The following is a 115,343-nucleotide window of genomic DNA, read 5'->3' as shown; positions in this document are numbered from 1 at the left end:
CGGGGGAGCGAACCAGGCCACCCGGTCCAGCTCCGGGAACTCCCGGACCGTGCCCGAGTGCGGCGGCCACTCCATCGTGAAGGTCCCGGGCACCATCAGCGCCGGGTCGAGCTCCGCCTCCACCGCCCAGACCGTCACCAGCTTCCCGCTGGACAGCCGTACCTCGCCCAGCGGCAGGTGGTCGCCCTCCGGCGGCGGCAGCCCGGTCTCCTCGGCGAACTCCCGGCGGGCCGCGTCGCGGGGGGTCTCCCGCGGCCCGTACTCCCCCTTGGGGATGGCCCAGGCGCCCGCGTCCCGCGTGCTCCACAGGGGCCCGCCCATGTGCCCGAGGAGAACCTCCACGAGGTCCTCGCCGCCGGTACGGCGGAACAGCAGCAGCCCGGCGCTCCGCTTGTGCGTCATGGAACCATGGTCGTGGAACCCCGCACGCCCCGCATACCCCGCACGCTCCGCACGGGAACTCTCGGGCGCCCCGGTGGCCGCCGTCCGCCGGACGGCGGCCACCGGGGCGCCCGCTGCCGCCACCGCTCAGTGGTCGTGCGGGCCCTCCCGGTGGACCGGGCCGTGGGCGTCCGAGCAGTGGCCCCCGGACGGTTCCTCGCCCGCGCGCCCGAGCGTGAGCAGCGCGTCCTGCGCGTGGTCGACCTGGAGGGTGGTGTGGGTGATCCCGTACTCCTTGTCGAGCATCCGCTCCAGGTCGCGGCGGACGGCGTGGCAGTCGCCCGCCGGTTCCACGAGCACGTGCGCGGAGAGCGCCGCCTGGCCCGAGGTGATGGTCCAGATGTGCAGGTCGTGCACCTCGGTGACCGGCGGGTGCCCCACCAGCCGGTCACCGACCGCGTCCGGGTCCACATCGGCCGGGGCCGCCTCCAGGAAGATCCGGCCGGACGCGTGGACCAGCCCGTAGCCCGCCTTGACCATCAGCACCACCACCACGAGGGTCGCGATCGCGTCGGCCTGCACGAAGCCGGTGGTGAGCACGATCAGACCGGCGACGGCGGTCCCGATGAAGGCGAAGAGGTCGTTCAGGATGTGCTGGTAGGCACCCTCGACGGCGAGCGAGGAGCGGTTCGCCCGCGAGATGCACCAGGCGGCGGCCACATTGACGACGATGCCCGCGAGCGCCGTCACCAGGACCAGCCCGCCCTCCACGGCCGGCGGGTCGAGCAGCCGCTCCACCGCCTCGTACGTCAGCCAGACCGCCAGCAGCAGCAGGGTCAGCCCGTTGGCCTGCGCCGAGAGTATCTCCGCGCGCTTGAGGCCGTACGTGAACCCGCCCCGCGCCGGACGGGCGGCGAGCCGCATCGCGATCAGGGCGAGGACGATCGAGACGGCGTCGGTCATCATGTGCGCGGCGTCGGAGATCAGCGCCAGCGAGTTGGCCATCACCCCGATGACCACCTCGATCGCCATGAACCCGACGATCAGGCCCAGCGCGATGCCCAGCCAGCGGCGGTCGGCGTCGGCGGAGACCCCGTGGCTGTGGCCGCCGTGGCCATGACCGTGGCTGTGGCCGTGGCCACCGCCGGGCTTCTCGTCGTGGTCGTGCGCGTGATCGTGCGCCCTGTCGTGCGCCTGGTCCTGCCGGCTCATCACGTCCCCCGTCTGTCGGTTCCGTCGGTCCCGTCGCGTGAAGTGAAGCGCACCTCGGCGAGATCGGCAAAGGCTGCAACGGGGACCGTTGTCATTACCTATAAGAAGGCTCTGACCTGCGGTGATGCCAGGAAGGACGGGTGCGTCGGAGCCGGGTGGCCAGGCGGTCCGCCGCCGGTCCGGATCGCCGCCGCAGGGCGAAGAGTGAGACCCTGACCCCATGGCCCACAGGGGAGAAGACCCCGAGGTCGACTGGCCCGCACGGCCGGACACGAGTCTGGCGCTCAACCGCATGGGTACCTTCGACTGGGACCTCGACAGCGGACGGATACACCTGGACCCCACCGCCCTTGAGGTCCTCGACCTGCGCCCGGACGAGTTCGACGGGACCGCCGCCGGGCTCCGCCAGCGCATCCCGGCGGCCGAGCAGGCCCGGCTCGAAGAACGGATCGCACAGGCCCTCAAGGAGGGACGCACCCACTACGGGGCCTACTTCCGCAGCCTGCGCCGCGACGGCTCCTCCTCCTGGACCCACGTCCAGGTACACGTCCTGCGGGACCCGGACGACCGCCCCCACCGGGTCATCGGCATCCTCCGCGACGCCGCCCACGACCACGGCTCCCCGCCCGGGACCGGGACAGGAAGCGGCGACGGCGCCGGGGACGGCGAGCGGGCCGAGGGACGGCGGATGACCGGCGTCGTCGAACGGACCACGGCCATCCTGGCCCACGCCCGCACCGTCAGCGAGGTCACCGACGTCCTCAAGGACCCCGAGGCCCTCGGCCACCTCGGCGCGGTCAGCGTGATGCTCGGCGTCGTCGACGGCGGCCGGGTCCGCCTGGCCGCGGAGGGCAGGCTGGGCTCCTACCGGCCCGAGATCGAGTACACCCGCATCGACGAGCAGTACCCCATGAGCGAGGCCGTACGGACCATGCGGCCCGTCTTCCTCGCCTCGCGCGAGGAGTTCCAGGGCCGCTACCCGCCACTGTGGCCCTACATCGAACCGCTCGACGTGCGCAGCGGCGTCTACCTGCCGCTGATCGCCCAGGGCCGGTCCATCGGCGCGCTCGGCCTGCTCTACGCGCGGGACGCCGACTTCACCGCCGAGGACCGCACCCTGCTGATGGCCCTCGCCGGGGGCATCGCGCAGAGCCTCCAGCGCGCCATCCTCTTCGAACAGGAGCACGACCTCGCGGAGGGGCTCCAGCGGACCCTGCTGCCGCGCCGGATACCGGAGGTGGCGGGCGCGCGGATCGCCGTACGCTACCGGGCCTCGGGCCTGGGGCGGGACATCGGCGGCGACTGGTACGACGTGATCCCGCTCGGGGAGGGCCGGGTCGGGGTGATGACCGGCGACGTCGAGGGCCACGACACGGACGCGGCGGCCGTCATGGGCCAGCTCCGGATCGTCCTGCGCGCCTACCTCATCGAGGGGCACACCCCCGGCACGGCGATGGCGCGGGCCTCGGCCTTCCTCTGCGAACTGGCCACGGGACGGGTCGCCACCTGCACCTACGCCGAGGTGGACCTCACCACCGGGATGCTCCAACTGGTCCGCGCCGGCCACCTGGAACCCGTCGTGCGGCGCGGCGACGGCAGCTGCCACCGCGTCCAGATCGCGGGCGGCCTCCCGCTGGGGACACCACCGCGCGACCTGCCGGGCACGGGCACCGGCTACCCCGTCACCAGCCTAGAACTCCACCCCGGGGACAGCCTGCTGCTCTGCACGGACGGCCTGGTCGAACGGGCCGACGGCGACCTCGACGCCGGTATGCGCGCCCTCCTGGAGGCGGCCCGGACCGGCCCGGCCGACGTCGAGGAGCTCGCCGACGTCCTGTGCGGCCTGGTCGGGGACGCGGGCGCCGGGGACGACATGGCCCTGCTCCTGCTGCGCCGCCGCGGCACCCCCGTCCCGCGCGGCGGCGGCCCGCTCCGCCAGCGGCTGGCCCCCGGGGACCAGGACGCCCCCGCCCTGGCCCGGCACCTGATCCGCGCGGCGGTGGCCGCCTGGGGCGCGTGGGAGCAGGCCGACGAGATCGAGCTGGCGGCGGACGAACTGATGACCAACGTCCTCGTCCACACCGACGGCGGCGGCCAGGTCTGCCTGCGGCTCACGGCGGAGGGACGCATCCGGATCGAGGTCGAGGACACCAGCAGCGCCCTGCCGCAGCGGCGCGAGGCGGGCGACTGGGCGGTGTCGGGGCGCGGGCTGATGCTGGTGGACCGGCTCGCGGACGACTGGGGCGTGGAGCCCCGGGGCGGCGGCAAGTGCGTGTGGTGCGAGTTCGCCGTCCCGCAGCCCGCCGCCTGAACACCGGCCGGCCGGGGCCTTGGCGACAGGGCCTGGGCGTGTTGTCCGGACAGGTCGGTGGCGCGGCCGACGGTCGGGTGCGGCGTCGAGCGGCTCAAGCGCCACCGTGCCGTGGCCACGCGCCACGACAGGCTCGCCGTCCGCTACGGGGCGACCGTGCCGGTCGCCGTACTCCCCGTGCTCCCCGTGCTCCCGGTCGCTTCCGGTTCCTGAACCGGCGGTGTGGTGTCCGGCGCGCGTCGAGGTGATGCGCGCCGGACACCGGGCCGCCCCGTGCCCCGCGGAACCGATCGGGCGGGGGCTCGCCGGGGTGGCGGGTGCGTGCCCGTCCCGGGCCCTGTCGGCCCGGGCGGGCGGACGGCTGCCGCAGCGTGGCTCGCGCCGACGGCCGCACGGGCGCCGGCGGTCGCGTCGCGTCAGCGGATGTCGAGGTCCACGCAGACGTAGAAGGCGTTGGCGGTGTCGGCGATGTTCCACACGGCGAGCACCTTCTGCCGTCCGCTGACACCGCCGAAGTTCACCGAGTGCGTGACCGATGAACCGGGCCTGGCCCCACCGTCGTTGAACTCGGCGACCTTCACCCCGCCGGCGTAGTACTGCCAGGTGCTGGTGGCGTGCGACGCGGTCAGCCGCCAGTTGAAGGTGGCCGTCCGGCTGACCGTGGTCACCTGCCAGCCCTTGCCGTCGTCGTCGAGTTCGCGGAAGCGGGCGTTGCCCCCGCTACAACTGCGCAGGCCCTTGGGTCCTTCCACGCTCTGCGGTTCGTATTTGATGTCACCGCACGGGACGGTGCGGGCCGCGCACTGCGCCTGGCGGCTCGGCGGCGACGAGATGTACCCGTGCGCACTCGCCGTGCCGGCCGGCAGCGACACCGCCAGGAGCGGGGCGATGCCCGCGCCGAGGGTGACGGCCAGTAACCTGCTTCGTTGCATGTCAGCTCCTTGGAGTAGGGGGAGGAGCACAGGGCGGGGACGACGGGCGCACCGGGGCGGCGGCCGTGTGGCACCGGCTGCCGGGGGAACCCCGGGGCCATCGTCACACCACTTGGTCCGGACCATAGCGCTTGACGGGTCACAGTCAAGGCTCCCGGCAGGGTTCCTTACCTCGGGCGGCGGCATCCGGCCCGCACGGCCGTCTGGGCCTCCCCTGCTCACGGCCGCCGCGCCTGGCCGGCCTCACCCGCCCTCCGCGCCGCCCGGGGCGCTCGACCGTGACGGGACGACGCTGTGCGGACACGGTCGACGGTGATCCCGTGCCCGGCGAAGAACGCGTTCGCGCGCCGCCGGAAGACACCGGAGACCTCCGCCATGTTCAAGACCTGCCGCGCGTCACCGACCTCCCGAGGCAACACGCCTAGAGCGGGACCAGGGTGACCTCGGTGGCCTTCACGCTGGTCCACACCTCGGCGCCGTCGACGAGGCCCAGTTCGACGGCGGCCTCCGGGGTGATCTCCGCGACCAGGTCGGGGGCCCCGGCCGAACCGACCAGCACGCGCAGCCTGCTGCCGAGCGCGGTGATCTCCCGTACGGTGCCCGGCCAGACGTTGCGCGGACTGCCGCCCGGCCGGTCACGGTGGACCGAGACCGCCTCGGGGGCGATGATCGCGAGCGCCTCCGTCCCCTCGGGCAGGGTTTCGGCCACCACCAGCCGGCCCCCGCCGGCGAGCACGAGCCCGCCCGCCGAGGCGGTGCCCGGCCAGGCGTTGCGCCCCAGCATCCGGGCCACCCACGGGGAGCGCGGATGCCGGGTCACCTCGGCGGCCGGGGCGTCCTGGAGGGTGCGGCCACCGTCGAGGACGAGTATCCGGTCGGCCAGCGACACCGCCTCCACGGGGTCGTGCGTGACGATGAGGCAGACCCCGCCGAAGCCGGCCAGGTGGGTGCGCAAGGTGTGCCGGACATGGGCCCGGGTCGTCTGGTCGAGGGCGGCCAGCGGCTCGTCCAGCAGCAGCAGCCGGGGCCTGGCGGCGAGCGCGCGGGCCAGCGCGACCCGCTGCGCCTGGCCGCCGGAGAGCTGCGCGGGCCTGCGCCGGGCGAGGTGGCCGACGCCGAGCCGGTCCAGCCACGCCTGCGCCTCCCGCCGGGCCTCGGCGCGCGGCACCCGGCGGGCCCGCAGCCCGTACGCGGTGTTGGCCAGGGCGTTCAGGTGGGGGAAGAGCGCGCCGTCCTGCGGGACCCAGGCCACCTGGCGCCGGTGCGGGGGCAGGGCGGTGACATCGACGCCGCCGAGCCGGAGCACGGCGTGGGCCCGCGGGGTCAGGCCCAGCAGGGCGCGCAGCAGGGTGGTCTTCCCGGCCCCGTTCTCGCCGACGACGGCGATGGTGGTGCCCGGCCCGGCGTCGAGGGTGAGCCGGTTGAAACCGGTGACGGTGGCGTGCAGGGGCCACCGCCCGCCGTCGTGGGGCGGGGCCGAGGCCCCCGCCCGCCCGGCGGGAGCCGGGACCGGCGGCGCGGGTTCCTCGGCGGCGGGCGGCGTCCCGGGTGCCGTACGGGCGGCGGCCGGGGTGCCCGTCCACCGGCCGCGCAGGGCGATCAGTACGGCCATGGCGATCGCGAGGAGCAGCAGCGAGACGGAGGTGGCGGCCTCGGGGGAGTCCTGGAGCAGCAGGTACACCTGGAGCGGGAGGGTCTGGGTGGTGCCGGGCAGGTTCCCGGCGAAGGTGATGGTCGCGCCGAACTCGCCGAGCGCGCGGGCCCACGTCAGCGCGGCGCCCGCGACCAGGCCGGGGGCGACCATGGGCAGGGTCACCGTGAAGAACACCCGGACCGGCGGGGCGCCGAGGGAGGCGGCGGTCTCCTCGTAGCTCTGCTTGAGGCCGCCGAGCGCGCCCTCCAGGCTGATGACGAGGAACGGCATGGCGACGAAGGTGGCCGCGACGACGGCGCCGGAGGTGTGGAAGGGCAGGGTGACCCCGAAGGTCTCCTCCAGCCAGGGCCCGAGCAGCCCGCGCCGGCCGAACCCGAGCAGCAGGGCCACACCGCCGACGGTCGGCGGCAGCACCATCGGCAGCAGGACGAGCGTGCGGACGACCGCCTTGCCCCGGAAGTCCACCCGCGCCAGCAGCCAGGCCAGCGGCACCCCGAGGACCAGCGAGAGCCCCAGGGCCCAGAAGGACACCAGCAGCGACAGTTGCAGTGCCTGGACCACGCCGGGGCTGGTCAGGTGCGTGCCGATCTCGTCCCACCGGGTGCGGCTGAGGATGCCGACGAGCGGCAGCAGCAGGAACGCGACGGCGAGCAGCGCGGGGATCGCCAGGGCCACGGGGGGCCGGGTGGTGCGGGGACGGAGTCTGCTCATGAGGGTTCCTGGCTGGGGGCGACGCGAAGGCGGTCGTGGCCGTGATCGTGGCCGTGATCGGGGCGGGGCGGAGGAGTACGGGAGACGGCCGGGGCGCGGGCCGGGTGGGCCGGGCGCCTCCTGGCCCCGGCCCCGGCGGAGGCTCCCCCGGCCCGCCGCGCCCCGGTCGCCGGGGCGCGGCCTTCGCTACGCCTTCTGGAAGCCCGCGTCCTGGAGGATCTTCTGGGCCTCCGGGGTGCTCAGCCAGGCCACGAACGCGCTCGCGGCCTCGGCGTTCTTGGACTGCTTGAGCGTGGCGGCCGGGTAGGAGGCCACGGCGTTCTGCTCGTCCGGGATGTCCACGGTGACGACCTTGTCCCCGGACTTGGCGGAGTCCGTCTTGTAGACGAGCCCGGCGTCGGCCTCGCCCAGCTCGACCTTGGACAGCACGGCGCGGACGTTGGCCTCCTGGGAGACCGGCTTCACCTCGATCTTCTGGGCGTCGAGTATCTGCTTGCTGTACCGGCCGACCGGCACCTCGGGCGCGGCCAGGACGACCTTCAGCTTGGTGTCCGCGAGATCCTTGAGAGCGGCGATCTTGAACGGGTTGCCCTTGCCGGTGGCGATGACCAGACGGTTCCTGGCGATGACCGAGGCGTCGTTGGTCTCGGCCTTGAGGCCGTCCATGGTCTTGGTGTCGGCGGTGACCAGCGCGTCGGCGGGGGCGCCCTGCTTCACCTGCGCGGCCAGCTCCTGCGAACCGGCGAAGGAGAAGGTGACCTTCGTCCCCGGGTGGGCCTTCTCGTACGCGGCACCCGCCGTCCTGAAGACGTCCGTGAGGGAGGAGGCGGCGAGGACGGTGAGGTTCGCGGCCTGGGGCCCGGTGGTGGCCGGGGCGGAGCCGGTGGCGCCCGCGGCCGGTCCGGCGGCCGGCTTCTTCTCGCCGCTGCCACAGGCCGCCAGCGGGATGAGCAGCGCCGTGGCCAGTACGGCGGCGGCCCGGCGGGGGGTCAGGATCGGGGACATGGGCGTACTGCTCCTCGGTCGGGTCGGCGGCCGGCCGGGTGCCGGTTCCGCGCGGTGATGACCCGCGCCGGTGACGGGCGGAGCGGGCGGTGACGTGCGGGATGCGCGGTGACGCCGACGGGCGGGGCCCCGGCGCCCCGGGGATGCTCCGGGAGCGGGCCCCGGGCCCCGGCCGTGGGCCTCAGGTGAGGTCGATGTGCACGCTGGTGGACTTCACCCGGGCGGTGGCCTGCATGCCGACCTCCAGCCCGAGTTCCTCGACGGCCTCCCGGGTGAGCAGGGAGACCAGCCGGTGGGGGCCCGCCTGGATCTCGACCTGGGCGGCCACGTCGCCGAGCTTGACGGCGGTGACGATGCCGGGGAAGGCGTTGCGCGCCGAGGTGTACGGCTCCCCGTCCTCGGCGTGGGCGCCCTGCCCCACCTCGATGGAGAAGGCGGCCAGGGCCCGGCCGTCGATCAGCCGGCGCCCGCCCTCGTCGCGGTGGGTCGCGACCCGGCCGGCGTCGGCCCAGCGGCGTGCCGTGTCCGGGCTGACGCCGAGCAGGCGCGCCGCCTGCCCGATGGTGTAGGACTGCATGTGCGACAAGGTAGGGGCATCTGTCCCGCATATGCAATTCTTTTCAGCCGATGTGCATGGCAGATGCCATGCGTGCTGTCGCATACGCCGAAAAGCCGTTCCGTCCCGGCCGGGCCGTCTCGCTAGTGCTGTGACCGGAAAGGTTTGCCGGTAGGCCCGCGGCGTCCGGTGCGACTGCGTTCGCTGCGCTCACTTCGTCTCGGCTCTTGCCTTGATCCTTCGGATGCCGAGCGCATCGCAAGGCGGAGGGTCACGGCTTGTACTGGATGTACTTGCGTGGTCCGACAACGCGGCGAGGCGCCGTGCCGGGCGTCGAGGGCCGGTGAACCTTTCCGGTCACAGCACTAGAGTCGGGGCATGGCTGATGAGGTGACGGGTACGGGCACGGCTGCGGGCACGGGTACGGGTGCGGACGCGGGTGTGTATCCGGGGACGGTGCGGGTGGACGCGTGGATCTGGTCGGTGCGTCTGACGAAGACCCGCTCGACCGCGGCGACCGCCTGCCGGGCGGGCCATGTGAAGGTCAACGGGGAACGCGCGAAGCCCGCGCAGCCGGTGCGGGCCGGTGACGAGGTGCGGCTCTTCCACGCGGGCCGGGAGCGGATCGTCGTCGTACGGCGGCCCGTGGCCAAGCGGGTGGGCGCGCCGGTCGCGGCGGAGTGTCTCATCGACAACAGCCCGCCGCCGCCCACCCCGGTCGAAGCCGCCGTGGTCGGCATCCGCGACCGTGGCGCGGGCCGCCCGACCAAGCGGGAGCGCCGGGAGACCGAGACCCTGCGGGGCCGCTGACCACCCCGCCCCGGGGCCGGGCGCGCACGCGCGGGCCCGGGGCGGCGGCCCGGCTCACACCTTCCGGTCACACCTTCCGGTCACACCTTCCGGTCACACCTTCCGGTACGTGTACGCCTCCTCGGCGGCGGACAGGACCCCGGTCAGCGGGAATCCGGCGGACGCGGCGACCACCGCCGCCACCGCGCCCTCCACGAACGGGGCGTCCGCCAGCCGGGAGCCCGCCGGGAGCTCCTCGTCCAGCAGCAGCGCCTTCACCGTCAGCACCGAGCTGCCCAGGTCCGCCAGGAGCACGACCCCGGCGCCCCGGTCCGCCTCCCGCGCGGCGGTGACGATCCGCTCCGCGCTCGTGCCGAGCCCGCCGTCCGCCGTGCCGCCCGCCGCGGCCAGCGGGACCTGTGGCCCCCCGGCCGCCAGGCCGCGCGCCAGCTCCGCCACCGACTCTGCGACGCGCGCGCTGTGCGACACCAGCACGATGCCGACCGCCGGCCCGGTCACCGGGTCCACCGCCGGCCCGGTCACCGGGCGCCGTCCCCGGCGGCGGCGGTGTCCGTCGCGTCGCCGCGCTCCGCCGTGTCCGCGAGCGCCCCGAGCAGCAGCGCCGCCGAGGTCGCCCCCGGGTCCTGGTGCCCGACGCTGCGCTCGCCGAGGTAACTCGCCCGGCCCTTGCGCGCCCGCAGCGGCACCGTCGCCCGCGCGCCGTTCTCCGCGGCCTCCCCGGCCGCCCGGTACGAGGTGCTCAGCCCGGCCACGCCCGGGACCAGCGCGTCCAGCATCGTCTTGTCGCCCGGCGCCGCGCCGCCCAGTTGCGCCACCGCGCCCACCCCCGCGTACAGGGCCTTGCGCAGTTCCTCGTCGGAGACCTCGGCGTCCTCGCCGAGTTCCTTGCCGGTGCGCCGCAGCAGCGTCCCGTACAGCGGTCCCGAGGCGCCGCCCACCGTCGAGATCAAGGTCCGCCCGGCCAGTTGGAGCACCGCGCCCGGTGCGGCCGGGGGATGCTCCTCCAGGGCGGCCCGTACCGCCGTGAAGCCACGGAGCAGATTGCTGCCGTGATCGGCGTCGCCGATGGCGGAGTCCAGCTCGGTCAGCCGGTCCGCCTCGCGTTCCACCGCGGTCGCGGCGGTCGCCATCCAGCGCCGGAAGAAGTCTGCGTCACGCACCGGATCTCCTCGCCTCACATCCGCCTGGCCAGTCCCCGCGCCACCTTACGTTCAGCGGCCCGGTCAGCGCCCCCAGCGGAGCGCGGCGGTCCGGACGGGTGCGTCCCAGAGCCTCAGCAACTCCTCGTCGGCGCGGCACAGCGTCACCGAACACCCGGCCATGTCGAGCGAGGTGACGTAGTTCCCGACGAGCGCCCGTGCCACCGGCACCCCCCGCTCGCCCAGGATGCGCGCCACCTCCGCGTGGAACCCGTACAGCTCCAGCAGCGGGGTCGCGCCCATCCCGTTGACCAGCACGAGCACCGGTCCACCGGGCGGGCCCACCTCCGCCAGCTCCTCCAGGACGGCCCCGACGGCGAACTCCGCGATCTCCCGGGCCGTCATCGTCGCCCGCCGCTCCCGGCCCGGCTCGCCGTGGATGCCGACCCCCAACTCCAGTTCCCCGTCCGGGAGGTCGAAGGTCGGGCTGCCCTTCGCGGGGGTGGTGCAGGCGCTCAGTGCCACCCCGAAGCTGCGCGAGGAGTCGTTGACGCGCCGGGCCAGCGCCGCGACCCGCTCCAGCGGAGCGCCCTCCTCCGCGGCGGCCCCGGCGATCTTCTCCACGAACAGGGTCGCCCCGGTCCCGCGCCGCCCGGCCGTGTAGAGGCTGTCGGTGACCGCGACGTCGTCGTCGACGAGGACCCGTTCGATCCGCAGGCCGTCCTCCTCGGCGAGTTCGGCGGCCATCTGGAAGTTCAGCACGTCCCCGGTGTAGTTCTTGACGACGAACAGGACCCCCCGGCCCGCGTCCACGGCGGCGGCGGCACGCAGCATCTGATCGGGCACGGGCGAGGTGAACACCTCCCCGGGGCAGGCGGCCGACAGCATCCCGTACCCCACGAACCCGGCGTGCAGCGGCTCGTGCCCGGAGCCGCCCCCGGACACCACCCCGACCCGTCCGCCCTCCCGCGCGTCCCGGCGCACGACGACACGGCCCGCCACGTCGACGTCCAGCTCGGGGTGGGCGGCGGCCATTCCGCGCAACGCGTCGGCGACCACGGTCTGCGGACTGTTGATCAGCATCCTCAACGGAATCTCCTCGGCAGGCTGGCGGGCGGGTCCGGGGGGCGGGCGCCGTCCGCCCAGTATGGACGGAGGAGGGGGCCGGGCAGGAGTGTCGCGCCCGCGTCGACGGCGCCCGCCGCTCCACACCATTAGTGCTTTGTTAGCCGGTCTTGTCACGGTTGGCGTTCGGTAGTTCTCTGCTGGTGTGAGGACGGGTGGGCTTGCTGCGTGTCGGAACCGGTCGTACCCCTGGTCGCTGGCGCGAACGAGCAATGGACTCTCCGTCAGACGGTCCGGCCGGGTCCGCGAGACCGTCGACGGGCGCCGCGTGGCTTGAACCAGGCGCCGGGGCGGCCGGGGCGGCAAGCGGGGCGGGAGATTTCCGGGATCACGGCGACCACGAATGGGTGCAGTCCAATTGACCGGTGGCGGATTCGGTCCGCACATTCGCCCGATGAGGAATGCACACCGGCGCGCGGAATGATCGTCAGGTGTTGTGACCCATCTCACTCCCGCCGTGGAACCGTTGCTCCGGGGAGAGCGTCCGCTTTAAAGCAAGGGGGAAGGCCACTCCATCGAGCGGCAGGCGGCACGGTTCACGACCCGTCCCCCTGATCAGCGGGTTCTCCACAACACCTCCATGACGTCCGCTCCGCAGACTCCTTGTCAGGTCGCCGGGGGCGATGCGCGGCCGAACTTTTCAGGTGGATGACGGGTGTACACCGCCCGGCTTCTGCGACGCTGGGGCGGATACTGCCCGGCCTGCGGGGAATTCCTCGCTCATGACCTTCCCCGCACTGCTGCGCAATCGAGGAGAGTCTTTGATGTACCTGACACGGGACTGATGCCGGACGGATAATCGGCGGGAGTAGATCGCCGCCGCACGGTGCGTCCGGGTGCCCCCTGTCGCACGAGTCCGCCGGGGCGGCACCCGAAGGCAGACGGAAGTGAGTTCACTCTTGCGCGAGTCAGTGAGCCGACGGACGACCACCTCCCCCGCAGGTGTCTGCGCGTTCGCAACCGTGTTCACCGCATGCACTGCGGCACCATCCGCATCCGCATCCACGACTGCACCCGCACCCGTACCCGCATCCGTGACCACGACCGTCGGCGGAGCGCCGCTCCCGCGTCCACCCCGGGGCCGGCACCAGGTCCGACGCGAACCGGGCGGCGGTGAGGCGCCGGCCTGACCATCGACCCGGCTGACACCCACCCGGAAATCCCAGTGGTCCCCTCCCCTCGAAACACGATACGGAGCGTCATGGGTCCCCACACACGATCGTTGCCGCAGGTGCGCGGCCGGGAACAACAGCTGGCACAGATAGATACGAACCTGCACGGCGTGGCAAGCGCCCGACGGAGCAAGGTCCTCCTGGTGGAGGCGGAGCCCGGCGCGGGCAAGACCCGCCTTCTCGTGGAAGCCGTCGGCATCGCCGACAGGAACGGCTTCGCGGTCGTCAACGGCGTCCCGCCCGGTCCCGACACCGCCCCCCGGGCGGCCCGGGGACCCGCCGGCACCCACCCCCACCTGCCGGGCGCCGCCGGGGAGAGATTTCCCGTCCCGGGCGCGTCCTGCGTGATCGAGGCGGCCCGGGTCCGGCTGCGCGAGGACACGGAACACCTGCGCACCGTCGTCGCGCTCGACGACCTGCACCTGGCGGACCTCCCCGCCCTGACGGCGTTGTGCGACCTCGTCGTGGCCCTCAGGGGCCGCCCGATCCTCTGGCTGCTCGCCTTCACCCCGGACGGCGACACCGCACCGTACGAACCGGTGAAGACCTGCTTCGGCAAGCTCTGGGGCCGACTCCCGGTGGAACCCGTACGGGAGCTGGGCCCGCTCTCCGGCGACGCGCTGACGCAACTGGTCACCGACTGCACCAGGGCCGCCCCCGGCCCGGAACTCCTCGCCCTGGCGGAAAGCGTCAACGGCACGCCCCGCGCGGTGATCGAGCTGGTGCGCGGCCTCGTGGAGGACGGCGACATCTGCGTGGTCGACGGCACCTCGCGACTACAGCCCGGCGCACCCGGCAACACCCCGGCCGGAGCCGGTGTCTGCCTGCCCGCACAGGTACCGAAACGCTTCTCCGCACTGGTCCGCAAGGACCTCCGGTCGCTCTCCGAGCCCACCATGAAGGCGCTCCGGCTGGCCGCGGTGCTCGGATCGCCGTTCGCGCCGGAGGACCTGTCCGCCATGCTCGGCGACGCACCGGTCGGCCTGCTCGCCGCGGTCGACGAAGCCGTCAAACGGGGACTCCTGGTCTGCGGCAAGTACGACCTCGCGTTCCGCAGCGAGCCGATCTGGCGGGTACTGCTCGACTCCGTGCCGCCACCGGTGTGCGCACTGCTGCGCCGGCAGGCGGCGGAGCTGCTGCTGTCGCGCCCCGACGGCATCGAACGCGCCGCCCTCCAACTGGTGCACATCGCCCGGCCCGGCAACACGGAGGAACTGCGGGTCATCGCCGAAGGCTCCCAGCGGCTGCTGGCCGCCGACCCGTCGACCGCGGCGGCACTGGCGACCCGCTGCATGGAGCTGCTGCCCCCCGGGCAGGCCGAACACGCGCGCCTCGCGAGGATCGCGGTCGAGGCGTTCACCAGGGTGGGCGACCTGGACCGGGCGATCACCTTGGCCAAGGAGACGATCGACGGGGCCGCGCGGCCCCTCGCCGCGCCGCCGACGGCGTTCGCCGCGGACATCGCCGCGCTGCAGGCGGCGATGTCGACCGCGCTGCTGCTGCTGGGGAACACCCGGATGGCGCGCCGGGCCGCGGGCGACGCGCTCGCCGTCCAGGAGGACGGACTCCAGCACCGCGAGGCCGTGATCACCCACCTCGCCGCCTCCTACCTGACCGGCGACAGCACCGCCGCCGGACGCGCGCGCAAGATCCTCAGCGCACCCGACCGGCACACCCAGGCCGTACGGGTCGGCGCGATGACCTTCCACGCGTTCGGCCAGTGGCGCGAAGGCCGGGTGGGCGACGCGGTGGCGACCCTGCGCGAAGCCGTCGCGCTCGACGGCGGTGGCGAGGACGTGCAACGCCTGGACCCGCGCTGGTTCCTCGCCTTCGCCCTCACCAGGACCGACGAGTACGAGGAGGCCGAAGCCGTCGTCCGGAGCTCCGCCCGGACGGCCGCCTCGGAGGCGGGAACGCTGGCCGCGGCCGTCCCGGCCGTGCTCCGGGCACCGCTGCACCTCGCCCAGGGACGCCTGGACGAGGCCGAGGAGGCGGCGAGGGCCGGTGTCGGCACGGACGGGACGTACGTGCCGATGCTCGCCCCGCAGGCATGGCTGGTCCTGGCCCTCGTCGCACTGCGCCGGGGGGAGCTGACCCAGGCCGAGGAACACCTCAGGACCCTGGAGAAGGACTTCCCCCAGCACGACGCCTCCAGCCCCTGGTGGGCCGCACGCCTCCTGCTGACCGCACAGCTGGCCGAAGCCCAGGCGGACCCCCGGGCGGCGATGGAAGCACTGGCCGAGATCGGGGCGCACCCCGGCGCGCTGCGCGAACTCCTCCTGGGGGACCCGGCCGCCGCGGCCTGGTGCGTCCGCTGCGCGCTCGCGGCGGACATGCCGGACGTCGCCCGGATGGTGGTCGACGCGACGGAACTCCTGCGCGCGCACAACCCGGACGTTCCCGCGGTGCTCGCCGCGGCCCTGCACGCCCGGGCGCTCGCCGAAGGGGACGCGGACGCCCTGGCCCGGGCGGGCCGCCTGCACCGCAACCCCTGGGCGCGGGCCGCGGCGGCCGAGGACCACGCCGGCCTCCTCCTCGACCGGGGCGACCACGAGGGCGCGATCGGTGAACTGGACCGCGCCATGGACGCCTACGGCACGCTCGGCGGCGAACGGGACGCCGCCCGCGTGCGGTCCCGGCTGCGCGGCCTCGGCGTGCGGCGCCGGCACTGGACGCACGCGAAGCGCCCCGTCTCCGGCTGGGAGAGCCTCACCAAGACCGAACGGAAGGTGGCGGAACTGGTGGCCGGCGGACTCACCAACCGGCAGGCCGCGCACCGCCTGTTCATCTCCCCGCACACGGTCGGGTTCCACCTGCGGCAGATCTACCGCAAGCTCGGCATCCGCTCCCGGACCTCCCTGATCCGGTTCAAGGCGTAGGACGTGCGGGGAAAGGGGCGCCTGGCCGACGGCGGACGACGCCCCTTTCCGCGCACGCCCTGGCACACACCTGCCCCGGAGCCCGCCGGGGCGGGCCGCGGAGCAGGTCACGGGGCAGGTCACGGGGCGGGCTTCCGCAGCGGCTCCCACCACCGGCGGTTGGCGGTGTACCACGCGACGGTCCCGGCGAGGCCCTGCTCGAACGCGGTCTGCGGCGCGTAGCCCAGGGCCCGCAGTTTGCCGTCGGTCAGGGAGTACCGGCGGTCGTGGGCCTTGCGGTCGGGCACCCGCTCGACGCGCCGCCAGCCCGCGCCGAGCGCGTCGAGCAGCCGGGCCGTCAGCTCCAGGTTGGTCAGCTCGGCGGTCCCGGCGACGTGGTACACCTCGCCCGCCCCGCCGCGCTCGGCGACCAGCCGGACGGCCCGGCAGTGGTCGTCGACGTGTATCCAGTCGCGCACGTTGCCGCCGTCGCCGTACAGCGGCACGTCCAGGCCGTCGAGCAGCCGGGTGACGAACAGCGGGACGACCTTCTCCGGGTACTGGTACGGCCCGTAGTTGTTGCCGCAGCGGGTGATGCTGACCGGCAGCCCGTGCGTGCGCGCGTAGGCGAGCGCGATCAGGTCGCCACCGGCCTTGGACGCCGCGTAGGGGGAGTTCGGGCCGAGCGGGGCCGTCTCGTCCCAGGAGCCGGCCTCGATGCTGCCGTACACCTCGTCGGTGGAGACGTGGACGACCTTCGGGGTGCCCGCGTCCAGGCACGCCTGCATGAGGGTCTGCACGCCCAGGACGTTGCTGCGGACGAACTCGCCCGCACCGGCTATCGACCGGTCGACGTGCGACTCGGCGGCGAAGTTGACGACGAGGTCGTGGCCGGGCACCACCTCCCCGAGCAGCCCGGCGTCGCAGATGTCGCCCCGCACGAAGGCGAACCGGCCCTCGGCGGGCTCCAGGTTCGCCGGGTTCCCGGCGTAGGTCAGCTTGTCGAGCACGGTCACCTCGTCCCCGCCGGTGAAGGACCGTACGAAGTGCGAGCCGATGAAGCCGGCGCCACCGGTCACGAGGACCCTCATGACACGACCTGGACCTTGCTGTGGTCGCCGAGGACCAGGCGGTGGGACCGCAGCATCCCGGGCGTCGACACCACCTCGACCTCGCGTCCGATCAGCGAGCGCTCGATGCGCCGCACCCCGACGATGGACGCCCCGCGCAGCACGATGGAGTACTCGACCTCGCTGTCGGTCACCGCGCAGTCGCTGTCGATGGAGGTGAACGGACCGATGTAGGAGTCGCGGATGCGCGAACCGGCCGCGACGACCACCGGGCCGACGATCCGCGACCCGGTGACGGTCGCGCCCCGCTCGATCACCACCCGGCCGATCAGCTCGCTGGAGTGGACCTCACCGGAGCAGTCGGCCTCGATGCCGTCCAGGACGAGACGGTTGACCTCCAGCATGTCGGCGACGTTGCCGGTGTCCTTCCAGTACCCGGACACCACGACCGAATCCACCCGGCAGCCCGCGTCGACCAGCTCCTGGATCGCGTCGGTGATCTCCAGCTCGCCCCGCCCCGACGGCTTGATCCGGCGCACGGCCTCGTGCACGCGGGCGGTGAACAGGTAGACGCCGACCAGCGCGAGGTCGCTCTTCGGACGCTCCGGCTTCTCCTCCAGGGCGATCACCCGGCCGTGGCCGTCCACCTCGACCACACCGAACGCGCGCGGGTCCGACACCCGGGCCAGCATGATCTGGGCGTCCGGGCGCTCCGTCTGGAACCGCCGTACGAGCGCGCGGATGCCGCCGACGATGAAGTTGTCGCCGAGGTACATCACGAAGTCGTCGTCGCCGAGGTAGTCCCGGGCGATGTGCACGGCGTGGGCCAGGCCCAGCGGCGCCTCCTGCGGGAGGTAGGTGACGTCCAGGCCGAACCGCGAGCCGTCGCCGACCGCGGACTCGATCTCGGCGGCCCGGTCGCCGACGATGATGCCGACCTCGCGGACACCCGCCTCGGCGATCGATTCGAGGCCGAAGAACAGGACCGGTTTGTTGGCGACGGGCACGAGCTGTTTCGCCGAGGTGTGCGTGATCGGCCGGAGCCGGGAGCCGGACCCGCCGGCGAGCACGAGCGCCTTCATCCGCGCCCCTCCCCCCGGACGCCCGGCGCGCGGCGGCCCGGGGGGCCGGGCGCACCGGGGGCCGGCGGGTGCCCCGTACGGCCGCGCGGGACACCGGTCTCACAGGTACGGGCCATCATCGTCCTCAGGTCAGCAGGGCGGGCAGGACACTCATCCGGCGGATCATCCACTCCGACTCCCACTCGACGGCGGTGGCGGTGCTCAGCCGCGCGTGCGGGAACCGGCGCAGGAACCCGCGCACCGCGATCTGTGCCTCCAGGCGGACCAGCGAGGCGCCGATGCAGTAGTGCATGCCGAGGCCGAAGCTGAGGTGCCCCTGTCCCCGCCGGTCCGCGGTGAAGCTGTCGGCCTCCTCGCCCGGCTTCCGGTTCGCCGCCGCGATGCTGACCTGTACCGGGGCGCCCTTGGGAATCAGGTAGCCGCCGAGGTCGATGTCCGTGGTGGCGAAGCGCCAGGTCGGGTGCGGGAACGGCGGGTGCACCCGGAGGGTCTCCTCGACCCACGCCGCGATGTCCTCGTCGGACCGCGGACGCTGCGCCGCCGGGCGCCGCAGGGCCTCGTACAGCGACGCGGAGATCAGGCTCCCGGTCGTCTCGTAGCCCGTGATGATCATCCCGAGCGTCCAGACGACGACCTCGCCCTCGGTGACCGCCGCGTCCGGCCCGTCGGAGGAGGCCAGCAGACCCGTGATCACCCCGTCGCGCAGCGGGGCCGGGTCGCGCACCCAGCCTTCGACCGCGCCGAACAGCGCCCCGACCGCCTCGGTGCGGGCCGGGTAGTCGGAGGAGTAGAGCATGACGTCGGTGATGCCGCGCAACTGCCGCTCCGCCTCGGGGGGCAGGCCGAGCATCTCGGAGATGAACGCCAGCGGAATCCGGTGCGTGTAGTCCGTCACCACGTTGATCTCGGCGGACTGCCCGGAACCGGAACCGGAACCGGGACCGGGACGGGAACGGGAACGGGAAGAGGACTGCTCCAGCTCGTCCAGGAACCCGTCGACCTTGACGCCGACCCGCTCGCCCCACCTCTCGGTGTTCCGCGGGCTCAGGACCGGCGCGTGCAGCCGCCGGATGCGCGCATGGTGCTCACCATCGCTCATGATCATGGCGCGGGCGTACTCCGGGGGCGGCTGCGATCCCACCATCAGGCCCGGCCTGCGCATCCAGTCGGGGACCAGGGTGATGTCCTTCTCCAGCTGGGGGTGGGTGAGCGCGGCCCGCACCAGCTCCGGGTCGCACACGACCCAGGCGTGGTGGCCGAGGTAGGGAATCCGGACGACGGGTGCCACCCGCGCGGCGGCCAGCAGGTCCGGCATGCAGTCGAAGAGCCCCGGGTCCGTCGGCATGGTCGTCTCGGGGGCTTGGGCCAGGCCGGTCTTCGTCGTGACGTTCAACGGGGTAAACCTCCGGTGGAAATCTGGCCCTGGGAATCGGCCATGGACTCGATGAGCTCGGCGGCCCGTCGCGGGGCGTCGAGGCTCCGGTGCTCCCGGGACAGCTCGCGTGCCCGCCGCCGGTAGCGCTCGTCGTTCAGTACGGTGCTCACCGCGTCGCGCAGAGCGGCCTGCGACACCGCCCGCCGTTTGAGGACGACACCGGCCCCGGCCCACTCGACGCGCGCCGCGACGTCGGGGTTCTCCTCCGAGCCCGGCGCGGCGACCAGGGGCACCCCCTGGGCGAGGGCCGCGTTGACGCCGTTGTAGCCCCCGTTGGTCACCATCACGTCCACGTGCGGCAGCAGGTGGTGGTAGGGGACGAACCGCTCCAGCCGGACGTTGTCCGGCAGCGGACGCAGCCGGTCGACGTCCAGTCCGCTCCCGGTGGTGACCACCACCAGGAGGTCCTGGCCGGCCAGTGCCCGGACGGCGGGGACGAGCAGCCGGCCGACGTCGTTGGCGGTGGTGCCCTGGGTGATCAGCACCACCGGCCGGCCGTCGTGCAGCTCCTCCCACCAGGTGGGCGGCTCGAACTCCTCCGGGGGAAGGCCGAGGAGCCCGCCCACGAAGTGGGTTCCCGGGAGCAGGTCGCTGCGGGGGAACTCGAAGGACGGCACGGTGCCCATCAGGTAGAGGGACGGCGGGCGGGCGATGTTCTCCATGGCGCCCGTCCGCAGCCGCCCCAGCCCGGCCCGGGCCCGTGCCCGGTCGGCCTCCCGGCGCAGGTTCCGCATCACCACCTGGTCGCCGACGAACCTGAGCAGCGCGTTGCGCACCCGCCCGAGCGGTGACGAACTCGGCAGCAGCCCCCCGCCGAGCGGGGCGGTGTCCCTGCTGCCGAGGATGTAGACCGAGTTGTTCAGCCAGGCCAGGGGGAGACCGGTGCGCTCGGAGGCGAAGCACGCGCCGTAACACATGTCGTCGGCGAGTACGCAGTCGGCCGGGAACCGTTCGAGCACCGCCAGCAGGTCGTCCGTCTGGCGCGGTGCGGTCCGGTAGAAGATGTCCCGGACGCCGACCGTGAAACTGGCGATCCCGGTCAGCCCGGCATGGCCGGGGAACGCCTCCTCCCGGCTCCTGCCGCCGAAGTCGATCTCGGCGCTCATGGGCTCGAAGCGCGCCCCGGTCCGCTCCACCTGTTCCCGGAAGGCCCGGCCGGTGTACCAGCGCACCTCGTGGCCGCGCCGGGCCAGTTCGCGGGCGACCTCCAGCATGCTGACGATGTGTCCCGGCGCCGGTGTGGTAGCGATCAGTACGCGCGTCAACGTCGCCTCCGTCGGGGTCTGGTGTCACCGGTCTCGCCGTCCTCGCCGTCCTCGCCGTTCCCGTCGTTCCCGTCGTTCCCGCCGGGCGGGACGGGCGGGACGGGCGCCCACGGACCCGGCCGTCCGGTCACGCACACCACCATCGGCCCCCTTCGCACCCTGGAGGGCGGTGCGGGGAAAACCCCACGCGTTCGCGCGGGATGACGCCGCCGTGCCCACCCGATCGCGTCGGCCGACGGCCGGGCAAACCATCCGTGCCCGGGGCGGCCGGGGGATATGGGCGTGCTGCCACCGCGCGAACAATGGCCATGAGCAATCCCCGGCATCGCCCTTCCGCAACCGGGAAGGCGCTGGGTCAATCCAGGACAGCTCCCGGCCTTGGACATCGCGTACTGGAGGAAACCTGTGGCGGCACCCTTGCAGGAGATGGACGGGCCGGACGGCGCCATGAACGGGGCGAAGGCCGCAGCGAAGGCCGGGCCGCACGACGGGCCGCACGACGGGCCGAAGAAGGTCACCGTCATCGGCGCCGGCATCGCCGGTCTGGTGGCGGCGTACGAGCTGGAACGCCTCGGTCATCAGGTCCAGGTCATCGAGGCGAGCCACGAGATCGGCGGCCGCATCCACACCCACCGCTTCCCCGGCACCCGCACCGGCCCCGGCAGCAGCGCTGGTGGCAGCAGTGGTGGCGGTGGTGGTCAGGCCGGGCCGTTCGCCGAACTCGGCGCGATGCGGATTCCCGCCGGGCACCGGCTGACCCTCCACTACATCGCCGAACTCGGCCTGCAGAACCAGGTGTGCGAGTTCCGGACGCTGTTCTCCGACGACGCCGCCTACCTGCCCAGTTCCTCCGGATACCTCCGGGTGCGCGACGCGCGCGAAACCCTGGTCGACGAGTTCGCCGCCGGACTGCCGAACCGGGACTACCGGGACAACACCCTGCTGTTCGGAGCCTGGCTGGACGCCAGCATCAGGGCCATCGCCCCCCGCCAGTTCTACGACGGGCTCCACCGGGAGATCGACGTGGAGCTGCTCGACCTCGTCGACCACCTCGACCTGACGCCCTACCGGTGCGGCAGCGCGGGCAACCGGATCGACCTGCACGCCTTCTTCTCCGACCATCCCCAGGTGCGCTCGTCCTGCCCGCCGCGCCTCGAACGTTTCCTGGACGACGTGCTGGACGAGACCAGCTCCACCATCGTGCGGCTGCGCGACGGGATGGACGGGCTCCCCCGGCGGCTCGCCTCGCGCATACGGGGAAGGATCTCCACCGGCCAGGAGGTGGTGGGCATCGACGTCCGCGGCGACGCGGTGACCCTGCGGATTCGCCAGGGCCTCAGAACCGTCACCAGGAGCTGCGACTACGTGGTGTGCACCATTCCGTTCACGGTGCTCAGGCGGATGGAACTGACCGGCTTCGACCAGGACAAGCTGGACATCGTCCACCGGACGAAGTACTGGGCGGCGACGAAGATAGCCTTCCACTGTCGCGAGGCGTTCTGGGAGAAGGACGGGATCAGCGGAGGCGCCTCCTTCACCGGCGGGCACGTGCGGCAGACCTACTACCCGCCCGCCGACGGCGACCCGGAGCTCGGCGCGGTACTGCTCGCGAGCTACAGCATCGGGCCGGACGCCGACGCGCTCAGCCTGCTGAGCGAGGCGGAGCGCAACACGGTCGTCGCCAAGGAACTCGGTGTGATGCACCCCGAGCTGCGCCGGCCGGGCATGATCCTGGGCGTGGCGGGCCGGGCCTGGGGCACGCGCCCGTGGTCCTGGGGGGCGGCCACGGTCCGCTGGGGCCAGGAAGCGGCCCTGCGCGAGGCGGAGCGGCGGGAGGCGGCCCGGCCGCAGAAGGGGCTCTTCTTCGCCGGCGAGCACTGCTCGTCGAAACCCGCGTGGATCGAGGGCGCGATCGAGTCGGCGATCGACGTCGCGCACGAGATCGAGTGGTACGAGCCGCGGGCCAGCCGCGTGTTCGCCGCCACCCGGCCGAGCCGCTCGGACGAACCGGCATGAGCGTCTTCGACCTGCCCCGGCTGCACTTTCGCGGAACGGCGACGACACACCTGCCCACCGGCGCGCGCAGCGGCCTCGTCGACCTGGCGACGAACACGGCGCTCACCGGGGACGGGCAGCCCTTCCCGGCCGACCGCCCGCCCGGCGAGTACCACGACCACCTCGACCGGCTGGGAGCGAGGTTCGACAGCACGGGCGCCCCGGCGCCCGACGGGCCCTTCAACGCGGCCAAGGGCGAGGACTTCGCCGGCAACGGGCACTTCTCGATCGACGCGCGGATCGTCAGCGTCGAGGGCCGCGCGGGCGACATCGACACGGCCGACCCGGTGGTCGGGCGAAGCGTCGACATGTGGGGGCACTACAACGAGTACCTCGCCACCACGGTCAACCGGGCCCGTGTCTTCGACGTCGACCCGTCCTGCGACGGGACCACGACCCTCATGGTCGGACAGTTCTGCTTCGGGCGCGACGGACGCTCCCACGACGTCGGGTACATGGCCACCGGGGCCGTCCGCGGCTTCCACCCCCCGAGGTGGCACCACGCCGGTCACGGCGGTGACCCGGGCGGTCACTGGCTGGGCGCGCGGCTGCGCCGGTCCGTGGTCCACCAGTTCGTCGTCACCGATGACCCCGACGGCAGGGACGGCACCGACGGCAGGGACGGCACCGGTGACAGCGGTCACGACGGACTGACCTGGCTCGACGGGGCGGCCGTCTCCCCGGCCGTGCGGCGGCTCAAGGAGGTGGTGGCCTCCGAGGAGTCCGGCGGCCTGGTGGTGCAGTTCTCGCTCAGCCACCTGTCCGCCCCGCAGGCACCCGACCGGCCGGGCCGGTGGGAGCTGCGCGGAACCATCGCCCCCTGGCGTCCGCACGAGCCCCGCACCTACCCGGCGGGCCGCCTGCTGGTCCCGGCCCGCCGCGCACCCGGCCGGGCCCCCGGCGGGCTGCACAACCTCTCCGTCGAGGTGACGGACGAGCACGTCACCCTCAACATGATCACCGCGGTGCCCTCCTCCGGCCCGGCGGACGGCCCCCGGTCCACCGCCGGGGCCGAGCCCCCCTCGCCGGCCGACTTCGGCGATCTCGAACTGCGCACGGCCGACAGCGGCCGGCTGGTGGCCCGGGTGCCCCGGCGGGCCTACCTCGGCGAGGAGTACGCCCTGGCCGGCGGCCTGGTGACGGTTCCCGCCGAGATGCCGGCGGACGCCGCGGCCGGGGAGGCGCTGCACCTGGTGGGCACCGGCCCCGGCCCCGGCGGCCCGGTGGTCCACCTGCGCGAGAAGGAGATCAACGTCCAGGCCGACGACGCGTGTCTCTTCCTGGAGCACCCCCGGGACCGGGACGACGCGGACCACGACGTCGAGGTCCTCGTGCGGTCCTTCGTCCGGGGCCGCCCGGCCGCCGTCGGGGGGATCGGCGTACGGCAGTTCTTCAACCCCCGGGCCCTGCCGCGCGACCCGTCCGCGCGCTCCCCCGAGGCGCGGTGCTCCGACGTCGACATCGTCCGGCTGCGCCCGGGACGGCGCGACGGCCGGCGCGACGGCCCGGGCACCTGGTCGGGCACCTGTGTCCTGGACACCGACCCCACGGGCCGCGGGTGGTTCACCCTGCGGGGCGCGGCGGCCGGAACCGCCCGCGTCCTGCTCTCCACCGACGCCGGTGACCTGCCGTGCGACGTGGACCTCCCCGGCTCCGCGGCCCTCGGCCACGACGCCGACGACGCGCTCGGCTACTGGTCCGGCGCCGGACACCTGTCGGTGCGGGTGCTTCCCGACGACTGGCGGCTGGCCGGCACCGGCCAGGACGAGGCGACCTTCGACCTGGTGTACCGGGAGGTCTTCGCCTTCTACGAGCACCTGTACTCCTTCATGAAGGCGGAGGTCTTCAGCCTGGCGGACCGGTGCAAGGTGGAGACGTACGCGAAACTCATCTGGCAGATGTGCGACCCGCGCAACAAGGCGAAGACCTACTACATGCCGCCGACACGGGAGCTGTCCGAGCCGAAGGCACGGCTCCTGCTGACGTTCCTGAGGGCCCAGCAGGCGCCGGACGAGGTCCTCCTGACGGTGCCCGCGGCCCCCCGCCCGAGCAGGAGGGGGATCACCACCCGCGGCCACCTCGTGCGGGTGCTGCGCGACGCCGCCGCGATGGAGCTGGCCGTCATGCTCCAGTACCTGTACGCGGCCTACTCGGTGCCCACCCACGGCGCCGGCCTGGAGTACGTGCGGCGGGGCGTGTGGACGCCCGAGCAGCTCCACCTCGCCTGCGGCGACGGCGGGGAGACCCTCGACGAGGGCATCCGCAGCATGCTGCTGAACATCGCCCGCGAGGAAATGATCCACTTCCTCCTCGTCAACAACATCCTCACCGCCGTGGGCGAGCCCTTCCACGTGCCCCGGATCGACTTCGCCACCGTCAACCACGAACTGCCGGTGCCGCTGGACCTCTCCCTCGAAAGGCTGGGACCCGGCAGCGTCGAGCGGTTCACGCTCATCGAGCGGCCGGAGGACCTCGTCGGCGAAGTACGGCGGGGCGGGACGGCGGCGGCCCCCGCCCACCACGACGACCGGCAGCCGTCCCCCTACCGCTACGCCTCGCTGAGCGAGCTGTACGGGGACATCCGGGAAGGCCTGCGGAGCGTCCCGGACCTCTTCCTGGTCGAGAAGGGCAGGGGCGGCGGGGAACACCACCTCTTCCTGCGCCGGTCGATCGACCGGCACCACCCCGACTACCAGCTGGAGGTCGACGACCTCTCCAGCGCGCTGTTCGCGATCGACGTCATCACCGAGCAGGGGGAGGGCGGGACGCTCGGCCCGCGCACCGCCGAGGAGTCGCACCACGCCTCGTTCCTGCGGATCGGCGAGCTGCTGCGCGGCGCACCGGCCACAGGACGGGACCCGGGCGGCGAACGGTGGAACCCGGCCTACCCCGTCGTACGGAACCCGACCCTCGGCCGGGGGAACCCGGCCATGGAGACGGTCACCGATCCCGACGCCCGTACGGTCATGGAGCTGTTCAACCGTTCCTACTTCCTGGCGCTGCAACTCATGGCCCAGCACTTCGGCGAGCGCCCGGACGAGAGCCTGCGGCGCTCCGACCTGATGAACGCGGCCATCGACATGATGACGGGCGTGATGCGCCCGCTGGCGGAACTGCTGGTGACCCTGGGCTCGGGGCGCCGGGGCACGACCGCCGGGCCGTCGTTCGAACTGGACGGGCAGCCCGCGCCGGTGTCCCGTCCGGACGTGGCCAGGCGCTCCCTCGCGCTGCGCCTGGACCACCTCGCGGCGGCCTGCCGCAAGTGCCCCCTGGTGCCCGCCCGGGTGGGGGAGATGAGCGCGTTCTGGGCCGACCACTTCCGGCCGCCGCGCGGGTAGGACGCCGAGCGCTCCGGCGCTCCCGTCGACCCGTACGCGCGAGCACACCGCCGACCGCACCGCACCGCCGACCGCATCGCTGACCGAAGGAGACCGCATGCCATCCGCGACGCTGCCGCGGTTCGACCTGAAGGGCTGGGACAAGAAGGACATCGCCCACCCGTACCCGGTGTACCGGCGCTACCGGGAGGCCGCGCCGGTCCACCGCGGGGCGTCCGCCACGGGCGGGCCGGACACCTTCTACGTCTTCTCCCACGACGAGGCCGTCCGGGTCCTGTCGAGCCGGGTCCTCGGCCGGGACGCGCGCACGGCGTCCGCCGGAGCCGCCGCGGTGTCCGTCCCGGTCCCCGCCGAACACCGGGCCCTGCGGGCCCTCGTCGAGAACTGGCTGGTGTTCCTGGACCCGCCGCGCCACACCGAGCTGCGCTCCCTGCTCAGCACCGAGTTCTCGCCCTCGGTCGTCGCCGCGCTGCGGCCCCGCATCACGCAGATCGCGCACGAGCTCCTGGAACGCCTCGGGCGGGACGGCGAGGCCGACCTCGTCGAGGGCTTCGCGGCGCCGCTGCCCGTCCTCGTCATCTCCGAACTCCTCGGCATCCCCCAGGACCACCACGGATGGCTCCGCGCCAACGCGGTCGCCCTCCAGGAGGCCAGCACCACCCGGCCGCGCGGCACGGGCGGCTACGCGCGGGCCGAGGAAGCCTCCCGGCAACTCGCCCACTACTTCCGGCAGGAGGTCGCCCGGCGGCGCGGCGAGGACCGCGGCGACCTGCTCACGCTCCTCGTCCGCGCCCGGGACGCCGGCGCGCCGCTCAGCGTGGACGGGATCGTGGGGACCTGTGTCCACCTGCTCACCGCCGGACACGAGACCACCACCAACTTCCTGGCCAAGGCGGTACTGGCGCTACGGGCGCACCCCCGGGTCCTCGACGAGCTGCGCACCGCCCCCGGGCTGACACCGGGGGCGGTGGAGGAACTCCTGCGCTACGACCCGCCGGTGCAGGCGGTGACGCGGTGGGCCTACCAGGACATCCGCCTCGGCGCGCACGAGGTGCCGCGCGGCAGCCGGGTGGTCGCCCTGCTCGGGTCGGCGAACCGGGACCCCGCGCGCTTCCCGGACCCCGACGTCCTGGACGTGCACCGCCCCGCCGACCGGCACCTGGGCTTCGGGCTGGGCATCCACTACTGCCTCGGCGCGACCCTGGCCCGCGCCGAGGCCGAGATCGGCCTCAGGGCACTGCTGGACGGCCTTCCCGGGCTGGACCGCGGCGGCCAGCGGGTCGACTACGCCGACGACATGGTCTTCCACGGGCCGGCCCGCCTGGTGCTCGGCCCGCCCGGCCCCCCGTGACCCGCGACGACACACCGACGCCGCACGAGGACGACACACCGACACCGCACGGAAGGAAGGCGACCATGACGCAGCAGCCCGACACCACCCCCGACACCACCCCCGGCTCCGTCGGCCAGGCGTACGACCAGTTCGGCGACGCGGGCGCCACGACCGCCCTGGGCGGCAACATCCACGTGGGCTACTGGCAGGACGACCACGACGTCCCGGTCGCCGAGGCCACCGACCACCTCACCGACCTCGTCGCCGGCCGCCTCGCCCCCCGGCCCGGCCAGCGCCTCCTGGACGTGGGCTGCGGCATCGGCGTCCCGGCCCTGCGTATCGCGGGAGCCCACGACGTCCACGTGACCGGCATCAACGTCAGCCGGCAGCAGATCACCCAGGCCTCGGAACGGGCGGACGGCTCCGACGCCCGCGGCCGGGCCTCCTTCCTCTTCGCGGACGCCATGGACCTCCCCTTCGAGGACGGTTCCTTCGACGGGGCCTGGGCGATCGAATCGCTCCTGCACATGAGCGACCAGTCCACCGCCCTGGCCCAGATCCACCGCGTCGTCCGCCCCGGCGGCCGTCTGGTCGTCGCCGACCTGTGCCGGCGGAAACCGTTCACCGGCCAGGACGAGGCCCTGCTGGACGGCATGCTGAACGTCTACCGGATCGCGGGGATCAGCACGCCCGAGGAACACCGCGCCCGCCTGGCGCGGACGGGCTGGCAGCTGCTGGAACTGACGGACATCGGCGAACAGGTCCGCGCCAGTTACGGGCACGCCTCGGCCGCCTTCCGGGAACTCGCCGCCTCCCTCGACACCTTCGCCGCCGGGCAGATCACCGCGGCGGCCGACCTGATGGAGGCGTTCGGGAAGCACCCGGACGCCGGTTACGTCCTGATCACCGCCCAGCGGCCCTGACCCGACGAGCCCGCCCCCGCCCGCCCGCCCGCCCGCCCGCCCGGCCGTCGCGCGCCGGCCGGGCCGGTACCGCCCCGACGTCCCGCCCCGACATGCCGCCGCCCGACGCTCCGACGCCCCGCAGACAGGGAGTTCTCCGATGCCGTCCCGGACCGGTCCACCACCCGCCGCCCCCGCCCTGCGCCCCCGTGAGGACCACGGACCGACCGACCGCATCGCCCTGTCGGCCGCGACCGGCCGCGGAGCGCACCTACGGACCGAGGACGTCCACGCCTGGCTCGCCGAGCGCCGCCGCGCCCACGCCTTCCACGTGGAACGCATACCGTTCGCGGAGCTGGACGAGTGGCGGTTCGAGGACGGGACCGGCAACCTCATGCACCGCAGCGGCCGGTTCTTCACCGTCGAGGGCATGCACGTGGTGGAACACGACGGCCCCCGCGGCGACGGCCCCCGCAGGGAGTGGCAGCAGCCCGTCATCAGCCAGCCCGAAGTGGGCATCCTGGGCATCCTGGCCAAGGAGTTCGACGGGGTCCTCCACTTCCTGATGCAGGCCAAGATGGAGCCGGGCAACCCGAACCTGCTCCAGCTCTCCCCGACCGTGCAGGCCACCCGCAGCAACTACACCAAGGCCCACCGGGGCACGGACGTGAAGCTCATCGACCACTTCGTCCGGCCCGACCCCGACCGGGTCCTCGTCGACGTCCTCCAGTCGGAACAGGGCTCGTGGTTCTTCCGCAAGTCCAACCGCAACATGATCGTCGAGACCGAGGACGAGATCCCCGCGCAGGACGACTTCCGCTGGCTCACCCTCGGCCAGATCGCCGCACTCCTCCACGAGGACGACCTGGTCAACATGAACGCCAGGACCGTGCTGTCCTGCGTGCCGTACCGGGACACGGCACCCGGCGCACTGCTCTCCGACATCCAGCTCCTGTCGTGGTTCACCGGCGAACGCTCCCGCCGCGACGTGCGCGCCCGTCGCGTACCGCTCGCCTCCGTCCACGGCTGGAAGCACGGCACCGAGGCGATCGAGCGCGAGGACGGCCGCTACTTCAAGGTCGTCGCCGTCTCCGTACGGGCCGGCAACCGCGAAGTGGTCCGCTGGACCCAGCCGTTGATCGAGCCCGTCGGCCTGGGGGTGACGGCGTTCCTCGTGCGCGAGGTCGACGGGGTCCCGCACGTGCTGGTGCAGGCCCGCGCCGAGGGCGGCCTGCTGGACACGGTCGAGCTGGCCCCGACCGTCCAGTGCACGCCCGGCAACCACGCCCACCTGCCGGCGGCGGACCGCCCGCCCTTCCTCGACGCCGTCCTCGGCGCCCCCGCGTCGCGCATCCGTTACGAGGCCGTCCACTCCGAGGAGGGCGGACGCTTCCTGAACGCCAGGAGCCGCTACCTCCTCGTCACCGCCGACCCGGACGGGGCCGCGCTCGACCCGCCCTCCGGCTACACCTGGGCCACCCCCGCCCAGCTCAGCACCCTCACCCGGCACGGCCACTACCTCAACGTGGAGTCCCGCACGCTCCTGGCCTGCCTCAACGCCATGACCGCCACCCCGCCCCGGGAAGGGATCTGACATGGGGAGCGCACCGGCGGCCCCCCGGCCGCTGATCACCGTGCTCGGCGCCTCGGGCTTCGTGGGCTCGGCCGTGGTCCGCGCACTGGCGCGCCGTCCCGTCCGCCTGCGGGCGGTGGCGCGCGGACGGACCGCACCCGCCCCGGGACCGGCCGGGACGACCGTCGTCACCGCCGACCTCACCGACCGGGCGGCGCTCGCCGAGGCCGTCGCGGGCTCGGACGTGGTGGTGCACCTGCTCCTGGCGGACGGCGGGTGGCGGGCGGCCGAGAGCGAGCCGGCGGCCGAGCGCGTGAACGTGGGCGTGATGCGGGACCTCGTCGAGGTGATGCGGCCGGGCCCCGGCGGGCCGCCCCCGCTGGTGGTGTACGCCGGAGCCGCCTCGCAGGTCGGTGTGCCGCCGAGGGAGCCGCTCGACGGCAGCGAGCCCGACCACCCCGGAACCGCCTACGACCGGCAGAAACTGACGGCGGAGCAGATCCTGAAGGAGGCCACGGCCCAGGGCCTGGTGCGCGGCATCAGCCTGCGCCTGCCCACGGTGTTCGGCGAGGTCGCGGCGCCCGGCGCCACCGACCGCGGTGTCGTGTCCGCCATGGCGCGGCGGGCCCTCGCGGACCAGACGCTCACCATGTGGCACGACGGTACGGTGCGGCGCGACCTGGTCCACGTCGACGACATCGCGGCGGCCTTCACGGCGGCGCTCGACCACCCGGACCCCCTGGTCGGCGGCCACTGGCTGATCGGCGCGGGCCGGGGCGACGCGCTGGGCGACGTCTTCCGGCTCGTCGCCCGCGCCACGGCCGACCACACGGGGCGGCTCCCGGTCCCCGTGGTGTCCGTGGAACCACCCGCGCACGCCCCCGCGACGGACTTCCGGAGCGTGACCATCGACTCCTCCCCGTTCCGCGCGGCCACCGGCTGGCACCCCCGGATACCGCTCCCCGAAGGGGTGCGCCGCACGGTCGCCGCCCTGGCCCGGCAGCAGGACGGGGCCCGGTGAGCCCCCACACCCCGGCCCCCCACACCCCGGCCCCCCACACCCCGGCCCCCCACACCCCGGACCCGTACACCCCGGACCCGTGCAGCGCAGATCCGTACCTTCCGGACCCCCACCCACCGCGGACGTCCGGCCGGAGCACGCCGTCCGTCACCGCTTCGGAAAGGCTGGCACATGACCACACGCGTATGGGACTACCTGGCGGAGTACCAGGCCGAGCGTCTGGACATCCTGGACGCCGTGGAGACGGTCTTCACCTCGGGGCAGCTCGTGCTCGGCGCCAGCCTGCGCGGCTTCGAGGCGGAGTTCGCCGCCTACCACGGGGTGGACCACTGCGTCGGCGTCGACAACGGGACGAACGCGATCACGCTCGGCCTGCAGGCGCTGGGCATCGGACCGGGCGACGAGGTGATCACGGTGTCGAACACCGCGGCGCCGACCGTCGTCGCCATCGACTCCACGGGCGCCACCCCCGTCTTCGTCGACGTCCGCGCCGACGACTTCCTCATGGACACCGGCCAGGTGGCGGCGGCGATCACCGAACGCACGCGGTGCCTCCTCCCGGTGCACCTGTACGGGCAGTGCGTGGACATGGCCCCCCTGAAGGAACTCGCCGCCCGCCACGGACTGGTCGTCCTGGAGGACTGCGCCCAGGCGCACGGCGCCCGCCGGGGCGGCACGCCGGCGGGCTCCTTCGGTGACGCCGCCGCCTTCTCCTTCTACCCGACCAAGGTCCTCGGCGCGTACGGCGACGGCGGCGCGGTGATCACCTCGGACGCGTCCGTGGCGCGACGGCTCCAGCGGCTGCGGTACTACGGCATGGAGGACCGCTACTACACCCTGGAGACGCCCGCCCACAACAGCCGCCTGGACGAGGTCCAGGCCGAGATCCTGCGGCGCAAGCTCAGGCGGCTCGACACCTATGTCACCGGCCGGCGGGCCGTCGCCCGGCGCTACGCCGACGGTCTCGCCGGCACCGGCCTCGCCCTCCCGCGCACCACCCCGGGCAACGAGCACGTGTACTACGTGTACGTGGTCCGCCACCCCCGGCGCGACGACATCATCGAGCGCCTCAAGGCCTACGACATCCAGCTGAACATCAGCTACCCGTGGCCGGTGCACACCATGACCGGGTTCGCCCACCTCGGGTACGCCACGGGCTCGCTCCCGGTCACCGAGGCCCTGGCCGCCGAGATCTTCTCGCTGCCCATGTACCCCTCGCTCACCCCCGACCTCCAGGACAAGGTCATCCACGCGGTCCGCGAGGTACTGGCGACGCTCTGACACCCCGCTGCCCGCCCCGCCCCGCCCGTCCCGTCCCGCCTCGCCCCGACCTGACTTCGCCGAGCCGTCCACCGAGCCACGGGAGCAGCCATGAAAGCACGCAGACTCGCTGTCGAGGGAGCACTCGAATTCACCCCCCACGTCCACCCCGACGAACGGGGCCTGTTCCTCTCGCCGTTCCAGGAGGAGGCGTTCGCCGAGGCGCACGGCGCCCCCCTCTTCCGCGTCGCGCAGACCAACCACAGCCTGTCCCGGCGCGGCGTGGTGCGGGGAATCCACTTCACCGCGACACCACCCGGTACCGCGAAGTACGTCTACTGCGCCCGCGGGACGGCCCTGGACGTCATCGTCGACATCAGGGTCGGCTCGCCCACCTTCGGCCGGTGGGACGCGGTGCTGATGGACCAGCGGGACCACCGGGCCACCTATTTCCCCGTCGGGGTGGGCCACGCGTTCGTGGCGCTCCAGGACGACACCGTCATGGCGTACATGCTCTCCGAGAGCTACGTGCCGGAGAACGAACTCTCCCTCTCCTTCCTCGATCCGGCCCTCGGACTGCCCCTGCCCGCGGACACCGAACCGGTCCTCTCCGAGCGGGACCGCGCGGCGCTCACGCTCGCCGAGGCGCGGGAGCGCGGCCTGCTGCCGGACTACGCCCGGTGCCAGGAGATCGAGTGGGGAGGACCCCGGCCCCCGCGCTGACCGCCGCCGCCCGACCCGCACCCGCCTCCCCGCACCGACCACCCCGCACCGACCACCCCCGCACCCGAACCGAAAGGCCGTCGCCATGACCGACCCCACCCCCCGGACCCAGACCCGGACCCAGATCCAGACCCTGCCCGTGCCGGGAGCCGTCGGCGAGCTGTACGACCGGCTGACGCGCAGCGCGATGCACGACGGCACCTTCAACCCCAACGTCCACATCGGCTACTGGGACACACCGGACTCCGAGGCCACGATCGAGGAGGCGATGGACCGGCTCACCGACGTGTTCATCGACTGGCTGAAGGTGGACGGCTCGTCCCACGTCCTCGACCTGGGCTGCGGGGTGGGCGGCCCCGGCCTGCGGGTCGTCACGCACACCGGCGCCCGGGTCACCGGCATCAGCATCAGCGAGGAGCAGATCAGGACCGCCAACCGGCTGGCGGCCGAGGCCGGGCTCACCGACCGGGCCGTGTTCCGGCACGGCGACGCGATGGAACTGCCCTTCGCGGACGGCTCGTTCGACGCCGTGATGGCCCTGGAGTCGATCTGTCACATGCCCGACCGCCAGCGGGTGCTCACCGACGCGGCCCGGGTGCTCGCCCCCGGCGGCCGGCTCGTCCTGACCGACGTCTTCGAGCGCCACCCGCGCAAGGAGGTCCGGCACCCGGGCATCGACAAGTTCTGCCGCGACCTCATGTCCACCACGGCGGACGTCGACGACTACGTCGCCCTGCTCCACCGCTCCGGCCTGCGGCTGCGTGCCGTCCTCGACATCACGGAGCAGACCACGCTGCGCCTCGCCGACGAACTGGCGAAGCTGGCGACCGCGCAGGACCGCCCGGCGGCCATGAACGAGGAACACTTCGAGTTCACCGACTTCGCCGACGACGCCTTCCGCCCCTCCGACCTGGAGGGGGTCGACGACTTCGGCTGCCTCCTGGTCGTCGCGGAACGCCCGTGAGCGGCCGGGACACCGGCAGCGACGAAGAGAGGCAGGAAAGAGGATGACGCGTTCCGGTGAGCGGGTTCCCGGTGAGCGGACTTCCCGCACCCGGCCCCCCGGTGAGCGCACCGACGTGCTGATCGTGGGCGGCGGCCCGGTCGGGATGGCACTGGCGCTGGACCTGAGGTACCGCGGGATCGACTGCGTGGTCGCCGACGCCGGTGACGGGCAGGTCCGGCACCCCAAGGTGAGCACGATCGGGCCGCGCTCGATGGAGCTGCTGCGCCGCTGGGGCGTCGCGGACGCCGTCCGCGACGCCGGATGGCCGGCCGACCACCCCCTGGACATCGCCTGGGTCACCCAGGTCGGCGGCCACGAGCTGCACCGCTACCGCCGGGGAACGGCCGGGAACCGCCCGGCCTTCGTCCACACCCCCGAACCCGACCAGGTATGCCCGGCGCACTGGCTGAACCCGGTGCTGACCCGGGCCGTGGGCATCCACCCGGACGGCCCGCTCCGGCTCCGCACGAGCGTCGGCCACGTCCTGCGGAGCGACGACCACGTCGAGGCCCCCCTCACCGACCACGCCACCGGGACGACCACCACCGTCCGGGCACGGTTCCTGGTCGCCTGCGACGGCGCCGCCTCACCCGTCCGCCAGGCGTGCGGCATCGGCGCGCCCGCGCTCCACCGCACGCAGGTCTTCCGCAACATCCTCTTCCGCGCCCCCGGGCTCAGACAGCGGCTCGGCGACCGCGCCGCACTCGTCCACTTCCTCGTGCTGTCGTCCACGCTGCGCTTCCCCCTGCGCTCCCTGGACGGCAACGACCTGTACAACCTGGTCGTGGGGGTGGACGACGGCGCCGCCGACCGGGCCGACGCACTGTCACTGATCGGCGCGGCCCTCGCCTTCGACACCCCCGTGGAGCTGCTGGGCGACGGGGAGTGGCACCTCACCCACCGCGTCGCCGACCGGTACCGGGCCGGGCGCGTCTTCCTCGCCGGGGACGCCGCGCACACCCTGTCGCCCTCCGGCGGCTTCGGGCTCAACACCGGTATGGGGGACGCCGCCGACCTGGGCTGGAAACTCGCCGCCACGCTCCACGGCTGGGCCGGACGCCACCTGCTCGACACGTACGAGACCGAGCGCAGGCCGATCGCCGTGGAGAGCCTGAAGGAGGCCAACCTCAACCTGGAACGCACCCTGCGCAGGCAGGTGCCGCCCGAGATCCACCTGGACGGGCCCGAGGGCGAGCGGGCCCGTACGGAGATGGCGGAGCGGCTGGCGCACAGCGGCGTACAGCGGGAGTTCGACGCCCCGGAGATCCACTTCGGGCTGCGCTACCGCTCCCCGGCCGTCATCGAGGACCCCGGGACACCGGTACGCGACGGCAGGCCGGACGCCCGCTGGCGCCCCGGCAGCGAGCCGGGCCACCGCGCCGCGCACGCGTGGTGGGACGCCACCACCTCCACGCTCGACCTGTTCGGGCACGGGTTCGTCCTGCTGCGCTTCGCCGACCACGACGGCCTCGCGGGGCTCCGGCGCGCGTTCGCCGGGCGGGGCGTGCCGCTGACCGTGCGCGACGGCGGCGACGGGGAGGTCGCCAAGCTCTACGAACGGTCCTTCGTCCTGGTCCGCCCGGACGGCCATGTGGCCTGGCGCGGCGACGACCTGCCCCGGGACCCGGTGGCGTTCGTCGACACGGTACGGGGCGACCGGGCCGGGACCACGCACGGTGAGCCGGTGACCGGTGACCGGTGACCGTGCACGCCGAGCGGCCGTGTGACCGTGTGGCCGCCCCGCCGACAGGGGGTGTCATCCGCCGCCCTGTCCGCCCGGGTAATGAATGCGCAGGGGGCCGTACGCCGACAGGGTGGCGGCCAGGTCTGCGGGCCCGCCCCGCAAGGTGGCGTCCAGGAAGGCGGCACAGACCGCGGCGGTGACCCGTGGGCCCCCGGTCCGGCCCAGGGACCCGACCAGCGAGGGCACGGGCGGCAGGTACAGGGGGGCGTCCGTGAACGTGAGGTGCGCCGCGCCGGGGACGGTGAGCCGGTAGCTCGTCGCGGCGCTGAGGTCCAGGACCCGGTTCAGGCGGGGGAGGTAGTCCGGGTCGGTCTGCGGGCCGACGGCCTGGGTGAGCGCGAGCACCGGCTGGGGGAAGGGCCCCGGGGCGGGGTCGTGGGGGAAGCCGTCCAGGTTGATGACGGCGTCGAACCGGTGGTCCTGGCGGGCCGCCTGCAACGCGGCGGCGCCGCCGAGGGAGTGACCGGCCACCGCGACCCGGCCGGTGTCCAGGCGTCCGGCCCCGGGGCCCGCGATCTCACCCCGGTCCAGGCGGCCCAGCTGGGTGAGGACGAAGCTGAGGTCGGCGGCCCGTACCGCCGTCCAGCCGGCTGCCCGCTCCGCGTCCTTGTCCGGGTCTCCGGTGGCGGCGACCTCCGTGCGGACCGTCCGGCCGTCCGCGAGGACGACGGCGGCGGAGTCGTACGGGTGGTCGAGGGCCACGACGACATGGCCGCGGCCGGCCAGTTCCTCCGCCCAGGCGGTGTTCTGGGTGCGCACTCCGCCCAGCCCGGGGGAGAACACCACGACCGGGAACCGTCCGCCCCCACCGGCCACCGGGGCGCCTTGGACCGCGTGCGTACGAGCGCGGGGGACACCGTCCAGCAGGAAGCCGGGCAGGCCGGCGTAGTCCGCGAGGGCGTCGGAGACGGTGCGTGCCTCGCTCTGCGAGCGGCCGAGGTACCGGGCCCGCTGCGCGCCCGCGGGGCTCTCCCGCGCCGGGTACCAGAGCTGGACCACGACCGTGCGCCGTGCGCCCGGTCCGGGGGCGGTGGGCTCGGACCGGTCCGGGTCGGTCCACTGCGTCACGCCGGTGCCGACCGCGAAGGGCCCCGACGGCTCGGGGAACACCGGTACGGGAAGGGCCCAGGCGGCTGCCGGGCCCACAGCGATCAGGCCGAGGCACGCCACCGACCCCACCGCCGCGGGCCACCGCCGGGCCCGCCGCGCCTCCCGGCCGGTACGGTCGCGCAGCAGCGGAGGCAGGACGCAGAGGAAGGCGAGGGCCGCGCCCGCCAGGACGGGCACCAGCTGCCAGCGCGTTCCCACCACGCCCAGGACGACCCCGCAGGACACGAGGACCGCTCCCGCGGCGACCGCGAACGGCCGGCGCGGGCCGGGGGGAAGCCACCGGGCCAGTACCAGCGCGACGGCACCCAGCACCACCAGGATCTCCAGGGGGGACATCCACAGTCCCGTAATCGTCTCGGTCACACGGGCCATCCTCGGCGCGGGGTACCCGCAGCCGCATCGCTCTCAGGTCGCTGCCGTGTGCGACCTGAGTACCCCATCGGAAATCAGCTGGAACCGGCCGGGGCGCCCCCGGCCCCCCGCCCCCGGGCCGGGAGCGCCGTGTCGCGGGGCGGTGGGGGGCCGTGCAGGCTGGGATGGGGCACGGCGCTACGGAAGGGGCGCGCGGCATGGAATCCGAGCCGAGCAGCGCACCCGGCAAGGGGCGGGACGAAGCCGCCGGGCGGGGCGGTGTCTCCAGGATGCTGGAGAGCCCCGTGGTCGGGATGGCCCCGTGGATCGTCTTCTCCGTCCTGGTCGGGCCCGGCCGGTTCGAGCCGGCCGTCCTGACGGCCCTCGCCTGCGTGGCCGTCCTCGTCGTCGGCGGCCGGATCGTCCGGCGAGGCACCTCCTGGAAGCTCCTGGAAGTGTCCGACGTGGTCTTCTTCGCCGTCATGGCCCTCGTCGGCGCCTTCGCGAGCCCCGGCACCCACCGCTGGCTGGAGACGTACGCCGGCGAGGTGGCGAACGTCGCGCTCGTCGTGATCGCCTTCGGCTCCATGGCGCTGCGCACGCCCTTCACCCTCCAGTACGCCCGGGAACAGGTCGACCGCGCCTACTGGCACTCCCCGGTCTTCCTGCGCACCAACGACGTCATCACCGGGGTCTGGGGCCTGGCCTTCCTCGTCGCGGCCGTCGCGGGAGCCTACGGCGACCTCGTGCTGCGCAATCCGAACAACCTCTGGACCGGCTGGATCATCCAGATCGCGGCCATCGTCGCCGCCCTGAGGTTCACCACCTGGTACCCGGCCGTGGTGCGGGCCCGCGCGGCGGGCGGCCCCCGGCGCACCCGGTCCGTGGCCGCGCTGCTGCTGCCCGTCGCGGGGCTGCTCGTCCCCGCCGGCGTCGTCGTCCTGATCTTCGACAGCGCCCTGTGGTGGCTGGGCATCGCCCTGATCTTCGCCGGAGGGGTGCTCACCCGTTCCCTGCACCACCGGTCCCGGCCCGCCACCGACCCGGACCGCGCCTGACGGCAGCCGGCGCGGGAGTTCACGGGGGCGTCAACCCGGGGGCCCGGCTCACCCGCCGGGCTGAACGGGCCATCCGCGGGGCCGTCGGCGCCGAAGACCGGTCGTGAGGATCAACCGCACCGCTGTCGCCCGGCCCGGCCGTACGCCTCCCCGCACCCGCGTCGCCCGCATCCCCCCGCGCTGAGAAACACCCGACGAGCCGTACCCCGATGAGCCGTACCCCGATCAGCCATACAAGGAGAACACCCGTCATGAACGCTCTTCGCTTCCGCCGCACCGCTGTCGCCGTGGCCGCCACGGCCGTGCTCCCGTTCGCGCTGGCAGCCTGCTCGGACTCCTCCAAGGAGGCGGCCTCCAGCAGTTCCTCCGCGCGGCAGTCGGCCCCGGCCGAGTCGGGCTCCACCGCGGCGATGACCATCGACAAGCCGTTCGGGCCGGGCTGCGCCGGGGTGCCCGAGCAGGGCGCGGGCAGCTTCGACGGCATGGCCAAGGACCCGGTCGCGACGGCCGCCTCCAACAACCCGGCGCTGTCCACCCTGGTCGCGGCCGTCAAGCAGGCCGGTCTGGTCGACACCCTGAACAACGCCAAGGACATCACCGTCTTCGCCCCGACCAACGACGCCTTCGCCAAGATCCCCAAGGCCGACCTGGACAAGGTCCTCGCCGACAAGGCCACCCTGACCAAGATCCTCACGTACCACGTCGTCGGCCAGAAGATCACGCCGAAGCAGCTGGAGAACGGCTCCTTCGAGACCCTGGAGAAGGGCACGCTCACCACGACCGGCTCGGGCGAGACCTACCAGGTCAACGGGGTCTCGAACGTGGTCTGCGGCAACGTCCCGACCTCCAACGCCACCGTCTACCTCGTCGACACCGTCCTGATGCCCAAGTAGGCCCACCGGGGTGCCGTAGGGCCTGCGGGCCCCGGCGGTACCGGGTGAGGACCGGGCGCGCGCCGGGCGCCGCGCCGGTCCCCGTGAACGAGCGCCGCGCGGCGGCCGTCCCCCGGGGCGCCGCGCGGCGCTTCCCCGCGCCGCCCCGCCCGCGGGCACCGGGGGAGGCCCGCTGTCAGAGGGCGCCGGGTTCCTTCGCGGGCCGGACCGTGCGCGCCGCCGTGTGCAGCGAGCGCAGGGCCAGCAGCAGCACCCCGATGTCGTCCAGGTACACCGGGTCCGGGACCAGGTCCACCGGCGAGACGGTGTAGATCACGGCGGTCCAGAACAGCGCCTTGTCGCGCAGCGGGATGCCCGCGTCCCGCAACAGCCGCCGCGCCGCGAAGACCCGTACCAGCAGCACGGCCGCGGCCACCGCGAGGGCGGCGGCGACGAGCGCGGCCGCCACGAGCCAGAACGTTCCGTCCATCGGTCTCCGTCTTCCGTGTCTCGCGTCTGTTTCCGGGTGTCCGTCGCGGCGGCCCCGCCGGGACCGCTCAGGCGCCCTGTTCCCGCAGGCGGCGGCTGACCTCGCCCAGGCCGTCGGCCAGCGCGTCGAGCTGCGCGGGTGTCAGTACGTCGATCAGGATCTTCCGGACGGTGGCCACGTGGCCGGGCGCGGCCTCCTCCAGCCGGGCCATGCCGGTGTCGGTGAGGACGGCGAAGACCCCGCGCACGTCGGAGGGGCAGCTGCGGCGGCGGACCAGCCCGGCCTTCTCCAGCTGGGTGACCTGGTAGGTCAGCCCGCTCTTGGAGTTGATCAGCCCGTTGGCGAGTTCGGTCATCCGCAGTTCGCGCCCGGGCGCCTCGGCGAGCCGTACGAGAATCTCGTACTGCGGGTGAGAGAGCGCCGAGTCGTCCTTGAGCTGCTGGTCCAGACGCCGGTTCACCAGGGCGGACGCGGCCAGGAAGCCGCGCCACGCGCGCATCTCTCGGTTGTCCAGCCAGCTCGTCCCCGTCATGGGTGCAGCCTACACGGGTTGTTCGAATTCGAACCAATGGTTAAGGTCGGTATCGGCGGTTCGAATTTGAACTAACTGGTTCCGGCCGCCCGACCGGAAGGATTCCCCCATGACCAGCCACTCCGTCCCCCCGACGAAGCCGCAGGCCGCCGAACCGGCCGTACCGTACGGCGCCTCCCCGCTCTCCCCGTTCTCCGCGGTCCACGACACCGGCCTGCTGCTCCTGCGCCTCGCCCTCGGCCTGACCATGGCCGCCCACGGCTCCCAGAAGCTCTTCGGCTGGTTCGGCGGCGGTGGCATCAGCGGCACCGGCGCCTTCTTCACGAAGAGCGGCTACCCGGCGGGCGACACCATGGCCCTCCTCGCCGGCCTGACCGAGACCCTGGGCGGCCTCGGCCTCGCCGTGGGCCTGCTCACCCCGCTCGCCGCCGCCGCCCTCGTCGGCACGCTCGTCAACGCCGTCGCCGTCCACGGCACCGGCGCCTTCTTCGCCCCGAAGGGCAGCGAGTACGAACTCCTGCTGACCGTGGTCGCCGCGGCCCTCGCGCTCACCGGCCCCGGCCGCTACGCCCTCGACCGCTTCCTCCCCGGCCTGCGGACCCCCCGCCCGGCCGTCGGCGCCCTCGCCGTCCTCCTCGGACTCGTCCTCGGAGGCGCGCTGCTGCTCGTACGGAACTGAGGCGGCGGCCACTGCTGCGCACGAGGGTGACCGGGGCCCCCACGGATTGGCCCTGGTCATTCGGGGGAAAAGCGCACAAATGACACAACCCATCGAAGACTACGCACTCATCGGCGACTTGATGACGAGCGCCCTCGTCGGCCGCGACGGGTCCATCGACTGGCTGTGCCTGCCGCGCTTCGACTCGCCGGCCTGCTTCGCCGCACTCCTCGGCGACCAGGAGAACGGCCACTGGCGCATCGCCCCCACCGGCGCCGCCGACGGCGAACCCTGCACCCGCCGCGCCTACGCCGACGGCTCGCTGGTCCTCGAATCCGTCTGGGAGACCGGCGGCGGCACGGTCAAGGTCACCGACTTCATGCCCCAGCGCCAGTGCGCCCCCGACGTGATCCGGATCGTCGAAGGAGTCACCGGAGAGGTGACCGTCCGCAGCACCCTGCGCCTGCGGTTCGACTACGGCCACGTCGTCCCCTGGGTCCGCCGCAGCGACGGCGACCGCGTCGCCGTCGCCGGCCCCGACTCCGCCTGGTTCCGCAGCGAGCCGCCCGTGCACACCTGGGGCGAGGCCAACAGCACCCGCTCCGAATTCTCCGTCGGCGCCGGACAGAAGGTCGCCTTCGTCCTCACCTGGCACCCCTCCCACGAACCGCGCCCCGAGCCCGTCGACCCGTACGCCGCCCTGGACCAGAGCCTCGCCGACTGGCGGGAATGGTCCTCCCGCTGCTGCTACGAGGGCCCCTACCGGGAGGCCGTGATCCGCTCCCTGATCACCCTCAAGGCCCTCACCTACACCCCGACCGGCGGCATCGTCGCGGCGGCCACCACCTCCCTGCCCGAGGAACTCGGCGGGGTCCGCAACTGGGACTACCGCTACTGCTGGCTCCGCGACTCCACCCTCACCCTCGGCTCCCTCGTGGCCACCGGCTTCCTCGACGAGGCCCGCGACTGGCGGGCCTGGCTGCTGCGCGCGGTCGCGGGCGACCCCGCCGACCTCCAGATCATGTACGGGATCGCCGGGGAGCGCCGCATCCCCGAGACCGACCTGCCGTGGCTGCGCGGCTACGCCTCCTCCGCCCCGGTCCGGGCCGGGAACGCGGCCGTCGACCAGCTCCAGCTCGACGTCTACGGCGAGGTCATCGACTCCCTCCACCTGGCCCGCACCGCCGGCCTCGCCGCCGAACGGCACTCCTGGAAGATCCAGCTCGCACTCCTCGACTTCCTCGAACACAACTGGCACCGGCCCGACGAAGGGCTGTGGGAAGTGCGCGGCCCGCGCCGCCACTTCGTCCACTCGAAGGTCATGGCCTGGGTCGCCGCCGACCGCGCCGTCCGGACCATGGAGCACGACCCCTCCCTCCCCGGCGACGTGACGCGCTGGCGGACCATGCGGGACACGGTCCACCGCGAGGTCTGCGAACAGGGGTACGACCCCGGACGCAACACCTTCACCCAGTACTACGGCTCCCGCGAACTCGACGCCGCGACCCTGCTCATCCCCCGCGTCGGCTTCCTGCCCCCCGGCGACCCCCGCGTGGTCGGCACGGTCGACGCCGTCCGCGCCGAACTCGGCCGCAGCGGCCTCGTCCGCCGCTACAGCATCGAGGAGGGCCCGGCCGTCGACGGCCTGCCGGGCACCGAAGGGGCCTTCCTGGCCTGCTCGTTCTGGCTCGCCGACGCCCTGCACATGACCGGCCGGGACGAGGAGGCGTGGGCCCTGTTCGAAAGACTGCTGGCCGTACGCAACGACGTGGGACTGCTCGCGGAGGAGTACGACCCCGTCGCCGGCCGCCAACTCGGCAACTTCCCGCAGGCGTTCAGCCATGTCGGCCTCGTCAACACCGCGCTCACCCTGGGCCGGGGCGAACTGGTGGACTGATCCGCCCCGTTCTGGTGCGCGCCCGGGTTCTGTGCTTACCTGGGGCCCATGACCGTGCTCGTGATCCGCCGCCACGTCGACTACGTGCGCGTCACCACCACGGCGTGTCGCGCCGGGCGCTGACGCCCCGCCCCGGTCCGCCGGCCCCTTCGCCCCGGAACCGGGCCCTCCCGCCCCGCCGTCCTTCCGCTCCTCCCGAGGCCGCGTCCGCACCCTGACGCTCCGCACCCCGGCACGTCCGCGCACGGCGCCGCCGTGCCGGGACGGCCCGCCGCAGCCTCACCCGTAGGTGTTCCTCCGCGCACAAGGAGATCCATGAGCCTGCCCGACGACCCCTCGTCCGCCTGGTCCTTCGAGACCAAGCAGGTCCACGCCGGGGCCGCCCCGGACCCCACCACCGGCGCCCGCGCCGTGCCGATCTACCAGACGACCTCGTTCGCCTTCCGCGACACCCGGCACGCCTCGGACCTCTTCTCCCTGGCCGAACCCGGCAACATCTACACCCGCATCCACAACCCCACCCAGGACGTCTTCGAACAGCGGATCGCCGCGCTGGAGGGCGGCGTCGCGGCCGTGGCCCTCGCCTCCGGCCAGGCCGCCGAGACCCTGGCCATCCTCAACCTCGCGAGCGCGGGCGACCACATCGTCTCCAGCGCCTCCCTCTACGGCGGCACCTACAACCTCTTCCGCCACACCCTGCCCCGCTTCGGCATCGAGGTCTCCTTCGTCGACGACCCCGACGACCTCGACGCCTGGCGGGCCGCGATCCGCCCCGGGACCAAGGCGCTCTTCGCCGAGACCCTCGGCAACCCGCGCGGCAACGTCCTCGACGTCCAGGGCGTCGCCGACGTCGCCCACACCGCCGGCCTCCCGCTGATCGTCGACAACACCGTGCCCACGCCCTACCTGCTGCGGCCCATCGAGCACGGCGCCGACATCGTCGTCCACTCGGCCACCAAGTTCCTCGGCGGCCACGGCACCACCATCGCCGGAGTCGTCGTCGACAGCGGCACCTTCGACTTCGGCGCCCACCCGGACCGCTTCCCCGGCTTCACCGAACCCGACCCCAGCTACCACGGCCTGCGGTACTGGCCCGCCCTCGGCCCCGGCGCCTTCGCCGCCAAACTCCGGGTCCAGCTCCTGCGCGACCTGGGCCCCTCGCTCTCCCCGCACTCCGCCTTCCTGCTGCTCCAGGGCGTCGAGACGCTCAGCCTGCGCATCGAACGGCACACCACCAACGCCCAGGCCCTCGCCGAATGGCTGGAGGGACGCGACGAGGTCGCCGCCGTCCACTACCCGGGCCTGCCCTCCAGCCGCTGGTACGAGGCCGGCCGCCGCTACCTGCCGCGCGGCGCCGGGGCCGTCCTCGCCTTCGAACTCCGCGACGGGGCCGAGGCGGGCCGCCGCTTCGTCGACGCCGTCGAACTCTTCAGCCACCTCGCCAACATCGGCGACGTCCGCAGCCTCATCATCCACCCCGCCTCCACCACCCACAGCCAGCTCGACGCCGAACAGCTCGCGGCGACCGGCACCACCCCCGGCCTGGTCCGCCTCTCCGTGGGCATCGAACACCTCGCCGACCTCAAGGCCGATCTGGAGGCAGGCTTCCGCGCGGCGAAGGCCGTCTCCTGAACACCCCGCCCCGCACCGGGCTCCCCCTCCCGCCGGCCACCGCGGCCTGGCAGGAGGGGGACCCGCCCGGCCACCGCCGCTGGTACGCGCAGGGCACCCCGCTGCCCCTGGAGACGGGCGGAGCCCTGCCCGGGGTGCGGCTCGCGTACGAGACCTGGGGCCGGCTCGCCCCCGACCGCTCCAACGCGGTCCTCCTGCTGCACGCGCTGACCGGCGACAGCCACGCCGCCGGAGCCGCGGGCCCCGGGCACCCGGCGCCCGGCTGGTGGGACGGCCTGGTCGGCCGGGGCCGGGCCCTCGACCCCGCGCGGTGGTTCGTCGTCGCCCCGAACGTGCTCGGCGGCTGCCAGGGCAGTACCGGCCCCTCCTCCCCGGGCCCCGGCGGACGGCCCTGGGGAAGGTCGTTCCCCCCGCTGACCCAGCGCGACCAGGTCGCCGCCGAGGCCGGACTCGCCGACGCCCTGGGCATCGACCGCTGGGCCCTGGTCGCCGGAGGCTCCATGGGCGGCATGCGGGCCCTGGAATGGGCCGTCCGCCACCCGGAGCGGGTCGCCGCCCTCCTCCTCCTCGCCTGCCCCGCCGCCGCGAGCGCCGAACAGATCGGCTGGGCGGGCGCCCAGCTGCACGCCATCCGCGGGGACCCGTACTGGCGCGGCGGCGACTACCACGACGCGCCCGCGGGCCGGGGGCCGCACGCGGGCCTCGGACTCGCCCGCCGGATCGCCCACGTCACCTACCGCAGCGAACCCGAACTCCAGCACCGCTTCGCCAACCGGCTCCAGGAACGCACTCCCCCCGCCGGCGCCCCCGCCCCCGAGGACGGCGCCGGGCCGCGAGGCGGCCACTACCAGGTGGAGTCCTACCTCGACCACCACGCGGACCGGCTCGTCCGCCGCTTCGACGCGGGCAGTTACGTCACCCTGACCGAGGCCATGAACCGCCACGACATCGGCCGGGGCCGCGGCGGCGGCCGGGCGGCGCTGCGCCGGATCACCGCCCGCACCCTGGTCGCGGGAGTCGACAGCGACCGCCTCTACCCCCTGGCGCAACAGGCCGAGCTGGCGGCCGGCATCCCGGGCGCCGACCGGACGCGGGTGATCGGATCGCCGTACGGGCACGACGGGTTCCTGATCGAGACCGGCCAGATCGCCCCCCTGGTACGCGAACTCCTGGGCTGAGCGAACCCCCATGGCGGAACGCCGCCCGGCGGCGGACAGCCGTCCGGACACCGGCGCGACCTGCTCCGGGGGGAGACGCCTCTGATACCGCGGTCGCACACGGCGGGCCCCGGATCGTCCTCGGGAAGGAGGGGGAACTGACGGAGCGTCGGCAGAATCGAGGGACGCGAACGACCGGACGACCGCCCCACGGGGCGCGTGGACGAAGGAGATCCCGGTGCAGCAGGCACACCCCGACCGACGGCGCGGCGCACGCAGGACGGCCGCCACGGCCGCCGTCGCCCTGGCCCTCCTGGCAGGAGCGGCCCCGGCCGCCACCGCCGCGGCCGACGCCCGCCCCGCCGCCGCCTCCCGCGGCGAGGGCATCGACCGCAAAACCCTCGACCGGCGCCTGGACGCGGTGCGCGACGCCGGCATGACCGGCGCCTACAGCGCCGTCCGCGACGGCCGCGCCGGATGGACCGGGGCCACCGGCCTCGCCGACACCGCCACCGGCCGGCCCACCACCCCCGACCTGCGCCACCGGATCGGCTCCGTCACCAAGAGCTTCACCGCGGTGGCCGTGCTCCAGCAGAGCGCCCGGGGCCGGATACGGCTCGACGCGCCGGCCGGCGACCACCTCCCCGGGTTCCTCCCGGGCGAGCGAGGCCGCAAGATCACCGTACGGATGCTGCTGAACCACACCAGCGGCATCGCGGACTACGTCACCGAGGCGTTCCCGTCCTTCAAGGAGGGCTCCCCCCGCAGCCTGGACGAATTCCGCCACCGCACGGTCCTGCCCGCCGAACTGATCGGGTACGGGACCGCCCTCCCGCAGCTCTTCGAACCCGGCGCCGGCTGGTCCTACTCGAACACCAACTACCTGCTCCTGGGCGAACTGCTGCGCGCGGTCACGGGCAAGGACCCCGAGGAACTCATCACCCGGGACGTGATCCGCGAGGCCGGGCTCCGGTCCACCTCCTTCCCCGGCACGGACGCCCGGATCAAGGGCCCGCACGCCCGGATGTACGAGAACCTCCACGGGCTGCTCGACCCGCCGCGCGACTACAGCGAGTACAACATGACGTGGGCCGGCACGGCCGGGGCGATGGTCTCCACGACCCGGGACGTCAACACCTTCTACCGCGCCCTGTTCCAGGGCCGCCTCCTGCCCGACGCCCAGCTCCGCGAGATGCGCACGACGGTGCCCGTCCCGGGCGCCGACGGCCGGGCCCTGCTCCATTACGGACTCGGCGTCTTCACCGTCGACACCTCGTGCGGCCCGGCCTGGGGACACAACGGCGGAGTCTTCGGCGCGGGCACCGAGTCGCTGTCCAGCGCGGACGGCGCGCGGCAGTACACGGTCGGGTACAACCTGATGAAGTACCAGCGCTTCGACGCCGACGGGAACCCGGTCCCGCACCCCGTCGACACGGCCCTGGCCGACCTCCGCGAGCAGGCGCTCTGCGGCGGCGCCCCCGCCGCCCGCTCCGCCGCGCCGCAGCCCCTTCCGCAGCTCGACCCCCCGGCCCCGCGCAGCGCGCCGGCGCAGCCGGCCGGACAGCCCGCACGGTGACGGCGTGCCTCACCGGCGCCGCCGGGGGCCGGCGGCGGTGGGGAGGCGCACCACCGGCGCCCCTCACCGGCGCACCCCCGGGCGCGTCCTCACGGCCCGTTCCGGTTCCTCACGGCCCGTTCCGTCCGTACGGGACGCCAGCAGCAGGGCGATGTCGTCCGGCCGGTCGGCGGCGCTGCCCGCCTCGCTGATCAGCAGGTCGGCCGTCCCCGGCAGCGGCCCCGGCGGGGCACCGGCCAGGGCGGCCCGCAGCCGCTCCACCCCGAGGTCGATGTCCGTGCCCGGCGTCTCCACCAGACCGTCCGTGTACAGCGCGAGCACCGAACCCGGCGCCAGCCACAGCCCGGTGACCGGATACACGGCCCGCGCGTCCACGCCGAGCACCACCCCGCCCGGCAGGTCCAGCACCTCGGCCCCGCCGCCGGGGTGGCGCAGCAGCGGCTGCGGATGCCCGGCCCGCACCGCCGTCGCCCGGCCCGACACCGGGTCGAGCAGGACGTAGCAGCAGCTCGCGAACTGGCCCGGGTCCAGGTCGATGAGGAGCCGGTTGGTCCCGCTCATCACCTCCTGCGGGGAGTTGCCGCTGAGCGCGAAGGCCCGTACCGCGCTGCGCAACTGGCCCATGGTCGCCGCCGCCGCCACGCCGTGGCCCTGCACGTCCCCGATGACCAGGGCCAGCAGCCCCGCCTGGACCTCGATGACGTCGTACCAGTCGCCGCCCACCTCCATGTCCTTCGTGCCGGGCAGGTAGCGGCCGACCGTGACCACGTGCGCGTTCACCGGCAGCCGGTGCGGGAGCAGCGCCGACTGGAGTCCGCGCGCCAGCGCCGCCTCGCTGTCGTAGCGCCGCGCCCGCCGCAGGGCCTGGGCGATCAGCCCGGCCAGCGCGGTCAGCACCGTCCGCTCCTGCGGGCTGAAGCCGCGCGGGGCGTCGAACCCGAGGATGCACGAGCCCACCGGCCGGCCCGAAGCGATCAGCGGCAGGAAGGCGCGGGCCCCGACGTCCGAGTCGAGCGGGATGCCCGGATAGGCCGCGGCCAGATGCTCCATCGACTCGAAGAACAGCGGCCGGCCCGAGGTGAGGGTCTCCACCCCCGGCAGCCGGACGTCGAGCGCGACCCCGTCGAACCGGTCCAGGAACCCCTTCGGGAACCCGGCCTCCCAGGCGAGGTGCAACTGGTGCCCGTCGAGCAGGTAGATCGCCAGCTGACGGCCGCCGAACGCCGGCAACAGCTCCTCGGTGACCACCGCCGACACCTGCCGGGCCGTGACCGCCTCGGTCAGCGCGATGGCCAGCGCCACCGGCCGGTACAGCTCGGCGGCCCGGCCCTGCGGTTCACCGGACGGCCGGGGAGCCGGGGGCGAGGGGGCCCCGGCGGCCCCGAACGTCAGGGTCACCCCGTCCGGCCCGGGGAAGAGGTCCACCGACAGCCACTCCCCGGGCGGCTCCCCGCCGCGCCGGACCGGGAAGCGCACGGGCTCCCCGGAGAGGAAGACGGCCCGGAAACGCTCCTCGTGGGCGGGGTCCCCGAGCCAGGGCAGCACCCCCCACAACGGCTGCCCCAGCACCTGTTCCTCGCTCAGGCCGAACAGCTCCTCGGCGGCGGTGTTGACGAGACCGATCCGGCCCAGCCGGTCCACGGACAGCACCGCCCGGTCGAGCCGGTCCACGGCCTCGCGGGTCCCGTCGGACCGGGCGGGCGGCACTGCGGGGACCGGGTCGTGGTCCCAGCGCACCGGCGTCCCCGCCGCCGTGAGCCCGGCCAGCTCCCGGCCCAGCCGGTCGGCGGCCCCGCGCATCCGGTCCGCGTCGGCGGGCCCCACCGGCGCCCCGGGGGTGGCCGCGCGCAGCGCCAGCAGCACCCCGAACCGCTCGGGCCCGGCCGTCACCGGCTCGCACAGCAGGGAGAACGGGAACGGCATCGCGGCCGTCAGCTGCGGATAGCGCCGGATGACGGCCTCCGCGTCGGGCAGGTGGACGGACCGCCCCAGGAGGTAGGCGTCGGAGACCGGGTAGGGGCGGTTGGCGTGCATCCGCCACCAGGGCCGCACGAGGTGCGCCGGCAGCCCGGTGAGGACGGCCATCCGGAGCAGGCCCTCGGTGCCCGAGCGCAGGTAGACGCCGCCCGCGTACCCGCCGACCGCCTCCACGGCGTCCAGGGCGGCCTTCGCGAGGACCCGGGCGATGGCGTCGGGGGCCGGGCCGCCACTGTCCGGTCGCGCCGTCATAGAAGCAAGGATGGACCCGGGTGGGCGGCCCCCGCATTCCGGCGCCGCCCGCACCGGCGCCGCCCCGCCCGGACCGTACGGGCCCCCGCGCGGCGGCGCCGACAGGCCGACCCGCTTCCCTCGTCCGGGGGAGGCGCGCGCGCCCGGGCCGCGCCCGGCGGCCCTCGCGGGCCCCTCCCGGGGCACGATACGTACGCGCCCCGTCCCCGGAAGGCAGACCATGCGTTTCCCCCACGAAGTCCTCGGCGAGCTCGGCGAACCACACCCGCACCACCCGGCCCCGGCGGCCTTCTCGGCCGCCGACGCCTACACCCTGCGCAGCGCCCTTGCCGCGCTCGGCGGCGTGCACGGCCTCGACACCCTCGACCTGGCCTGCGGCCACGGCCACCTGACCCGGCTGCTGGCCCGCGGCGGGGCCCGCCGGACCGTGGGCGTGGACAGCTGTGAGGAGCTGATCAGGACGGCCCGCGGTCACGACGCGCCGGCCGGCGCGGACGGACCCGCGGACGGCGCGGGGCACCGGCCCCAGAACCCGGCGGACCCACCGGCCGCCGGTGGGGGGCGGGCGCGGATCGAGTACGTCGTCGCCGACGCCGCCGTCCTCCCCGACCTCGGCCCCTTCCACCTGGCCACCGCCGTCCACCTCTTCGGCTCCGTGCCCGACAGGACCGTCCTGCACGCGATGTTCCGGTCCATCCGCGCCAACCTCCGCCCCGGCGGACGCCTCCTCGCCATCGTCCCCAACGCGGGCGCGTTCCCGCGCGTGGACTGGTCGCCCTACGGGGTCCGCATCCTCGACCGGGTCCGGGGCGGGGACGCGCCGCTGCTCAAGGCCCACTTCCTGACCGAACCGCCGGTGCCCTTCGAGTTCCGCGAGTGGGCCCACGCCGACCTCGCCGAAGCCGCCGTCGACGCGGGCTTCACCACCGTCGGCTGGCAGCCGAACCGGACCCCGCCCGCCGACCCCGTGCGCGACGAGGCGTACTGGAGGGCGTACCGGGCCTGGCCGGTCGGCTCGCTGATGACCTGCACGGCGTGACCGGCGTGAGCGGCGCGGCCCCGGACGGCCCGGCGGAGCCCCCTCAGCCGTCCGCCGCCTCCCGGACCAGCGCCACGATCCGCTCCCGCGCCGCCCGCCCCTCCGGCACCGGCAGCAGCGGGTACACGTGCGGCAGCCCCGGCTCCTCGTGGAACTCCACCTCGGCCCCGTCCGCCCGCGCCCGGCGCAGCAGCTCCCGGCTGTCGGTGCTCAGCACGTCCCGGGTCCCGGTGAACACCGTCAGCGGGGCCAGCCCCGCGAACGACCCCCGCAACGGGCTCACCCGCGGGTCCTCGGCGGCCAGCGTGCCCGCGTACAGCCGCCCGGCCTCCCGCAGCCCCGGCCGGGCCAGCATCGGATCGCCCGCCTCGATCGCCTCCTGGTCCGGATGGCTCATGGTCACGTCCAGCCAGGGCGAGATCAGCACGATCCGGGAGGGCTGCGCCCCCGTGCGGTCGCGCAGCCACTGGGCGGCGGCCAGCGCCAGCCCGGCCCCGGCCGAGTCCCCGACCAGCACCGTCCCGCCCGCACCGCCGCCCTCGATGAGCCCGCTGAGCAGGTCGGCGGCGGCCGGGACGCTCCGGTCGGCGGTCCCGCGCGGGGCCAGGACGTACGCCGGGACCACCACCCGGGCCCCCGCCCGCTCGACCAGGGTCCGGATCAGCGCCCAGTGCGGCCGGACCAGCTCGTCGACGTACCCGCCGCCGTGCACGTACAGCACCCGCACGGCGGGCTCGGCGCCGAGCGGCGAGACGTCGTACACCGGCCAGGCCCCGACGAAGGTCCGCGAGACCTCGGCGACCCGGCCCAGCGAGCGCGGCGGCAGATGGGAGGCGGGCCGGCGCGCCGACCGGGCCACCCGGGTCCGCACCGCCTCGGCGCTCACGAACCGTCTTCGCCGTCCCGTCGCGATCAGCGCGGCCGAAAACGCCCTGCTGCGCAGACTCGGCACGCCCTCACCTCCCCGTTCCCCCCGCCCGTTCCCGGTCCGGGCCCTCTCCGTCAGGTGAGGAGCATAGGCGTGAAGCTGCGCTGTGGGTCCGCTTAAGAAAGTCTCGATGGACCGATCACCGCCGGCTCGGCAGATTGGTCCCCGTCACCACCACCGTCCGCACACCCCCGCGCACGGTGCTTCCTTCCGCATGCCTGGAGCCACCCCATGAAGGCACTCGTCAAGCACAAGGCCGAGCCCGGTCTGTGGCTCATGGACGTTCCCGAGCCCGAGTACGGGCCCGGCGACGTGCTGATCAAGGTGGCGCGCACCGGCATCTGTGGAACCGACCTGCACATCCGCGCCTGGGACGGCTGGGCGCAGGGCGCGGTCCGCACCCCGCTCGTCCTCGGCCACGAGTTCGTCGGCGAGGTCGCGGCGCTCGGCGCGGACGTCCGGGACATCGAGATCGGCGCGCTCGTCAGCGGCGAGGGCCACCTGGTCTGCGGGAAGTGCCGCAACTGCCTGGCCGGCCGCCGTCACCTGTGCCGCAGCACGATCGGGCTCGGCGTCGGGCGCGACGGCGCCTTCGCCGAGTACGTGGTCCTGCCCGCGCAGAACGTGTGGGTGCACCGGACCGCCGTGGACCTGGACGTGGCCGCGATCTTCGACCCGTTCGGCAACGCCGTGCACACGGCGCTCTCCTTCCCGCTGGTCGGCGAGGACGTCCTGATCACCGGCGCGGGCCCGATCGGGATCATGGCGGCGGCCGTGGCCCGGCACGCCGGCGCGCGCAGCGTCGTCATCACCGACGTCAGCCCCGAGCGGCTGGAGATCGCCCGCAAGGCGGGCGCCACGCTCGCCGTGAACGTCGCCGAGTCCTCCATCGCCGACGCCCAGCGCGCGCTGGGCCTGCGCGAGGGCTTCGACATCGGCCTGGAGATGTCCGGCCGCGCCGAGGCGATGCGCGACATGATCGACAACATGACGCACGGCGGCCGGATCGCCATGCTGGGCCTGCCCGCGCAGGAGTTCGCGGTGGACTGGGCCAAGGTCGTCACCTCGATGATCACCATCAAGGGCATCTACGGCCGCGAGATGTTCGAGACCTGGTACGCGATGACCGTCCTGCTGGAGGGCGGGCTCGACCTCAGCCCGGTCATCACCGGCCGCTACGCGTACACCGACTTTGAGGCCGCCTTCGACGAGGCGTCGACCGCCCGCAGCGGCAAGATCATCCTGGACTGGACGGCGTAACGGCCCCGGGCCCCTCCCGGGCCCGCACCCCCGAGACCATCTCCCCCCGGCCGGGCCCCGCACACCCTCTCACCTCCCGCGGGGCCCGGCCCCCTTCCCGTCCCCTCCGCCGCACAAGGAGAAAGCGCCCATGTTCGAGTCCGTCCGCGAGGACCTCCGCACCACCCTCGACGAGATCCGCGCCGCCGGTCTGCACAAGCCCGAACGCGTCATCGGCACCCCGCAGAACGCCGCCGTCGCCGTCACCTCGGGCGGAGCCCCCGGGGAGGTCCTCAACTTCTGCGCCAACAACTACCTGGGACTGGCCGACCACCCCGAGGTCGTCGCCGCCGCGAAGGACGCCCTGGACCGCTGGGGCTACGGCATGGCCTCCGTCCGCTTCATCTGCGGAACGCAGGAGGTGCACAAGGAGCTGGAGGCACGCCTCTCCGCCTTCCTCGGCCAGGAGGACACCGTCCTGTACTCCTCCTGCTTCGACGCCAACGGCGGCGTCTTCGAGACCCTCCTCGGCGCCGAGGACGCGGTGATCTCCGACGCCCTCAACCACGCCTCGATCATCGACGGCATCCGCCTCTCCAAGGCCCGCCGCTACCGCTACGCCAACCGCGACCTCGCGGAGCTGGAGGACCGCCTCAAGGAGGCGCAGGACGCCCGCCGCCGCCTTGTCGTCACCGACGGCGTCTTCTCCATGGACGGCTACGTGGCCCCCCTCGCCGAGATCTGCGACCTCGCCGAGCGCTACGACGCCATGGTCATGGTCGACGACTCCCACGCCGTCGGCTTCGTCGGCCCCGGCGGGCGCGGCACGCCCGAACTGCACGGGGTCATGGACCGCGTCGACATCATCACCGGCACCCTCGGCAAGGCCCTGGGCGGCGCCTCCGGCGGCTATGTCGCGGCCCGCACCGAGATCGTGGAACTGCTGCGCCAGCGCTCCCGCCCCTACCTCTTCTCCAACTCCCTCGCCCCCGTCATCGCGGCGGCCTCCCTCAAGGTCCTGGACCTGCTGGAGTCCGCCGGGGAACTGCGCGAACGCCTCGCCGCCAACACCGCGCTCTTCCGCACCCGGATGACCGAGGCCGGCTTCGAGATCCTCCCCGGCGACCACGCCATCGCCCCGGTGATGATCGGCGACGCGGCCGAGGCCGCGAAGATGGCGGAGCTGCTCCTGGAACGCGGCGTCTACGTGATCGGCTTCTCCTACCCGGTGGTCCCGCTCGGCGCGGCCCGCATCCGCGTCCAGCTCTCGGCGGCCCACTCCACGGCCGACGTGGAGCGCGCGATCGCCGCCTTCGTCGACGCCCGCGCGGCGCTCGCCGCACCCACCGGCTGAGACAATGGCGGGGTGATCGACCCCCGCAGGCTGCGCATCCTGCGCGCCGTGGCGGACCACCGTACGGTGACCGCCGCGGCCGCAGCCCTCTACCTCACCCCCTCCGCCGTCTCCCAGCAGCTCGCGGCGCTGGAACAGGAGACGGGCCACGCGCTGCTGACCCGCAGCGGGCGAGGGGTACGGCTCACGGCGGCGGGCGAGATCCTGGTCGGGCACGCCCACGAGGTCCTCGCCCAGCTGGAGCGGGCCGAGGCCGAGCTGGCCGCGTACGCGGGCGGCTCGGCGGGCGAGGTCACGGTGGCCGCCTTCGCGACCGGCATCGCGGAGGTACTGGCCCCCGCCATCGGCCGCCTCGCCCTGGACCACCCCGGCATCCGCCTGCGCGTGCGGGACGCGGAGGGCGACCAGAGCCTGCCGCTGCTGCTGGACGGCGAGGCCGACCTCGCGCTGGCCGTCGAGTACCGCGGCGGGCCCGGCGCGGACGACACCCGGCTCTCGGTCCTGCCGCTGTACGCGGAACCGTTCGACGCGGTGCTACGCCCGGGACACCCCCTCGCCGACCGGCCCGAGGTGGCGCTGGCGGACCTGTCCGACGAGGACTGGGTGGGCCAGTACCCCGGCAACCCGTGCCACGACGTGACCCTGCTCGCCTGCGAACTGGCCGGGTTCCAGCCCCGGTTCGTCCACTCCTCGGACGACTTCCGGGCCGTGGCGGCGCTGGTGGGAGCGGGCGCCGGGGTCGCCCTGGTCCCGCGCTCGGCGCTGCGCGGCGCGGACCTCAAGGAGGTCCGGGTCCGGCCGGTGGCCGGCCCCGCCGCCACCCGCCGCGTCTTCGCCGCCGTCCGCCGGGGCGCCGAGTCCCACCCCCTGATCGCCCCGGTCCTGGCGGCCCTGGTCCACGCGTCGCGACGGCTGCCCGCGCACTGACCGCCCGGCCGCGCCCCGTGCGCCGCCCCCGCGCGCCGCGCACGCCGCCTCCCCGCCCCACCCGGCGACACCGACACGGACCGTGACCGCGCTGTTGCTTGAAGTCGCGGGAAACCGGCCGCTACCTTGCAGGAAAACTCCGCCACCGTGCTTGGGAGCCTGCATGAGCCACGTCGCGTACGAGTCGGGCACACAACCGGAATGCTGGGAACGGGCCGCCGCACTGGCACCCGCCCAGCGGGCGGTGCTGCCGCGGCCGGGGGAGCGGGCCGCGATCGTCGGCTGCGGGACCTCCTACCACATGGCCCAGGCCGCCGCCGCCCTGCGGGAGGGCGCGGGCCACGGCGAGACCGACGCCTTCCCCGCCTCGGAGTTCCCGCTCCACCGCCGCTACGACCGGGTCGTCGCCCTCACCCGGTCCGGGACCACCACCGAGGTACTGGACCTGCTGGCCGGGCTGCGGGAGGCCGGCGTGCCCACCACCGCGGTCATCGGCGACCCGGCCACCCCGGTGACGGCCCTCGCGGACGACGTGGTCGTCCTCGACTTCGCCGACGAACGGTCCGTCGTCCAGACCCGGTTCGCCACGACCGCCCTCACCCTGCTGCGGGCCCACACCGGCCTGCACACCCCGGCGGTGGTCGCCGACGCCCGCACGGCCCTCGCCGAACCGCTGCCCGCCGCACTGGAGAGCCGGACGCAGTTCACCTTCCTCGGCCGCGGCTGGAGCGTCGGCCTCGCCCACGAGGCCGCGCTGAAGATGCGCGAGGCCGCCCTGTGCTGGGCCGAGTCCTACCCGGCGATGGAGTACCGGCACGGGCCCGTCAGCGTCACCGGGCCCACCACGCTCACCTGGTCGCTCGACGAGGCCCCCGCCGGGCTCGCCGCCCAGGTGCGCGGGACCGGCGCCGCATGGGTGGCCGGGCGGCTCGACCCGCTCGCCGAACTGGTCCGGGTCCACCGGCTGGCCCTCGCCGTCGCCACCCGGCGGCGCCTCGACCCGGACGCGCCGCGCCACCTCACCCGCTCGGTGATCCTCACCCCGGCCGAGGAGGCGCTCCGATGAGCCTGGTCCCCGCCGGAGCGCTCGTCCTGGACGCCGCCGCCGCGGGCCGCGCCGTCGCCGCGTTCAACATCATCACCCTGGAGCACGTGGAGGCCGTCGTCGCCGCCGCCGAGGAGACCGGGCACCCCGTCATCCTGCAACTGAGCGAGAACGCCGTGGCGTTCCGCGCCGGCCGGCTCCTGCCCCTCTCCCGGGCCGCCGCCGCCTGCGCGGAGGCCGCCCGGGTCCCGGTCGGCCTCCACCTCGACCACGTCCGCAGCCCCGACCTGCTCCGGCAGGCGGCCGACGCCGGTTTCAGCTCGGTGATGTACGACGCCGCGCGCCTGCCGTACGCCGAGAACCTGGAGGCGACCCGCTCCGCCGCCGACTGGGCCCGCGCCAACGGGCTCTGGATCGAGGCCGAGCTGGGCGAGGTCGGCGGCAAGAACGGGGCCGCGCCCCTCGACCCGCACGCGCCCGGCGCCCGTACCGACCCGGACGAGGCACGAAGGTTCGTCGCCGACTCCGGGGTCGACGCGCTGGCCGTCGCCATCGGCAGCAGCCACGCGATGACCAGCCGGACCGGCGCCCTGGACCACGCACTGCTGGCCCGGCTGGCCAAGACGGTCGACGTGCCGCTCGTCCTGCACGGCTCCTCCGGGCTGCCGGACGCGGAGCTCGCGGCGGCCGTCGCGGGCGGCATCCGCAAGGTCAACATCGGCACCGCCCTGAACGTGGCCATGACCGGGGCCGTCCGCGCCCACCTGACCCCGGCGGACCCCCGCCCGTACCTGACGGCCGCCCGCACGGCGATGGCGGCGACGGCCGTGGCGATGATCCGCGCCCTGAACTGACCCCCGCCGGTGCCGTGGCCGGGAACCCCACCGGCCACGGCACCGGGCCGTGAACCTGCCCGCCCCGCGCACCGGTCCGGCCCCGTGAGCCCGCCCGGCCGGTACCGGGCCCGCGGACCCCTTCCGGATGAGCGCCGCCGGTCCTACCCTGACCGCCGCCGCCCAGCGACCGGCTGGACCGCGAGACTCCCGGAGGGGCCGTGCACCTCGCCTACACCCCAGAGCAGCAGCGGCTGCGCGCCGAACTGCGCGCCTACTTCACCGCACTGGTACCGCAGGACGTCCCCACCCGCCACCACGACCCGGCCGACCGCAAGCGGTTCTACCGGCAGACCGTCCGCCGGCTCGGGGCCGACGGCCGGCTCGGGGCCGGCTGGCCCGAAAAGTACGGCGGCCGGGGGATGACACCGGTGGACCAGTTCATCTTCTTCGACGAGGCCGCCCAGGCCGGGGTGCCCCTGCCCCTGATGGCCCTCAACACCGTCGGCCCCACCCTCATGAGGTTCGGCACCGACGAACAGAAGGCGTACTTCCTGCCCGCGATCCTCGCGGGCGAGATCGACTTCGCCATCGGCTACAGCGAACCGGACGCCGGCACCGACCTCGCCGCGCTCCGCTGCCGGGCCGTGCGCGAGGGCGACGAGGAGAGCGGCACCTACGTCGTGGACGGACAGAAGATCTGGACCACCAACGGCGACACCGCCGACTGGATCTGGCTCGCCGTCCGCACCGACCCGCACGCCCCCGCCCACGAGGGCATCACCTTGCTCCTCGTACCGACCGCCGACCCCGGCTACTCCTGCACCCTCATCGACACCCTCGCCTCGCACGACACCACCGCCAGTTTCTACGAGAACATCCGGGTCCCCGCGAGCCGCCGCGTCGGCCGGGAGAACAAGGGCTGGCGGCTGATCACCGCCCAGCTCAACCACGAGCGCGTCACCCTCGCCGCCCACGGCACCATGGCCGTCCGCGCCCTCCACGACGTCCAGCGCTGGGCCGCCGCGACCCGCCTCGCCGACGGCCGCCGCGTCATCGACCTCTCCTGGGTCCGCGCCCGCCTCGCCCGCACCCACACCCGCCTCGACGCCATGAGGCTCCTCAACTGGAAGATGGTCGGCGCCGTCCAGGACGCCACCCTCACCCCCCAGGACGCCTCGGCGGTCAAGGTGTACGGCTCCGAGGCCCGCCGGGACGCGTACGCCTGGCTGATGGAGGTCGTCGGCGCGGCCGGCTCCCTCAAGGAGGGCTCCGCCGGCGCGGTCCTGCACGGCGAACTCGAACGCGGCTACCGCAGCGCCGTCGTCTTCACCTTCGGCGGCGGCAACAACGAGATCCAGCGCGAGATCATCTCCTGGCTCGGCCTGGGCATGCCCCGGGTCCGCCGCTGACCCACCGGACCCACCCCGCACAGGATTCCCGCAGCTCCGCCCCGGCCACGGGCGGCGGGCCGCGCCGGGGGGAGCGACGCGGCCCGCCGGGCCGGGCAGCGGCCCTCAGGCGTACCCACCGCGCACATCAGCGGCCATACTGGACGGGCCGGGGAGGGCGGAGCACGACAACAGGGGCGGCTTTAAGACATGGTGGAGTCCAGGCTGATCCAGGGCCGGTACCGCTCGCTCGACCTGATCGGGCGCGGCGGCATGGGCGAGGTGTGGCGGGCCCGGGACGAATCGCTGGGCCGGCACGTCGCCGTGAAGTGCCTCAAACCGATCGGACCGGAGCAGGACGCGCACTTCACGCAGGTGCTGCGGGAGCGGTTCCGCCGGGAGGCGCGCGTCGCGGCCTCCCTCCAGCACCGGGGCGTCACCGTCGTCCACGACTTCGGCGACGACAGCGCCGCCGGAGGCCCCCTCTACCTCGTCATGGAACTCCTCGAAGGCCGCAACCTCAGCCAGCTCCTGGAGGACAACGGGACGCGCCCGCTCCCCGTGGAGACGGTCCTCGACATCGCCGGGCAACTGGCCGCCGCCCTCGGCTACACCCACGATCAGGGCGTCGTCCACCGCGACCTGAAACCCGCCAACATCATGCGGCTCACCGACGGCACGGTGAAGATCTGCGACTTCGGCATCGCCCGGCTCGCCCACGACATCGGCTTCACCGCCAAACTGACCGGCGGCGCCGTGGCCATGGGCACCCCGCACTACATGTCGCCCGAGCAGATCGCGGGCGGCGAGGTCGACCACCGCAGCGACCTCTACTCCCTCGGCTGCGTCCTGTACGAGATCATCACCGGGGTCCCGCCCTTCGACCTCGGCGACTCCTGGTCGGTCCTGGTCGGTCACCGCGACACCGCCCCCGTCCCGCCGCGCGAGCACCGGCCCGGCCTCCCGGACCACCTCGACCGGCTGGTCCTCGACCTGCTCGCCAAGCGCCCCGAGGACCGCCCCCGCGACGCCCGCCACCTCCTGCGGCTCCTGTCCGGGCCCCCGTCCGCACCGGGCCCGGCGCCCGCCGCCCCGGCTCCGCTGCCCGCGTGGGCCCGGGGGATGACCGCCGGACGCAAGGCCGGGACCGGGGCCCGCCCCGCGAGCGGCGGATGGACCGCGCTCACCACCTCCTGGACGGCCGCGCGGCCGGGCACCACCCCCCGTACCCCGGGCACCGGCAGCCCCGGCGACCTGCGGCCCGCCGCCCGCCCCGGGCCCGCCGAGGACCCGCGGCTCACCGTGGCGTACAGCCTGCGGACCGGCCCCGGCCCGCGCGAGAGCAGCCCCGACGCCCTCGCCGCCGGACACACCCGCGCCTTCGCCCTCAGCCGGGCGGGCCGCACCGAGGAGGCGCTGGCCGGGTACGAGGCCGTGGCCGAGGGACGGGCCCGGGTGCTCGGCCCCGACCACCCCGACACCCTCGCCGCACGCCAGGAGGCCGCGTACGAACTGGGCCGGCTCGGACGCCACCGGGAGGCCCACGCGGTCTACCGCGCCGTGCTCACCGCCCGCACCCGGACCATGGGCCCCCACCACCCCGACACCCTGCGCTGCCGCCACAACCTGGCCTGCGCCCTGGGCGCCCTCGGACGGTTCGGGGAGGCCCACACCACCGCCGCCGAGGTGGCCGCCGGCCGGGCGGCGGTGCTGGGCGCCGACCACGCCGACACCCTGCTGACCCGCTACGAGGCCGCGTACGCGCTCGGCCGCCTCGACCGCTGGGAGGAGGCGCTGGCGGGCTTCCGCCAGGTCGCCGAGGCCAGGGAACGGGTCCTCGGCCGCGACCACCCCGACACACTGGCCACGCGGTACGAGGCCGGCATCGCGCTCGGCCGCACCGGCCGCTGCGCCCAGGCCCTGGACCTGTTCCGGGCCCTGGTCCGCGACCGCACCCGCGCCTACGGGGCGGCCGACCCCGAGACGCTCCGCGCCCGGCACGTCCTCGGCGTCAACCTGGGCCGGCTGGAGCGCTGGGAGGACGCGGTGGCGGAGGCCCGGCAGGTGGGCGACGTGCGGGCCCGGGTGCTCGGGTCCGGGCACCCCGACACCCTGGCCAGCCGCCGCGAACTCGCCCTCGGACTGGGCCGGCTGGGCCGCTGGGAGGAGGCGCTGCCCCTGCACCGGGAGCTGGTGGGGGCCCGTGAACGCGGCCTCGGCGCCGGCCACCCCGAGACGGTCGCCGCCCTCGCGGACGAGGCCCACTGCCTGGAGAAGCTCGGCCAGGTCTGCTGCCCCGAGGTCTGACGCTCCCGCCCACGGTCCGCCGTCCGGCTGCCGGAACCGCTGGTCCGGCAGCCGGGCCCGGCCGGGGCCTCACCCGTCAGCGGGGGTCAGGCGTCCGAGGGCTCGATGACGACGACCGGGATCTCACGGTCCGTCTTGGCCTGGTACTCGTCGTACGCGGGCCAGAGCCGGGCCATCACCGGCCAGTACGCGGCGCGTTCCCCGGCCGTCGCGGTGCGGGCGGTGCCCTGGACGATCCGGGGCCCGACCTGGACGCGGACCTCCGGGTGCGCGCTCAGGTTCCGGTACCACAGGGGGTGCTCGGCGGCGCCGCCCTTGGAGGCGACGACGAGGTAACGGCCGTCGGCCTCACCGTAGATGAGCGGCGTCCGGACAGGGTTCCCCGAGACGCGGCCCACGGTGGTGAGCAGGAGGGTCTGCGTGCCGTTCCATTGGTGGCCCTCGGCACCGTTCGAGCTCGTGTACAGCGTGACGTGGTCCCGCTGCCAGCCCTCCCTCGGGTCGGTCGGGTGGTCCCAGTCGATGGCGGTCATATGGATGCTCCTGCCTTCGCGTTGAACGGTCGGGTGAACCTCGACAACGAATGCCGCCCCCCACGGGGCACGACGCTCCTACCGTACGGGTGACCCGCCCCCACGGGCCCGCCGCGGCAGAATCCACCGCCTTCCCGGCTGTTCGACCCAGCGGTACAGCGCCCAGGCCAGGGCGAGCGACACGCCGAAGACGGCGGCGGTGAAGACCAGCGCCGGCTTCGTCGCGAGTTCGGGACGCGAGCCGAAGAGCTGTTCCGCGGTCCGCATGACAAGGACGTGGACCATGTAGAAGGCGAAGGACCACTCGCCGAGCCGCACCAGCCACCGGTGCCGCCACGGCGACCCGGTCCCGCGCAGGTCGTTGAGGGCCGCCGCCGGGACGAGGCAGGCGAGCCCGATCACCGTGAACGCCGCGTAGCTGGTGCCGCCGGTCAGCTGATGGGCACCGAAGTAGCCGATGAGGGTGAGCCCCATGGACACCTCCGACCCCGGTCCGTGCCATGCCCCGGTCCGGACCAGGAGGCCGATCGCCGCGCCGAGGACGAACTCGGGGAACCGGGCGAGGGGGAAGGAGTACAGCGACCAGTCCAGGGCGAAGGTGGAGTTCGCCCAGGGCAGCAGGATCACCGTCAGGACGCAGGCCCCGACGAGGACGGTCAGCGCGCGGGGACCCATGCGGCGCAGACCCGCGTACAGGGCGGGGAAGACGGCGTAGAAGAACGCCTCGCAGACCAGCGACCAGCTGACCGGGTTCAGCGCCTGCCACCACTGCGGATTCCAGGAACTGACCAGCAGCAGGTTGGCCGCCGCCTCCACCGGACCGCCGGGCCGCAGCCCCGGTACCAGGGTGAAGGCGAGCACCAGCGCCGCGGCGGCCGTGACCAGGTGCACCGGGTAGACCCGTGCGGCACGCCGCCGCCAGAACATTCTCGTACCGTCGCCGCGCGCGGACCAGGCCAGTACGAAACCGGACAGGATGAAGAAGAACGAGACCCCCGTCGCGCCCGCTCCGAACGCCCAGTCGATGATCCGGGCGTCCTCGCCCCCGAAGTACCCGAAGTTCCGCACGTGGTAGACGAAGACCACGAAGGCCGCGGCCCAGCGCATACCGGTCAGGGACGGCAGGGGTGTTCCGGCGGCGGGTTCCACGGAGGCCGCCCCGGTCCGGGGCCGGGATGCCTGGAGCGTCATCGCCGCACCTGCCCGGTGCGGGGGCACGGCAGGCCGGTGCGGAGGGGCGGAGGAGGTGTCGGGACGTGCATGAGGAGAGTCCTGTCAGGAGATTTCGCGTGCGCCTCACCGCGTGCGGGCGGCGAAGGGCCCGTACGGAGGCAGCACGTGGCGTCCGCCGGGTGGCCCGCGGACGCCATGAGGGAAAGGGGTGGGGGACCGCGGAGGAAGGCGGTCGTCGTGCCGGCCGTGCCGGTGTCCGCAGCGCCGGACACCGGCACGGTTTCTCAGCCGGCGTGGAGCGGCAGCTGTCCCGGCCTGTCGGTGACCGCGCGGATCAGGACGGCGGTGGTGGCGGTGATCTGGCCGGACATGCCCCGCGGGCCGTCCTCGACCAGGACGCCGCGCTCGCCGAGGAACTCCAGCGTGCGCCTTTCGAAGATCCACTCGGTGCGCTCGCCGGCATGGGTGCGGGCGACGGCGACACCGTGACGGCCGTTGGCGTCCACGGCGTCGTCGACGACGGTGACACCGGGGATGAGGGCGGCGGCCTTGTAGAGGGTGGCGTTGACCTCCGGCGGAGCGAGCTGCCCGCGCAGCAGGTCGCCGATGGTCACGAACGCCTCCTGGTCCGGGTCGGGGCCGGCGCCCCTGGTCTCGTCGTAGATCAGCTTCAGCAGGACGCCGGGGTCGGTGGGCAGGGACTCCATGGAGCGGTAGGTCGGGTTCACCACCTTCGGCCCGGCGCCCGGTGCGGCCGGGCGGCTCCCGCTGCCCGTGCCGGGGACCTCCTCCATCGTCATCACGTCCATCTCCTTGCCCCTCTGCCGCACCCGGCCCGGACGGCTCCCGTCGACCGAACTCCAGAGATGGGACATGCCCGCTTCCTCCAGGCGCAGGCGACCGTCCCCGTCCTGCACCGTGGAGTAGGCGACCTTGCCGGCGACGTAGATGTACTGGTCGTCGCGGACGGCGGGCGCTGGCCTGGCCGCGGCGACGCCCGCGATCCGGTCCAGCAGCACCGAGGCCGTCGCCGCGCGGGCCCCGGGTACGGCCGGGCCGGACTCCCCGTCCGGGTGCGGGCCGGTCAGCAGACCGGCGGCCAGTGCGGCGGCCAGGGCCCCGGCGGCCAGCGGGACGGACACGGACCACGCCCTGCGACGCCGACGGCGCTCGGCGGCGGCGGCGGTGTTCTGCCGGACCTCGTGCATCAGATGGTCCTTCAGGAACCGGTGACGGTCCGCGGGCAGCTCCCGTTCGGCGGGAACCGGCAGCAGCCGGGCCATCTCCTCGCGCTCGGCCGGGGCGGGCCGGGACGGCCTGGGGCTCATCGGGTCTCCTCCTGGGCGAGCCGGACCGCGGGAACGCGGCCGCCTTCCATCGGTCCGCGGCCCGGTTCCGGGCCGTCGGGCCCCGTCGCGACCAGGGAGCCGCCCCCGGCCCCGGCGGACCTGTGGAGCTTCTCGTGGGCGCGAGAGAGGCGGGAGCGGACCGTTCCCACGGGGATGCCCAGCGCCCTGGCCGCGGCGGCGTGGTCCAGACCGGACCAGACGCACAGGGAGATCACTTCCCGCTCGGGGCGGCGCAGCCGCGACAGGGCCGCCTGGACCAGCGCGATCTGTCCCGCGTCGTCGATCCGGCCGACCAGCTCCTCGGCGAAGTCCGGCAGGACCTGCTCACGCGGCAGGCGGCCGACGGCCGCCTCGTGGCGCCGGGCGGCCCGGCGGGTGTTCCTGGCGGTGTTGGTCGCGATGCCCAGCGGCCACGGCCGCAGCGACTCCTCGTCCAGGTCCACCGTCGCCCGCAGCCGCCAGGCTTCCAGGAAGGTCAGGGACAGGACGTCCTCGGCCGCCGACCAGTCCCCGGTCAGCCGGAACGCGTGGTTGTACACCGTCCGCGCGTAGTCGTCGAAGAGGGACCCGAACGCCTCGGGATCTCCCGCCCGTATCCGGGCGCGTTCACTCATCTCCATGCCAGGTACTGTCCGGCCGGCCCGGGAGGGTTCCCCGAACGTGACGCACCCCACAGCGTGCGGGCCGTACGGCGCCGCCCGCCGCGGGGTGCCGGACAGGCGCGGTTCTCGCGACGGATTCCGTCCGGTGTGGCCCGTCCGGCGTGTTCAGTCCGAGGACCTGGTCCAGCCGACGGCCTCGACGCGGGCGGCGTCGGCCGGGCGGTCCTCGGCGAAGAGCAGGCCGGACGGTTCCGCCACCCGGACGGCGTCCACGTAGATCCCCCGGCCGACGTAGCGCCCGGTCGCGGTGTGCCGCAGGCGCAGCCGCACCTCGCGGCCCGCCCAGGCGGCGAGCGGGGCTTCGAGGCGGTGCCAGACCCGGCCGGACCAGCCGTCGGCGCGGCCGTGCGGCCACGACTCGGCGGAGCCCCCGGTGCTCCGTACGGTGGTGAACGCCAGCGGCTCCCAGCGCTGCCCGTCGGCCGAGACCTCCAGGTGGAAGGCGCCCGCACCGGGGACGGTGTCCCACCAGAGCGCGCAGCGCAGCCGGGCGGCGGCCCCGGCCGGGGTGAGCGGCGGCAGGGTCAGGGTGCCCGAACCGCCGGGCTCCATGCCGGAGAACCAGGCGGGCCCGCCGTGGCGGGTACGGACCGGGACGGCGCGGGCGAAGCGGTTCCCGGTCGCGACCCGGGGCGCGCTTCCCGCCCGCCAGCTCCGCACGGGGTGCACGGAGTTGCCGAGCAGGATCAGGAAGGAGTCGGTGGAGGGGTCCAGGACGAGGGAGGTACCGGTGAAACCGGTGTGACCGGCGGAGCGCGGGGTGGCCATCGCGCCCATGTACCAGTGCTGGTACAACTCGAAGCCGAGGCCGTGGTCGTCGCCGGGGAAGGCCGTGTTGAAGTCGGTGAACAGCAGCTCGACGGAGGCGGGGCTCAGGATGCGCCGGCCCGCGTAGGCCCCGCCGTCGAGGAGGGCGCGGGCGAGAACGGCCAGGTCCCAGGCGGTGCCGAAGACCCCGGCGTGGCCCGCGACCCCGCCGAGCGCGTGCGCGTTCTCGTCGTGGACCTCGCCCCACACCAGCCCCCGGTCCAGGCCGGACCAGGGCGGGCGCTGCACCTCGGTGGCGGCGGTGACCCGGCGCCAGGAGAGCGGCGGCCGGTAACGCGTGCGGCGCATCCCGAGCGGGGCGGTGATCTCGTCGTGGAGCAGGACGTCCAGGGTGCGGCCGGTGATCCGTTCCAGGAGGAGCTGGAGCGTGATCAGGTTCAGGTCGGAGTACCGGTACACGCTCCCGGGGGTCTCCTGCGGCTGCACCGACCACAGCAGCCTCAGCTGTGCCTCCCGGGTGGACTCCAGGTAGAACGGCGCCCACGAGCGCAGCCCCGAGGTGTGGGTCAGCAACTGGCGTACCGTGACGGTCTCCTTGCCGCCGCCGGTGAACTCCGGCAGGTGACGCACGGCCGGGTCCTCCAGCCCCAGCCGGCCCCGCTCGATCTGCTGCACGGCCAGGACGGAGGTGAACAGCTTCGACAGCGAGGCCAGGTCGAAGACGGTGTCCTTCGCCATCGGGACGCGCCGGGGCGCCGGGAACTCCCGGGCCAGGTCGGTCCGGCCGTCGTAGTCCTCGTACCGGACGGCGTCGCCCACGGCCCGGTGCAGGGCGACGGTGCGGCCCCGGCCCGCGAGGACCACGGCCCCGGCGTAGTAGGGGCGGACGGGGGAGGGGCCCAGGAACCGCCGGGTCTCGTCCGCGACCGCCTCCAGGTGCCTGTCCACCAGTCCGGCCTGGCGCGCGGACCCGTACCGCAGCCGCAGGCCCTGGAGGGCGCGCCGCTCGGCCGGACCGTCCGTCGCCCCCGCGGCGCCGGGCAGCGCGGCGTGCAGGACGAGCACCCCGCCGAGCGCGAGCAGCCGCGCCCCGAGCCTTCTGCGGCTGAGCCCGCCGCCCGCTTCCACGCCGCCGCCCGCTTCCGTCCCGCCCGTACCCCCCTTGTTTCCCGTCCCGCCCGTACTTCCCGCACCACCGGTACCGCCCGCACCGCCCGTACCGTTCATGTCCGGACCTCCTCTTCCCTGCCTGCGCACGCTACGTGCTCTCTGCCCGCCCGCCCCGCACTGCCCGCACCGCCCGGCCCGTAAAGAATCTGACGCTGCATCAGCAAAATCTCTTCCCCCGGATGCGGCCCTGCGGCATCCTGCCGCCCATGGAGACCGAGCTGAGCAGGAGACTGGGAATCGAGCACGCGATCTTCGGTTTCACGCCCTTCCCGGCGGTCGCCGCCGCCCTCACCCGCGCGGGCGGCCTCGGCGTGCTCGGCGCCGTCCGCTACACCGACCCCGACGACCTCAGGCGCGACCTCGACTGGATGCAGGCGCACACCGACGGCAAGCCCTACGGCCTCGACGTCGTGATGCCCGCGAAGAAGGCCGTCGACGGCGTCGGCGAGGCCGATGTCGAGGCGATGATCCCGGCCGGGCACCGCGCGTTCGTCCGTGACACCCTCGCCAAGTACCACGTGCCCGAACTCGCCGAGGGCGCGGCCTCCGGCTGGCGGATCACCGGCTGGATGGAGCAGGTCGCCCGCCGCCAGCTCGACGTCGCCTTCGACTACCCCCTCGCCCTCCTGGCGAACGCCCTCGGCTCCCCGCCCGCCGACGTGGTCCGGCGCGCCCACGACCACGGCGTCCTCGTCGCCGCCCTCGCGGGCAGCGCCGCCCACGCCCGCCGTCACGCCGAGGCCGGCATCGATGTCGTCGTCGCCCAGGGCTACGAGGCCGGTGGCCACACCGGCGACATCGCCACCATGGTCCTCGTCCCCGAGGTCGTCGAGGCCGTCGCCCCGCTCCCGGTCCTGGCCGCCGGCGGGATCGGCAGCGGCGGGCAGATCGCCGCCGCCCTCGCCCTCGGCGCCCAGGGCGCCTGGCTCGGCTCCCTCTGGCTCACCACCACCGAGGCCGAGCTCCACTCCCGCGCGCTCACCGAGAAGCTCCTCGCCGCGGGCTCCGGCGACACCGTCCGCTCCCGCGCCCTCACCGGCAAACCCGCCCGCCAGCTGCGGACCGGGTGGACCGACGCCTGGGACGGCCCGGAGAGCCCCGGCGCGCTCCCCATGCCCCTCCAGGGCCTGCTCGTCGCCGAGGCCGTCTCCCGCATCCAGACGTACGAGGTCCAGCCGCTGCTCGGGACCCCGGTCGGCCAGATCGTCGGCCGGATGAACACCGAGCGCGGTGTCCAGGCCGTTTTCGACGACCTCACCCGCGGCTTCGAGGAAGCCGTCGACCGCATCACCCGCATCGCCGGCCGCGGCCGAACCGGGGCCGGGGAGGAGGGAAAGGGAGGAACAGCATGACCGAGCACCCGGGCGCGCAGCCGCCCAACGGTTTCTGGGCCCAGGCCGAGGCCGACCCCGGCCGCACCGTCCTGGTCGCCCCCGGGGGCGAGGAATGGAGTGCCGGACGGCTGCACGCCGACGCCAACCGCCTCGTCCACGGCCTGCGCGCCGCGGGCATGGAGCGGGGCGACGCCTTCGCCGTGGTCCTCCCCAACGGCGTCGAGTTCCTCACCGCCTACCTCGCCGCCGTCCAGGCCGGTTTCTACCTCGTCCCGGTCAACCACCACCTGGTCGGCCCCGAGATCGCCTGGATCGTCTCCGACTCCGGCGCCAAGGTCCTCATCGCCCACGAGCGCTTCGCCGGGGCCGCCCGCGCCGCGGCCGACGAGGCGGCCCTGCCCGCGAGCCACCGCTACGCCGTCGGCACGGCCGCGGGCTTCCACCCGTACGCGGCGCTCCTCGACGGACAGCCCGGGACGGCCCCCGGGGAGCGGACCCTCGGCCAGGTCATGAACTACACCTCCGGCACCACCGGGAGGCCGCGCGGCATCCGCCGCCCCCTGCCCGGCCGGCGGCCGGAGGAGGCGCACCTCGGCGGCTTCCTCGGGATCTTCGGCATCCGGCCCTTCGACGGCAACGTCCACCTGGTCTGCTCACCGCTCTACCACACGGCCGTCCTCCAGTTCGCGGGCGCCTCCCTGCACATCGGGCACCCGCTGGTCCTCATGGACGGCTGGAGCCCGCACGAGATGCTGCGCCTGATCGACCACCACGCGTGCACGCACACCCACATGGTCCCGACCCAGTTCCACCGGCTGCTCGCCCTCCCGCAGGAGGTGAAGGACGCCTACGACGTCTCCTCCATGCGGCACGCCGTCCACGGCGCCGCGCCCTGCCCCGACCACGTCAAACGGGCGATGATCGACTGGTGGGGCCGGTGCGTGGAGGAGTACTACGCGGCGAGCGAGGGCGGCGGCGCCTTCGCCACGGCCGAGGAGTGGCTGAGGAAGCCGGGCACCGTCGGCAGGGCCTGGCCCATCAGCGAACTCGCGGTCCTCGACGACGAGGGCAACCGGCTCCCGGCCGGCGAACTCGGCACGGTCTACCTGAGGATGGACACCGGCGGCTTCAGCTACCACAAGGACGAGGCCAAGACGCGGACCAGCCGGATCGGCGATTTCTTCACGGTCGGCGACCTGGGCGTGCTGGACGAGGACGGGTACCTCTTCCTGCGCGACCGCAAGATCGACATGATCATCTCGGGCGGGGTCAACATCTACCCCGCCGAGATCGAGGCGGCCCTGCTCACCCACCCGGCGGTCGCCGACGCCGCCGCCTTCGGCATCCCGCACCCCACCTGGGGCGAGGAGGTCAAGGCGGTCGTCGAACCGGCCGACGGCTTCGCGGCGGGCGAGGCACTGGCCGCCGAGATCCTGCGCCACTGCGAACGGCGGCTGGCCGGGTACAAACGGCCCCGGACGGTGGACTTCACCGCGGCGATGCCGCGCGACCCCAACGGCAAGCTGTACAAACGCCGGCTGCGCGACCCGTACTGGGCGGGCCACGAACGCGCGGTGTGACACGGGGTGCGGGAGGTGACGGCCCGGCGGGCGACCTCGCCGGGCGGATCGGCCGGGCGAGCGGGTCCGGCCCGATCCGCCCGGCGGCCCGCCCGGCGGGACCGGTCGTCCGCCACGCCCGGGGACCGCGTGAGAAGTGCCACGTCGGAGCCGCCGGAGCGCGCCGTACGCCGCACCGGAAGGACAGTTCTGGCAACTTGGCAGATATGAGTACGGCAACACACAGATCCCCCCTGACCGACTGGACCGTCATGGTCCCCGTGGCGGCGCTCGTCGCGCTCGCCCTCAGCTGGGGACGAGAGCTGCCCTCACTCGCGGTGGTGCTGGTCTCCCTCTGCCTCGCGGGCGCGGTGCTGGCGGCGGTCCACCACGCCGAGGTCGTCGCCCACCGGGTCGGCGAGCCCTTCGGCTCCCTCATCCTCGCCGTCGCCGTCACCGTCATCGAAGTGGCCCTCATCGTCACCCTGATGGCCGACGGCGGGGACAAGACCTCCTCCCTCGCCCGGGACACCGTCTTCGCCGCCGTCATGATCACCTGCAACGGCATCGTCGGCCTGTCCCTGCTCGTCGGCGCCCTGCGCAACCGGGTCGCCGTCTTCAACGCCGAGGGCTCCGGCGCCGCCCTCGCCACCGTGGCGACCCTCGCCACCCTCAGCCTGGTCCTGCCGACCTTCACCACCAGCAAGCCCGGACCCGAGTTCTCCACCCCCCAGCTGGCGTTCGCCGCCAGCGCCTCCCTCGCCCTGTACGGGCTGTTCATCGCCGTCCAGACCGTCCGCCACCGGGACTACTTCCTGCCCGTGGACACCAAGCGCATCCGCAAGGAGGCCGCCCGAGCCGAGGCCGCCGTCGCCGCGGGGGAGGAGGAGCACGCCGCGCCGCCGACCGCCCGCGCCGCCCTGATCAGCCTCGGCCTGCTGCTGGTCGCGCTCGTCGCGGTCGTCGGCAACGCCAAGGCCGTCTCACCGACCATCGAGGCGGGCGTCGCCGACGCGGGCCTGCCCAACGCCGTGGTCGGTGTGATCATCGCCCTGCTCGTCCTGGCCCCCGAGACCCTGGCCGCCGTCCGCGCCGCCCGCTGCGACCGCGTCCAGACCAGCCTCAACCTGGCCTACGGCTCGGCCATCGCCAGCATCGGCCTCACCATCCCGGCCATCGCGCTCGCCTCGGTCTGGCTCTCCGGGCCGCTGATGCTCGGCCTCGACCCGATCCACATGGTGCTGCTGGCCCTGACCGTCGTGGTCAGCGCCCTCACCATCGTCCCGGGCCGCGCCACGCTCCTCCAGGGCGGCGTCCACATCGTCCTGCTGGCCGCGTACCTCTTCCTCGCCGTGAGCCCGTAGGGCCGTAGCCCGTAAGCCGGCGGACCCGCCGTCCACCGTCCGTTGTCCACCGTCCGTGAGCCCGTGGGCCGTGCGCCTGCGGGCCCACGGCCTCCCGGACGGACCGTGCGGACCCCCCGGGAGGCCCGCAGGCCGGTACCGCTCGTGCATCCCCGGGTCAGCGCCGCTCGCGGGGCCGGACCACCGTCAGCTGCGGCGAGGCCAGGATGTCCCGCTCGCAGAACCGCGAGGTCACCCAGCGTTCCTGCGAGAAGAGCCGCGTCTGGTCGGCGTGGAAGGCCGAGGCCGGGTCCGCCGACTGGCTGTACGTCAGCAGCGTGCGCGCCACCGGGCAGCGGCCGCCGTTCCAGCCGACCGCCTGGATGTGGCTGGAACCGTGCGCGACCTCGGCGTAGCCGCCGCCCGCCGCGTTCCACGGCGCCTCGATCTTGTTCCAGACGCCGAGCGCCTCGGTCCCGCCGCCCACCGGCAGCCGCTCCCCGCCCCGGACCACGAACTGGTGCGCGCCCAGCGGGGCGTCCAGCGCGATCCCGGCCGCCCTCAGCTCCAGTACGGTGTCCGCGAGCGCCCGCCCGATCCCGGGCGCCGCCCGGTCGAGCGTACGGGGGGTGCGGACCGGATCGGCCGCCGAGAACGGCACCAGCCACAGGTCCCGGGGAGCCGTGTTCGCCGTCAGCCTGCGCCAGAACCGGTCGAAGAGCAGCGCGCCCCGGCTGGTGGTGTCGGTCGTGCGGTCCCACGAGGCCAGCACCCCGCAGGCCGCCGAGACGTCCACCGTGCTCCCGTCGCCCGCACCCGCCGTACCACCGGGCAGGGCGGCGCACGCCCGCGCCGCGTCGGCCGCCGCCAGGTCACCGGCCGGGGCCCGGTTCGCGTACTGCTGCCGCTGGAGGTCGGCCACCGTCAGCCCGCCCCGCGAGGCCATCGCCGACACGTCCTCGATCGCGCCCCGGGTCCGCAGTGAGCGCGGGGTGCCGATCGTGCCCCAGATCCGCTCGTAGCCGGTCAGCGGCCGGTCGGCATGGGCCAGCCAGGCGCTGTCGTTGGAGTTCTCGGCGTACGGGGCGTCGCGCAGCGTCGGCGCCCGCCCCGGGCCGAACACGCCCGGCTGCACCGCGTCCGGGTCCGAGCCGGGCGCGCAGTCACTCCGCGAACCGTCCAGCACCGCGAGCCCCGCCGAGGGGTAGGTGGCCCTGCCGAGCGGGGTGGAGCAGCGGGCGGCGAGTTCGTCGGTGATCCGGGGGAGCACCTGGGACTGGGTGAAGAGGGTGCCGCCCGCGGAGTCCGCGGCGACGGTGTTGACCCAGGGCAGCCCCTGGGTGCGCTTCAGGGCCTCCTGCATCCCGGCGACCGACCGGGCCCTGCCCAGGGCGAGGGCGGTGTCCGTGCCGCGCAGGTTCAGGGCATTGGGGTCGTTCAGCGCGTGGGCCGTGCCCGCCGTCCAGGGCAGCGGCAGGCCCGGACCGAGACCGGAGACGACCGGCCCGTACCGGGTCCACCACTGGCTGCGGGTCACCGCACCGGCGCCCGCCACCTGGACGCTGACCTTCCGCTCGGTCATCCGCTCCGGTTTCCCGTCGACCAGATAGGCGGTCGGGTCGGCCGGGTCGAGGGTGAGCTGATGGAGGTTGAGGGGGGTGCCGGTGGCCACCGTGTGGCTCCAGGCCGCTTTCTCGTTGAAGCCGATGTTGACCACCGCGGTGCCGAGCAGCGAACCGCCCGAGACGTTCAGCTCGCCCGGGATGGTCTGCTGCGACTGCCAGAAGCGGCGCCCGCCCTGCCAGGGGTAGTGGGGGTTCCCCAGCAGCAGCCCGCCGCCATCCGCCGTGGTGGAACCGGCGAAGGCCACCGCGTTGGAGCCCCGGTCGTAGCGGGTGGTGTCGAAGAACTCCCGGGCCGCCTCGGCCGCGGCGGCCGGATCGGCCGCCTCTGCTGCGCTGCCTTGACCGGACGTGCTGTCCGTACCGGCCGCGGTGCCCGTACCGGCTGCGGCGGACGGGCCCGGGGCGGTGGCCCGGGCCGGGGGCCGCGCCGCCGTGATGCCGTCGACGCCGCGCCCCTGGCCGCCGAGGACGGAGATCGCGAAGGTCCGCGCGGCCACGTCGGGGACGGTGACCGGGCGGACCCAGCCCGCGCCCTTGCACGCCGGGTCCGTGACGGTGTTCTGCGCGAGCCAGGCGTTGTACCCGGCGGCCCAGCCGCGCATCAGCTCCCGGACCTCCCGGCCGGGCCCGGCCGGCGCGGGCACGGCCATCAGCCTCTCGATCGTGCCGGACTCCCGGACCCCCTTGAAGTACAGGTCACTGGAGAGGTTCCCGGCCGCCGAGGAGAGCGAGCCGTCGGGTGCGGCGGACGCCCCGAACCAGCGCGAACGCTCCCCGGAGAGGGTCACGAACCCGTCGGCGAGGACACAGACCTGATCGCGGGCCTGGGCCCAGCCGGTGCCGAAGCCGAGGTGCGCGTAATCCTTGGCCAGGATGTGCGGGACACCGTTCTCGGTGTACCGGATGACGGCGGACAGGCCGCCGCCGGACGGCGTCCGGTCACCGCCCGCCGCCGAGGCGTGCGGGAGCGCGGCCGTCGAGGCGAGCAGGGCGGCGCCCGCGAGGGCGACGCGACGAAGGACCGGGCGGGTGCGGAAACGCAACATGCCTCCCCAACATCCTGCGGACGGCTGTGGTCGCCGGTGAACGGGCGGCGCGTCCGCGCCCTCCCACTCACGCAGGCGGGCCGCCGGTCTGTCAATGAGGCGTCGGGCGGCGCACGGTGCACGAGGAACATCCGGCGCTGTCCGGGAACGCCCCGGGGTGTCCCGTCCGTTGACCCTCCGGCGGGGCCGGGACGGGCCCGCGCGTCACAGGAACAGCGCGAAGGGGACAGCCGGTGCGGGGCGACACGTCGGTACGCGGGAACGGACCGGTACGGGGGAACAGGCCGGTACGGCAGAACACGGTGGACGGACTGGTGCGGGAGAGCGCCCGCCGGGTGCCCGGCCGGGAGGCGGTCCGCCACCGCGGGCGCGGCTGGACGTACGCGGAACTCGACGCGGCCGTCTCCACCGGCGCCGCCGTCCTGCGCGAGCGGTACGGGCTGGGCGACGGCGACCGGGTCGCGGTCCTCGGCCGCGACAGCGACGCCCACCTGCTCACCTTCCTCGCCTGCGCCCGCGCCGGGCTCACCCAGGTCCCGGTCGCCCCGGACCTCACCGGCGGGGAGCTCGCCCACGTCCTGGCCGACTGCGCGCCCGCGCTGGTGCTCGCCGATCCGGACCTGGCGGGGCGCGTCCCCGCCGGACCCGCCGTACGGCCGCTGCGCGACGCGCCCGGCTCCTTCCTGGCGGAGCTGGCCGAGCCGCAGGAGTTCGACCCCGACCGGGACCCGTACGAGGTGGTGCAACTGCTCTACCCCCGCGGTACCGCCGCCCGGTCCGGGGGCACGGCGCTGACCCACCGGATGCTCGCACGGACGTACGAGGACATGATCGGGGTGCTGGACCTGGACGAGGCGGACCGGCCGCTCCACGCGCCGGGGCTCGGCCACCCGGCGCCGGCACACCTCTTCCTGCTGCCCTGCCTGGCCGTGGGGGCGCGGAACACGATCCTGGACGAGCCGCTCCCGGAGCACGTCCTCGGCCTGGTGGAGGAGGACCGGGCGGACAGCCTCTTCGCCCCGCCGCCGGTGTGGACCGCCCTGGCCGGGCACCCGCAGCTCGGCCGGCGGGCACCGGACGGGCTGCGTAAGGGGTACTACGACGCGTCCGCCACACCGGGGCCGGTCCTGGACCGGCTGCGGCAGCGGCTGCCCGGCCTCGCCCTCCACGCGGTGGCCGACCGGACCCCGTAGGGGCGCTCCGGGGGCTGCCGGGCCGGGCGGTGTCACTCTGGTTCCGGGAGGAGCCCGTTCTCCCGGAGGCGCCGCAGGGTCAGGTGCTCGTGGACCAGGCGGCCGACCAGGGCGCCGCCGTAGACGACGAAGCCGACGCCGACCAGCCAGGACTGGACCACCAGCAGGGTGCCGAAGGGGCCGTAGGTCACGGCGTTCGAGGCGATCAGCGGGGAGAACACCAACTGCGAGAAGAAGCGCAGCCCCAGCAGCCCGAGGGTGGTCGCCACCGCCCCGGGCAGCATGGCCCGCCAGCGGACCCGGCCGCCGAGCAGCAGCCGCTGGGAGCCCCAGAAGAACAGGCAGGTGCCGCAGAGGTCGACCAGGGTGCCGACGACGATCCCGGCCCCGTGGTCGGACGGCGCCGGGACGACCACGAGCATCGCGAGGTAGCAGACCAGCAGGGCCAGCCAGACGACATGCCGCCACATGGTGTGCCAGCGGGCGGTCGGCAGGTCCCACACCTTCTCGTACCCGGTCTGCACCACCGAGCCGAAGGTCAGGCCGAAGGCGGCGACGGCGGCCAGCCCGAAGGCCGTGGTCCGCTCCAGGGCCAGGTCCGCCGCGCCGAACAGCATCTCGACGCGGACGCGCGAAGCCTCCGTGACCCCGAGGGCCTGGCCGAGCCACCGGCCGAAGCCCTGGCCGCTGCCGGGCGCGGCGGCGGCCACGACCACCAGCAACGGCACCAGGGTGAGGAACCCGAGGGCCGCGAAGCCCATCGCCCGGTGCAGCAGCTCGATCTCCCGGCCGCGGCTCCAGGCCAGCCCGACCGGGGAGCCCTGGAGCCGGTCGTGGAGGCGCCGGAGGATCGAGGTCACACCCCTTGCCCTACCCGCACGGCTCCGGCGGTTCCCGGGAGCCGCCCCCAAATGGCCCCGAACGGGTGGTTTCAGGCGCCCGGAAGCGTGTCTCCCCCCTTCTCCCGGCCGGTGCCGGTGCCGGTGCCGGTGCCGGTGCCGGTATCAGGATCAGGATCAGGATCGGCGGGGAGGTCCCGGTGGCCGCGGAGGTCCACCAGGCGCTTGATCTTCCCGACCGAGCGTTCCAGGGTCTCCGGCTCGACCACCTCGACCCCGACCGAGACCCCGATGCCCTCCTTGACGGCCCGGACCACGGCCGCCGCCGCGCTCTCCCGCACCCCGGCGCCGGCCCCCCGGCGCGCCTCCACCCGCACGGTCAGGGCGTCCATCCGGCCGTCACGGGTCAGCCGCAACTGGAAGTGGGGAGCCAGGCCGGGCGTCCGCAGGAGGATCTCCTCGATCTGGGTCGGGTACAGGTTCACCCCGCGCAGGATGACCATGTCGTCACTGCGGCCGGTGATCCTCTCCATCCGGCGGAAGGCAGGCCGGGCGGTACCGGGCAGCAGCCGTGTCAGGTCCCGGGTGCGGTAGCGGACGACGGGCATGGCCTCCTTGGTCAGCGAGGTGAACACCAGCTCCCCGGGTTCCCCCTCCGGCAGCACCGCGCCCGTCAGCGGATCGACGACCTCGGGATAGAAGTGGTCCTCCCAGATGTGCAAGCCGTCCTTGGCCCCGGAGAACTCCTGCGCCACCCCCGGCCCCATCACCTCCGACAGGCCGTAGATGTCCACGGCGTCGATACCGAGCCGTCCCTCGATCTCCCGGCGCATCTCCTCGGTCCACGGTTCCGCGCCGAAGATGCCCGTCCGGAGCGAGGTGGCGGCCGGGTCGATGCCCTGGCGCTCCATCTCGTCCAGCAGGGTGAGCATGTAGGAAGGGGTGACCATGATGACCTCCGGCCGGAAGTCCTGGATGAGCCGGACCTGGCGGTCCGTCATCCCGCCCGAGGCGGGCACGACCGTACAGCCGAGGCGCTCCGCGCCGTAGTGCGCGCCGAGGCCACCGGTGAAGAGGCCGTAGCCGTAGGCGATGTGGACGGTCTGGCCGGGACGGCCCCCGGCCGCGCGTATCGACCGGGCCACGACATCGGCCCAGGTGGAGAGGTCCCCCTCGGTGTACCCGACGACGGTGGGACGCCCGGTGGTGCCGCTGGAGGCGTGGATGCGGCGCACCTCGGGGCGCGGTACGGCGAACATCCCGAAGGGGTACTGGTCGCGCAGGTCCGCCTTGGTGGTGAAGGGGAAGAGGGCGAGATCGGCGAGGGAGCGGCAGTCCTCGGGCCGCAGCCCGGCCTTGTCGAAGGACTGCCGGTAGAAGGGCACCCGGTCGTAGACGCGGCGCAAGGTCGCGCGCAGCCGGTCCAGCTGGAGCGCCGCCAGCTCGTCGCGGCCCAGCCGCTCGCCCTCGTCATGGAGATCCGCGTACGCCGTCATGCCGCCACCTCACCGTGAGTCAACCGACCGATCATTCGGTAGCCTGCCGGACCCGGGCGGGTAAATCAATGACTCGAACGAGTGATCGCCTGATGGCAGGCCATCCTCCGGTTCCCGCCGCCGACCCCCTCCGGCAGGAACCGGAAGGCGGCCTGGAACAGCCCGGGAACAGCCCGGGGGCGGCCCGGGGCCGACGGCCCAGTACGGCTAGCGCGCCGGGTTCGCGTCCTGGCCAGGGTTCACGTCCGGGGCGGGGTCGCGTCCGGGCCCGGGGCGGGGGGCCCGGCCGGTTCCGGCTGAGGCCCAGGCCCAGCCCCCGGCCCCGGCTGTCCGGGCGTCGTCCGTGTCGCCACCGCCTTCGCCCAGCGGTAGTCCGCCTTGCCGCTCGGGGAGCGCTGGACGGCAGGGGTGATCACGAGCCGGCGCGGGATCTTGTACCCCGCCAGCCTGGTGCGGCAGTGGCTCTGGATCTCCTCCAGGGTCGGCTCCGGGGCGCCGGCCCGGAGCTGGACCACCGCCGCGACGCGGCTGCCCCAGGCCGGGTCCGGGACTCCGGCGACCAGGGCGTCGTACACGTCCGGGTGGGCCTTCAGCGCCTGCTCGACCTCCTCCGGATAGACCTTCTCGCCCCCCGTGTTGATGCACTGCGAGCCGCGTCCGAGCACGGTGACGAGGCCCTCCTCGTCCACCGTGGCCATGTCCCCGAGCAGGACCCACCGCTCCCCGTCCCGCCGGAAGAAGGTCTCCGCCGTCTTGGCCGGGTCGTTGTAGTAGCCGAGCGGCACATGGCCGCGCTGCGCGAGCCGCCCCGGCTCGCCGGGCGGCACCGGCTCGTGCGTCACCGGGTGCACCACCCGCGTACGGGCGTTCATCCGCAGCCGGAACGCCCGGTCGGTGGGGTCCCCGGTGGCGGTCCCGTTGAAACCCGACTCGGAGGACCCGAAGTTGTTCAGCAGCATCACCTTCGGCGCGAGGGCCAGGAACTGCGCCCGCACCGTCCCGGACAGGACCGCGCCCGAGCTGGAGACGGCGAACAGCGAGGACAGGTCGGTCCCGGCCAGCGGCCCGCCCAGCGCGTCGGCCAACGGCCGCAGCATGGCGTCGCCCACCAGGGAGACGGAGGTGACCCGCTCGGCGGCGATGGTGCGCAGCACCTCCTCGGGCACGAACTTGCGGTGCACCACCACCTTCTGGCCGTAGTTGAAGGCGATGAACGCGGTCAGCGTGGAGGTGCCGTGCATCAGCGGGGGAGTGGGGAAGAAGACCAGCCCCTCACCGCCCGCCGCGACCCGTTCGGCCAGCTCCTGCGGGGAGGCGACCGGCTGCCCGGTCGGCGCGCCGCCGCCCAGCCCGGCGAAGAAGAGGTCCTCGGACCGCCACATGACGCCCTTGGGCATGCCGGTGGTGCCGCCGGTGTAGATGATGAACAGGTCGTCGGCCGAGCGGGCCGGGAAACCGCGCTCCGGTGAACCGGCCGCCTCGGCGTCCGCGTACGCGACCGGCGTCACCGAGGGCTCCGGCGCGCCCTCGGGCGCGGGCCCGACCCGGATCAGGTGCCGCAGCCCCGCCGTCCGCGGCAGCGCGGCGGCCACCCGTCCGGTGAACTCGCCGTCGAAGACGAGGGCGGCCAGATCGGCGTCGTTGTAGAGGTGGACCAGCTCCTCCTCCACGTACCGGTAGTTGACGTTGACCGGGACCAGCCGGGCCTTCAGGCAGGCCAGCACGGTCTGGAGGTACTCGGTCCCGTTGTAGAGGTGCAGCCCCAGGTGGTCGCCGGCCTTCAGCCCGCTGTCCAGCAGGTGGTGCGCGACCCGGTTGGCCGCCGCGTCCAGCTCCGCGTAGGTCAGGCGGCGCACGGCGCCCGTCCCGGGGTGGTCCGCGGACACGAGGGCCTCACGGCCCGGGACCACGTCCACGACCGACTCGAACAGGTCGGCAAGGTTGTACTCCACCGTTCCTCCTGACCCCGGACATCGTCACGACGGCTCCACCCGGCGGTCATTAGAGCGCCGCCGGTCCGAACTGGGAAGGGCGCCGCCCAAGAAATCTGACTGGGTGTCAGCAAACTCTTGAACTGCGCCCGCCGCTCCTGCAACCTGTTCCAGGTGTCGACACGGGAGGACGGCCATGGGCGGTACCGAACACCTGACCGTGGAACGGCACGGCGCCACGCTGGTGCTCACCATGAACCGGCCCGAGGCGAAGAACGCGCTCTCGCCGTCCCTGCTGGTGGGCCTCCACGACGGATGGCTGGAGGCGGACGCCGACGACGAGATCCGCTCGGTGGTCCTGACGGGCGCGGGCGGGGACTTCTGCTCCGGCATGGACCTGAAGGCACTGGCCGGGACCGCGGCGACGGACGACCGCTACCGCGACCGCCTCAGGGCCGACCCCGACCTGCACTGGAAGGCGATGCTCCGTCACCACCGGCCGCGCAAACCGGTGGTCGCGGCGGTCGAGGGGTACTGCGTGGCGGGCGGGACGGAGATCCTCCAGGGCACCGACATCCGGGTCGCGGCCGAGAGCGCCGTCTTCGGGCTCTTCGAGGTCCGGCGCGGACTCTTCCCGATCGGCGGCTCCACGGTGCGGCTGCCGCGCCAGATCCCGCGGACGCACGCGCTGGAGATGCTGCTGACCGGACGGCCGTACTCCGCCGCGGAGGCCGCGCGGATCGGCCTCGTGGGGCAGGTCGTCCCCGACGGGACGGCCCTGGCCGTGGCGCTGGAACTCGCCGCGCGGATCAACGCGTGCGGGCCGCTCGCGGTCGAGGCGGTCAAGGCGTCCGTCTACGAGAGCGACGGGCTGACCGAGGCGGAGGCGCTGGCCGGTGAGCTGGCGCGGGGCCGGCCCGTCTTCGGGACCGCCGACGCGCGGGAGGGGGCCAGGGCCTTCGCGGAGAAACGGGCCCCGGTGTACCGACGAGCCTAGTCGGCGGGGCGCCTGGCGGGTACGGGTCGCCCGGGTCGCGGGTCGCGGGTGCGGGGTAGCCAGGCCGGTGCGGCGCCGTTGCCGGGGCTCCGCCCCGGACCCCGCGCCTCAAACGCCGGCGGGGCTGAGAATGCCGGGCCTGTGGCCGTAAGCCCGGGCTGAGAAGTCCGGCGGGGCTGAGAATGCCGGGCCTGTGGCCGTAAGGCGAGGTTGAGAAGTCCGGCGGGGCTGGAGGAGCAGGTCTGTGGGGTCTGTGGGGGTGGTGTGAACGTGGAGTGGAGTCGAGAAGTGGAGAGTCGCCCATGACCGACGTGTCCCCGTGCCCGGGTGGGGTGTGGCGTGCGCCCCTCGTCGTCGAGTTTCCCTTCACCCGGTCGCTCGGGCCCGTGCAGAGCGCGTTCCTGACCGGGCTGCGCGAAGGCGTCGTGCTCGGGGTGCGGACCTCCGAAGGCACGGTGATGGTCCCGCCCGTCGAGTACGACCCCGTCACCGCCGAGGAGATCCGCGACCTGGTCGAGGTCGCCGCCACCGGCACCGTCACCACCTGGGCCTGGAACGCCCGCCCCCGCCCCCACCAGCCGCTGGACACCCCCTTCGCCTGGGTCCTGGTCCGGCTGGACGGCGCCACGACCGCGCTCCTGCACGTCCTGGACGCGCCCGGCCCCGAGGCCGTGCGCTCCGGGATGCGGGTGCGGGTCCGCTGGGCCGCCGCGCGCACCGGCGCCATCACCGACATCGCCTGCTTCGAGCCCGAGGACCGTGAACCGGACCCCGGCGCCGAAGACCCCGGCCCCGTTCCGCACGACGGGATCTTCGCCGACCCCGTCACCCGGATCGTCACCGAGGCCCGACTCGACTACACCTACAGCCCCGGCCGCGCCCAGAGCGCCTACCTCGACGCCCTCGCCGGGCGCCGGACCGTCGGCGAGCGCTGCCCCTCCTGCCACCAGGTGTACGTGCCCCCGCGCGGTGCCTGCCCCACCTGCGGGATCGCCACCACCGACCGGGTCGAGGTCGGCCCGGCCGGCACGGTCACCACGTACTGCGTCGTCAACATCACGGCACGGGGCGCCGGGAGCGACGCCCCCGAAGTCCCCTACGTCTACGCCCACATCGTCCTCGACGGCGCCGGCCTCGCCCTCCACGGACGGATCGGCGGCATCCCCTACGACCAGGTCCGGATGGGCCTGCGCGTCGAACCCGTGTGGACCGAGGGCGGGCGCCACCCCGACCACTACCGTCCCACCGGCGAGCCGGACGCGGCGTACGACACGTACAAGGAGTTCACCTGATGACGGGACCGGGACCGGGACCCGCCCGCGACGTGGCCGTCGTCGCCTTCGCCCAGAGCGACCACCTGCGCCGCACCGACGAACTCAGCGAGGTCGAGATGGTCATGCCGGTCCTGCACCAGGTCCTGGAACGGACCGGGCTGAAGGCCGCAGGCATCGACTTCACCTGCTCCGGCTCCAGCGACTACCTGGCCGGCCGGGCCTTCTCCTTCACCATGACCCTCGACGGGGTCGGCGCCTGGCCGCCCATCGCGGAGTCCCACGTCGAGATGGACGGCGCCTGGGCCCTCTACGAGGCATGGGTCAGAATCCAGACGGGCGAGGCCGACACCGCGCTCGTCTACGCGTACGGGAAGTCCTCCCCGGGATCGGTGCGCGATGTCCTGACCCGCCAGCTCGACCCCTACTACGTGGCTCCGCTCTGGCCCGACTCCGTGGCCCTGGCCGCCCTCCAGGCCCAGGCCCTGATCGACGCGGGCGACACCGACGAGAGGGCCCTGGCCGCGATCGGCGCCCGCAGCCGGGCCGCCGCCACGGCCAACCCGCACGCCCAGCTCAGCGGGGCCGTCCCGCAGGGCGGCTACCAGGTGGCGCCCCTGCGCACCGGCGACTGCCCGCCCGTAGGCGACGGCGCGGCGGCGGTGGTCCTGGCCGCGGGCCCCGCCGCGCGGCGGCTGTGCGCGCGCCCGGCCTGGATCACCGGCATCGACCACCGCGTCGACGCCCAGGGCCTGGGCCTGCGCGACCTCACCGACTCCCCGTCCACCCGGCTCGCCGCACAGGTCGCCGGGCTCTTCACCCGGCCGGTGGACACGGCGGAACTGCACGCGCCGTTCTCCTCCCAGGAAGTGGTGCTCCGCAAGGCCCTGCGGCTCGGCCCGGAGGTCACCGTCAACCCGTCCGGCGGGCCGCTCGCCGCCAACCCGGTCATGGCCGCGGGCCTGATCCGGATCGGCGAGGTGGCCGCCCGCATCCACCGCGGCGCCTCCGACCGGGCCGTCGCCCACGCCACCTCCGGGCCCTGCCTCCAGCAGAACCTGGTGGCCGTCCTCGAAGGGGAACCCCGTTGAGCGCCACCGGCAGGGAACCGGTGGCGGTCGTCGGCATCGGCCAGACCGGGCACGCCGCCGCCCGCCACGACGTCTCCCTCGCCGGACTCGTCCGGGAGGCGGCGCTGCGCGCCCTCGACGACGCCGGACTGGACTGGGCGGACCTCGACGCGGTCGTCCTCGGCAAGGCCCCGGACTTCTTCGAGGGCGTGATGATGCCCGAGCTGTACCTCGCGGACGCGCTGGGCGCCGTCGGCAAACCGTTGCTGCGCGTCCACACCGCCGGCTCGGTCGGCGGCTCGACGGCGCTGGTCGCCGCCGGGCTGGTGGCCGCCCGCGTGCACCGCACCGTCCTCGCCCTCGCCTTCGAGAAGCAGTCCGAGTCCAACGCCATGTGGGGCCTGTCGCTGCCCGTCCCCTTCCAGCAGCCGCTGCTGGCGGGCGCGGGCGGCTTCTTCGCCCCGCACGTGCGCGCCTACATACGGCGCTCCGGCGCGCCCGCCGCCGTGGGCCCGCTCGTCGCCTACAAGGACCGCCGCAACGCGCTGCGCAACCCGTACGCGCACCTGCGCGAGCACGGCATCACCCTGGCGAAGGTCCAGGCGTCCCCCATGCTCTGGGACCCGATCCGCTACTCCGAGACCTGCCCCTCCTCGGACGGGGCCTGCGCGATGATCCTCACCGGCCGGGCGGGCGCGGCCCGCTCACCGCACCCGCCGGCCTGGATGCACGGCGGCGCGATGCGCAGCGAACCGACCCTCTTCGCGGGCAAGGACTCCGTCTCGCCCCGCGCGGGCCGCGACTGCGCGGCCGACGTCTACCGGCAGGCGGGGATCACCGACCCGCGCCGGGAGATCGACGTGGCGGAGCTGTACGTGCCCTTCTCCTGGTACGAGCCGATGTGGCTGGAGAACCTGGGCTTCGCCCCGCCGGGCGAGGGCTGGAAGCTGACCGAGGCCGGGGTCACCGAACTCGACGGCGACCTCCCGGTCAACCCGTCGGGCGGCGTCCTGTCCACCAACCCGATCGGCGCCTCCGGCATGATCCGCTTCGCGGAGGCCGCCCTCCAGGTCCGCGGCCGGGCGGGGGAGCACCAGGTCCCGGGGGCCCGCCGGGCCCTGGGGCACGCCTATGGAGGCGGCGCGCAGTTCTTCGCGATGTGGCTGGTCGGGGCCGAGGAACCGGCCGGCTGAACGCCCCCCCGCACGGCCCCGGTGGCGGGGCGGCACGCAACGGGCCCGGCCCGGGGACGGCCCGGCCCGGGCCGACGGGAAGAAGATCGGAACCTTTCCCGGCGGCAGACCGCCTCCCGCCGTGCGCGGGCGTACGCTGATCTCCCCGAACACGCCTGGGGGGACCAGCCATGACGGAACGCCGGACCTTCATACGGCGCACGATGTTCGAACGCGAGACCGAACTTGCCACCGTGGAAGAGGCCCTGGACCAGCTCACCGGTCCCGGCGCGTCCGGCGCCGCGGAGGGCGGCGCCCTGCTCGCCTTCTCCGGCCCCGCCGGGCTCGGCAAGACCACCCTCCTCGCCGAGGTGCGCCGCCGGGCCCGCGCCCGGGCCTGCACCGTCCTCGCCGCCCGCGGCGGCGAACAGGAACAGAGCCAGCCCTTCCACGTCGCCCGCCAGCTGATCCAGCCCCAGCTCGCCGGCGCCTCCGGGACGCGCCTGCGCGCCGCCCTCGGCGACTGGTACCCCATCGTCGGCCCGGCCCTCGGCCTCTGCGCCCCCGAACAGGGCGCCCCGCCCGACCCCCAGGGCCTGCGCGACGGACTCGACTGGGTCCTGACCCACCTCGTCGTCCAGCGCGCCCCCGTCGCCCTCGTCCTCGACGACGCCCACTGGACCGACCCCGAGTCCCTCGGCTGGCTCGCCGCCTTCGCCCCGCGCGCCGAACACCTCCCGCTCCTCCTCGTCGTCGCCTACCGCCCCGACGAACTGCCCGCCCACGCCGACGCCTTCCGCACCCTGCCCGGCCGGGCGGGACAGCGCCCGCTGGCCCTCGCCCCGCTCACCGCGGGCGCCGTGGGCACCCTCGTCCGCGAGACGGTCGGCGGCCACGCGGACGACGCCTTCTGCCGGGAGGCCTGGGCCGTCACCACCGGCAACCCCTTCGAAGCCGTCGAACTCGCCGCCAAGGTACGGGAGAAGGGCCTGGCCCCGGTCGAGGCGAGCGCCCCGCTCCTGCGCGACCTCGCCGCCGCCCAGCGCGGCAGCGGACTCGTCGCCCGCCTCGAACGCCTCGGCCCCTCCACCGTCCGCTTCGCCTGGGCCTGCGCCGTCCTCGGCACCGCCATCCCGCAGGACCTCGCGGCCCGGGTCGCCGCCCTCGGCACCGAGGAGGCCGCCGACGCCACCGGCCGGCTGCGCGACGCCCGCATCCTCTCCACCACGGCCACGGCCACGGGTGCCGACGGACCCCCCGCCGGGCTGGAGTTCGTCCACCCGCTGATCGCCACCGCCCTCTACCGGTCCATACCCGACGCCCTGCGCGTCGCCCTGCACGGCAAGGCCGCCGCGGCCGTCGTGGACGCCGGACTCGGCCCCTGCGCCGCCGCCCGCCACCTCCTGGAGACCCACCCCGAGAACGACCCCTGGGTGGTCCGGGTCCTGCGCGCCTCCGCCGCCGAGAACCTCCGCGCGGGCGCCCCCGAAGCCGCCCGCCGCCAGCTCGCCCGCGCCCTGCGCGAACCCCCGGACTTCGACGAACGCGCCGCCGTGCTCTACGAACTGGGCTGCGCCTCCCTGCTCACCGAACCCGCCAACACCGTCCACCACCTGCGCGACGCCCTCGCCGAGCCCTTCGACGACCCCGCGCTGCGCCAGGGCATCGTCATCCGTCTCGCGCAGGTGCTCGCGCACAGCGACCGCCTGGCCGAGGCGTCGCACTCGCTCGCGCGGGAGATCCCCTCCACCCAGGACGCGCGCGCCCGGCTGCGCCTGCGGTCCGAACGGTTCATGTGGGACGCCTTCGACGCCGCCGAGCCCGACTCCCCGGCCCGCTCGCGCCGGCTGGCCCGGCTCGCCGACCGGCTGACCGGCCGCGACCTCACCGAGCGGTACGTCATCGGGCTGCGCGCCTGGGACGCCTGCCTGCGCGGGGAACCGGTGGAGACGGTCCTGCGCCACGCGGGCCGGGTCCTGGAACAGCACTTCAGCTGGGCGCACGAGGACCGGGGCTTCGAGGTGCCCGTCCTGACCGCCATGGTCCACATGTACGCCGACCGGCCGTGGCGGGCGGAAGAACTGTTCGACGCGGGCACCGCCGAGTTCGAACGACAGGGCTGGCGCGGGGCACACCTCTCCTTCGCCTACAGCCTGCGCGCGTACGTCCGCTACCGGCGCGGGCGGCTCGTGGAGGCCGAGGAACTGGCGCGCGCCGGTCTGCGGCTCGCCGAGCGCGTGGGCCGCCGCACCCCCGTGCACTGGTACGCCATCTCCATCCTCACCACGACCCTGCTGGCGCGCGGCAGACCCCAGGAGGCCCGGGAACTGGCCGAGGAACACGAGTACGGGGAACCCTTCCCGGCGGCCGTCGTCTTCCCGGACTCCCAGACCGTCCACGCCGAACTCCTGCTGGCCCTCGGCCGGACGAAGGCGGCCGTCGCCGAACTGGAGGCGGTCGGCCGGCGGCTGGCCCGGCGCGGCATCCAGAACCCGGCCTGGTGCCCGTGGCGGCTCCACCTGGCCCGCGCCCTGCGCGAGGAGGACCCGGAGCGGGCCCGCGCCCTGGCCCGCGAGGGGCTCCGGCGGGCCCGCGCCTTCGGCGCCCCCTCGGGCATCGGGCAGGCCCTGCGGGTGGCGGCACAGGTCGCGGCCCCGCCGGAGCGGGAAGGGCTGCTGCGGGAGGCGGTGGCGCTGCTGTCGGCCTCCCCGGCGGCGTACGAACTGGCCCGCGCGCTGGCCGCCCTGGGAACGGAACTCGGGGACACCGCGATCCTCGCCCGCGCCCTGGTCACGGCCCGGGAGTGCGGAGCCGACGCGCTGGCGGCGCGGACGGCCGGGGAACTGCTCGCCCGGGGCGCCGCCCTGCCGTGCGGGTCGCCCTGGACGGACGCGCCGACCGGCGACGAGCTGCGGGCGGCGGAGCGGGCCGTGCGGGGCGAGGAGGTGACGCAGGAGGAGCTGTCGGCGCTCTGCCGCAAGCTGGGCACCGACCGCGCCGGCCTGCCGGACGCGCTGGCGGCGTCCGCCCGCCCGAAGGCCGGGTCGGTCCGCCCCTGACGCTCCCGGTCCGCCCCTGACGCACCCGGCCCCGGCCCGGCCCGGACCACCCCGCCCGTCCCGGAAACCGGCCCGTCCCGACGGCCCCGGTCCGGCTCCCCGGTGGTCCTCCCGCCCCGCGCGCCCGCTCCCGGACCGGCCCGTGCTCCCGGGGCGCCCCCGGTGACGGCCCGGTCCCCGGCCCGCTCCGCAGGGCCTCCCGGCGCCCCGGCCCGGCCCCGGCGCGGTGTCACCGGGGTGCGGGGCCGGGCCCGTACCCGAGGGAGCCCCGGGGGCCGGGAAACCCGCCGGGCCACGTACCATGGCGGCATGTCCTTCCTCCGCCGCCACCGCGCCGCCACACCCGCCGGCCCGGACTTCGACGTCCTGGCCATGGACCCGGGGGACTGGCCGGGCAACCTCGGGGCCGGGCTGCTCCCCGCCCCCGACGGCAGCTGTCAGGGTGTCTTCCTGCGCTACGACCTGTTCGGCGGACGCGGCCCCGCGATGATCATCGGCAACCTTCCCGAGGGCTCCCCCGCCCGGGAGCTCGCCGAGGGCCAGGTCCCCTTCGAGGTGGCCCAGCTCCTGGACGCCCTGGAGAACGAGGAGGAGGTCGAGGTCACCGGCGCCGAGGACTGCCCCGTCATGCAGGGCGACAACCTCCTCATCGTCCGCAAGATCAAGCTGTCGGAGTCCCGGATCTCCTGCGTGCAGTTCGACCGCAGTGACAACGTGCTGGTCACCATCGCCAGCTGGGACCGCCCGATCACCGACGACCTCTACGCGCTGCTGAAGCCGCTCCCCGCCGAACTCTTCCAGCAGGGATAGCGGCGAGCGCCCGGCCGGGGAACCGGCCGGACCCGCCCCGCGCGGGCCGGGAGAACCGGCCCGGCCCCGTCACACCCTTCCCGGACCCCACGCCCCACGGACGCGCCGCACCCGCACGTCACGCGTCCGCGAGGTCGTTGGCCGCCACGTAGCCGAACGTCATCGCGGGCCCGATCGTGGAGCCGGCCCCCGCGTAACTGTGTCCCATCACCGCCGCACTCGCGTTGCCCGCCGCGTACAGCCCCGGGATCACCGAGCCGTCCTCCCGCAGCGCCCGCGCCCGCGCGTCCGTCACGATGCCGCCCTTGGTGCCCAGGTCCCCCGGCACGATCCTGAACGCGTGGAACGGCGGAGCCCAGACCGGCGCCAGGCACGAGTTCGGCAGCACCGCCGGATCGGTGTAGTAGTGGTCGTACGCCGAGTCGCCCCGCCGGAAGTCGCTGTCCGTCCCGGACCACGCCTGCGCGTTGAACCGGTTGAGCGTCGCCCGCAGCGCGCCCGCCGGGACCCCGATCCGCGCCGCCAGCCCGTCCCACGTCCACGCCTTCTCCGCCGCGCCCGCCCCGTACCACGCGTCCGGGAAGGCGAGCGTCGGAGGGATGTCCTTGAACAGGTACCTGTTGCGGTAGTTCTGGTCCACGATCAGCCACGCCGGGATGTGCGAACCCGGCGCGCCCCGGTCCTTCTCGTACATCACGTGCACCACATCGCTGTACGGCGCCGCCTCGTTGACGAACCGCGCGCCGTCCGCGTTCACGATCAGCCCGCCCGGCAGGGTCCGCTCGGCGAGACAGAAGTACGGCTCCCCGGGCAGCGGGATCGTCGGCCCCCACCAGGCGTCCTCCATCAGCGCCAGCGCCGCCCCGGCCCGCTGCCCCGCCCGGATGCCGTCCCCGGTGTTCTCCTTCGCCCCCACCGACCACCGGGTGTCGGTCGGCTGCTGCTGGTAGCGGGCCCGCATCCCCGCGTCGTGCTCGAAGCCGCCCGAGCCGACGACCACACCCCGCCGGGCCCGCACGACGCCCCGTACGCCCTCCTTCTCCACCACGACCCCGGTGACGGCCCCGCCCTCCTGGACCAGGTCCACCAGCGGGCTGTCCAGCCACACCGGCACCCCGGCCCGCGACAGCCCGGCGCGCAGCCCCGCCGCCAGGGCCTGGCCCATCGTCAGCGGCTTCTCCCCGCGCAGCGCCGCCGCCGTCCCGCGCGCCAGGCACTCCGTGGCCACCGCCAGCCCCCGCGCGTTGACCGCCGCGAGGTTCAGCCACTTGTAGTCCTGGCCGAACACCACCATCCCGGCGGGGACCGCCAGGTACGCCGGGTTCAGGCGGGCCAGTTCGGCGCCCAGGAGCCTCCCGTCGAGCTGGTCCGGCTCGATGGACCGGCCGTTCGGCAGCCCGCCCGGCAGCTCCGGGTAGTAGTCGCTGTACCCCTCCATGAAACGGAACCGCAGCGGACTGCGGGCCATCACGGAGTCCAGCATCCTGGGCCCGTGCGCGAGGAACGCCGCCTGCCGGTCGGCGGGCACACCGGGCCCGACGACCGCCGACAGGTAGGCGGCCGCCTTCCGCGGGGTGTCCGGCACGCCCGCGGCCAGGATCACCGCGTTGTTGGGCAGCCAGATCCCGGCCCCGGAGCGCGCGGCCGACCCGCCGAACGTGGCCGCCTTCTCGACGACCAGGACGCTCAGCCCCCGCCCGGCGGCGGTGAGCGCGGCGGTCATCCCGGCGGCCCCCGACCCGACCACGACGACGTCGTACACGCCGAGCGGGGGCCCTTCGCCGGAGCCTGAGGCCCGCGCCGCGGCGGACGGCAGCACGGTGGCGGCGATCACCCCGGCCCCGGTCCCGGCGAGGACCGTCCGGCGGGAAGGGGAGGAGGCGGGGACGGGCGAGGGGGAGGGGGAACCGCGGTGCGGGGCGGGGCTCGTGGTCACGGGCGGGCTCCGGTGGAGTCGGGAGGACGGGAGCGGCTCCAGTGTTCTGACGCCGGGTCAGAAAAATGTGCGGGGGACGATGGGAAGTCAAGGCCCGTGCGGCGGCGCTTCCCCACGGCCCGGCGCCCCGCGCCCCGGACGCACCCGCCCCCGCGCCCCGGACGTGCGAGGTCCCGTGCCCGGCGCGCGGGCGCGCCGGGCACGGGACTCGTCGGGGCGGGCGCCGGGCGCCGGGGTCAGCGGGTGCCGACCGCCGCGCGGACCGCCCGGCGGGCCATGCCCACGTCGTCGTGGAGACGGCGCAGCAGCAGCCGCTGCTCCTCGCCGGAGGACAGGGCGCCCACCGGCAGCGGCTGGGCCGGGGCGGCGGCCCGCATCGACCGCTGGACCGCGGTCTCGCACATCCGGATCTCACGGATCAGCACCAGCATCAGATTGACCAGGAAGGCGTCCCGGGCGGCCGGTCCGGCGGCCTGGGCGAGCCGGCTGATCTGGCCCCGGGCCGCCGGGGCGTCGCCCAGCACCGCCCACAGCGTGGCCAGGTCGTAACCCGGCAGGTACCACCCCGCGTGCTCCCAGTCGAGCAGCACCGGGCCGGCCGGGGAGAGCAGCAGGTTCGACAGCAGCGCGTCACCGTGGTTGAACTGCGGGCCGGTGCCGGCCCGCGCCCCGCGCAGCAGCTTCCGCAGGTCCCCGAGGTCCCGGTCGGTCAGCAGGCCGAGTTCGTGGTCGCGGGCGATCCGCCGGGAGTAGTGCAGCGGGCTCCCGAACAGCCCGGCCGGCGCCTCCCAGCGGTTGACCTGGCACACGGCGCCCAGGGCGGCGCGGATGTCCGGCCGCGGCGGCGCCTCCACCGGGTGCCGCTGGAGCGCGGCCACCCGGCCCGACACGCGCTCGACCACCAGCGCGCATTCCTCGGGGTCGGCGGCGATCAGCCGCGGGACCCGGACCGGGGGACGGTGCCGGACGAACGCCCGGTACGCCGCTATCTCGTGCCGGTACCGCTCGCGCCACTCGGGCGAGTGGTCCAGTAAGACCTTGGCCACGGCGGTCGTCCGCCCGGTGGCCCCCACCAGCAGGACCGAGCGTCCGCTGCGCCGTAGCACCTGCACCGGGGTGAACTCCGGACAGATCCGCTGCACCGAGGTGAGCGCGGTGCGCAACTGGGCCCCCTGCGGCCCGGAGAGGTCGATCCTCCCGCTGAGCTGTCGCGGCGCGGCCACCGGCATCCGCCGTGCCCGTACGGCGCCCTGCGCGGGGGGCGCGGAGCGGCCGGATTCGAGGTAGGGTCCGCCGCCCGCCTGGAGGGTGCGGTGCTGGCGGACCGGCGCGGACACGGAGGACGATGCTGCGTACATGGCGGTGACGGGTATCCCTTCGTGTGCCGACGAGTTGCGTACGCCACCCCCGCCGGTCCGTGCTTCGCCCTGGGGAGTTCCGCAGGTGACCGGGTCGGGGAGGCGCATCCCTACCTGACACCCGGGCACGGGTGGCACACCATCTGGCGCACCCTGGCGAACCCTGGCGAATAGTCGTCGGCCCCCTGGCGCGGGGTTACTGTCAACTCAGCCGAGAACCTGGGGGCTTGACGTGAGCAAAGGTCCGAACACCCGCCTGAACGACCTGTTCGGCCTGGCCGGCTGGTCCAAGGGTGAACTCGCGAGGATGGTCAACCGGCAGGCGGCGGCCATGGGCCACCACCAGCTGGCCACCGACACCTCGCGGGTACGGCGCTGGATCGACACGGGGGAGTCCCCGCGCGAACCGGTGCCCACGGTACTGGCAGCCCTGTTCACCGAGCGGCTCGGCCGTGTCGTGACCATCGAGGACCTCGGTTTCGTACGGCAGCGGCGCACCACGAAACGGCAGCGGGACGGGGAGCAGGAGTGCCCCGACGGAATGCCCTGGGCGCCCGAACGCACCGCCGCGGTCCTCACCGAATTCACGGGAATGGACCTCATGCTCAACCGTCGCGGTCTGATGGGCGCGGGCGCCGTGCTCACCGCCGGCTCCGCCCTCACCCACGCCATGCACGACTGGCTGCACACCGATCCCGCCCGCGCCGCCGTCGCGCCGGGCCGTGTCCCCTTCCAGGCCGACCAGGCGGGCTACGACCGCTACGACGCCGCGCCCATCGGCTCCCAGGAGATCGAGGCACTGGAACACTCCGTCGAGGTCTTCCGCGCCTGGGACGCCTCCCGGGGCGGCGGCCTCCAGCGCAAGGCCGTCGTCGGCCAGCTCAACGAGGTCGGCGGGATGCTCGCCTACCACCACCCCGACCACCTCCAGCGGCGGCTGTGGGGGGTGGCGGCCAACCTGGCGGTGCTGGCCGGCTGGATGTCCCACGACGTGGGGCTCGAACCCACCGCGCAGAAGTACTTCCTCATCGCCGCGCACGCGGCCCGCGAGGGCGGCGACCGGCCGCGCGCGGGCGAGGCGCTCTCCCGGGCCGCCCGCCAGATGGTCCACCTGGGCAAGCCGGACGAGGCGCTCGACCTGATGCGGCTGGCGCGGTCCGGTTCGGGGGAGACGGCCCTGCCCCGCACCCGCGCCATGCTCCACACCATCGAAGCCTGGGCGCAGGCCGCGATGGGCAAGGGCCAGGCCATGCGCCGCACCCTGGGCGAGGCGGAGGAACTCTTCGTCTCCGACCGGGGCGACGTGCCGCCGCCCAGCTGGATGCAGCACTTCGACGAGGCGGACCTGCACGGGATGCAGGCCCTCGCGTACCGGACGCTCGCCGACCACGACGCCACCGCGGCGCCGGTCGCCGCGCGGCACGCCAAGGAGGCGCTGCGGCTGCGCGGCGAGGGGTACCAGCGGTCGCAGATCTTCGACTACCTCTCGCTGGCCTCGGCCTACTTCATCGCCGACGACCCGGAACAGGCCGACCGTTACGCCCGGCTCGCGCTCGTCTCGATGAACGAGACCTCCTCGCACCGGACCTGGGACCGGCTCCGCGAGATGTACCGGCTCACCGGCCAGTACTCGGGGCACGCGCGCGTCGAGAACCTGCGCGAGGAGATCCGGCTGGCCCTCCCCGACACCCCGGCGCCGCACGGCGCCACGGTGTGACCCCGTCGTCGCAGCCGTCCCGGCCCGCAGGGGTCCGCCGCTACGCGCCCACCCGGGCCACGAGCACGCAGGCGTCGTCCGCGCGTCCGCCCTCGCCGAACTCCTCGGTCACCAGCCGTACGCACTCCTGTGCCGAGCGCGCCGCCGAGAGCCGCGGCGCGAGCGCGAGCAGCCGCTCGGTGCCGTCCGCCCGGCTGAACTCGATGCTGCGCGGCGTCAGCCCGTCGGTGTGCAGGACGAGGACGTCACCCACGTCGAGCCGCTCCTCGGCCTGCCCGTACGCCGCCCCGGAGGTCGCGCCCAGCAGGACGCCCTCCGGGGGCAGCAGGGAGCGGCCCGAGCCGCGGCGGAACAGCAGGGGGGCCGGGTGGCCCGCCTGCGCCCAGGACAGGACCCGGCGCGCGGGGTCGTAGCGGCAGCAGACGGCCGAGCCGAGGGCGGGCTGCGCGGAACTCTCCAGGAGCTGGTTGAGCCAGCCCATCAGGGGGCCCGGCTCGATCCCGGCCATGGCCATCGCCCGCAGGGCGCCCAGCATCATCGCCATCCCGGAGGTGACGGCCACCCCGTGCCCGGTCAGGTCGCCGACCGTCAGCATCGAGTCCCCGCCGGGCAGTTCGAGCGCGTCGTACCAGTCGCCGCCGATCAGCGCGCTGGTCGCGGAGGGGAGGTAGTACGCGGCCACGTCGAGCGTGCCGCCGCCGCGGTGCGGGAAGCGCAGGGGACGGCCCTGCCACGGCGGGAGCACCGCCTCCTGGAGCTCGACCGCCAGCCGGTGCTCGGTCTGCGCGATCTCCCGGCGGCGCTGGAGCGAGTCCCGGGACTCGCTCACCGCCCGCCGGCTGCGGCGCAGGTCGCTCACGTCCCGCAGCACGGCCCACATGGAGGCGGTGCAGCCGTCGACGTCGAGGACCGGCTCGCCCTTCATGTGCAGGGTCCGCACCCGTCCGTCGGGGCGGACGATGCGGAACTCGCCGTCCATCGGCCGGCCGTCCACCAGGCAGGCGGTGACCATCGAGGTGAGCAGCGGCTGGTCCTCGGAGAAGAGCGTGGAACCCAGTTCGTCCAGGGGCAGCGCGCCCGCCGCGGGAGGCCGGCCGAAGATCTGGAAGAGCTCGTCGGACCAGGTGACCTCGTCGGTCAGCAGGTTCCACTCGGCGTTGCCGACGCGGACCTGCCGGTCCTGGGGGCCGGCCTCGGGTACGGGCCGGGGGAAGACGGTGGGCTCGGGCGCGGGCGGCAGGCCGGCCCTGAGCTGGCCGAGGTGCTCACCGAGGTCGTCGAGCTGGTGCACGGCGAGGTCGCACAGGGCGCGCTGCCAGCGGCCCTGGGCCTCGTCGTCCGCCACGGCGTGGCGGCGGACCGCGTCCACCTCTCCGCGCAGCCGCCGGGTCTGCGAGATCAGCGCGTCCACCGGTCCCGGCTCGGGTGGCGGCGCGGGACGGTCCGCGGACAGGTGGGGCGGCATGAGAACTCCGATACAGGCGCGGCACGGCCAGGTCTGAAGGAAGGACCGGTAACGACTGTCGCACAGGCGGCGACGGCGTGTAAGGCGATTGGCAACATCAGAACCGTTCTTGCCCCGGGCATATGCCAAGGGCCTTATGGGTCGTTCTGTGACCGTGCGAACGTTTTCGGCCAGGGCTTTCGTGGGCCCTGCCCGGTCACGCCGGACCACCCGCACACGCGGTGACCGGGTCCGGCCGGAAACCGGCCGTCCGGCCGCGGAAGGTCGTTCGTACGGCCGGGGCGGACGGGGTGAACACACCGGCGTCCGGGCACGGTACGCGGACCGGCCCGCCCGCCACGGTACCCCCGAACGGGTGCCTCCGGCCCCATGGACCCCCGGTTTTCCGGGCCTTGCTCCCCCTTCCCCCGTCGGGAGAAGGGCCCGTCGGGGCCCGGATTTTCCCCACCTCCCCAAGATCGCTACGCTACGTGCCGGTAACGAACCGGGGGAGGTCCGCGCCAGCGGGCCCGCGCAGGGTGGGGACACGAGGACATGACCGGGCAGAGCCGTACCGCAGGACAGGGCCCGCCGGACGGGCAGGGCCCCCCGGCGCGGGCGGACCGCACCGGCGGCGGCCCGAGCCGCCGGTCCTTCCTTACCTCCCTCGTCGCGGCCCCGACCCTCGCCCTCGTCACCAGCGCCGGGGCCGAAGCGGCCGCCCCGCGCAGCGCCCACGCCGCGGTACCGACCCTGCCCGCCGTCGCCGACCTGTTCGACCTCGGCGACCTGTTCATCCTGGCCGGCGCGCCCACCTCCGCCCTGCTGGCGCTCCTGGTGGAGGCGGACGGCACCATCCGCTTCCGGCTGCCGCGCGAGGAGGTCGGCCAGGGGCTCACCACCGCCGTCGCCATGCTCGTCGCGGAGGAACTCGACGCGCCCCTGGCCCACGTCCGCGTGGAACTGGACGACGCCCGGCCCGAGCTGCTCTTCAACCAGCTCACCGGCTCCTCCAACGCGATCCGCTCCCTCTACGGGCCGGTCCGCCAGACCGCCGCGACCGCCCGTGCCCGGCTGGTCGCCGCCGCCGCCCGCCGCTGGAACCTCCCGCGGTCCGCGCTGACCACCGCCGACGGCGCCGTCCGCGCTCCCGACGGCCGCACCGCCGGATACGGCGCCCTCGCCGCGGACGCCGCCGATCCGCGCCTGATCGTCCTCGGCGCCACCCCCAAGAAGACGGCCCGGCACTCCCTCGTCGGCACACCCACCGGCCGCGTCGACGCCCGCGCCATGGTCACCGGCGCCCAGAAGTACACCCTCGACCTCGACGTGCCCGGCGCCAGACCCTGCGTGCTGCGCCGCCCGCCCACCCTCGGCGGCACCGTCCGCGCCGTCACCAACCTCGCCGCCGTCCGGGCCATGCCCGGCGTCCTGCACGTGGTGACCGTCCCGACCGGTGTCGCCGTCGTCGCCGAGACCTTCGGGCAGGCCATCGTCGCCAAGGACGCGCTCAAGGTCACCTGGGGCCCCGGCCCCGCCGACCACCTCTCCGACGAGCAGGTCCGCGCGAAACTGCGCGCCGCCGCCCCGGCGCCCCTGGTGGCGCCGCTGCTGACCCCGTACGTGGACGCCGAGTTCGACTTCGCCTTCGTCAGCCACGCCCCGATGGAGACCAACTCCGCCGTCGCCGACGTCCGCGCGGACCGCGCCGAGATCTGGTCCGGGCTCAAGTCCCCGATCATCGCCCGCCAGAGCATCGCCGCCGCACTCGGCCTGCCGGTCGACAAGGTCACGGTCCACGTGGTCCAGGCGGGCGGCTCCTTCGGCCGCCGGCTCTTCTTCGACGCGGCCCTGGAGGCCGCCCTCGTCTCCCAGGCGTGCCGCCGCCCGGTCCGGCTGATGTGGACCCGCGTGGACGACACCCGGCACGGCCGGATGCGGCCCGCCACCCACCACAAGATCCGCGCCACCCACCTCCTCGGCGAGGTGCTCACCTTCGAACACCGCGTCGCCGCCGCCGAGACCGACTTCCGGCACGGACTCGGCGAGATCCTCACGGCCACCGTGGCGAGCCTGCCGCTCATCGGCAACGCGGCGCTCGCCCAGACCATCTTCCGGACCACGGTCTCCTCCCCGTACCACTTCGGGCTCACCACCCAGACGCTCACCGAGGTGGCGACCGGGGTCCCGACCGGCTCCTGGCGCTCGGTGTACTCCGCGAACACGCGCGGCGCCGAGGAGATCATGGTCGACGAACTGGCCGCGCGGACCGGGAAGGACCCCTACCTGTTCCGGCGCGCCTTCCTCAAGAACGCGGCCCAGCGCGCGGTGCTGGACAAGGTGGCCGAGGAAGGGGAGTGGGGCCGGCCGATGGAGCCGGGCCGCGCCCAGGGCATCGCCTTCCACGAGGAGTACCGCTCCCGCACCGCCTGCCTCGTCGAGATCGACACCCGCGACCCGGACCACGCGCGCGTCACCAAGGCCGTCATCGCGGTCGACGTGGGCCTGCCCGTCAACCCGCGAGGTCTTCAGGCCCAGATGATCGGCGGGCTCACCGACGCGATCTCCACCACCCTGCGCGCCGGACTCCACCTGGACAAGGGGCTTCCCCTGGAGGGCAGCTACAGCCAGTTCCACTGGGCCCGCCAGCGGGACACCCCGCACGACGTACGGGTCTTCGTGCTCCCCGCCACGGGCGAGGAGCCGGGCGGCGCGGGCGAGCTCGGGGTGCCCGCGGCGGTCGGCGCGATCGCCAACGCCTGGGCCCGCGCCACCGGGAGGAAACCGCGCTCCTTCCCCCTCGACTTCGACGTCGACTTCACCCCCTATCCCCGCTAGCAGGAGTACGCCGTGCCCTCGCACACCTTCACCGTCAACGGGCGGAGCGTCACCGTGGACGCCCCCGACGATCTGCCCCTGCTCTGGGTCCTGCGGGACATGCTGGGCGTCACCGGCCCCAAGTACGGCTGCGGGGTGGACGTCTGCAAGGCGTGCACCAGCCATCTCGACGGCGTGGACGTCCGGCCGTGCGTGGTCCCCGTCTCCGCCTGCGCCGGGAGGTCGGTCACCACCATCGAGGGCCTGGCCGACGGCGACCGCCTCCACCCCGTCCAGGAGGCATGGCTCGAACAGGACGTCTCCCAGTGCGGTTTCTGCCAGCCCGGCCAGATCATGGCCGCCGTGGCCCTGCTCAAGCGCACCGCCGAGCCCACGGACGAGGACATCGACGCCATCGCCAACATCTGCCGCTGCGGGACCTACGTCCGCATCCGCGAGGCCATCCGCGCCGCCGCCGCCCGCATGTGACCCGCCCGCATGTGACCCGCCCGCATGTGACCCGCCCGCATGTGACCCGGCCGTCGTGAACCGGCACGGCCGGTCCGCGGCGGTGGTGGCCGGGGGAGGCGGGGCGGTTCGCGGCGTGACACAGCCCGCAGACGGGCGGCCTGGCGGACAAACTGGACGATCATGTCCGAATGAGGCGCATCAACGCGAAACGCGTGCTGGTCGGTGAACCGCTCGACACCGCGCGGCTGGGCGAGACCCTGCTGCCCAAACGGCTCGCCCTCCCGATCTTCTGCAGCGACCCGCTCTCCTCCGTGGCCTACGCCACCGAGGAGATCCTGCTGATCCTCGCCCTCGGCGGGGTGGCCCTGCTCCACCTCACCTGGTACGCGGCAGCCGCCATCGTCTTCCTGCTGGTCGTCGTCGTCGCCTCCTACCGGCAGACCTGCCACGCCTACCCCGGCGGCGGGGGCGCGTACGTCGTCAGCGCCGAGAACCTCGGCCCCACCGCCGCGCTGACCGCGGCCAGCGCCCTGCTCGTCGACTACGTCATGACCGTCGCCGTCTCCGTCGTCTCCGGAGTCGCCGCCGTCACCTCGGCGATCCCCTCGCTCAGCGGCCACCAGGTCGCCCTCTCCGTCGCCTTCGTGGTGCTCATCACCCTGATGAACCTGCGCGGCGTACGGGAGTCCGGGCGGGTCTTCGCCGTTCCCACCTACGGGTTCGTCCTCGTGATCTACCTCATGTTCGCCTTCGCCGCGGTCCGGATGGCGAACGGCGCCACCCTGCGCGCCGAATCCGCCGACCTGCCGATCGTCGGGGCCGACACCTACACCGGCCTGGCCCTCGTCCTCCTGGTGATGCGCGCCTTCGCCTCCGGCTGCACCGCCCTCACCGGGGTCGAGGCGATCAGCAACGGCGTCCCCGCCTTCCGCAAGCCCAAGGCCCGCAACGCGGCGACCACCCTGGCCGTGATGGGCGCCCTGTCGGTGACGATGTTCGTGGGCATCACCGTCCTGGCCATGGTGTACGAGGTGCACGTCGCGGCCGACCCCACCCAGCTGGGGCTCGCCCCCGGCACCCCGATGTCCACCGCGCTCGCCCAGATCGGCCGCACCACCTTCGGGAGCGCGCACTTCCTCTTCTACCTGCTCCAGGCCGTCACCGCCGGGGTCCTGGTCCTCGCCGCGAACACCGCCTTCAACGGGTTCCCGATGCTCGCCTCGATCCTGGCCAAGGACCGGTACGCGCCCCGCCAGCTCTTCAACCGGGGCGACCGGCTCGTCTACTCCAACGGCGTGGTGCTCCTGGCGCTCGCCGCCATCGCCCTCATCGTCGCCTTCGACGCCCAGCTGACCCGCCTCATCCAGCTCTACATCATCGGCGTCTTCGTCTCCTTCACCCTCTCCCAGGCCGGGATGGTCCGGCACTGGCGCAAGGAGCTGGCCTCGCCCGCCACACCGGTCCAGGAGCGGGTCCACATCCACCGCCGCCGCGCCATCAACGCGGTCGGGGCCGTCATGACCGCACTGGTCCTGGTCATCGTCCTGCTCACCAAGTTCACCCACGGCGCCTGGCTGGTCGTCATCGCCATGCCCCTGCTCTTCGCCGGGATGAAGGGGGTGCGCCGCCACTACGACCAGGTGGCCCGGCAGGTCGCCGTCCCCGCCGACGCCAGACCCCGCAAACCCGCCCGCCACCACGTGGTCGTCCTGGTCTCCTCCGTGCACGCCCCGACGCTGAAGGCGCTCGGCTACGCGCTGGGGCTGCGGCCCGACACCCTGACGGCCGTCACCGTCGCGGCCGACGAGGAGGAGGCGCGGGGGCTGCGCGCGCAGTGGGCCGCGCACGATCCGGGGGTCCCGCTGAAGATCCTGCACTCGCCGTACCGCGAGGTGGTGGGCCCGATCCTCGCCCACGTCGAGGAGCTGGCCGCGGACGCCGCGACGGACATGCTGTCGGTGGTGATCCCCGAGTACGTGGTCGGGCACTGGTGGGAGCAGCCCCTGCACAACCAGAACGCGCTGCGGCTGAAGACGAGACTGCTGTTCACACCGGGCGTCGCGGTGATCGACGTCCCCTACCTGCTGGAGTCGGCCCGGCGGGCGGGGCCCGCCGCCCGCCCGGCCGCGGCGGTGACGACGGACCGGCCGGACCGGTAGGCCGGCGCAGTGGGCCGGGCCAGTGGGCCGGCGCGGGTCAGCGGCTCGGCTCCGGGTCCGGGCGCAGGCCCTCCAGTTCGAGGCGGAGCGCCTCGCCGCGGTCGTGCTCCCTCTCCGCGGCGTAGAACTCGTGCGCGGCCATGAGCCGGGCCTCCCGCTCCTGCGAGGCGGCCAGTCCGGCGGCCAGCCGGTCGGCGGTGGACTGGCCACGGGTGTGCGGCGCGGGGCTGTTCGCCATGGTCTCTCCCGGTGTGTGCGGATCGGTGCGGTGCCTCACCGAGCCTTGCCGATGGCCGTCGCCCCGGGGAGCCGCCGCAGGCCCGCGATGGCTGGATCACACCCCCTGTTACCGGGCGGTAAGCCCCTGGTGGTCAGCGAGTTGGGCCACCCGGGCGCGGCAGGTCCCGCAGCGGCTTTGGCCGGTACGCGTCCTCCTCCTCACCGGCCCGCTGGACCACCGCCGCGTGCGCCAGCGCCACCTCCACCACCTGCGCCGGATCGGCGAGGGACCGCCCGGTGAGCTGCTCCAGCCGCCGCAGCCGGTTGGCGACGGTGTTGCGGTGGCAGTACAGCCGCTGCGCGGCGTACGTGGTCGAACCCCGGCAGGCCAGCCAGGTGCCCAGGGTGGTCAGCAGGACCCGGCGGTCCTCCTCGGGCAGGGCCAGCACCGGACCCAGCACCACCTGCCGCAGCCGGCCCGCCAGCTCGGGCTCCCCCGCGACCAGCGCCTGCGGCAGCCGCTCGTCCAGCAGGGCGGTGCGCGGGCCGCCGGAGGCCGGGGCGGTGCGCAGCGCCAGGGCGGCGAGCCGCCGCGCCCGCGCCAGCTCGGCCGGGGCCGTCACGACCGGACTGACCCCGGCGCGCACCCCGAGCGGGGCGAGCAGCTCCCGCAGCGACTCCAGCGGATGGTGGCCCAGCTCCACCAGACCGGTCTCCCCGTCCGCGCGCAGCCGCCACAGCACGCGCGGCGCCCCGCTCGCGCCCGCTCCACCGGGACCCGGGCCGGCAGCCAGCACGACCACCGCGAACCGGCCGCGCTCCGGGAGCCCGAGCCGCGCCGCCGCCTCCGGGACCGAAGGGCCCTCACCGCCGTCCCGGCCCTCCAGCAGACCGTCCAGCAGGGCCGCGCGCACCTCCCGCTCCCGCTCGCCGCGCACCGCCTCCGCCCCCCGGTACGCCTCGGCCGCGGCCTCCGCCGTCCGGTCCAGCACCTCCCACAGCAGGGGCGCGCCCGGCAGCAGCCGGGGCAGCGCCGCCCGGTCGTGGGCGGCCACGGTCTCGGTGAGGGTCTCCCAGAGCAGCCGCCCGCCCTGCCGGTAGCCGCGCAGCACCGAGGCGAGCGGCACCCCCTGCCCGGCCCGCAGCGCCCCGGTGGCCCGCGCGTCGGAGAGCTCCACCGGCAGCCCCCGGCCGGTCCGCACCAGCCCCTCCAGGGCCTGGCGGAGCTGCCGGTGGAGGCGTTCGCGCAGCTCGGCCCGGCCGATCAGGGCGGCGTACGCGGCGTCCTCGGCCAGCGTCCGGTCGGCGAGCCGGTCCGCCGCCGCGGCGATCCGGCGGTCCAGGTCCTCACGTATCTCCTCGATGATCCGCTCCATGCCGGGCAGCGTGACACGGGAGAGGGCGCGGTGGGGAGGGCCGGGACCGGCCGTGTCCGCCGGAGCGGGCGCCGGTCGCGTCCGCGCCCGGGGGGGCGTGCCCGCCCCGCCGGGCGCCGTGGCTCTCCTTCGGATGCCCGGGTGTACGCGAGTCCGCTGGTGTTGCGGCCGGTGAAGCACTTTGATGGGACGGCCAGCCTCGTACGGGAGCAGGGGGACCACTCATGGACACCGACGACAGTCACACCGGCGGCAGTCACAAGGACAGCGCACCCACCCTCATCTGCTCCGTGCAGCGCGCGCTGCGGCTGGTGGAGGCGATGCACGCGGAGGGCGGGGCGACGGCCAAACGGCTGGCCCGGCTCACCGGCATCCCGCTGCCCACGGTCTACCACCTGCTGCGCACCCTCAGCCACGAGGGCTACGTCCGGCACGAGGGCGGATCGTTCCGGCTCGCGGAGGGCCTCCCGCTCGCCTCCTGACCGTGAGGGGGCGGGCCCGCGTACGCGGGGCCCCGCGGCCCGGGGCGCGTGGTGCCGGGGCGGCACTTCCCCACCTGCGGCCCGACCGCGAGGGCGGCCTCGCCCGGCACCGGCCCGAGAGGACCGGGCCGGGACCGGAGGCGGCGCGACCTCCCCGGCAGGGCCCGGCCGGACCGTGTCGCCGAGGTGACGGGCGGCCGAAATCTCCGCCGTCCGCCCCCGTGATCGTGCGCACTTTGCCCGGGACGGGAGCGTCCCATGATTCCGCCACCCAGTAGGATGTGTCATCAACTGATCATCGACAAAGCACAAAACGCTGGAGAATTCGCCACCCATGCCCCCGCGCCTGAGCATCGTCGTCCCTGTCTACAACGTCGAGCTCTACCTCGACGAGTGCCTGGAGTCCATCGCCGCCCAGACCTTCGACGACTTCGAGGTCGTCATGGTGGACGACGGGTCCACGGACACCAGCGCCGTCATCGCGAAGGCATTCGCCGCGCGGGACAAGCGCTTCCGGCTCGTCATGCAGGAGAACGCAGGACTCGGCGCCGCCCGCAACGTGGGCGCCCGCCACGCCTGCGCGGACAGCGAGTACCTGACCTTCGTCGACAGTGACGACACGATGCCCTCGTACGCCTACGAGCGACTGATCGCCGCTCTCGACGAGACCGGCTCGGACTTCGCCGGCGGCAACGTGAAGCGCTTCCGCTCCGTGGGCATGCAGCAGTCCTGGGGCCACCGGGCCGCCTTCGCCAAGACCCGGCTGAAGACCCACATCTCCAGGTTCCCCGCGCTGGTCACCGACCGCACCGCCTGGAACAAGGTCTACCGGCGCAGCTTCTGGAACGAGCACGACTTCCAGTACCCGGAGGGCATCCTCTACGAGGACGCCCCGGTCAGCATCCCGGCGCACTACTTCGCCACCAGCGTCGACATCATCAGCGACTGCGTCTACCACTGGCGCGTGCGCGAGACCGGTGAGCGCTCCATCACCCAGCGCTCCACCGACCCGGTCTCCCTCATCGACCGCGTCACCTCCGTGCGCCTGGTCCGCGAGTCCCTCAAGGCCAAGCAGGGCGCCACGTACGAGCGCTACCTGCGCGACTACGACTACAACGTGCTGAGCGAGGAACTCCCGCTCATCTACAAGTACGTCGGCGAGGGCGGCCCCGACTTCCGCGCCGCCTTCGTCAAGGAGGTCGGCGGCCTCGTCCGGGAGATCGGCACCGGGCCCTGGTCCGACCTGACCGTCGCCGACCGCCTCAAGGCGTACCTGGCCCGCGAAGGCCGCGTCGAGGACTTCATCGCCCTCCAGGACCACCAGAGCCACTACCACTACAGCGTGCCGGTCAAGGGCCTGGCCCGCCCGCAGGCCGACTACCCCTTCCTGCACGGCCGCCCCCCGGTCCCCGCCAAGATCCTCACCCTCGGCCCGCGCGAACGCCGCGTCGTCAGCCGGCTGGAACAGGCCGCCTGGGCCGACGGCAAGCTGCTGCTGCGCGGCTACGCGCTCCCCGGCCACCTCGGCGCGGAGAGCCGCCTCGGCTCGCGCAAGATGCTGGTCTTCCGCGAGGGGGGCAAGCGCCGCCGCTCCGTGGTGAGCGCCCGTACCGTCGCCTCCCCGATGGCGACCGTGAACTCCCCGCACCTCGCCCTGCGCCACGCCGACTGGGCGGGCTTCACCGCCGTCGTCGACCCCTCGATCTTCCAGTCGGGCGGCACGTGGCACGAGGGCATATGGACCACCTCCGTCGCCGTCACCGGCGCCGGCGGTCTGCACCGCGCCCGGCTGCGGGGCGGTGAGCACGACACCGGCCAGAACCCGCCCCCGCAGTGGGTGGCGCCCGACGTCCGCATCCTGCCGACCGTCGCCGGCACCCTCACGATCCAGGTGGAGATCGTCCGCGCCCGCGCCCTGGACGTCCGCCCGGCCGACGGCGACACCGCCGAGGTGACCGGCGAACTCGCCGCGGCGATCGCCTCCGGCGCCACCCTGCGCGCCCGGCACGCCACCACCGGCACCACCCTGGACCTCCCGCTGGAGACCGGCCCGGCCGCCGGAGGCCTGGTCCCCTTCACCGCGCGCCTGCCACTGGCCGACCTGGGCGCCGTCCCGGACGCCGAGTCCCAGCCCGGCGAGTGGAACCCCGAGCCCTGGCACCTCTACGTGACCGGCGCCGACGGCACCGAGCACCGGCTGGCCCACGACGAGCGCGGCGGCTTCGAGGGCCTGGTCCTCCCGCTGCCCGGCGCGGAGCGGGGCCGCACCCTCTTCGCCAAGCGCGGCAACACCGGACACCTGATCCTCTCCGCGCAGCCCTCACCGCCGCTGGTCGACGCGGTCGCGGCCGAGAACGGCACCCTCACGCTGCGGGGCCGGTTCACCGCGCCCACCGACGAGCCGTACGAGCTGGTCCTGCACAACGTGCACGGCATGGAGTTCAGCTACCCCGTCACCCGTGACGACGACCGCTTCACGGCCTCCTTCGAGCCCGTGCTCCCCGAGGCGTACGCCGGTCTCACCACGCTCCCGGAGGGCCGCTGGTGGCCCACCCTGCGCCCGGCCGCCCAGGGCGGGACCACCGCGGGTCTGCTCGGCGTCGACCGGGGCGCCCCGGTCCAGGTGGGCCAGGGCATCCTCTTCGCGGGACCCCACCCCCTCACCGCGCACGGCCGCCGGATGCGCGTCGAGACCCGCTTCCACGACCGGATGGTGCTGGTCTCCGACCCGCTGATCAGCCCGCACGACCGCTCCAACTTCGCCCAGCGCGTCGCCCGCTTCGAGACCTACCCGGCGCAGCGGGCCCTGCCGGTCAAGGACATGGTCGTCTACGAGACCTTCCAGGGGAACGGCGCCGGGGACTCGCCCCGCGCCATCCACGAGGAGCTGCTGCGCCGGGGCGAGGAGCTGGAGCACGTCTGGCTGGTCCGCGACGGCCGCGTCGAGGTGCCCGCGACCGCCCGCGCCGTCCAGTACGACAGCGTGGAGGCCTGGGACGTCCTGGCCCGTACCCGCTACTACGTGGTCAACACCAGCGTGCCGGGCCACTTCCACCGCCGCGAGGGCCAGACCGTCGTGCAGACCTGGCACGGGACGCCGGTCAAGCAGATCGGCCACGACTACGTCCACGACTACTACACGAGCCCCGAGGTGCTGGAGGGGCTGGCGCACGACAGCGCCCAGTGGACCCTGCTGGCCTCCCCCAGCTCCTACGCGACCCCCGTCCTCCAGCGCGCCCTCGGCTACGACGGCGAGGTCGTCGAGTCCGGCAGCCCGCGCACGGACGCGCTGGTACGGCCCGACGCGCAGCGGATCGCGGAGGTCCGGCGCCGCCTCGGCCTGCCCGAGGGCAAGAAGGTCGTCCTGTACATGCCCACCTGGCGGGAGAACCGGGAGGGCTTCTCGGGCGGCTACAAGCTCGACCTGCACATCGACCTGGACCACGCCCGCCGTGAGCTGGCCGAGGACCACGTCCTGCTGGTGCGCGGCCACCACAACGTGGGCGAGCAGGTCCGCGAGGGCGTCCGCGACGGCTTCGTCGTCGACGTCTCCCGCTGGCCCGACGCCACGGACCTGCTGCTGGTCGCGGACGTGCTGATCTCGGACTACTCCTCCGTGATCTTCGACTTCGCCCTCACCGACCGGCCGATCCTGCTCTTCACGTACGACCTGGAGCACTACCGGAGCACGCTGCGCGGCTTCAACTTCGACCTGGAGGAGAAGGCGCCCGGCCCGCTGCTGGCGGACTCCGCGAGCCTGATCGCCGCCGTCCGCGACGCGGACGGGGTCGGGGAGCGGTACGCGTCGGCACGGGAGGCCTTCCGCGCCGAGTTCTGCGACCTGGACGACGGCGAGGCCACGCGGCGCGTCGTCGACCGGATGCTCGGAAGGTAGTCCGTACGAGCGAATCCCCGGCCGAGCGCGGACCGGCCCCGGCCCCCACCGACACGGTGCGGGCCCGGGGCCGGTCCGTTTTCGGCAGGACCGGGGGCAGTGGACCGGACCCCGCCGTGGGCCCCGCGCCCGTCTGGTAGAACACCGGACATGACGGGATTCGAGATCACCGGCGCGAGCGCCGCCGACATGGACATGATCCGCTCCTGGGCCGACGAGGAGGGCTGGAACCCCGGCGCGTCGGACCGGTTCGCCTTCGCGGTCGCCGACCCGGCCGGCTTCCTGGTCGGCCGGATCGGCGGCGCGCCGGTGGCCTGCATCTCCGCCGTGCGCTACGGCTCCGGCTTCGGGTTCATCGGCTTCTACATCGCCCGCCCCGCCGTCCGGGGCCGGGGCCTGGGCATCCGGCTCTGGCGCGCCGGGATGGACCGGCTCGACGGGCGGCTCGTCGGCCTGGACGGAGTCGTCGCCCAGCAGGACAACTACCGCAAGTCGGGTTTCCGGCGGGCCTGGAACAACGTCCGTCACGAGGGCGTCCCGCAGGGGCCCGCCGCCGCGGGCGCGGACGACGGGTTCGAGGTGGTGGACGCGGCCACCCTGCCCTTCTCCCTGCTCGCTGCCTACGACCGGCGGTTCTTCCCCGAGCCGCGCGACGCCTTCCTCTCGGCCTGGACCGGTCTGCCCGGCCGGACGGCCCTCGCCGCCGTCCGCGACGGCCGGATCGAGGGGCTCGGCGTGATCCGCCCGTGCAGCGGCGCCTCCCGGATCGGCCCGCTCTACGCCGCGAACCCGGCCGTGGCGCGGACCCTGGTGCGCCTGCTCGCCGGGTACGCGCCCGGCGGCCGGGTCGCCGTGGACGCGCCCGACGCCAACCCGGCGGCCACCGCCCTGCTCACCGGGCTGGGCCTGGTCCCGGTCTTCGAGGCCGCCCGGATGTACACCGGCCCGGCGCCGGAGGTCGAGCTGTCCGGGATCTACGGGGTCACCAGTCTCGAACTGGGCTGACAGAACAGGGGAGTTGGCCTACTCTGCGGAAGGCTCCGTCGCCGCCCACCGGGGGATCGTCATGACGTACCTGCTCCTGTTCGTCGCCGCCGTACTGAGCGTGGCCGGACTGCTCAACGACAGTGACGCCCTGCTCGACGCCGGGTGGGCGGTCTGGGCCGTCGGCGTCGTGTCCGGGGCGCTGCGGTGGCGGCGCAACCGGCGCCGCTTCGCCTCGGTCGAGGAGGCCGAGGCCGCTGCCGCCGCCGGGAACACCCGGGCCATGCGGTTCCTCGCGTCGCTGCGCAAGCTCGGCGGCGACCACGCCGAGGCGGAGCGGCTGCTGCGGGCCGCGGTCGAGCTGGGTGACGTGGAGGCCATGTGGGACATGGCGCGCCTCGTGGACCTGCGGGACAGCCCGCAGGAGGCGGAGCCGTGGTTCCGGATGGCGGGCGAGCACGGCCACTTCTTCGCCAAGAAGCTCTTCCGGCCCGGCCACGCCTTCAACCGGGACGGCAGCACCCCCCTGGAGCCGGACGGCGGTCGCACGGCGCCGCCCGGCCCGCGGGGGTGACCCGCGTCAGGACACGGGGGTGACCCGCGTCAGAAGTCGAACAGCGTGCCGGTGGTGACGGCGAAGCCGCACGCGTTGCCGAAGGTGTGCGCGTAGCTCAGCCGGCGGCCCTGCCAGGCGCCGTCGGCCGTCACCGTGACCGGGTTCCACTCCCGGGTACACGCGGCGTCCGTGGCGGGCGCCGTGAGCACGTCCAGGGTGGTGGCGTGCGTGCGTAACTCGGCGCACGCGGCGGACGGCGCCGGGTGCGTCCCGCCCGGCCTCGGCGCGCAGGTGAGCGTCACCGCGCGCAGCACCGTACCCCGGGCCGCGTCGTCCCCGGCGGTGACGGTGAGGACGAGCGCGGAGGGCGCGTGCAGGCCCGCCGTGCCGGTGGGGGCGGCGCCGGCCGTGCCGGGCCAGGCCAGCGCGGTGAGGGCGGTGAGCGCCATGGCGGCGGAACCGAGCCCGAGACCCCTTGCGATGAACCGCATTTCGAACACTCCCTTGGGTGGTTGTTTCGGATAACGGACGGGAGTCTTGCTCAAGCGGGCCACGAACGCCCGTTCGCACCCCTATTTCACGTCACCACCCGTGTGCGAATGAGTGCAGACCGCAGCGGCGGCAGGAGGCTGACCTGTGGGGGAGCGGGCCGCCGAATCGGCCGAACACACCCCTGTGGGAGCCTCTCCGCACGCCTTCGCCGTCACCCCGCGCCGGTGTGCGGGGCGTACAGGTCCAGGAGCCGGGTGCGGGTCTGCTGGAGCCGGAGGGCGAGGACGCGCCCGACCCAGTGGCCCACCGCGGAGCCGAAGGCGGGGTCGGCGTCCATGAGCATCCGGACGGTCGGGGCGTCGAACTCGTAGGCGCGGACCGGGGACATGGCCTCGGCGCCGAGCTGCCACAGGTAGGGCGGGAACAGCCACGACCAGCCCACCAGCTCGCCCGGTCCGAGGCTCTCGACGGGCGTGGGCCGGCGGCCGGGCACGGGGATCTCCAGGGTCACCGTGCCGGAACGCACGATCCAGAAGGACGCGGCCCGCGCGCCCTCGTCGAAGATCCGCGCACCTTCACGGAAATTGACCTCACGGGCGTGGGACATCAGCCGCCCGCGGTGCTCGGCGGACAGGACGGCGGCGACCCGGACGGGGGAAGGTGTGCTCACGACGGCCTCCGATCACGCCCCCCACGACACTCCTGCTCCCCAGTGTCGCCGACTCCGGGCCGTCCAGGACATACGGGAGCGGCCCGCCCCCGCCGGGCTCCTCCCCGGGGGTACGGGCGCGATCCGGAAGGGGGAGCGCCTACTCCTCGGTGTTCGCCTCCAGACAGGCCAGCTCCATCGCGTCCAGCACCGCCTCGTGGCTGCGCCGGCTCAGCTCGGCCACGTTCTCGATCTGCGCCGTCGCCCAGGCCGCCAGGGTCATCGCCAGGACGCGGAGCCCGTCGGTGCCGTGCTCGGCCAGGATCGCGTCCGCGACGGTCATGGCGTCCTCGGGCACCTGTTCGGGCGGCTCCAGGCCCGCCAGCCCCCGCAGCATGATCAGAGTGCGGCGGGAGATCTCCGGGGTGAGCCTCGCCAGCCGCATGTCCTCGTCCTCGTCCATTGGCCCCGCCCTCTCCGCCGCCGTGCCCGCGCCCGTCCCCTCATGGCACGGTAGAGGGAGGAGGCCCCGCGCGGGGCCGTTTCGCCAGGGTGACGCCGAGTGAGCGGGCCCTCGGCCCCGGACGGGACTGCTCACCGGTTCCCGGTGCGACCGTCATTTCCGTATCCGGTAGGTCAAGTAGGCCTGCGGGGAAGGGAATTCGCCCTAGGGTGCGCCCGTACGCATGGCCGCGGGCCGCCCTCCGGCCCTTTCCGGCCATGACCGACCTGTTGAGGGGGACGGCCGCGCGTCACCGGGCCGTGCACCACACCGCACTGGGGGGTTCATGCACAGATCACGAGGGCTGGCGACCACGCTGGCCCTGGCCCTGTCCCTCTACCTGGCCGGAGCCGGCGCTCTCATCGGCCTCGGCCTCGGCCCCGTCCCACGGGCACAGGCCGTCACCCCGCCCGTCACCTTCACCGCCGACGCCCTGCCCACCTGGCAGCCCAACGGCGTCGTCCGGGCCCTCGCCGAGGCAGGGGGCCAGGTCTTCGCCGGAGGCACCTTCTCCGCCGTCCGCCCGCCGGCCGGCGCGGCCGGAAGCGAACAGCAGGCGGTGAACTTCGTGGCCCTCGACGCCGTCAACGGCACCCCGGCCTCCCACCTCGTCGCCGTCGACATCGCGAGCTGCGCCCCCAAGCCCTCCTTCCGCCCCGGCTTCACGGCCACCGTCCGGGCCCTCGCCGTCACCGGGGACACCGTCTACGCGGGCGGCGACTTCCTCACCGTGGGCGGCCAGCAGCGCCGGCGCTTCGCCGCGGTCACCACCACCGACGGCTCACCGCGCCCCTTCAGGGCCGACGCCGACGAGCCCGGCCGCGCCGTCGAACTCACCCCGGACGGCAGGAACGTGCTGCTCGGCGGCGACTTCTTCACCGTCAACGGCACGGACACGCACGCCCTGGCCGTCGTGGACGCGACGAGCGGCGCGCTCACCACCTCCTACCCCGGCTTCATCGAGACCAACTCGGTCGTCAAGGACATCGCGACCGACGCGACGGGCTTCTACACGGCCAACGAGGGCACGGGCGGCGGGGTCTTCGACGGCCGGATCGCCCTCGGCCTCGGCGACTTCCGCCAGCGCTGGCGCGACACCTGCCTCGGCGCCACCCAGGCGGTGCTGCCGTACCGGAGCGTGCTCTACAGCGCCTCGCACGCCCACGACTGCTCCAGCGTCGGGGAGTTCCCCGACGGCCGCCGCCACCACCTGCTCGCCCAGCCGACCAGCGGCACCGGGAAACTGGGCTGGTCCCCCAAGACCAACGGCGGCATCGGCGAGGCCCTCGGCCCGCGGGTGCTGACGGTCGCCTCCCCGGGCGGGGTCCCCCACCTCTGGGCCGGAGGCGAGTTCACCACCGTCAACGGCGCGGCGCAGCAGAGCCTGACGCGCTTCTCGTCCACCGGGGACACCGGCGCTCCCACCGTCCCGCTCGTCAGCGCGGCCGGTTTCCGGCCCGGCGAGGTCCAGGTGCGCTGGCGCACCAGCCTCGACCTGGACGACAGCAGGCTGACCTACCGGGTGTACCGGGACGGCGCGGCCACCCCCGTCGCCACGGTCACCGCGGACTCGCTCTTCTTCAGCCGCCCCCAGGCGTCCTGGACCGACACCACCGCCATACCCGGCCACACCCACACCTACCGGGTGACGGCGACCGACGCGGCCGGCAACACCAGCGCCCTGTCGGGGCCGGCGAGCGTGACCGCGCCCACCTCCGTGGACGCCTACCCGGACCGGGTCCGCGCGGACGGCGCCCAACTGTACTGGCGCTACGACGAGACGGCGCTCCCCTTCGTCGCCGACTCCTCGGCGGGCGGCCAGAACGGGGTCCACCTCAACGGCCCGGCGCTGCGCCGGACGCCCGGCGCGCTCTCCGGGCCGAGCACGGCGATCGGCTTCGACGGCACCGGCGCCCAGGTGTACGGGGACCGCCGCCGGAGCGTGGGCTCCGCCTACACCATCGAGACCTGGTTCCGGACGGACACCACCCGGGGCGGCAAGCTCTTCGGCCTCGGCAACAACCAGGTACAGGGCAGCAACCGCTACGACAAGCACCTCTACATGACCGACGACGGCCGGCTCGTCTTCGGCGTCTACAACGGTGGCTTCCGCACCCTCACCACCGGCACCGACCGCTACAACGACAACCGCTGGCACCACGTCGTCGCGACCCAGGGGCCGGGCGGGACGGCCCTGTACGTGGACGGGGTCCGGAAGGGGGCGTCGAACGTCACCACGCACGAGGACTTCACCGGCTACTGGCGCGCCGGCGGCGACAACCTCGGCGGCTGGCCGTACCGCCCGGTCAGCGACCACTGGGCGGGCCTGCTGGACGAGACCGCCGTCTACCCGGTCGTCCTGAGCGCGGCGCAGGTGCGCGACCACCACCTCCTCGCCTCCGCCCCGGCCGACTCCGTCGTCCGGGTGACGGCCTCCGAGGACACCTACGCCAACGCGGGCGCCCCGGGGGCCAACTACGGCACCTCGGGCTCACTGGCGGTGCGCGGCACCTCCTTCTACGCGAGCTACCTGCGCTTCGCCCTGCCCGCCGCGCCCTCGGGCACGGTGCTGAAGTCGGCGGTGCTCAGCGTGAAGACCGGGACGGCGGCGGACGCCGGTACGGTGGACGCGGTCCCGGTGGTCCCGGTCACCGGGACGTGGACCGAGAACGGGACCACGTACGCGAACCGCCCCGCCCTCGGCGCCCCGGCGCTCGGCGGCTTCACGGGGCTGCCGGAGGGCTCGGCGGTCCACAGCACCGCCCTGTCCACCGGGGCCGTCGCCGCGGCGCTCGGGACCTCGTACAGCCTGGCACTGACCAGCCGGGGCACGGACGCCCTGTGGCTGTGGTCCGCGCAGGCGCGGGCGGGCGAGGGGACGCCACGGCTGACCCTGACCTTCGGGGCGCCGTAACGGCCGGACCGGCACATGGCACAGGGGCGCGGACCGTCACGGTCCGCGCCCCTCCCGCGCCTGCGGCCACCTCCGGCCGCCCCGTCCCCGCACTCGCCCCGCGCATCGCCCTCCACCTGACCACCCGGCCCGTGCCGGAGTCCGGCCGCCTCCCCGGCCACGGCACACCCGCCCAGGTCCGGGCCGACCTCGCGGCACTGGCCGAGCGGGGGGTCACGTACGTCGTCTTCGACACCTGTCTGACCGCCTACCTGGGCCTCGTCCCACCCGAGCGCAGCCCCCGCCACGACCCGGAGCTGCTGGAGGCGGTGGCGGGCGACCTCATGGACCTCCGCCGCGCCGAGCCCGCCTGACCCCCACACCCGCCGCCCCCCCGGCCTACCCCGCGCCCGGCCCCGGCGGCTCGGCGCGGCGGTTCAGCGCGGCGGTTCGGTCTCCAGGAAGCGCCGCCCGCGCGGACCCCGGTACAGCAGGCACTCCCACCCCAGCCGCGCCAGTACCTCCGAACAGGCCGTCAGCCGCTCCCGTTCCTCCCCGGCCGCGCCGCCGCCCGGCGGGCCGGGCCAGGTCACCTCGGTCCTCCCGGGCTCCGCCCCGGCGGCCACCCGGTACCCCGTCCGCACCCGCCGCCCTTCCCCGTCCACCGCGGACGGCGCGATCCCGGCCGCCTCCAGTACGAGGGCCACCGCACGCACCGGCAGCCGTACCTCCCACGGTGCGGGAACCGCCGTGCCCGCCGGGCCGTTGACCAGACGGCGGATCTGCAACAGCCCCTCGTACGCCGTCCGTACCTCAGCCGTGCGTACCTCAGCCGCGCGCCCGGTCCCGTCCGGCGGCCGGGGGCCGTCACCCGTCGCGGCCTCGAAGCCCGGTCCGGGCGCCGTCACCTGCCGCTCCCGGTGACCGGGCCCGGCCCGGGGGCCTGGGCGCGCAGCCACGCGTCGGCCGCTCCCGGGGAGCGCAGCCGTACCACCCGCAGCGGCGCGAACCGCGGATCGCCCGCCCGCCGCAGGATCTCGGCGCGCCGGGACGCGTACCGCGTCCAGGCCCACCACGCCGGATGGTCGGCGCGCAGCCACTCCCGCCACGACTCCCGGTTCCCGCCGAACAGCCGCTCGCGCAGCAGGCTCCGGCGCAGCGAGCGCAGCAGCACCCGCCGCATCACCACGTACCGGGGGTGGTCCAGCCAGACCACCGTGTCGGCCCGCTCCCACAGCAGGTCCCGGACGGCCGGGGGACCGAGCGAGTCGAAGACCCACCGCCCGGTCCCGGCCAGCCGCGCCGTGTCCTCGGCGAAGGACCCGCTGACGGCCCACCCCGGCCCGTTCCAGTGCAGCGCGTCCAGTTCGTGGAACGGCAGCCCGAGCCGCCGCTCCAGCGCGCGGGCCAGCGTGGACTTCCCGGCCCCGCTGATCCCGACCACCAGTACGCGCTGCATCCGCGCAGCCTAAGCGGTCGGCGCTGGGCCGGGGGGGGGGGGGGGGGGGGGGGGGGGGCGCGCCCCCCCCCCCCCCCCCCCCCCCCCCCCGGCGGGTGGGGTCAGGGAGCCGGGGTCAGGGGCTCCTGGAGTTCGGTGACCCACTGGTCCTTGTCCGGTGGGCAGGCCAGGGTCAGCTCGCGCGCGTACCCCGTCGAGTGGTGGCCGTTGGCGTCGATCCACCGCGCGAGGGCCTGGGCCGTCGGCAGCACCGAGTCCATCGCGCCGCGGTGCACCACCGTCGCGGCCTGTTCGACCGCGGGCAGCGTGACGATCCGTACCCCGCCCCCGAGATCCCCGGCACGGACGGACTCCGCCACCGGCAGCCCGGCGTGGACCAGGACGGCCCCCGGCCCGCCCCCCGGCGCGTCCTCGTAGTAGGCGATCGCGGGCCCGGTCACGGCGACCCGGGCGGCGTCGATCCGCCGGACCAGCTCGTCGTAGAGCGGGCCGATGACCGGGGTGATGTCCTGCGGTCCGTAACTCCTCGCCACTCCCGTCAGCTCGGCGAGCCGGACGGGCGGAAGGCTCTTGACGACAATGTCCTCGGCGGGCATGAATCCCTCGCTCTCGATGGTCCGGAGCCTCGCCTCGACCTGGGTCAGCCGGGCCGCCGCGGCGGCCATGGCACTCTCCAGCTCCGCCCGCCGCAGCCGCAGCAGACCGCGCAGCTCCTCCACGTCCACCCGCTCGTCGAGGATCGACTTGACCTGGTACAGGCTGAAGCCGAGCTCCTTGAGCGCGATGACACGGTTGAGGCGGGCGAGCTGCCCGGCGGCGTAGTAGCGGTAGCCGCTGGCAGGGTCGACACGGGCCGGGCGCAGCAGGCCGAGGGCGTCGTAATGACGCAGCATGCGGACCGACACCCGGCCGTGCTTGGCGAAGTCTCCGATGGTGAACATGACGCCTTCCAGTGCAGGCCCTGACACAGGGGGAGAGTCAAGTCTCCCAGGCGCTACGAGAGGTATCTCCTGGTCAGAGACGTTCACCGGGGTGTGCGGGGAGCGTCAGCGGCCGTACTCGCGCAAGCAGAGATCGACGACGGACGGCGGTACGGCGCCCTCCGCGGCCACGCACCACTCGGCCATCCCCGGCACCCGGGCGGGCTCGTGGTGCGGATGGGGCGCCCTGGAGGTGCGCGGGCGTACCCGCCGGGGTGGCGCGGCCGGTTTCCCGGGCCGCCCGGCGGCCGGCCGGGGCGCCACCCCGGCCCGGCCCCGAGGCGACTCCGGTTCCGCTTCCGTTCCCGGTTCCGCTTCCGGCCCGGCCCCGATCCGGCCGGGCAGCTCCCCCAACGGCAGGACCCGGGACGGAGCTTGGGACGACGGCACCTGCGGCGCCCCCGCGGGCGGGAGGGAACCGCGGGCGGGAGCCGGGGAGTCCGGGGCGACGGAGACACAGCCCGCGGTCGTGAGGAGCACGGCGAGGGAGAGGGGCACGGAGAGGGGCACGGAGAAGGGCGGGGAGAGGGGCACGGCCCGGCGTAACTGCATCCGACCACCTTGCCGCACGGCCAGGGCCACCCACGCACCTCGCCCCACCCGCCTCACGCGTCCGGGTGACGCCCCGCACGCACCCGGCTGCCGACGGCCTGTCCGGCCGTTCCCGGAGGAGAAGGCAGGCTCCAGAGCGGATGGAACGGGCACATCGGACACCAGGCTTGACCCGGGGTGTCCCTGGGGGAAAGAGTGCGCCGATCAAGAACCACCGCATGAGCTGCACTTCGGAGATACCTCACATGTCCATATCCGTCCGCTCCTCGCTCGCCTCGGCCACGATCGGTGGTTCCCTGGCACTCGGCATGCTCGGCGCCCTCGCCGCCGCCCCGCTCGCCTTCGCCGCGCCCGTACCCGTGCCCGCCTCACCCGCCGCCACCTGTACCGACGCCCTCGGGGTCGCCAACCTCTACGGCGAGTTCATCGAGGGGGACGACCAGCACACCCCCGATGCCGAGGGCGCCGTCGCGGTCGGCGGGAACGCCGACTTCCGGGGCGGTTTCACCGTCGGCCAGGAACTCACCGCCGAGCAGGTGAAGGCGCTCCCGGGCGGGAACGCCCTCGTCGTGGCGGGCGACATCACCGGTGACGTACGGGTGATGAAGGGCAACGGCATCCACGGCGGCACGCTCACCGGCCTCGCCGAAGCCCACAACGGCAAGGTGACCAAGGGCCCCTCGCCCATCGACTTCGCCGCCGAGTTCGGCAAGCTGCGCAGGGTCTCCACCACCCTCGCCGCCACCCAGTCGGCCACCGCCCAGTGGCGGCTCGACGGTACGGGCCTGCGCCTGACCGGCACCGACCCGCACTACAACGGCTTCGTGATCCCGGCCGCCGAACTGGAGAAGGCCAAGGAGATCCGGATCAAGGTCCCGGTCGGCGCGGTCACGGTGGTCAGCGTCAAGGGCGCCTCCTACCACCAGGAGAAGGCCGGCACCACCGGGTTCCTCCTCTGGGACGAGGCGGGCAAGCGCGAGGTGCTCGACGACAAGCTGAGCAGCGCCGCCGACGGCCGCATCCGCGCCAAGCTGCTCTGGAACTTCCCCGACGCCACGACCGTGGTGAAGAAGAGCGGCAACGCCTGGCCGGGCAGTGTGCTCGCGCCCAACGCCGCCTTCGACCTGGGTGCGGGTGGTCCCGTCAACGGCTCCGTCATCGCCAAGTCGCTCACCGGCAAGGGCGGCGCCGAGACCCACCACTACCCCTTCACGGGCTGCCTGCCGGGCACCCCTCGCCCGGCGAACACTCCCTCGCCCGGCGGCACCGTCCCGGTGGCCACCCCGGTGCCGTCCGTGACCGCCACCCCGTCCGCGCCTGGCGCCTCCACCTCCGCCTCCGCCTCGCCGAAGCCGGTCGCGCCCGGTGCCTCCGCCTCCGCCGGCCCGAGGCCGTCCGGGAGCACCCCGGCCGCGGCCACCGGCGGTACCGGCGGTTCCGGTGGCGGACTCGCCCTGACCGGCGCCGGAGTGGCGCTGCCGCTGGCGATCGGCGGCGCGGTCGTCCTGGCCGCGGGCGCGGGCATGGTCCTGGTCGCCCGGCGGCGCAGGGCCTGACCGGCCGGGTGGGGGGGGGGGGGGGGGGCCCCCCCCCCCCCCCCCCCCCCCCCCCCCGCCCCCCCCGGCCCCCCCCCCCCCCCCCGGCGGGTCCCGACGAGGCCACGCGGACGCGGATCGGGCTGCGGCAGGCGGCGCTGCTGTCGGC

At 74.5% G+C, this 115,343-nt stretch carries 86 protein-coding genes and 1 pseudogene (1 of these 87 running past the window's edge); 49 read left to right on the top strand and 38 right to left on the bottom strand.

Features of this window, described 5'->3' with window-relative positions; genetic code table 11:
- Both ACIA5F_RS15190 and ACIA5F_RS15185 read right to left on the bottom strand, forming a co-directional pair.
- Positions 1 to 402 carry the 5' portion of an NUDIX domain-containing protein gene (locus ACIA5F_RS15190; RefSeq protein ID WP_399352906.1) on the bottom strand. The gene continues 72 nt to the left of window position 1, outside the view, so 402 of the gene's 474 nt are visible here — the first part of the coding sequence; the start codon lies at positions 400 to 402; its stop codon lies off the left edge, out of view.
- A 126-nt stretch (positions 403 to 528) separates the two neighbouring features.
- On the bottom strand, positions 529 to 1,593 hold the full coding sequence (locus ACIA5F_RS15185; RefSeq protein WP_399352904.1) for a cation diffusion facilitator family transporter: 1,065 nt from the start codon (positions 1,591 to 1,593) through the stop codon (positions 529 to 531).
- Between the two features lie 220 nt (positions 1,594 to 1,813).
- Between ACIA5F_RS15185 and ACIA5F_RS15180 the strand changes: the two genes are divergently transcribed.
- Positions 1,814 to 3,904 (top strand): SpoIIE family protein phosphatase, encoded by a 2,091-nt coding sequence (locus ACIA5F_RS15180; RefSeq protein WP_399352902.1) that lies wholly within the window; start codon positions 1,814 to 1,816, stop codon positions 3,902 to 3,904.
- 416 nt (positions 3,905 to 4,320) lie between these two features.
- Here ACIA5F_RS15180 and ACIA5F_RS15175 read toward each other — a convergent pair whose 3' ends face one another.
- From ACIA5F_RS15175 to ACIA5F_RS15160, 4 genes are all read right to left on the bottom strand, one after another.
- On the bottom strand, positions 4,321 to 4,836 hold the full coding sequence (locus tag ACIA5F_RS15175) for a lytic polysaccharide monooxygenase auxiliary activity family 9 protein (protein ID WP_399352900.1): 516 nt from the start codon (positions 4,834 to 4,836) through the stop codon (positions 4,321 to 4,323).
- A gap of 421 nt (positions 4,837 to 5,257) precedes the next feature.
- Positions 5,258 to 7,201: an ABC transporter permease gene (locus ACIA5F_RS15170; protein ID WP_399352898.1), complete on the bottom strand. Its 1,944-nt coding sequence runs from the start codon at positions 7,199 to 7,201 to the stop codon at positions 5,258 to 5,260.
- Positions 7,202 to 7,387: 186 nt separating this feature from the next.
- Positions 7,388 to 8,206: a molybdate ABC transporter substrate-binding protein gene (modA, locus tag ACIA5F_RS15165; protein ID WP_399352896.1), complete on the bottom strand. Its 819-nt coding sequence runs from the start codon at positions 8,204 to 8,206 to the stop codon at positions 7,388 to 7,390.
- Positions 8,207 to 8,387: 181 nt separating this feature from the next.
- On the bottom strand, positions 8,388 to 8,783 hold the full coding sequence (locus tag ACIA5F_RS15160) for a molybdopterin-binding protein (RefSeq protein ID WP_399352894.1): 396 nt from the start codon (positions 8,781 to 8,783) through the stop codon (positions 8,388 to 8,390).
- Between the two features lie 357 nt (positions 8,784 to 9,140).
- Here ACIA5F_RS15160 and ACIA5F_RS15155 point away from each other — a divergent pair, with 357 nt between their 5' ends.
- Positions 9,141 to 9,572, top strand: a complete 432-nt coding sequence (locus tag ACIA5F_RS15155) for an RNA-binding S4 domain-containing protein (RefSeq protein ID WP_399352892.1) — start codon at positions 9,141 to 9,143, stop codon at positions 9,570 to 9,572.
- A 93-nt stretch (positions 9,573 to 9,665) separates the two neighbouring features.
- Here the strand turns inward: ACIA5F_RS15155 and ACIA5F_RS15150 are convergent, their stop codons facing one another.
- The 3 genes from ACIA5F_RS15150 to dhaK form a co-directional block, all read right to left on the bottom strand.
- Positions 9,666 to 10,094: a PTS-dependent dihydroxyacetone kinase phosphotransferase subunit DhaM gene (locus ACIA5F_RS15150; protein ID WP_399352890.1), complete on the bottom strand. Its 429-nt coding sequence runs from the start codon at positions 10,092 to 10,094 to the stop codon at positions 9,666 to 9,668.
- Complete coding sequence (gene dhaL, locus ACIA5F_RS15145; RefSeq protein WP_399353069.1) at positions 10,091 to 10,702, bottom strand: dihydroxyacetone kinase subunit DhaL; 612 nt, start codon at positions 10,700 to 10,702, stop codon at positions 10,091 to 10,093. Before dhaL ends, ACIA5F_RS15150 begins: the two co-directional genes overlap by 4 nt.
- Before the next feature lie 93 nt (positions 10,703 to 10,795).
- Entirely contained in the window at positions 10,796 to 11,794 is a 999-nt protein-coding gene (dhaK, locus tag ACIA5F_RS15140; protein WP_399352888.1) for a dihydroxyacetone kinase subunit DhaK, read from the bottom strand.
- Positions 11,795 to 13,118: 1,324 nt separating this feature from the next.
- On the opposite strand from dhaK, the gene ACIA5F_RS15135 reads away from it, so the two are divergent.
- On the top strand, positions 13,119 to 15,887 hold the full coding sequence (locus tag ACIA5F_RS15135; RefSeq protein WP_399352886.1) for a LuxR C-terminal-related transcriptional regulator: 2,769 nt from the start codon (positions 13,119 to 13,121) through the stop codon (positions 15,885 to 15,887).
- 119 nt (positions 15,888 to 16,006) lie between these two features.
- On the opposite strand, the gene rfbB is transcribed toward ACIA5F_RS15135, so the two are convergent.
- From rfbB to ACIA5F_RS15115, 4 genes are all read right to left on the bottom strand, one after another.
- Positions 16,007 to 16,957, bottom strand: coding sequence for a dTDP-glucose 4,6-dehydratase (rfbB, locus tag ACIA5F_RS15130; protein ID WP_399352884.1), 951 nt, complete (start codon positions 16,955 to 16,957; stop codon positions 16,007 to 16,009).
- Complete coding sequence (locus ACIA5F_RS15125) at positions 16,954 to 18,018, bottom strand: glucose-1-phosphate thymidylyltransferase (RefSeq protein ID WP_399352882.1); 1,065 nt, start codon at positions 18,016 to 18,018, stop codon at positions 16,954 to 16,956. Before ACIA5F_RS15125 ends, rfbB begins: the two co-directional genes overlap by 4 nt.
- 124 nt (positions 18,019 to 18,142) lie before the next feature.
- A complete protein-coding gene (locus ACIA5F_RS15120) occupies positions 18,143 to 19,411 on the bottom strand; it encodes a cytochrome P450 (RefSeq protein WP_399352880.1) in 1,269 nt (422 codons plus the stop codon).
- Positions 19,408 to 20,718, bottom strand: a complete 1,311-nt coding sequence (locus ACIA5F_RS15115) for a glycosyltransferase (protein ID WP_399352878.1) — start codon at positions 20,716 to 20,718, stop codon at positions 19,408 to 19,410. The genes ACIA5F_RS15120 and ACIA5F_RS15115 overlap by 4 nt, the downstream gene beginning before the upstream one ends.
- A gap of 405 nt (positions 20,719 to 21,123) precedes the next feature.
- Here ACIA5F_RS15115 and ACIA5F_RS15110 point away from each other — a divergent pair, with 405 nt between their 5' ends.
- The 10 genes from ACIA5F_RS15110 to ACIA5F_RS15065 all read left to right on the top strand — a co-directional run bounded on the left by ACIA5F_RS15110 (position 21,124) and on the right by ACIA5F_RS15065 (position 35,631).
- On the top strand, positions 21,124 to 22,734 hold the full coding sequence (locus ACIA5F_RS15110) for a flavin monoamine oxidase family protein (protein WP_399352876.1): 1,611 nt from the start codon (positions 21,124 to 21,126) through the stop codon (positions 22,732 to 22,734).
- Positions 22,731 to 26,111, top strand: a complete 3,381-nt coding sequence (locus ACIA5F_RS15105) for a ferritin-like domain-containing protein (RefSeq protein WP_399352875.1) — start codon at positions 22,731 to 22,733, stop codon at positions 26,109 to 26,111. The genes ACIA5F_RS15110 and ACIA5F_RS15105 overlap by 4 nt, the downstream gene beginning before the upstream one ends.
- 97 nt (positions 26,112 to 26,208) lie before the next feature.
- Complete coding sequence (locus ACIA5F_RS15100) at positions 26,209 to 27,462, top strand: cytochrome P450 (protein ID WP_399352873.1); 1,254 nt, start codon at positions 26,209 to 26,211, stop codon at positions 27,460 to 27,462.
- 65 nt (positions 27,463 to 27,527) lie between these two features.
- Positions 27,528 to 28,367 (top strand): methyltransferase domain-containing protein, encoded by an 840-nt coding sequence (locus ACIA5F_RS15095; RefSeq protein WP_399352871.1) that lies wholly within the window; start codon positions 27,528 to 27,530, stop codon positions 28,365 to 28,367.
- 139 nt (positions 28,368 to 28,506) lie between these two features.
- Positions 28,507 to 29,940 (top strand): NDP-hexose 2,3-dehydratase family protein, encoded by a 1,434-nt coding sequence (locus ACIA5F_RS15090; protein ID WP_399352869.1) that lies wholly within the window; start codon positions 28,507 to 28,509, stop codon positions 29,938 to 29,940.
- 1 nt (position 29,941) lies between these two features.
- On the top strand, positions 29,942 to 30,940 hold the full coding sequence (locus tag ACIA5F_RS15085) for an NAD-dependent epimerase/dehydratase (protein ID WP_399352867.1): 999 nt from the start codon (positions 29,942 to 29,944) through the stop codon (positions 30,938 to 30,940).
- A gap of 171 nt (positions 30,941 to 31,111) precedes the next feature.
- Positions 31,112 to 32,221 carry a DegT/DnrJ/EryC1/StrS family aminotransferase gene (locus tag ACIA5F_RS15080; protein ID WP_399352865.1) on the top strand — a complete coding sequence of 370 codons (1,110 nt, stop codon included), beginning with the start codon at positions 31,112 to 31,114 and terminating at the stop codon, positions 32,219 to 32,221.
- Between the two features lie 90 nt (positions 32,222 to 32,311).
- The gene (locus ACIA5F_RS15075; RefSeq protein WP_399352863.1) at positions 32,312 to 32,923 is read left to right on the top strand and encodes a dTDP-4-dehydrorhamnose 3,5-epimerase family protein; all 612 of its coding nucleotides are present in this window, start codon (positions 32,312 to 32,314) and stop codon (positions 32,921 to 32,923) included.
- 85 nt (positions 32,924 to 33,008) lie between these two features.
- The gene (locus ACIA5F_RS15070; protein ID WP_399352861.1) at positions 33,009 to 33,887 is read left to right on the top strand and encodes an SAM-dependent methyltransferase; all 879 of its coding nucleotides are present in this window, start codon (positions 33,009 to 33,011) and stop codon (positions 33,885 to 33,887) included.
- A 43-nt stretch (positions 33,888 to 33,930) separates the two neighbouring features.
- The gene (locus tag ACIA5F_RS15065) at positions 33,931 to 35,631 is read left to right on the top strand and encodes an FAD-dependent monooxygenase (RefSeq protein ID WP_399352859.1); all 1,701 of its coding nucleotides are present in this window, start codon (positions 33,931 to 33,933) and stop codon (positions 35,629 to 35,631) included.
- 54 nt (positions 35,632 to 35,685) lie between these two features.
- Here ACIA5F_RS15065 and ACIA5F_RS15060 read toward each other — a convergent pair whose 3' ends face one another.
- Complete coding sequence (locus tag ACIA5F_RS15060) at positions 35,686 to 37,146, bottom strand: alpha/beta hydrolase family protein (RefSeq protein ID WP_399352857.1); 1,461 nt, start codon at positions 37,144 to 37,146, stop codon at positions 35,686 to 35,688.
- A 206-nt stretch (positions 37,147 to 37,352) separates the two neighbouring features.
- On the opposite strand from ACIA5F_RS15060, the gene ACIA5F_RS15055 reads away from it, so the two are divergent.
- Positions 37,353 to 38,192 carry a hypothetical protein gene (locus ACIA5F_RS15055; RefSeq protein WP_399352855.1) on the top strand — a complete coding sequence of 280 codons (840 nt, stop codon included), beginning with the start codon at positions 37,353 to 37,355 and terminating at the stop codon, positions 38,190 to 38,192.
- A 251-nt stretch (positions 38,193 to 38,443) separates the two neighbouring features.
- Positions 38,444 to 39,085, top strand: a complete 642-nt coding sequence (locus ACIA5F_RS15050; protein WP_399352853.1) for a fasciclin domain-containing protein — start codon at positions 38,444 to 38,446, stop codon at positions 39,083 to 39,085.
- Between the two features lie 175 nt (positions 39,086 to 39,260).
- Here ACIA5F_RS15050 and ACIA5F_RS15045 read toward each other — a convergent pair whose 3' ends face one another.
- The gene (locus tag ACIA5F_RS15045) at positions 39,261 to 39,554 is read right to left on the bottom strand and encodes a YkvA family protein (RefSeq protein ID WP_399352851.1); all 294 of its coding nucleotides are present in this window, start codon (positions 39,552 to 39,554) and stop codon (positions 39,261 to 39,263) included.
- A 67-nt stretch (positions 39,555 to 39,621) separates the two neighbouring features.
- Positions 39,622 to 40,086 carry a MarR family winged helix-turn-helix transcriptional regulator gene (locus ACIA5F_RS15040; RefSeq protein WP_399352850.1) on the bottom strand — a complete coding sequence of 155 codons (465 nt, stop codon included), beginning with the start codon at positions 40,084 to 40,086 and terminating at the stop codon, positions 39,622 to 39,624.
- Between the two features lie 109 nt (positions 40,087 to 40,195).
- Here ACIA5F_RS15040 and ACIA5F_RS15035 point away from each other — a divergent pair, with 109 nt between their 5' ends.
- The 5 genes from ACIA5F_RS15035 (at position 40,196) to ACIA5F_RS15015 (ending at position 47,006) form a co-directional block, all read left to right on the top strand.
- Complete coding sequence (locus tag ACIA5F_RS15035) at positions 40,196 to 40,765, top strand: DoxX family protein (protein ID WP_399352848.1); 570 nt, start codon at positions 40,196 to 40,198, stop codon at positions 40,763 to 40,765.
- 79 nt (positions 40,766 to 40,844) lie between these two features.
- Entirely contained in the window at positions 40,845 to 42,641 is a 1,797-nt protein-coding gene (locus tag ACIA5F_RS15030) for a glycoside hydrolase family 15 protein (RefSeq protein ID WP_399352846.1), read from the top strand.
- 315 nt (positions 42,642 to 42,956) lie between these two features.
- The gene (locus ACIA5F_RS15025; protein WP_399352844.1) at positions 42,957 to 44,273 is read left to right on the top strand and encodes a bifunctional o-acetylhomoserine/o-acetylserine sulfhydrylase; all 1,317 of its coding nucleotides are present in this window, start codon (positions 42,957 to 42,959) and stop codon (positions 44,271 to 44,273) included.
- Complete coding sequence (locus tag ACIA5F_RS15020) at positions 44,270 to 45,451, top strand: homoserine O-acetyltransferase (protein WP_399353067.1); 1,182 nt, start codon at positions 44,270 to 44,272, stop codon at positions 45,449 to 45,451. The genes ACIA5F_RS15025 and ACIA5F_RS15020 overlap by 4 nt, the downstream gene beginning before the upstream one ends.
- Before the next feature lie 217 nt (positions 45,452 to 45,668).
- Complete coding sequence (locus ACIA5F_RS15015) at positions 45,669 to 47,006, top strand: serine hydrolase domain-containing protein (RefSeq protein ID WP_399352842.1); 1,338 nt, start codon at positions 45,669 to 45,671, stop codon at positions 47,004 to 47,006.
- A gap of 63 nt (positions 47,007 to 47,069) precedes the next feature.
- Here the strand turns inward: ACIA5F_RS15015 and ACIA5F_RS15010 are convergent, their stop codons facing one another.
- Positions 47,070 to 49,235 (bottom strand): SpoIIE family protein phosphatase, encoded by a 2,166-nt coding sequence (locus ACIA5F_RS15010; RefSeq protein WP_399352840.1) that lies wholly within the window; start codon positions 49,233 to 49,235, stop codon positions 47,070 to 47,072.
- 220 nt (positions 49,236 to 49,455) lie between these two features.
- Here ACIA5F_RS15010 and ACIA5F_RS15005 point away from each other — a divergent pair, with 220 nt between their 5' ends.
- On the top strand, positions 49,456 to 50,274 hold the full coding sequence (locus ACIA5F_RS15005) for a class I SAM-dependent methyltransferase (protein WP_399352838.1): 819 nt from the start codon (positions 49,456 to 49,458) through the stop codon (positions 50,272 to 50,274).
- A 43-nt stretch (positions 50,275 to 50,317) separates the two neighbouring features.
- On the opposite strand, the gene ACIA5F_RS15000 is transcribed toward ACIA5F_RS15005, so the two are convergent.
- Positions 50,318 to 51,160, bottom strand: a complete 843-nt coding sequence (locus ACIA5F_RS15000; RefSeq protein ID WP_399352836.1) for an alpha/beta hydrolase fold domain-containing protein — start codon at positions 51,158 to 51,160, stop codon at positions 50,318 to 50,320.
- A 273-nt stretch (positions 51,161 to 51,433) separates the two neighbouring features.
- Between ACIA5F_RS15000 and tdh the strand changes: the two genes are divergently transcribed.
- The 7 genes from tdh (at position 51,434) to ACIA5F_RS14965 (ending at position 60,298) form a co-directional block, all read left to right on the top strand.
- Entirely contained in the window at positions 51,434 to 52,462 is a 1,029-nt protein-coding gene (tdh, locus tag ACIA5F_RS14995) for an L-threonine 3-dehydrogenase (RefSeq protein WP_399352834.1), read from the top strand.
- 130 nt (positions 52,463 to 52,592) lie between these two features.
- Entirely contained in the window at positions 52,593 to 53,795 is a 1,203-nt protein-coding gene (locus ACIA5F_RS14990; RefSeq protein ID WP_399352832.1) for a glycine C-acetyltransferase, read from the top strand.
- A gap of 12 nt (positions 53,796 to 53,807) precedes the next feature.
- Complete coding sequence (locus ACIA5F_RS14985; protein WP_399352830.1) at positions 53,808 to 54,722, top strand: LysR substrate-binding domain-containing protein; 915 nt, start codon at positions 53,808 to 53,810, stop codon at positions 54,720 to 54,722.
- Between the two features lie 163 nt (positions 54,723 to 54,885).
- Positions 54,886 to 55,788: an SIS domain-containing protein gene (locus ACIA5F_RS14980; protein WP_399352828.1), complete on the top strand. Its 903-nt coding sequence runs from the start codon at positions 54,886 to 54,888 to the stop codon at positions 55,786 to 55,788.
- Positions 55,785 to 56,621, top strand: a complete 837-nt coding sequence (locus tag ACIA5F_RS14975; protein WP_399352826.1) for a class II fructose-bisphosphate aldolase — start codon at positions 55,785 to 55,787, stop codon at positions 56,619 to 56,621. The genes ACIA5F_RS14980 and ACIA5F_RS14975 overlap by 4 nt, the downstream gene beginning before the upstream one ends.
- A gap of 200 nt (positions 56,622 to 56,821) precedes the next feature.
- Positions 56,822 to 58,012: an acyl-CoA dehydrogenase family protein gene (locus tag ACIA5F_RS14970; protein WP_399352825.1), complete on the top strand. Its 1,191-nt coding sequence runs from the start codon at positions 56,822 to 56,824 to the stop codon at positions 58,010 to 58,012.
- Between the two features lie 189 nt (positions 58,013 to 58,201).
- The gene (locus ACIA5F_RS14965) at positions 58,202 to 60,298 is read left to right on the top strand and encodes a tetratricopeptide repeat protein (protein ID WP_399352823.1); all 2,097 of its coding nucleotides are present in this window, start codon (positions 58,202 to 58,204) and stop codon (positions 60,296 to 60,298) included.
- An 86-nt stretch (positions 60,299 to 60,384) separates the two neighbouring features.
- On the opposite strand, the gene ACIA5F_RS14960 is transcribed toward ACIA5F_RS14965, so the two are convergent.
- The 5 genes from ACIA5F_RS14960 to ACIA5F_RS14940 all read right to left on the bottom strand — a co-directional run bounded on the left by ACIA5F_RS14960 (position 60,385) and on the right by ACIA5F_RS14940 (position 66,010).
- Positions 60,385 to 60,831, bottom strand: coding sequence for a nitroreductase family deazaflavin-dependent oxidoreductase (locus ACIA5F_RS14960; protein ID WP_399352821.1), 447 nt, complete (start codon positions 60,829 to 60,831; stop codon positions 60,385 to 60,387).
- A gap of 78 nt (positions 60,832 to 60,909) precedes the next feature.
- Positions 60,910 to 62,022 carry an acyltransferase family protein gene (locus tag ACIA5F_RS14955; RefSeq protein WP_399352819.1) on the bottom strand — a complete coding sequence of 371 codons (1,113 nt, stop codon included), beginning with the start codon at positions 62,020 to 62,022 and terminating at the stop codon, positions 60,910 to 60,912.
- A 266-nt stretch (positions 62,023 to 62,288) separates the two neighbouring features.
- Positions 62,289 to 63,332: a CU044_5270 family protein gene (locus ACIA5F_RS14950; RefSeq protein WP_399352817.1), complete on the bottom strand. Its 1,044-nt coding sequence runs from the start codon at positions 63,330 to 63,332 to the stop codon at positions 62,289 to 62,291.
- A complete protein-coding gene (locus ACIA5F_RS14945) occupies positions 63,329 to 63,973 on the bottom strand; it encodes an RNA polymerase sigma factor (protein ID WP_399352815.1) in 645 nt (214 codons plus the stop codon). Before ACIA5F_RS14945 ends, ACIA5F_RS14950 begins: the two co-directional genes overlap by 4 nt.
- A gap of 147 nt (positions 63,974 to 64,120) precedes the next feature.
- Positions 64,121 to 66,010 carry a serine hydrolase gene (locus tag ACIA5F_RS14940; RefSeq protein ID WP_399352813.1) on the bottom strand — a complete coding sequence of 630 codons (1,890 nt, stop codon included), beginning with the start codon at positions 66,008 to 66,010 and terminating at the stop codon, positions 64,121 to 64,123.
- Between the two features lie 149 nt (positions 66,011 to 66,159).
- Between ACIA5F_RS14940 and ACIA5F_RS14935 the strand changes: the two genes are divergently transcribed.
- The 3 genes from ACIA5F_RS14935 to ACIA5F_RS14925 all read left to right on the top strand — a co-directional run bounded on the left by ACIA5F_RS14935 (position 66,160) and on the right by ACIA5F_RS14925 (position 70,210).
- Positions 66,160 to 67,305, top strand: coding sequence for a nitronate monooxygenase (locus ACIA5F_RS14935; RefSeq protein WP_399352811.1), 1,146 nt, complete (start codon positions 66,160 to 66,162; stop codon positions 67,303 to 67,305).
- A complete protein-coding gene (locus ACIA5F_RS14930; protein ID WP_399352809.1) occupies positions 67,302 to 68,867 on the top strand; it encodes an acyl-CoA synthetase in 1,566 nt (521 codons plus the stop codon). Before ACIA5F_RS14935 ends, ACIA5F_RS14930 begins: the two co-directional genes overlap by 4 nt.
- Positions 68,868 to 69,073: 206 nt before the next feature.
- Positions 69,074 to 70,210, top strand: coding sequence for a calcium:proton antiporter (locus ACIA5F_RS14925; protein ID WP_399352807.1), 1,137 nt, complete (start codon positions 69,074 to 69,076; stop codon positions 70,208 to 70,210).
- Positions 70,211 to 70,367: 157 nt separating this feature from the next.
- Here ACIA5F_RS14925 and ACIA5F_RS14920 read toward each other — a convergent pair whose 3' ends face one another.
- The gene (locus ACIA5F_RS14920) at positions 70,368 to 72,860 is read right to left on the bottom strand and encodes a penicillin acylase family protein (protein ID WP_399352805.1); all 2,493 of its coding nucleotides are present in this window, start codon (positions 72,858 to 72,860) and stop codon (positions 70,368 to 70,370) included.
- A 302-nt stretch (positions 72,861 to 73,162) separates the two neighbouring features.
- Between ACIA5F_RS14920 and ACIA5F_RS14915 the strand changes: the two genes are divergently transcribed.
- Positions 73,163 to 74,053, top strand: coding sequence for an AMP-binding protein (locus tag ACIA5F_RS14915; protein ID WP_399352802.1), 891 nt, complete (start codon positions 73,163 to 73,165; stop codon positions 74,051 to 74,053).
- 32 nt (positions 74,054 to 74,085) lie between these two features.
- Here the strand turns inward: ACIA5F_RS14915 and ACIA5F_RS14910 are convergent, their stop codons facing one another.
- From ACIA5F_RS14910 to ACIA5F_RS14900, 3 genes are all read right to left on the bottom strand, one after another.
- Positions 74,086 to 74,913: a YhjD/YihY/BrkB family envelope integrity protein gene (locus ACIA5F_RS14910; RefSeq protein ID WP_399352800.1), complete on the bottom strand. Its 828-nt coding sequence runs from the start codon at positions 74,911 to 74,913 to the stop codon at positions 74,086 to 74,088.
- Positions 74,914 to 74,984: 71 nt separating this feature from the next.
- Positions 74,985 to 76,388, bottom strand: coding sequence for a phenylacetate--CoA ligase PaaK (gene paaK / locus ACIA5F_RS14905; protein WP_399352798.1), 1,404 nt, complete (start codon positions 76,386 to 76,388; stop codon positions 74,985 to 74,987).
- A 239-nt stretch (positions 76,389 to 76,627) separates the two neighbouring features.
- Entirely contained in the window at positions 76,628 to 78,340 is a 1,713-nt protein-coding gene (locus tag ACIA5F_RS14900) for an acyl-CoA synthetase (RefSeq protein ID WP_399352796.1), read from the bottom strand.
- A 175-nt stretch (positions 78,341 to 78,515) separates the two neighbouring features.
- On the opposite strand from ACIA5F_RS14900, the gene ACIA5F_RS14895 reads away from it, so the two are divergent.
- From ACIA5F_RS14895 to ACIA5F_RS14870, 6 genes are all read left to right on the top strand, one after another.
- Entirely contained in the window at positions 78,516 to 79,316 is an 801-nt protein-coding gene (locus ACIA5F_RS14895; RefSeq protein WP_399352794.1) for a crotonase/enoyl-CoA hydratase family protein, read from the top strand.
- A 302-nt stretch (positions 79,317 to 79,618) separates the two neighbouring features.
- Positions 79,619 to 80,608 (top strand): Zn-ribbon domain-containing OB-fold protein, encoded by a 990-nt coding sequence (locus ACIA5F_RS14890; RefSeq protein ID WP_399352792.1) that lies wholly within the window; start codon positions 79,619 to 79,621, stop codon positions 80,606 to 80,608.
- Positions 80,608 to 81,678, top strand: coding sequence for a thiolase domain-containing protein (locus tag ACIA5F_RS14885; RefSeq protein WP_399352790.1), 1,071 nt, complete (start codon positions 80,608 to 80,610; stop codon positions 81,676 to 81,678). The genes ACIA5F_RS14890 and ACIA5F_RS14885 overlap by 1 nt, the downstream gene beginning before the upstream one ends.
- 20 nt (positions 81,679 to 81,698) lie before the next feature.
- On the top strand, positions 81,699 to 82,850 hold the full coding sequence (locus ACIA5F_RS14880) for a thiolase domain-containing protein (RefSeq protein WP_399353065.1): 1,152 nt from the start codon (positions 81,699 to 81,701) through the stop codon (positions 82,848 to 82,850).
- A gap of 203 nt (positions 82,851 to 83,053) precedes the next feature.
- Positions 83,054 to 85,888, top strand: coding sequence for an ATP-binding protein (locus tag ACIA5F_RS14875; protein WP_399352788.1), 2,835 nt, complete (start codon positions 83,054 to 83,056; stop codon positions 85,886 to 85,888).
- A 309-nt stretch (positions 85,889 to 86,197) separates the two neighbouring features.
- Positions 86,198 to 86,698 (top strand): hypothetical protein, encoded by a 501-nt coding sequence (locus ACIA5F_RS14870; RefSeq protein WP_399352787.1) that lies wholly within the window; start codon positions 86,198 to 86,200, stop codon positions 86,696 to 86,698.
- 118 nt (positions 86,699 to 86,816) lie between these two features.
- Here ACIA5F_RS14870 and kstD read toward each other — a convergent pair whose 3' ends face one another.
- The gene (gene kstD, locus ACIA5F_RS14865; protein WP_399353063.1) at positions 86,817 to 88,532 is read right to left on the bottom strand and encodes a 3-oxosteroid 1-dehydrogenase; all 1,716 of its coding nucleotides are present in this window, start codon (positions 88,530 to 88,532) and stop codon (positions 86,817 to 86,819) included.
- A 338-nt stretch (positions 88,533 to 88,870) separates the two neighbouring features.
- The gene (locus tag ACIA5F_RS14860) at positions 88,871 to 89,992 is read right to left on the bottom strand and encodes an aminoglycoside phosphotransferase family protein (protein ID WP_399352785.1); all 1,122 of its coding nucleotides are present in this window, start codon (positions 89,990 to 89,992) and stop codon (positions 88,871 to 88,873) included.
- 232 nt (positions 89,993 to 90,224) lie between these two features.
- Here ACIA5F_RS14860 and ACIA5F_RS14855 point away from each other — a divergent pair, with 232 nt between their 5' ends.
- The gene (locus tag ACIA5F_RS14855; protein ID WP_399352783.1) at positions 90,225 to 91,709 is read left to right on the top strand and encodes a hypothetical protein; all 1,485 of its coding nucleotides are present in this window, start codon (positions 90,225 to 90,227) and stop codon (positions 91,707 to 91,709) included.
- A 40-nt stretch (positions 91,710 to 91,749) separates the two neighbouring features.
- On the opposite strand, the gene ACIA5F_RS14850 is transcribed toward ACIA5F_RS14855, so the two are convergent.
- Positions 91,750 to 93,174, bottom strand: coding sequence for a PP2C family protein-serine/threonine phosphatase (locus ACIA5F_RS14850; RefSeq protein ID WP_399352781.1), 1,425 nt, complete (start codon positions 93,172 to 93,174; stop codon positions 91,750 to 91,752).
- Positions 93,175 to 93,708: 534 nt separating this feature from the next.
- On the opposite strand from ACIA5F_RS14850, the gene ACIA5F_RS14845 reads away from it, so the two are divergent.
- From ACIA5F_RS14845 to ACIA5F_RS14835, 3 genes are all read left to right on the top strand, one after another.
- Positions 93,709 to 95,991 (top strand): molybdopterin cofactor-binding domain-containing protein, encoded by a 2,283-nt coding sequence (locus ACIA5F_RS14845; protein ID WP_399352779.1) that lies wholly within the window; start codon positions 93,709 to 93,711, stop codon positions 95,989 to 95,991.
- Between the two features lie 12 nt (positions 95,992 to 96,003).
- Positions 96,004 to 96,459 carry a (2Fe-2S)-binding protein gene (locus ACIA5F_RS14840; protein WP_399352777.1) on the top strand — a complete coding sequence of 152 codons (456 nt, stop codon included), beginning with the start codon at positions 96,004 to 96,006 and terminating at the stop codon, positions 96,457 to 96,459.
- 170 nt (positions 96,460 to 96,629) lie between these two features.
- A complete protein-coding gene (locus ACIA5F_RS14835; protein ID WP_399352775.1) occupies positions 96,630 to 98,600 on the top strand; it encodes an APC family permease in 1,971 nt (656 codons plus the stop codon).
- 37 nt (positions 98,601 to 98,637) lie between these two features.
- On the opposite strand, the gene ACIA5F_RS14830 is transcribed toward ACIA5F_RS14835, so the two are convergent.
- Both ACIA5F_RS14830 and ACIA5F_RS14825 read right to left on the bottom strand, forming a co-directional pair.
- Positions 98,638 to 98,838 carry a hypothetical protein gene (locus tag ACIA5F_RS14830; RefSeq protein ID WP_399352773.1) on the bottom strand — a complete coding sequence of 67 codons (201 nt, stop codon included), beginning with the start codon at positions 98,836 to 98,838 and terminating at the stop codon, positions 98,638 to 98,640.
- A 133-nt stretch (positions 98,839 to 98,971) separates the two neighbouring features.
- On the bottom strand, positions 98,972 to 100,195 hold the full coding sequence (locus ACIA5F_RS14825; protein ID WP_399352771.1) for a PucR family transcriptional regulator: 1,224 nt from the start codon (positions 100,193 to 100,195) through the stop codon (positions 98,972 to 98,974).
- A gap of 224 nt (positions 100,196 to 100,419) precedes the next feature.
- On the opposite strand from ACIA5F_RS14825, the pseudogene ACIA5F_RS14820 reads away from it, so the two are divergent.
- The 4 genes and pseudogenes from ACIA5F_RS14820 to ACIA5F_RS14805 all read left to right on the top strand — a co-directional run.
- Positions 100,420 to 100,656 (top strand): annotated as a pseudogene (locus ACIA5F_RS14820) (helix-turn-helix domain-containing protein); the annotation flags it as partial.
- Between the two features lie 355 nt (positions 100,657 to 101,011).
- Complete coding sequence (locus ACIA5F_RS14815; protein ID WP_399352769.1) at positions 101,012 to 104,572, top strand: CDP-glycerol glycerophosphotransferase family protein; 3,561 nt, start codon at positions 101,012 to 101,014, stop codon at positions 104,570 to 104,572.
- Between the two features lie 150 nt (positions 104,573 to 104,722).
- Complete coding sequence (locus ACIA5F_RS14810; RefSeq protein ID WP_399352767.1) at positions 104,723 to 105,577, top strand: GNAT family N-acetyltransferase; 855 nt, start codon at positions 104,723 to 104,725, stop codon at positions 105,575 to 105,577.
- A 13-nt stretch (positions 105,578 to 105,590) separates the two neighbouring features.
- Positions 105,591 to 106,130 (top strand): sel1 repeat family protein, encoded by a 540-nt coding sequence (locus tag ACIA5F_RS14805; RefSeq protein WP_399352765.1) that lies wholly within the window; start codon positions 105,591 to 105,593, stop codon positions 106,128 to 106,130.
- Between the two features lie 29 nt (positions 106,131 to 106,159).
- Here the strand turns inward: ACIA5F_RS14805 and ACIA5F_RS14800 are convergent, their stop codons facing one another.
- From ACIA5F_RS14800 to ACIA5F_RS14790, 3 genes are all read right to left on the bottom strand, one after another.
- Positions 106,160 to 106,603 (bottom strand): subtilase-type protease inhibitor, encoded by a 444-nt coding sequence (locus tag ACIA5F_RS14800; protein ID WP_399352763.1) that lies wholly within the window; start codon positions 106,601 to 106,603, stop codon positions 106,160 to 106,162.
- A 212-nt stretch (positions 106,604 to 106,815) separates the two neighbouring features.
- Positions 106,816 to 107,274, bottom strand: a complete 459-nt coding sequence (locus ACIA5F_RS14795) for a Crp/Fnr family transcriptional regulator (RefSeq protein ID WP_399352761.1) — start codon at positions 107,272 to 107,274, stop codon at positions 106,816 to 106,818.
- Between the two features lie 139 nt (positions 107,275 to 107,413).
- Entirely contained in the window at positions 107,414 to 107,716 is a 303-nt protein-coding gene (locus ACIA5F_RS14790; protein ID WP_399352759.1) for a hypothetical protein, read from the bottom strand.
- Between the two features lie 325 nt (positions 107,717 to 108,041).
- Here ACIA5F_RS14790 and ACIA5F_RS14785 point away from each other — a divergent pair, with 325 nt between their 5' ends.
- Positions 108,042 to 110,669, top strand: coding sequence for a LamG-like jellyroll fold domain-containing protein (locus ACIA5F_RS14785; RefSeq protein WP_399352757.1), 2,628 nt, complete (start codon positions 108,042 to 108,044; stop codon positions 110,667 to 110,669).
- Positions 110,670 to 110,800: 131 nt separating this feature from the next.
- Positions 110,801 to 111,022 carry a hypothetical protein gene (locus tag ACIA5F_RS14780; protein WP_399352755.1) on the top strand — a complete coding sequence of 74 codons (222 nt, stop codon included), beginning with the start codon at positions 110,801 to 110,803 and terminating at the stop codon, positions 111,020 to 111,022.
- A gap of 63 nt (positions 111,023 to 111,085) precedes the next feature.
- Here the strand turns inward: ACIA5F_RS14780 and ACIA5F_RS14775 are convergent, their stop codons facing one another.
- From ACIA5F_RS14775 to ACIA5F_RS14765, 3 genes are all read right to left on the bottom strand, one after another.
- On the bottom strand, positions 111,086 to 111,556 hold the full coding sequence (locus ACIA5F_RS14775; RefSeq protein ID WP_399352753.1) for a hypothetical protein: 471 nt from the start codon (positions 111,554 to 111,556) through the stop codon (positions 111,086 to 111,088).
- Entirely contained in the window at positions 111,553 to 112,107 is a 555-nt protein-coding gene (locus ACIA5F_RS14770) for an adenylate kinase (protein WP_399352751.1), read from the bottom strand. The genes ACIA5F_RS14775 and ACIA5F_RS14770 overlap by 4 nt, the downstream gene beginning before the upstream one ends.
- A 101-nt stretch (positions 112,108 to 112,208) precedes the next feature.
- Entirely contained in the window at positions 112,209 to 113,048 is an 840-nt protein-coding gene (locus ACIA5F_RS14765) for a MerR family transcriptional regulator (RefSeq protein ID WP_399352749.1), read from the bottom strand.
- Between the two features lie 809 nt (positions 113,049 to 113,857).
- Between ACIA5F_RS14765 and ACIA5F_RS14760 the strand changes: the two genes are divergently transcribed.
- Positions 113,858 to 115,195, top strand: coding sequence for a choice-of-anchor A family protein (locus ACIA5F_RS14760; RefSeq protein WP_399352747.1), 1,338 nt, complete (start codon positions 113,858 to 113,860; stop codon positions 115,193 to 115,195).
- Positions 115,196 to 115,343: the final 148 nt, after the last annotated feature.

Origin of the sequence: Streptomyces sp. NPDC051567 (genome assembly GCF_044454165.1) — a bacterium.
GTDB lineage: Bacteria > Actinomycetota > Actinomycetes > Streptomycetales > Streptomycetaceae > Streptomyces.
Note: the sequence above shows the minus strand (reverse complement) of the source record. Positions and strands in the feature narration are given on the sequence as shown.

Bases quoted from the DNA above. Each gene is read 5' to 3' on its own strand.
- ACIA5F_RS15185 (WP_399352904.1), bottom strand. From the start codon at position 1,593: ATGAGCCGGCAGGACCAGGCGCACGACAGGGCGCACGATCACGCGCAC.
- ACIA5F_RS15180 (WP_399352902.1), top strand. From the start codon at position 1,814: ATGGCCCACAGGGGAGAAGACCCCGAGGTCGACTGGCCCGCACGGCCG.
- ACIA5F_RS15175 (WP_399352900.1), bottom strand. From the start codon at position 4,836: ATGCAACGAAGCAGGTTACTGGCCGTCACCCTCGGCGCGGGCATCGCC.
- ACIA5F_RS15170 (WP_399352898.1), bottom strand. From the start codon at position 7,201: ATGAGCAGACTCCGTCCCCGCACCACCCGGCCCCCCGTGGCCCTGGCG.
- modA (WP_399352896.1), bottom strand. From the start codon at position 8,206: ATGTCCCCGATCCTGACCCCCCGCCGGGCCGCCGCCGTACTGGCCACG.
- ACIA5F_RS15160 (WP_399352894.1), bottom strand. From the start codon at position 8,783: ATGCAGTCCTACACCATCGGGCAGGCGGCGCGCCTGCTCGGCGTCAGC.
- ACIA5F_RS15155 (WP_399352892.1), top strand. From the start codon at position 9,141: ATGGCTGATGAGGTGACGGGTACGGGCACGGCTGCGGGCACGGGTACG.
- dhaL (WP_399353069.1), bottom strand. From the start codon at position 10,702: ATGGCGACCGCCGCGACCGCGGTGGAACGCGAGGCGGACCGGCTGACC.
- dhaK (WP_399352888.1), bottom strand. From the start codon at position 11,794: ATGCTGATCAACAGTCCGCAGACCGTGGTCGCCGACGCGTTGCGCGGA.
- rfbB (WP_399352884.1), bottom strand. From the start codon at position 16,957: ATGAGGGTCCTCGTGACCGGTGGCGCCGGCTTCATCGGCTCGCACTTC.
- ACIA5F_RS15125 (WP_399352882.1), bottom strand. From the start codon at position 18,018: ATGAAGGCGCTCGTGCTCGCCGGCGGGTCCGGCTCCCGGCTCCGGCCG.
- ACIA5F_RS15105 (WP_399352875.1), top strand. From the start codon at position 22,731: ATGAGCGTCTTCGACCTGCCCCGGCTGCACTTTCGCGGAACGGCGACG.
- ACIA5F_RS15100 (WP_399352873.1), top strand. From the start codon at position 26,209: ATGCCATCCGCGACGCTGCCGCGGTTCGACCTGAAGGGCTGGGACAAG.
- ACIA5F_RS15095 (WP_399352871.1), top strand. From the start codon at position 27,528: ATGACGCAGCAGCCCGACACCACCCCCGACACCACCCCCGGCTCCGTC.
- ACIA5F_RS15090 (WP_399352869.1), top strand. From the start codon at position 28,507: ATGCCGTCCCGGACCGGTCCACCACCCGCCGCCCCCGCCCTGCGCCCC.
- ACIA5F_RS15085 (WP_399352867.1), top strand. From the start codon at position 29,942: ATGGGGAGCGCACCGGCGGCCCCCCGGCCGCTGATCACCGTGCTCGGC.
- ACIA5F_RS15080 (WP_399352865.1), top strand. From the start codon at position 31,112: ATGACCACACGCGTATGGGACTACCTGGCGGAGTACCAGGCCGAGCGT.
- ACIA5F_RS15075 (WP_399352863.1), top strand. From the start codon at position 32,312: ATGAAAGCACGCAGACTCGCTGTCGAGGGAGCACTCGAATTCACCCCC.
- ACIA5F_RS15070 (WP_399352861.1), top strand. From the start codon at position 33,009: ATGACCGACCCCACCCCCCGGACCCAGACCCGGACCCAGATCCAGACC.
- ACIA5F_RS15065 (WP_399352859.1), top strand. From the start codon at position 33,931: ATGACGCGTTCCGGTGAGCGGGTTCCCGGTGAGCGGACTTCCCGCACC.
- ACIA5F_RS15055 (WP_399352855.1), top strand. From the start codon at position 37,353: ATGGAATCCGAGCCGAGCAGCGCACCCGGCAAGGGGCGGGACGAAGCC.
- ACIA5F_RS15050 (WP_399352853.1), top strand. From the start codon at position 38,444: ATGAACGCTCTTCGCTTCCGCCGCACCGCTGTCGCCGTGGCCGCCACG.
- ACIA5F_RS15045 (WP_399352851.1), bottom strand. From the start codon at position 39,554: ATGGACGGAACGTTCTGGCTCGTGGCGGCCGCGCTCGTCGCCGCCGCC.
- ACIA5F_RS15040 (WP_399352850.1), bottom strand. From the start codon at position 40,086: ATGACGGGGACGAGCTGGCTGGACAACCGAGAGATGCGCGCGTGGCGC.
- ACIA5F_RS15035 (WP_399352848.1), top strand. From the start codon at position 40,196: ATGACCAGCCACTCCGTCCCCCCGACGAAGCCGCAGGCCGCCGAACCG.
- ACIA5F_RS15030 (WP_399352846.1), top strand. From the start codon at position 40,845: ATGACACAACCCATCGAAGACTACGCACTCATCGGCGACTTGATGACG.
- ACIA5F_RS15025 (WP_399352844.1), top strand. From the start codon at position 42,957: ATGAGCCTGCCCGACGACCCCTCGTCCGCCTGGTCCTTCGAGACCAAG.
- ACIA5F_RS15010 (WP_399352840.1), bottom strand. From the start codon at position 49,235: ATGACGGCGCGACCGGACAGTGGCGGCCCGGCCCCCGACGCCATCGCC.
- ACIA5F_RS15005 (WP_399352838.1), top strand. From the start codon at position 49,456: ATGCGTTTCCCCCACGAAGTCCTCGGCGAGCTCGGCGAACCACACCCG.
- tdh (WP_399352834.1), top strand. From the start codon at position 51,434: ATGAAGGCACTCGTCAAGCACAAGGCCGAGCCCGGTCTGTGGCTCATG.
- ACIA5F_RS14990 (WP_399352832.1), top strand. From the start codon at position 52,593: ATGTTCGAGTCCGTCCGCGAGGACCTCCGCACCACCCTCGACGAGATC.
- ACIA5F_RS14980 (WP_399352828.1), top strand. From the start codon at position 54,886: ATGAGCCACGTCGCGTACGAGTCGGGCACACAACCGGAATGCTGGGAA.
- ACIA5F_RS14975 (WP_399352826.1), top strand. From the start codon at position 55,785: ATGAGCCTGGTCCCCGCCGGAGCGCTCGTCCTGGACGCCGCCGCCGCG.
- ACIA5F_RS14965 (WP_399352823.1), top strand. From the start codon at position 58,202: ATGGTGGAGTCCAGGCTGATCCAGGGCCGGTACCGCTCGCTCGACCTG.
- ACIA5F_RS14960 (WP_399352821.1), bottom strand. From the start codon at position 60,831: ATGACCGCCATCGACTGGGACCACCCGACCGACCCGAGGGAGGGCTGG.
- ACIA5F_RS14955 (WP_399352819.1), bottom strand. From the start codon at position 62,022: ATGACGCTCCAGGCATCCCGGCCCCGGACCGGGGCGGCCTCCGTGGAA.
- ACIA5F_RS14950 (WP_399352817.1), bottom strand. From the start codon at position 63,332: ATGAGCCCCAGGCCGTCCCGGCCCGCCCCGGCCGAGCGCGAGGAGATG.
- ACIA5F_RS14945 (WP_399352815.1), bottom strand. From the start codon at position 63,973: ATGGAGATGAGTGAACGCGCCCGGATACGGGCGGGAGATCCCGAGGCG.
- ACIA5F_RS14940 (WP_399352813.1), bottom strand. From the start codon at position 66,010: ATGAACGGTACGGGCGGTGCGGGCGGTACCGGTGGTGCGGGAAGTACG.
- ACIA5F_RS14935 (WP_399352811.1), top strand. From the start codon at position 66,160: ATGGAGACCGAGCTGAGCAGGAGACTGGGAATCGAGCACGCGATCTTC.
- ACIA5F_RS14930 (WP_399352809.1), top strand. From the start codon at position 67,302: ATGACCGAGCACCCGGGCGCGCAGCCGCCCAACGGTTTCTGGGCCCAG.
- ACIA5F_RS14925 (WP_399352807.1), top strand. From the start codon at position 69,074: ATGAGTACGGCAACACACAGATCCCCCCTGACCGACTGGACCGTCATG.
- ACIA5F_RS14920 (WP_399352805.1), bottom strand. From the start codon at position 72,860: ATGTTGCGTTTCCGCACCCGCCCGGTCCTTCGTCGCGTCGCCCTCGCG.
- paaK (WP_399352798.1), bottom strand. From the start codon at position 76,388: ATGACGGCGTACGCGGATCTCCATGACGAGGGCGAGCGGCTGGGCCGC.
- ACIA5F_RS14895 (WP_399352794.1), top strand. From the start codon at position 78,516: ATGGGCGGTACCGAACACCTGACCGTGGAACGGCACGGCGCCACGCTG.
- ACIA5F_RS14890 (WP_399352792.1), top strand. From the start codon at position 79,619: ATGACCGACGTGTCCCCGTGCCCGGGTGGGGTGTGGCGTGCGCCCCTC.
- ACIA5F_RS14885 (WP_399352790.1), top strand. From the start codon at position 80,608: ATGACGGGACCGGGACCGGGACCCGCCCGCGACGTGGCCGTCGTCGCC.
- ACIA5F_RS14875 (WP_399352788.1), top strand. From the start codon at position 83,054: ATGTTCGAACGCGAGACCGAACTTGCCACCGTGGAAGAGGCCCTGGAC.
- ACIA5F_RS14870 (WP_399352787.1), top strand. From the start codon at position 86,198: ATGTCCTTCCTCCGCCGCCACCGCGCCGCCACACCCGCCGGCCCGGAC.
- ACIA5F_RS14860 (WP_399352785.1), bottom strand. From the start codon at position 89,992: ATGTACGCAGCATCGTCCTCCGTGTCCGCGCCGGTCCGCCAGCACCGC.
- ACIA5F_RS14850 (WP_399352781.1), bottom strand. From the start codon at position 93,174: ATGCCGCCCCACCTGTCCGCGGACCGTCCCGCGCCGCCACCCGAGCCG.
- ACIA5F_RS14845 (WP_399352779.1), top strand. From the start codon at position 93,709: ATGACCGGGCAGAGCCGTACCGCAGGACAGGGCCCGCCGGACGGGCAG.
- ACIA5F_RS14835 (WP_399352775.1), top strand. From the start codon at position 96,630: ATGAGGCGCATCAACGCGAAACGCGTGCTGGTCGGTGAACCGCTCGAC.
- ACIA5F_RS14830 (WP_399352773.1), bottom strand. From the start codon at position 98,838: ATGGCGAACAGCCCCGCGCCGCACACCCGTGGCCAGTCCACCGCCGAC.
- ACIA5F_RS14825 (WP_399352771.1), bottom strand. From the start codon at position 100,195: ATGGAGCGGATCATCGAGGAGATACGTGAGGACCTGGACCGCCGGATC.
- ACIA5F_RS14815 (WP_399352769.1), top strand. From the start codon at position 101,012: ATGCCCCCGCGCCTGAGCATCGTCGTCCCTGTCTACAACGTCGAGCTC.
- ACIA5F_RS14810 (WP_399352767.1), top strand. From the start codon at position 104,723: ATGACGGGATTCGAGATCACCGGCGCGAGCGCCGCCGACATGGACATG.
- ACIA5F_RS14800 (WP_399352763.1), bottom strand. From the start codon at position 106,603: ATGCGGTTCATCGCAAGGGGTCTCGGGCTCGGTTCCGCCGCCATGGCG.
- ACIA5F_RS14790 (WP_399352759.1), bottom strand. From the start codon at position 107,716: ATGGACGAGGACGAGGACATGCGGCTGGCGAGGCTCACCCCGGAGATC.
- ACIA5F_RS14785 (WP_399352757.1), top strand. From the start codon at position 108,042: ATGCACAGATCACGAGGGCTGGCGACCACGCTGGCCCTGGCCCTGTCC.
- ACIA5F_RS14770 (WP_399352751.1), bottom strand. From the start codon at position 112,107: ATGCAGCGCGTACTGGTGGTCGGGATCAGCGGGGCCGGGAAGTCCACG.
- ACIA5F_RS14765 (WP_399352749.1), bottom strand. From the start codon at position 113,048: ATGTTCACCATCGGAGACTTCGCCAAGCACGGCCGGGTGTCGGTCCGC.
- ACIA5F_RS14760 (WP_399352747.1), top strand. From the start codon at position 113,858: ATGAGCTGCACTTCGGAGATACCTCACATGTCCATATCCGTCCGCTCC.